At 61.8% G+C, this 98,798-nt stretch carries 92 protein-coding genes, 3 tRNA genes and 1 pseudogene; 65 read left to right on the top strand and 31 right to left on the bottom strand.

What is annotated here, in order from left to right; translation table 11 throughout:
• Nucleotides 1-389: 389 nt before the first annotated feature.
• Both Q6E04_RS02490 and Q6E04_RS02485 read right to left on the bottom strand, forming a co-directional pair.
• Nucleotides 390-650 (bottom strand): helix-turn-helix domain-containing protein, encoded by a 261-nt coding sequence (locus Q6E04_RS02490; protein WP_002569189.1) that lies wholly within the window; start codon nt 648-650, stop codon nt 390-392.
• Nucleotides 631-1,044 (bottom strand): RNA polymerase sigma factor, encoded by a 414-nt coding sequence (locus Q6E04_RS02485; protein ID WP_303249229.1) that lies wholly within the window; start codon nt 1,042-1,044, stop codon nt 631-633. The genes Q6E04_RS02490 and Q6E04_RS02485 overlap by 20 nt, the downstream gene beginning before the upstream one ends.
• Here Q6E04_RS02485 and Q6E04_RS02480 point away from each other — a divergent pair.
• The gene (locus Q6E04_RS02480; RefSeq protein WP_303249232.1) at nt 955-2,145 is read left to right on the top strand and encodes a hypothetical protein; all 1,191 of its coding nucleotides are present in this window, start codon (nt 955-957) and stop codon (nt 2,143-2,145) included. The genes Q6E04_RS02485 and Q6E04_RS02480 overlap by 90 nt on opposite strands.
• The gene (locus Q6E04_RS02475) at nt 2,145-2,789 is read left to right on the top strand and encodes a hypothetical protein (RefSeq protein ID WP_303249228.1); all 645 of its coding nucleotides are present in this window, start codon (nt 2,145-2,147) and stop codon (nt 2,787-2,789) included. The genes Q6E04_RS02480 and Q6E04_RS02475 overlap by 1 nt, the downstream gene beginning before the upstream one ends.
• Nucleotides 2,790-2,915: 126 nt before the next feature.
• On the opposite strand, the gene Q6E04_RS02470 is transcribed toward Q6E04_RS02475, so the two are convergent.
• From Q6E04_RS02470 to Q6E04_RS02390, 17 genes are all read right to left on the bottom strand, one after another.
• A complete protein-coding gene (locus Q6E04_RS02470) occupies nt 2,916-3,641 on the bottom strand; it encodes a class B sortase (RefSeq protein WP_303249227.1) in 726 nt (241 codons plus the stop codon).
• A 65-nt stretch (nt 3,642-3,706) separates the two neighbouring features.
• A complete protein-coding gene (locus tag Q6E04_RS02465; protein ID WP_303249226.1) occupies nt 3,707-6,808 on the bottom strand; it encodes a VaFE repeat-containing surface-anchored protein in 3,102 nt (1,033 codons plus the stop codon).
• Nucleotides 6,809-6,817: 9 nt separating this feature from the next.
• Nucleotides 6,818-7,309, bottom strand: a complete 492-nt coding sequence (locus Q6E04_RS02460) for a DNA gyrase (protein WP_303249225.1) — start codon at nt 7,307-7,309, stop codon at nt 6,818-6,820.
• Between the two features lie 66 nt (nt 7,310-7,375).
• Nucleotides 7,376-7,771, bottom strand: a complete 396-nt coding sequence (locus Q6E04_RS02455; RefSeq protein ID WP_303249224.1) for a hypothetical protein — start codon at nt 7,769-7,771, stop codon at nt 7,376-7,378.
• A 17-nt stretch (nt 7,772-7,788) separates the two neighbouring features.
• A complete protein-coding gene (locus tag Q6E04_RS02450; protein ID WP_157009600.1) occupies nt 7,789-8,793 on the bottom strand; it encodes a conjugal transfer protein TrbL in 1,005 nt (334 codons plus the stop codon).
• 5 nt (nt 8,794-8,798) lie between these two features.
• A complete protein-coding gene (locus Q6E04_RS02445; RefSeq protein WP_303249223.1) occupies nt 8,799-9,518 on the bottom strand; it encodes a hypothetical protein in 720 nt (239 codons plus the stop codon).
• A gap of 13 nt (nt 9,519-9,531) precedes the next feature.
• On the bottom strand, nt 9,532-11,094 hold the full coding sequence (locus Q6E04_RS02440) for a glucosaminidase domain-containing protein (protein ID WP_303249222.1): 1,563 nt from the start codon (nt 11,092-11,094) through the stop codon (nt 9,532-9,534).
• A 23-nt stretch (nt 11,095-11,117) separates the two neighbouring features.
• Nucleotides 11,118-13,514, bottom strand: a complete 2,397-nt coding sequence (locus Q6E04_RS02435) for a VirB4-like conjugal transfer ATPase, CD1110 family (protein WP_157004810.1) — start codon at nt 13,512-13,514, stop codon at nt 11,118-11,120.
• Nucleotides 13,492-13,920 (bottom strand): PrgI family protein, encoded by a 429-nt coding sequence (locus Q6E04_RS02430; protein ID WP_303249221.1) that lies wholly within the window; start codon nt 13,918-13,920, stop codon nt 13,492-13,494. Before Q6E04_RS02430 ends, Q6E04_RS02435 begins: the two co-directional genes overlap by 23 nt.
• A 10-nt stretch (nt 13,921-13,930) precedes the next feature.
• Complete coding sequence (locus Q6E04_RS02425) at nt 13,931-14,149, bottom strand: hypothetical protein (RefSeq protein WP_123219280.1); 219 nt, start codon at nt 14,147-14,149, stop codon at nt 13,931-13,933.
• Nucleotides 14,150-14,335: 186 nt separating this feature from the next.
• Nucleotides 14,336-16,012 carry a VirD4-like conjugal transfer protein, CD1115 family gene (locus Q6E04_RS02420; protein ID WP_303249220.1) on the bottom strand — a complete coding sequence of 559 codons (1,677 nt, stop codon included), beginning with the start codon at nt 16,010-16,012 and terminating at the stop codon, nt 14,336-14,338.
• 164 nt (nt 16,013-16,176) lie between these two features.
• The gene (locus tag Q6E04_RS02415; protein WP_303249219.1) at nt 16,177-16,767 is read right to left on the bottom strand and encodes a hypothetical protein; all 591 of its coding nucleotides are present in this window, start codon (nt 16,765-16,767) and stop codon (nt 16,177-16,179) included.
• Nucleotides 16,768-16,807: 40 nt separating this feature from the next.
• Nucleotides 16,808-17,077, bottom strand: a complete 270-nt coding sequence (locus tag Q6E04_RS02410) for a helix-turn-helix domain-containing protein (protein WP_229087884.1) — start codon at nt 17,075-17,077, stop codon at nt 16,808-16,810.
• Nucleotides 17,078-17,427: 350 nt separating this feature from the next.
• Nucleotides 17,428-18,582: a hypothetical protein gene (locus Q6E04_RS02405; RefSeq protein ID WP_195631333.1), complete on the bottom strand. Its 1,155-nt coding sequence runs from the start codon at nt 18,580-18,582 to the stop codon at nt 17,428-17,430.
• Nucleotides 18,579-19,097 (bottom strand): plasmid mobilization protein, encoded by a 519-nt coding sequence (locus Q6E04_RS02400; protein WP_195631332.1) that lies wholly within the window; start codon nt 19,095-19,097, stop codon nt 18,579-18,581. The genes Q6E04_RS02405 and Q6E04_RS02400 overlap by 4 nt, the downstream gene beginning before the upstream one ends.
• Nucleotides 19,087-20,181, bottom strand: a complete 1,095-nt coding sequence (locus tag Q6E04_RS02395) for a site-specific integrase (protein WP_123219275.1) — start codon at nt 20,179-20,181, stop codon at nt 19,087-19,089. The genes Q6E04_RS02400 and Q6E04_RS02395 overlap by 11 nt, the downstream gene beginning before the upstream one ends.
• The gene (locus tag Q6E04_RS02390) at nt 20,171-20,395 is read right to left on the bottom strand and encodes a DNA-binding protein (protein ID WP_123219274.1); all 225 of its coding nucleotides are present in this window, start codon (nt 20,393-20,395) and stop codon (nt 20,171-20,173) included. Before Q6E04_RS02390 ends, Q6E04_RS02395 begins: the two co-directional genes overlap by 11 nt.
• 133 nt (nt 20,396-20,528) lie before the next feature.
• On the opposite strand from Q6E04_RS02390, the gene Q6E04_RS02385 reads away from it, so the two are divergent.
• On the top strand, nt 20,529-20,960 hold the full coding sequence (locus Q6E04_RS02385; RefSeq protein WP_303249218.1) for a helix-turn-helix domain-containing protein: 432 nt from the start codon (nt 20,529-20,531) through the stop codon (nt 20,958-20,960).
• Nucleotides 20,961-21,384: 424 nt separating this feature from the next.
• Here the strand turns inward: Q6E04_RS02385 and guaA are convergent, their stop codons facing one another.
• A complete protein-coding gene (gene guaA / locus Q6E04_RS02380; RefSeq protein ID WP_303249217.1) occupies nt 21,385-22,989 on the bottom strand; it encodes a glutamine-hydrolyzing GMP synthase in 1,605 nt (534 codons plus the stop codon).
• Nucleotides 22,990-23,058: 69 nt separating this feature from the next.
• On the opposite strand from guaA, the gene Q6E04_RS02375 reads away from it, so the two are divergent.
• From Q6E04_RS02375 to Q6E04_RS02365, 3 genes are all read left to right on the top strand, one after another.
• Nucleotides 23,059-23,316 carry a hypothetical protein gene (locus tag Q6E04_RS02375; protein ID WP_303249216.1) on the top strand — a complete coding sequence of 86 codons (258 nt, stop codon included), beginning with the start codon at nt 23,059-23,061 and terminating at the stop codon, nt 23,314-23,316.
• Nucleotides 23,317-23,443: 127 nt separating this feature from the next.
• On the top strand, nt 23,444-24,406 hold the full coding sequence (locus tag Q6E04_RS02370; protein ID WP_303249215.1) for an undecaprenyl-diphosphate phosphatase: 963 nt from the start codon (nt 23,444-23,446) through the stop codon (nt 24,404-24,406).
• Nucleotides 24,407-24,587: 181 nt separating this feature from the next.
• Entirely contained in the window at nt 24,588-26,996 is a 2,409-nt protein-coding gene (locus tag Q6E04_RS02365; protein ID WP_303249231.1) for an ATP-dependent helicase, read from the top strand.
• A 141-nt stretch (nt 26,997-27,137) separates the two neighbouring features.
• On the opposite strand, the gene Q6E04_RS02360 is transcribed toward Q6E04_RS02365, so the two are convergent.
• Entirely contained in the window at nt 27,138-28,871 is a 1,734-nt protein-coding gene (locus Q6E04_RS02360; RefSeq protein WP_303249214.1) for an FAD-dependent oxidoreductase, read from the bottom strand.
• A gap of 1,149 nt (nt 28,872-30,020) precedes the next feature.
• On the opposite strand from Q6E04_RS02360, the gene Q6E04_RS02355 reads away from it, so the two are divergent.
• Nucleotides 30,021-30,641, top strand: a complete 621-nt coding sequence (locus tag Q6E04_RS02355) for a response regulator transcription factor (protein WP_303249213.1) — start codon at nt 30,021-30,023, stop codon at nt 30,639-30,641.
• 141 nt (nt 30,642-30,782) lie between these two features.
• On the opposite strand, the gene sdaAA is transcribed toward Q6E04_RS02355, so the two are convergent.
• Nucleotides 30,783-32,432 (bottom strand): L-serine ammonia-lyase, iron-sulfur-dependent, subunit alpha, encoded by a 1,650-nt coding sequence (sdaAA, locus tag Q6E04_RS02350; RefSeq protein WP_303249212.1) that lies wholly within the window; start codon nt 32,430-32,432, stop codon nt 30,783-30,785.
• 261 nt (nt 32,433-32,693) lie between these two features.
• On the opposite strand from sdaAA, the gene Q6E04_RS02345 reads away from it, so the two are divergent.
• The 21 genes and pseudogenes from Q6E04_RS02345 to Q6E04_RS02245 all read left to right on the top strand — a co-directional run bounded on the left by Q6E04_RS02345 (nt 32,694) and on the right by Q6E04_RS02245 (nt 53,646).
• A complete protein-coding gene (locus tag Q6E04_RS02345; protein WP_303249211.1) occupies nt 32,694-33,635 on the top strand; it encodes a manganese-dependent inorganic pyrophosphatase in 942 nt (313 codons plus the stop codon).
• A 249-nt stretch (nt 33,636-33,884) separates the two neighbouring features.
• Nucleotides 33,885-34,676 (top strand): pyrroline-5-carboxylate reductase, encoded by a 792-nt coding sequence (gene proC, locus Q6E04_RS02340; RefSeq protein WP_303249210.1) that lies wholly within the window; start codon nt 33,885-33,887, stop codon nt 34,674-34,676.
• Between the two features lie 25 nt (nt 34,677-34,701).
• Nucleotides 34,702-35,853 carry a C39 family peptidase gene (locus tag Q6E04_RS02335; protein WP_303249209.1) on the top strand — a complete coding sequence of 384 codons (1,152 nt, stop codon included), beginning with the start codon at nt 34,702-34,704 and terminating at the stop codon, nt 35,851-35,853.
• A 146-nt stretch (nt 35,854-35,999) separates the two neighbouring features.
• Nucleotides 36,000-37,166 (top strand): annotated as a pseudogene (locus Q6E04_RS02330) (cation:dicarboxylase symporter family transporter); the annotation flags it as partial.
• A 291-nt stretch (nt 37,167-37,457) separates the two neighbouring features.
• Nucleotides 37,458-37,940 carry a universal stress protein gene (locus Q6E04_RS02325; RefSeq protein WP_303249207.1) on the top strand — a complete coding sequence of 161 codons (483 nt, stop codon included), beginning with the start codon at nt 37,458-37,460 and terminating at the stop codon, nt 37,938-37,940.
• A gap of 445 nt (nt 37,941-38,385) precedes the next feature.
• Nucleotides 38,386-38,757, top strand: a complete 372-nt coding sequence (rpsL, locus tag Q6E04_RS02320; RefSeq protein ID WP_303249206.1) for a 30S ribosomal protein S12 — start codon at nt 38,386-38,388, stop codon at nt 38,755-38,757.
• 88 nt (nt 38,758-38,845) lie between these two features.
• Entirely contained in the window at nt 38,846-39,316 is a 471-nt protein-coding gene (gene rpsG / locus Q6E04_RS02315) for a 30S ribosomal protein S7 (RefSeq protein WP_123197651.1), read from the top strand.
• Nucleotides 39,317-39,333: 17 nt separating this feature from the next.
• Nucleotides 39,334-41,439: an elongation factor G gene (gene fusA, locus Q6E04_RS02310; RefSeq protein WP_303249205.1), complete on the top strand. Its 2,106-nt coding sequence runs from the start codon at nt 39,334-39,336 to the stop codon at nt 41,437-41,439.
• Nucleotides 41,440-41,470: 31 nt separating this feature from the next.
• Nucleotides 41,471-41,779, top strand: coding sequence for a 30S ribosomal protein S10 (gene rpsJ, locus Q6E04_RS02305; protein WP_009138625.1), 309 nt, complete (start codon nt 41,471-41,473; stop codon nt 41,777-41,779).
• A 12-nt stretch (nt 41,780-41,791) separates the two neighbouring features.
• The gene (rplC, locus tag Q6E04_RS02300; RefSeq protein ID WP_303249204.1) at nt 41,792-42,427 is read left to right on the top strand and encodes a 50S ribosomal protein L3; all 636 of its coding nucleotides are present in this window, start codon (nt 41,792-41,794) and stop codon (nt 42,425-42,427) included.
• Nucleotides 42,428-42,456: 29 nt separating this feature from the next.
• On the top strand, nt 42,457-43,080 hold the full coding sequence (rplD, locus tag Q6E04_RS02295; protein WP_123197648.1) for a 50S ribosomal protein L4: 624 nt from the start codon (nt 42,457-42,459) through the stop codon (nt 43,078-43,080).
• Nucleotides 43,080-43,361, top strand: a complete 282-nt coding sequence (rplW, locus tag Q6E04_RS02290) for a 50S ribosomal protein L23 (RefSeq protein WP_123197647.1) — start codon at nt 43,080-43,082, stop codon at nt 43,359-43,361. The genes rplD and rplW overlap by 1 nt, the downstream gene beginning before the upstream one ends.
• 326 nt (nt 43,362-43,687) lie before the next feature.
• A complete protein-coding gene (locus tag Q6E04_RS02285; protein WP_303249203.1) occupies nt 43,688-45,283 on the top strand; it encodes an ABC transporter substrate-binding protein in 1,596 nt (531 codons plus the stop codon).
• 173 nt (nt 45,284-45,456) lie between these two features.
• Nucleotides 45,457-46,365 carry an SGNH/GDSL hydrolase family protein gene (locus Q6E04_RS02280; RefSeq protein ID WP_303249202.1) on the top strand — a complete coding sequence of 303 codons (909 nt, stop codon included), beginning with the start codon at nt 45,457-45,459 and terminating at the stop codon, nt 46,363-46,365.
• 184 nt (nt 46,366-46,549) lie between these two features.
• Nucleotides 46,550-47,506: an ABC transporter permease gene (locus Q6E04_RS02275; protein ID WP_303249201.1), complete on the top strand. Its 957-nt coding sequence runs from the start codon at nt 46,550-46,552 to the stop codon at nt 47,504-47,506.
• A 3-nt stretch (nt 47,507-47,509) separates the two neighbouring features.
• Complete coding sequence (locus tag Q6E04_RS02270; RefSeq protein ID WP_303249200.1) at nt 47,510-49,528, top strand: dipeptide/oligopeptide/nickel ABC transporter permease/ATP-binding protein; 2,019 nt, start codon at nt 47,510-47,512, stop codon at nt 49,526-49,528.
• On the top strand, nt 49,528-50,373 hold the full coding sequence (locus Q6E04_RS02265) for an ABC transporter ATP-binding protein (RefSeq protein WP_303249199.1): 846 nt from the start codon (nt 49,528-49,530) through the stop codon (nt 50,371-50,373). Before Q6E04_RS02270 ends, Q6E04_RS02265 begins: the two co-directional genes overlap by 1 nt.
• A 186-nt stretch (nt 50,374-50,559) precedes the next feature.
• Nucleotides 50,560-51,480 carry a dihydrodipicolinate synthase family protein gene (locus tag Q6E04_RS02260; RefSeq protein ID WP_303249198.1) on the top strand — a complete coding sequence of 307 codons (921 nt, stop codon included), beginning with the start codon at nt 50,560-50,562 and terminating at the stop codon, nt 51,478-51,480.
• Between the two features lie 144 nt (nt 51,481-51,624).
• Entirely contained in the window at nt 51,625-52,548 is a 924-nt protein-coding gene (locus Q6E04_RS02255; RefSeq protein ID WP_303249197.1) for an ROK family protein, read from the top strand.
• A gap of 2 nt (nt 52,549-52,550) precedes the next feature.
• Nucleotides 52,551-53,219 carry an N-acetylmannosamine-6-phosphate 2-epimerase gene (locus tag Q6E04_RS02250; RefSeq protein ID WP_303249196.1) on the top strand — a complete coding sequence of 223 codons (669 nt, stop codon included), beginning with the start codon at nt 52,551-52,553 and terminating at the stop codon, nt 53,217-53,219.
• A gap of 109 nt (nt 53,220-53,328) precedes the next feature.
• Nucleotides 53,329-53,646: a DUF4440 domain-containing protein gene (locus tag Q6E04_RS02245; protein WP_303249195.1), complete on the top strand. Its 318-nt coding sequence runs from the start codon at nt 53,329-53,331 to the stop codon at nt 53,644-53,646.
• 121 nt (nt 53,647-53,767) lie between these two features.
• Here the strand turns inward: Q6E04_RS02245 and Q6E04_RS02240 are convergent, their stop codons facing one another.
• Nucleotides 53,768-54,493, bottom strand: coding sequence for a nucleotidyltransferase domain-containing protein (locus Q6E04_RS02240; protein ID WP_303249194.1), 726 nt, complete (start codon nt 54,491-54,493; stop codon nt 53,768-53,770).
• A gap of 208 nt (nt 54,494-54,701) precedes the next feature.
• Between Q6E04_RS02240 and Q6E04_RS02235 the strand changes: the two genes are divergently transcribed.
• The 9 genes from Q6E04_RS02235 to Q6E04_RS02195 all read left to right on the top strand — a co-directional run bounded on the left by Q6E04_RS02235 (nt 54,702) and on the right by Q6E04_RS02195 (nt 63,872).
• Nucleotides 54,702-55,583 (top strand): fumarate hydratase, encoded by an 882-nt coding sequence (locus Q6E04_RS02235; RefSeq protein ID WP_303249193.1) that lies wholly within the window; start codon nt 54,702-54,704, stop codon nt 55,581-55,583.
• The gene (locus Q6E04_RS02230) at nt 55,580-56,113 is read left to right on the top strand and encodes a fumarate hydratase C-terminal domain-containing protein (protein WP_303249192.1); all 534 of its coding nucleotides are present in this window, start codon (nt 55,580-55,582) and stop codon (nt 56,111-56,113) included. Before Q6E04_RS02235 ends, Q6E04_RS02230 begins: the two co-directional genes overlap by 4 nt.
• Entirely contained in the window at nt 56,106-56,843 is a 738-nt protein-coding gene (gene tmk / locus Q6E04_RS02225; RefSeq protein WP_303249191.1) for a dTMP kinase, read from the top strand. The genes Q6E04_RS02230 and tmk overlap by 8 nt, the downstream gene beginning before the upstream one ends.
• Complete coding sequence (locus Q6E04_RS02220) at nt 56,843-57,973, top strand: ATP-binding protein (protein ID WP_303249190.1); 1,131 nt, start codon at nt 56,843-56,845, stop codon at nt 57,971-57,973. Before tmk ends, Q6E04_RS02220 begins: the two co-directional genes overlap by 1 nt.
• Nucleotides 57,966-59,342, top strand: coding sequence for a regulatory iron-sulfur-containing complex subunit RicT (locus Q6E04_RS02215; protein ID WP_303249189.1), 1,377 nt, complete (start codon nt 57,966-57,968; stop codon nt 59,340-59,342). The genes Q6E04_RS02220 and Q6E04_RS02215 overlap by 8 nt, the downstream gene beginning before the upstream one ends.
• Before the next feature lie 81 nt (nt 59,343-59,423).
• Nucleotides 59,424-60,923, top strand: coding sequence for a nicotinate phosphoribosyltransferase (locus Q6E04_RS02210; protein ID WP_303249188.1), 1,500 nt, complete (start codon nt 59,424-59,426; stop codon nt 60,921-60,923).
• Nucleotides 60,924-61,030: 107 nt separating this feature from the next.
• The gene (locus tag Q6E04_RS02205) at nt 61,031-61,933 is read left to right on the top strand and encodes a DegV family protein (protein WP_303249187.1); all 903 of its coding nucleotides are present in this window, start codon (nt 61,031-61,033) and stop codon (nt 61,931-61,933) included.
• A 63-nt stretch (nt 61,934-61,996) separates the two neighbouring features.
• Complete coding sequence (locus Q6E04_RS02200) at nt 61,997-62,923, top strand: DegV family protein (protein WP_303249186.1); 927 nt, start codon at nt 61,997-61,999, stop codon at nt 62,921-62,923.
• Nucleotides 62,924-62,978: 55 nt separating this feature from the next.
• Nucleotides 62,979-63,872: a radical SAM protein gene (locus tag Q6E04_RS02195; protein WP_303249185.1), complete on the top strand. Its 894-nt coding sequence runs from the start codon at nt 62,979-62,981 to the stop codon at nt 63,870-63,872.
• A 133-nt stretch (nt 63,873-64,005) separates the two neighbouring features.
• Here the strand turns inward: Q6E04_RS02195 and thrB are convergent, their stop codons facing one another.
• Together thrB and thrC are read right to left on the bottom strand one after the other, a co-directional pair.
• Nucleotides 64,006-64,893, bottom strand: coding sequence for a homoserine kinase (thrB, locus tag Q6E04_RS02190; protein ID WP_303249184.1), 888 nt, complete (start codon nt 64,891-64,893; stop codon nt 64,006-64,008).
• On the bottom strand, nt 64,890-66,371 hold the full coding sequence (gene thrC, locus Q6E04_RS02185) for a threonine synthase (RefSeq protein WP_303249183.1): 1,482 nt from the start codon (nt 66,369-66,371) through the stop codon (nt 64,890-64,892). The genes thrB and thrC overlap by 4 nt, the downstream gene beginning before the upstream one ends.
• A gap of 223 nt (nt 66,372-66,594) precedes the next feature.
• On the opposite strand from thrC, the gene Q6E04_RS02180 reads away from it, so the two are divergent.
• The 3 genes from Q6E04_RS02180 (at nt 66,595) to Q6E04_RS02170 (ending at nt 69,203) form a co-directional block, all read left to right on the top strand.
• Nucleotides 66,595-67,974 carry an aspartate kinase gene (locus tag Q6E04_RS02180; protein WP_303249182.1) on the top strand — a complete coding sequence of 460 codons (1,380 nt, stop codon included), beginning with the start codon at nt 66,595-66,597 and terminating at the stop codon, nt 67,972-67,974.
• The gene (locus Q6E04_RS02175) at nt 67,961-68,974 is read left to right on the top strand and encodes an aspartate-semialdehyde dehydrogenase (RefSeq protein ID WP_303249181.1); all 1,014 of its coding nucleotides are present in this window, start codon (nt 67,961-67,963) and stop codon (nt 68,972-68,974) included. The genes Q6E04_RS02180 and Q6E04_RS02175 overlap by 14 nt, the downstream gene beginning before the upstream one ends.
• Before the next feature lie 154 nt (nt 68,975-69,128).
• Nucleotides 69,129-69,203: transfer RNA gene (locus tag Q6E04_RS02170), tRNA-Thr, on the top strand.
• Between the two features lie 103 nt (nt 69,204-69,306).
• On the opposite strand, the gene Q6E04_RS02165 is transcribed toward Q6E04_RS02170, so the two are convergent.
• The gene (locus Q6E04_RS02165; RefSeq protein WP_303249180.1) at nt 69,307-69,666 is read right to left on the bottom strand and encodes a hypothetical protein; all 360 of its coding nucleotides are present in this window, start codon (nt 69,664-69,666) and stop codon (nt 69,307-69,309) included.
• Between the two features lie 225 nt (nt 69,667-69,891).
• Between Q6E04_RS02165 and Q6E04_RS02160 the strand changes: the two genes are divergently transcribed.
• Nucleotides 69,892-71,247 (top strand): putative DNA modification/repair radical SAM protein, encoded by a 1,356-nt coding sequence (locus Q6E04_RS02160; protein WP_303249179.1) that lies wholly within the window; start codon nt 69,892-69,894, stop codon nt 71,245-71,247.
• Nucleotides 71,248-71,273: 26 nt separating this feature from the next.
• Nucleotides 71,274-72,143, top strand: coding sequence for a TIGR03915 family putative DNA repair protein (locus tag Q6E04_RS02155; protein WP_303249178.1), 870 nt, complete (start codon nt 71,274-71,276; stop codon nt 72,141-72,143).
• On the opposite strand, the gene Q6E04_RS02150 is transcribed toward Q6E04_RS02155, so the two are convergent.
• Nucleotides 72,097-73,404: a glycosyltransferase family 2 protein gene (locus tag Q6E04_RS02150; RefSeq protein ID WP_303249177.1), complete on the bottom strand. Its 1,308-nt coding sequence runs from the start codon at nt 73,402-73,404 to the stop codon at nt 72,097-72,099. The two genes, Q6E04_RS02155 and Q6E04_RS02150, sit on opposite strands and share 47 nt — an antisense overlap.
• Nucleotides 73,405-73,617: 213 nt before the next feature.
• Complete coding sequence (locus tag Q6E04_RS02145; RefSeq protein ID WP_303249176.1) at nt 73,618-74,307, bottom strand: ComF family protein; 690 nt, start codon at nt 74,305-74,307, stop codon at nt 73,618-73,620.
• A 500-nt stretch (nt 74,308-74,807) separates the two neighbouring features.
• Here Q6E04_RS02145 and Q6E04_RS02140 point away from each other — a divergent pair, with 500 nt between their 5' ends.
• The 14 genes from Q6E04_RS02140 to hisE all read left to right on the top strand — a co-directional run bounded on the left by Q6E04_RS02140 (nt 74,808) and on the right by hisE (nt 86,665).
• The gene (locus Q6E04_RS02140; RefSeq protein ID WP_303249175.1) at nt 74,808-75,857 is read left to right on the top strand and encodes an ABC transporter substrate-binding protein; all 1,050 of its coding nucleotides are present in this window, start codon (nt 74,808-74,810) and stop codon (nt 75,855-75,857) included.
• A 119-nt stretch (nt 75,858-75,976) separates the two neighbouring features.
• The gene (locus tag Q6E04_RS02135) at nt 75,977-76,753 is read left to right on the top strand and encodes an ABC transporter ATP-binding protein (protein ID WP_303249174.1); all 777 of its coding nucleotides are present in this window, start codon (nt 75,977-75,979) and stop codon (nt 76,751-76,753) included.
• 11 nt (nt 76,754-76,764) lie between these two features.
• Nucleotides 76,765-77,691: a SufD family Fe-S cluster assembly protein gene (locus tag Q6E04_RS02130; RefSeq protein ID WP_303249173.1), complete on the top strand. Its 927-nt coding sequence runs from the start codon at nt 76,765-76,767 to the stop codon at nt 77,689-77,691.
• Nucleotides 77,692-77,844: 153 nt separating this feature from the next.
• The gene (locus Q6E04_RS02125) at nt 77,845-77,985 is read left to right on the top strand and encodes a hypothetical protein (protein WP_303249172.1); all 141 of its coding nucleotides are present in this window, start codon (nt 77,845-77,847) and stop codon (nt 77,983-77,985) included.
• A 63-nt stretch (nt 77,986-78,048) separates the two neighbouring features.
• A complete protein-coding gene (locus Q6E04_RS02120) occupies nt 78,049-78,987 on the top strand; it encodes a histone-lysine N-methyltransferase (RefSeq protein WP_303249171.1) in 939 nt (312 codons plus the stop codon).
• A gap of 147 nt (nt 78,988-79,134) precedes the next feature.
• Nucleotides 79,135-80,757, top strand: a complete 1,623-nt coding sequence (gene hisG / locus Q6E04_RS02115) for an ATP phosphoribosyltransferase (RefSeq protein WP_303249170.1) — start codon at nt 79,135-79,137, stop codon at nt 80,755-80,757.
• A gap of 3 nt (nt 80,758-80,760) precedes the next feature.
• A complete protein-coding gene (hisD, locus tag Q6E04_RS02110) occupies nt 80,761-82,140 on the top strand; it encodes a histidinol dehydrogenase (RefSeq protein ID WP_303249169.1) in 1,380 nt (459 codons plus the stop codon).
• Entirely contained in the window at nt 82,098-83,228 is a 1,131-nt protein-coding gene (hisC, locus tag Q6E04_RS02105) for a histidinol-phosphate transaminase (RefSeq protein WP_303249168.1), read from the top strand. The genes hisD and hisC overlap by 43 nt, the downstream gene beginning before the upstream one ends.
• A complete protein-coding gene (hisB, locus tag Q6E04_RS02100; RefSeq protein ID WP_303249167.1) occupies nt 83,225-83,809 on the top strand; it encodes an imidazoleglycerol-phosphate dehydratase HisB in 585 nt (194 codons plus the stop codon). Before hisC ends, hisB begins: the two co-directional genes overlap by 4 nt.
• Before the next feature lie 9 nt (nt 83,810-83,818).
• Nucleotides 83,819-84,475: an imidazole glycerol phosphate synthase subunit HisH gene (gene hisH, locus Q6E04_RS02095; protein WP_303249166.1), complete on the top strand. Its 657-nt coding sequence runs from the start codon at nt 83,819-83,821 to the stop codon at nt 84,473-84,475.
• A complete protein-coding gene (locus Q6E04_RS02090) occupies nt 84,472-85,230 on the top strand; it encodes a 1-(5-phosphoribosyl)-5-[(5-phosphoribosylamino)methylideneamino] imidazole-4-carboxamide isomerase (protein ID WP_303249165.1) in 759 nt (252 codons plus the stop codon). The genes hisH and Q6E04_RS02090 overlap by 4 nt, the downstream gene beginning before the upstream one ends.
• On the top strand, nt 85,224-86,006 hold the full coding sequence (gene hisF / locus Q6E04_RS02085) for an imidazole glycerol phosphate synthase subunit HisF (RefSeq protein ID WP_303249164.1): 783 nt from the start codon (nt 85,224-85,226) through the stop codon (nt 86,004-86,006). Before Q6E04_RS02090 ends, hisF begins: the two co-directional genes overlap by 7 nt.
• A 10-nt stretch (nt 86,007-86,016) precedes the next feature.
• Nucleotides 86,017-86,343, top strand: coding sequence for a phosphoribosyl-AMP cyclohydrolase (hisI, locus tag Q6E04_RS02080; RefSeq protein WP_303249163.1), 327 nt, complete (start codon nt 86,017-86,019; stop codon nt 86,341-86,343).
• 4 nt (nt 86,344-86,347) lie between these two features.
• Complete coding sequence (gene hisE, locus Q6E04_RS02075) at nt 86,348-86,665, top strand: phosphoribosyl-ATP diphosphatase (protein ID WP_303249162.1); 318 nt, start codon at nt 86,348-86,350, stop codon at nt 86,663-86,665.
• Nucleotides 86,666-86,676: 11 nt separating this feature from the next.
• Here hisE and Q6E04_RS02070 read toward each other — a convergent pair whose 3' ends face one another.
• On the bottom strand, nt 86,677-87,474 hold the full coding sequence (locus Q6E04_RS02070; RefSeq protein WP_303249161.1) for a PHP domain-containing protein: 798 nt from the start codon (nt 87,472-87,474) through the stop codon (nt 86,677-86,679).
• 318 nt (nt 87,475-87,792) lie between these two features.
• On the opposite strand from Q6E04_RS02070, the gene infC reads away from it, so the two are divergent.
• The 7 genes from infC to Q6E04_RS02035 all read left to right on the top strand — a co-directional run bounded on the left by infC (nt 87,793) and on the right by Q6E04_RS02035 (nt 91,102).
• Nucleotides 87,793-88,350, top strand: a complete 558-nt coding sequence (gene infC, locus Q6E04_RS02065; RefSeq protein WP_123197618.1) for a translation initiation factor IF-3 — start codon at nt 87,793-87,795, stop codon at nt 88,348-88,350.
• A 39-nt stretch (nt 88,351-88,389) separates the two neighbouring features.
• Complete coding sequence (gene rpmI, locus Q6E04_RS02060; protein WP_123197617.1) at nt 88,390-88,587, top strand: 50S ribosomal protein L35; 198 nt, start codon at nt 88,390-88,392, stop codon at nt 88,585-88,587.
• Nucleotides 88,588-88,604: 17 nt separating this feature from the next.
• Entirely contained in the window at nt 88,605-88,961 is a 357-nt protein-coding gene (gene rplT, locus Q6E04_RS02055) for a 50S ribosomal protein L20 (RefSeq protein ID WP_123197616.1), read from the top strand.
• A 508-nt stretch (nt 88,962-89,469) separates the two neighbouring features.
• A tRNA-Ala gene (locus Q6E04_RS02050) sits at nt 89,470-89,545 on the top strand.
• A 372-nt stretch (nt 89,546-89,917) separates the two neighbouring features.
• A tRNA-Ala gene (locus Q6E04_RS02045) sits at nt 89,918-89,993 on the top strand.
• A gap of 97 nt (nt 89,994-90,090) precedes the next feature.
• Nucleotides 90,091-90,549: a hypothetical protein gene (locus Q6E04_RS02040; RefSeq protein ID WP_303249160.1), complete on the top strand. Its 459-nt coding sequence runs from the start codon at nt 90,091-90,093 to the stop codon at nt 90,547-90,549.
• The gene (locus Q6E04_RS02035) at nt 90,542-91,102 is read left to right on the top strand and encodes a hypothetical protein (RefSeq protein ID WP_303249159.1); all 561 of its coding nucleotides are present in this window, start codon (nt 90,542-90,544) and stop codon (nt 91,100-91,102) included. Before Q6E04_RS02040 ends, Q6E04_RS02035 begins: the two co-directional genes overlap by 8 nt.
• A gap of 115 nt (nt 91,103-91,217) precedes the next feature.
• Here Q6E04_RS02035 and Q6E04_RS02030 read toward each other — a convergent pair whose 3' ends face one another.
• Both Q6E04_RS02030 and Q6E04_RS02025 read right to left on the bottom strand, forming a co-directional pair.
• The gene (locus Q6E04_RS02030; RefSeq protein WP_303249158.1) at nt 91,218-92,054 is read right to left on the bottom strand and encodes an Mrp/NBP35 family ATP-binding protein; all 837 of its coding nucleotides are present in this window, start codon (nt 92,052-92,054) and stop codon (nt 91,218-91,220) included.
• 173 nt (nt 92,055-92,227) lie between these two features.
• The gene (locus Q6E04_RS02025) at nt 92,228-94,396 is read right to left on the bottom strand and encodes a transglycosylase domain-containing protein (RefSeq protein ID WP_303249157.1); all 2,169 of its coding nucleotides are present in this window, start codon (nt 94,394-94,396) and stop codon (nt 92,228-92,230) included.
• Nucleotides 94,397-94,573: 177 nt separating this feature from the next.
• Here Q6E04_RS02025 and Q6E04_RS02020 point away from each other — a divergent pair, with 177 nt between their 5' ends.
• Together Q6E04_RS02020 and tyrS are read left to right on the top strand one after the other, a co-directional pair.
• Nucleotides 94,574-97,042 carry a U32 family peptidase gene (locus tag Q6E04_RS02020; RefSeq protein WP_303249156.1) on the top strand — a complete coding sequence of 823 codons (2,469 nt, stop codon included), beginning with the start codon at nt 94,574-94,576 and terminating at the stop codon, nt 97,040-97,042.
• Nucleotides 97,043-97,170: 128 nt separating this feature from the next.
• On the top strand, nt 97,171-98,388 hold the full coding sequence (gene tyrS, locus Q6E04_RS02015; RefSeq protein WP_303249230.1) for a tyrosine--tRNA ligase: 1,218 nt from the start codon (nt 97,171-97,173) through the stop codon (nt 98,386-98,388).
• The last annotated feature ends 410 nt before the right edge of the window (nt 98,389-98,798 follow it).

The following is a 98,798-nucleotide window of genomic DNA, read 5'->3' as shown; positions in this document are numbered from 1 at the left end:
GGTGTACTTTTAGGTAAGTGTTTCATTTAATATCCTTCCTTTTCAAAATTAAAAACCTACCCATTGCCTGCGACGCTCTTAACGCTCGGACTGTGGCTGTAAGGAAGTATCATTGTATATTTTGCGTGTCGTCGCCCGCAAGCCGCTACACTTGCTTTCCGGCGCGGTGTTGGTCGCTCGGCTGTCCGGGCGGGGATAACCTCACCCGGATAGCGTCATGGCGCACCCGCCGTATGGCTCGGCGCAAAAGGAACGTATCCGATTTGCCCTATGCTGCGCCGCCGTTATCTTGCGCCGCTTTCTTTGTCAAGGTTCAGAATGGCTTTGCTGCCGCGTCAGCAGCGGAACGGAAAAGGGGGAGAGAGAAAGCGTCCCGCCGCCGCTGCGGTTTATTCCTCTGCCTTAAAGGTGAGGACAGCCATCATCAGTTTTGCTTGCAGCCGTTCCCGAATGTCGTGGTCTACGCCAAAATAGACGTTCCCGCGCTCGTCGTACAGCTTCCGCATGGAGAGGCGGGCTATGTAGCCGCTGAAATGCTGCAAGACAATCTTCATAGCGTCCGGGTCGCCCTTTGTCGCTGCCACAATGACAGGATAAGGAACAAGGGCATTTTCCGGGTAGCCGGGTTCGTTACCATTCGTCCCATTCATCAGCATTTTCCTCCAGATATTTTCTTAATTTCTCAAAAGAGCTTGTCCGCCTGTACTGTATCGTGCTTCTCGACGTGTTGAACAGCTCCGCAATCTCGGTGTCGTTCATTCCCTCGAAATAGTACAGGAGTACGGCTTTGCGCTTTTCTTCCGGCAAAGTACGGATTGCTTCAAGAAGCAGCTTCGGCGTGATTTTCTTCCCGGCTCTTTCAAAGGCGGTTTCCCCTTTGAAATATTCATCAAAGGTATGAAGCTGCCGCGCTTCTTCTAAGGTCAAGTCGGAAAAGGTAATCTCCTTTGCCTTATGCCTGTGCAGCTCTTTGTGAGCGTCACACGCTTCATTGTACAGTACCGTATTGCAAAACTTCTGGAAAGCGCACTGTTTTATAAACATTTCTACCTATGCTTAAGCTCTTTAAGAGGTGCCGAATTGAGTCAAGAGATTGCTTTATACAAATCAGAGTTGTCGACTGTTGAGAGGCAAATTATCGCAGCCATGCCAGCTGACGCGGCGGATTTCGACACGCAATTCGATTCCGATCTAGATGCTAGTGATATTGCATATTCGCTTGCGATTGGTTTGGTTGGAGTTTTCATTTCCACCAACGCAGATATTGAAAAGTGGTTGGCGTCAGTCCACGATGCGGCATCTGGCAAAAAGGGGGAATATAACATCATCCAGCAAATGCTTGGGTCCCTGCTCTTCCATCAGGGTGATGCGCTGGATGTGTTTAAGAGCGGAGAAGGTTTTGTTGCGCGGAACGGCGAGAAGGCTTACGTGATGTTTCACAGACTTCTGTTTGGGCATGACGTACTAGCCACCGGCAAAGGATTAATGCCGTTCAATCCGTTTACGCTGATGTTTGAGCAGCAGGGATTAGCGGGCGTGCTTCAAGCTGCACGGCATCTAATTGCCGACACCATGTCGAAACAAGGGCTTCCCGTCCCAGGAAGCTCGTATTTCGATATCAATCGCGAAGATGGAAAACCTTGGAACAAGATTATCGATTGGGTGCAGGAACTCTCAATCGAGTCTTGCGGGGATAAGAAGCTTCAGCAGGACATTTATTCACATATGTTCACGATACGCGCTCAGGATATTGCGGCGGGTGGATTGGTCGCGGTGCTCGACAATGCGTATTACCTTGCCAGGCGAATAGATGACCCCATAAGAAAAGCTCAGATAGAGCTGGTGAGCACCAGCGTCGCATTCTTTGGGCAGGCGGCTGTCGGTGCCTCTAGGCAAAATGGCGTACCGTATATCAACAATGCGATGGTTCCCCAACTTGCCAAAGCCTACGCTGGACTTTTCGCATCGAGCATGAAGAGGACCTATCAGCTCAGAGAAAAAACCAAGGAGTTATGCAACTCCGCAGATGAGCAAATCGCGAGACACGAATTGATATCTGAGCAACTTCATTCGTCGTTGGACTCGCTTGATTCGAGCAATGCGGCAGCAAACGTCTCTAAGCTAATCAACTACCTGGAGGACTGATGAACATCCCTCAGCAAATACCTCAGAAGATAATCGTACCTATGGTGGGCGTGTTGGCAGGCATTTTTGGTTTCGGAGTTGGCATGCTTGCCCGTCAGCCGGAAATCAATGTTTTGCATAAGCAGGTTAGGCAGTTGCAGGCCAAGGCTGAAGAACTCGAAGAAACCGTCCGAGCTCAAAACGATGAATTATCCGGTCTCTTCCAGCGATATGAAGCGCTCAAGGCGTGGAATTTGTTTCAAAGAAGCGAACTGCGTGAACAGATTAAGCATAGTCTGACGTTCCAATATGCTGTGAATGATTTCTTCTCCCTGATGTTTGAGCGATTGGATACGGGACGAGACTTCACTAAGGACGAAACGGCTTTCTACCATGCTATGTCGAATATGCTTGATGGAAGAGATCTCAACGCTGAGCAAATGGAATGCATAAAGCAATACGTCAACGCCAGTCATGAGCGACAAGTGGCGCGACTAGAACCCTGCGATAGCTCCGAATTCCTGAAGAGGATACGGGAGTTTGAAAGCAAGGACGACGAAGGATTCTTCAAGCTTCCCGAAATTAAGCTACCGGAGTTCAAGATGCCCGAAATCAATGTTCAATTCCCTTGGGATGCCAAACGCAAGGATGCAGATCAAGAGTAGAAGTGCATCATTCAGGGACCCTCAATAACGTAACAATGACGCGCTTGTAGCTGGTCCAGAAGCCGCAATGGCCGCCACGGGCGTCTGTCGCGGCGGCTCTCTGTACCTATTCCTAAACTCAGCCTCTTATTCGACTGCATAGACGATGGTGCGCTCATGGCCGTTCCAGAGGCCGTAGCTGCAGGTGACGAAGGCATGCACGCTCTCGGGATCGGTCGCATTCGAGTCGAGCACCATGTCTGAGCCCTCGAGCGTTTCCTCCCACCACGCAAGAAAGTCCCTCCTATCGCCGAAGCCCAGCCTCTTAAACTCGTTGTAGGTGTCCACGACGTCCGCAGCCGCAACATGCAGCCGTTTCTTCTCCTCTGGCGTCTGGAGCAGGATCTCGCAGTGATCTTGCGCGAATGCCTTGTCCGAGTAGCTCGCCATCGCGGCGAACATGCTTCCGTCGTCCATGTGGTGGCCGAACACCATGGCAAGGGGGCTGTCGAACCCCTTCTCGGCACAATCCGCATCCAGGTAAGGACAACCGTAGAAGTTCCATTTTCGGTAAACATCGTGGCTCAGGTAGTAGGTCGGGTCAGACGCAGGCGCCTGGCAGATTGGCAGGTCTATGCCGGTTCCGGGGACGGTTATCCAGCCGATGGCATCGGGATTCTGGCTCTTCCAATAGTCCCAGTCCACAGCAGGGAAAGGATCGTCCTTCTCTTGCTCGATGCTGGCCACGGGCGAAGGGTCGACGCGGCCGGCGGTTTCAGAGAACTCCAGGAGTGAGAGCGCTAGCGCCAGACCGGAGAGGGTCAGGGCGAGGCACGCCGCGAAGGCGACCCTTGCTTTCGTCGCAGCTTTCATATTCCTCCTATCAGATGAAAGGAGGCGACCAAAAGGCCGCCTCCAATTGGCTTCAGGACGAGCGATTAGGACTCGTCGGTTTCGCTGTCAGCGTCCTCGTCCGATTCGATGGAGGCCTGCTTGCGCTTGCGGATCGCGTAGATGCCGCAGGCGGCGCCCGCTGCGATCAGGATGACCACGGCCGCGAAGAGCATGGTGGTGTCGAAGCCGGTTTTGTCGTAGCCCTTGCCGGGCTCGTCAGGGACCTTCGGGGTGTCTGGGTTGTCCACCACGACGGTCTGGCCATCGTCCTCGATGTCCTGATGGACTGCGATCACGTTGCCGTTGACATCGAGGCAGTCCTCGAATGCCACCAGCTCAACGCCTTCCTCGATCTTGGAGGCATCGAACTCGAAGGTGACGTCAACGGTTCCGCTTGGCTTGTCGGGGGTGAACTCCGCCGTTGCGGTCACCGGTTTGCCGTCGGCGTCCTCCAGCGCCAAGCCGGTGGACTTGACCATCAGCGTGCCGTGGGCGGTGTAGGTCTCGCCAGGGACAAGGCCCTTGTACTCGATGGTGTCGGTCAGCTTCACCTTGCCGGAGACGATGACGTGGTCGCCGTCGCTGGCATCGACGAGGGTGGTGCCGATCTCGACGACGGTCACGGTCTGGCCCTCGTCGGAAGGATCCTCGTGGGAGGCGAGCTGGACATCTGCGGAGAAGAGCTTCTCGTAGACCACGAGGCTCTTGCCGCCAAGGCCGGTGCCGTCGAAGGCGATCTCCACGACATGGGTTCCGTCGGCTTCCTCGGGAATGAAGGTCGCCGTGCCGGTCACCTGCTTCTCGGCGAGGCCTTCGCCCATGGTCACGGGCTCGCCGGTCTCGGCATCGACCAGGGTTGCCTCAAGCGTGTACTCGGTACCAGGGGTAAGGCCCTCGTAGGAAACCTCGTCGGAGATGACGATCCCCGTGCCGGTGACGAGCTTGTCGCCGTCGGCCTGGTCGGTGGCGGTGGTGTGGATGTCGACGAAGTGGACGGTCTGGTCCTCGTCGCTGATGTCGGCGTGCACTGCGACCTCGATGCCGTCGGAGACCATGGATTCGAAGGCGACGATGTCCTCGCCCGCGAGCAGGCTGCCGTCGAAGGTGAACTCGAGCTCGACCTCGCCGGAAGCGGTCCTTGCCTTGAAGGTGGTTGTCGCGGTGACGGGGTTGCCGTCAGCGTCGAGCAGCGGCTCGCCGGTGGACTTGACCATCAAGGTGCCGGTCAGGGTGTACTGGGTGCCGTCGGTCTTGAGGTTCTCGTACCATACGGTGTCTACCAGGGTGACCTGCTCTGCCGCCTGAGCGACGTGGTCGCCGTCCGCCTTGTCGGTCTCCTCGGTCTGGATCTTCGGGCCCTCCTTGTCGTCGAGGCTCATCCACACGGGCTTGGCCGCGGTGGAGTCGCGCTCGATCACGAAGGTCTTGGTCACCAGGTCGTAGCCCTCGTTGGAGTCGCTGCGGAGCTCTTCCAGGAGGTACTTGCCGTAAGGGAGCGCGGAGAGGCCGTCATCGACGGCGGCGTTGGAGCCGTCCTCGCCAAGGGAGAACCATACGCCGGCCCTAGGATCCATGTCGGCTGCCTTGATGCTCTCCGAGGAGAGCAGGCCGTCGTTGCCGTTGGTGTTGTCGCTGTGCCTGTTCCAGGAGGAGGCCGTGGAGACGTTGCCGTTGCGGTCGGTCACGAGGACGTGGGACTCGCCGGTGGAGACGTTGGTCACCTTGAAGGCCACCTGCAGGGACGCGTTGGTGTCCTCGGCCATCTTCACGATCTCCAGGTCGTTGCGGACCACCTGGTCGGAGAACTCCAGGGGCCTCTCGTGCCTGTCGCCTGCGACCAGCACGCCCTCTGCCCTCACCTGGAAGGTGCGGGGCGTGCCGTCGGTGAGCAGGTAGGAGTCGTTGGTCTTGGTCTCCTGGATGGTGTAGGTGCCGTAGGGAAGCTCGTCGGCAGCGGTCTGGGCGGTGTATGCCCCCACTTCGTCGTTCCATGCGGTCGCGATGGTCTCGATGACGTCGCCGGGCTCGAACCACTTGTCGCCAACGAGGACCTTGTGCTCGGATGCGTTGGCGATGGTGAACTCGATGCCGGAGAGGGTGGATCCGGTGTCGAGGGCGTCATGGGAGTTGCCGCCCAGGGCCTCGGACGCCTGGAGCTCGACGTCGGACTTGGTCACCTGCACGCCGCCGCGGATCACGTCGTCGTCGCAGGGGCTGCCGGTAAGGTCGACGACCTGTCCGTCAGAATTGATCTCGGCCTTGGCGGACCAGTCGGACACGAGGTAGCCCTCGGGTGCCTCGGACTCGACCACGGTGTACGTGCCGCAAGGCAGCGCGTTGGAGGCAGTCTTGGCGATATACGCGCCGGCGTCACCGTCCCAATGCCCGGTGATGGTCTTCACCACCTCGCCGCTTGCGTAGTAACGGCCGTCGACGAAGGCGTACTTGCCGGAGGAGTTGACGATGTCGTACTTGGCGCCGCTAAGCGTGGCATCGCCCTGGGGCTCGGCCCCTGCCTGAGAGTCAACCTTGGCGACCTTCAGGCCTCCCTTGTCCCAGGTGAAGCTCATGAGCACCTGGGTGCCGGGGCCGGTGTGGATGCAGAACGCCTCGAAGCCGGTCGAAACCTTTCCCTTGCTTGCCTTTATGGACTTCCAGGTGGTGCCCAGAAGCTCGCCGCGGGCCCAGTCTTCGAAGTCGCCGCTGGTGCCGAACACGGCATCGGCCTTGGAGTCCTGGTAGGCATAGGACAGGAGCACGTGGCTTGCGACGATGTACTTCTCCGCGCTCCAGCCGCTGCCGTCGTACCAGGAGTCGGGGAACATGGATGCGTCGAATCCCGGGGCGCCGTAGCTGAACCACATGGTGGCGATGAGGTCGGGGTCGCTCACGCTGCTTTTGCTGTACGTGCCCGGGGACGGAGTGGCGGCAGACGGGTCGGCGCAGTACGCGACTTCTCCGTCGGCATACATGTGCGTTGTGGAGTATCCCGCGTAAGGGATGTCGTCGCCGATTGTGACGTTGACGCTGCCCGCCGCGAATGCGTTGACGGGCGTCACCACGCAAACGCTCAACGCCAAAGCGAGGCTTATGGCCACGCGGACGATCTTGGAGGAGACGATCCTCTCCGCTGTCTTTGCTTTCACGGCCCCTCCTTAGAACGGGATGTCTTCGCGGGCCATGCGGGCGTTGGCGCGGGCTGCGGCGTTGCGGCCGAGCCTCTCGCTGCCGTCGCGTGCCGAGCGTGCGCGGTCGGCGAGGCTCTCGAGGTACTCGGTCCGGTTCTGCTCGATCGCATCCCTGATCTGGGCGGGCATCACCTTGACCACGTCCTTGACCTCTACGCCCTCGTCGTTGACGACGGGCTTGCCGTCCTCGTCGAGGATGCTCCTGCGGAGCCAGACCTCGCACTCGGTGAGGAGCGGGATGTCCCGGTAGTCCTCGCCGCGGTATCGCGACTCGTTGACGAACAGCGGGCTGAACTGGTAGTAGCTGACGTCGTGCCCGTCGATGACCGTGCCCTTGGGCAGGGTCACGGAGTTGAAGGTCCTTATCTCACCGGTCCTTCGGTCGGTGTACTCGATGTCCGTGCGAACGAAGTTCTTGTGCAGCGTGACATAGGTGTTCTTTGGTGTTTCCTGGCTCATGCGAGCCCTCCTTTACGTCTAGTGCCGGCATGTTGTGGAAGTGCCGGGGTTCTTGGGTGCCAAGGGCTACCTGCCCATCCGATGTCCCTCCCTTCTCCTGATCTGCTCGACCGCGGGGACGTTCTTGGCGCGCTGCGCCCTGGACGAGAGGCCCTCGTCAAGGAGCAGCGCCCTCTCGAACTCTCCGTAGCCGATGCGCTCGATGTCGTTTGGTTCGTACCCGAGGTAGGCCTCGGCGGCGTCGACGAGCTCCTCGGCGTCGGAATAGCCCCAGTTGAAGCCGTTCATCACCTCGGTCCACCCGCCTTGTCGCCTGGCCCACAGGGAGAACGAGAAGCCCAGGGTGTCCGCTCCGGTCGGGTCTGGTGCCGCATGGGCCTCCAGGAGCAGGCGCGATCCGTCCTCTGGGTCGTTCATCATCCATGCCGCTTCCGGCGTGGCCCCGCTGTTCGGTTCGTACAAGTTCTCTTTCCTTTCTCTTAGAATCCGCTAACTATGTCTCGAGCCCACGCTCCGCTCTTCACGAGCGAGAGGATGAGCAGGATGCACATCGCCAGGTACTGCAGCGCGTACGTGAGGCCGTTCGCGACGGTGTCCACGGGGGTGCCCGTGCCGGGGTTCGCGCCGGTTATCCCTCCGAGGATCACGGGGAAGGCGATCAGGAGGATGACGATGATCAGGCCTGCGATGCAGACGGCGGTGAAGTTCTTCAGATACCCGACTCCGATCTGCCTGGTGTCGTCCAGGGCCATGAAGGCAAGCGGGATGGGGCTGAACGCCGCCATGATGTAGAGCTGCAGCGCTCGAGCCCAGCACACGACCAGGGCGACGATGTAGGCGGCCAGCACCACCACCCAGCTGATGAGCGAGACGATGAGCATGGCCAGCAGCGCCGGGATGTCGTCGTCGGTGGTGACGATGGACACCGCCGCAAGGTCCAATGCGCCGCCGGTCCCGAACAGCGCCATGACCCTGTCGATGGCGATGCCAATCACCTCGTAGATCGACTGCATCAGCTCGAAGCTGTGCTGGATCAGGAACAGGAACACGGCGAAGAAGACGAGCAGGAACACGACCTCCTTGACCCCGGGCATCGACGCGTTGCCGTCGACCCTCTGCGAGATCTGGATGAGCTTCACGGTGAACACGAGGGAGAGCACGCCGCAGCCGATGGGAAGGATGGCGACCCTCCACACGCCGTGGGCGATGTCGTACATCGACACGCTTCCGGAGGTGGTCAGCATCGAGCTGAAGTCGGCGCCGAGGATGCCGTCGTATCCGATTCCCTTGAGGACGTCGACCTGCTTGGAGAACATCCAGTTCGCGGCATCCCTCAGGAGCTCCGCCAGCCAGTTGTTGATGTCCCCGGCGATGTCGGCGTAGGCGCTGTGCGCAGGGACTAGCAGCACCGTGAGGAGGGCGAGAGTCATCGCGAAGGCGATTTTGAAGCGGCGGTCACCGATGGCTTTGTTGACGATGGACATGTGCATCACATCGCGGAGATCTTGCCCGTCTTGCCGTCGATCGTGACGGTCACGATGGTCGCGTTGGGGTCATCGAGGGTGAAGGTCGAGCTGGTCCTGTCGTTGTTGGCGTCGATGTAGATCTCGCCGTCCCAGCTCGCGGTCTTCGCGTACGGGCACTTCGCGGTCACGTATCCCTGCAGGCACTCGGCGATCTTCGCCTGGTCGATGCCGGTCAGGATTGCCAGGTATCCGACGTTTCCCGTGATGCCGAGCTCGACGCTCTCAGGCGCGTCGATGGTGTAGGACGCCGCAAGCTTGAAGGAGTCGCAGGCGATCACGAGGCTGCCGTCGCCTGCGACGTCGACCCTTATGGTTGACGGGGACTGCGTTGACGTGAGGCTGTCGCTGACCCAGATGGACTCGGAGAAGCCGCTCTCGTCGGAGGTTGACTTCTCCGGCGTCCAGTAGGTGATCTTCTCCTCGTCGCCGGACCTCTCGACGAAGGCGCCGTTCACTATGGACATGGCCGACTTGCCGTCCTGGGAGGTCCACTGGGTCCCGAACAGCTTCTCCAAGCTGTCCTTTGCCTCCTCGGCATCGACGCTGGCGGCCTCTCCCTGCTCCTGGCCGGGTTGGTCTTGCTGGCCGCTGTGGACCATGGTGCAGCGTGCGCATCCCGCCCCGATGAGCACGAGAAGGGCCACGCATGCGAGCGCGGCCATGGCCTTGCTCTTCCTTTCCATTCCTTGCTCCTTTCTAGTGACGCGCCGTAAGGGCGCATGTGAAGTAGTTGACTCCCGTCGCGATCCTGCACACGTCGCCCGTGTGCGGCTCGTGTATGTACTTGTCGCCGCCGATGTAGATGGCGACGTGGCCGTACTTGTAGAGGATGTCGCCGGGTTTCGCCTGGGATATGGGTATCTGCCTCAGCTCCTCCTTCTGGTCCTCCGTGTAGTGGCTGATGCGAATGCCCGCCTGCCTGTAGCAGTACTGCGTGAGCCCGCTGCAGTCCAATCCCTTTCCCGGGGTTGATCCGCCCCAGACGTACGGCACGCCGAGCTGGCTGTATGCGGCGGCGACGATGGTGTTGCCCGCCTCCTCGCCGGCTTTGAAGTCCTCTAGGCTCAGCCCGTCGAAGCGCCTGAGGCCGTAGGTGTCCATGATCGACTTCAGCGTCTCCACGTAGCTCGAGTCCGTGGCCCAGCCCGCGTCCTTGAGGCCCTCGGCCATCTTGTCGGAGTCGTGGTTTGCCATGGCCTCCCTGATGAGCGGGTTGTTCGCGTACCTGCCTGCCTGGAGGAACACGCGGCTCCTGAAGCGGATGCATTCCGCATCCTCCTTGAAGACGATGAACTGGGCGGTGATCGTGTAGTGGCTGCCGTCTGCCGCCTCTTCGCCGGTCGCCCAGGATGACTTTCCCGCGACCTCGGGAGCGGAGGCGTACGATGAGGCCCATTTCATGCCGAAGAGGTTGTGGTCCCTTGTGGCCAGCTGGCTCATATGGTCGCCTTGTCCGCTCTCGCAGATGATCTGGGCGATCGTGCAGCCTGCGGGGTGCCCGTACTTCTCCTGGGCGTCCAGGGCCGCCTCGACCATCTCGTAGGTGATGTACGGGGGGAGCCCCTCCATCGCCTGCTTGTTGGCCTCGTTCTCCCAGAAGCCGAAGAGCGCTGAGACAATTTGTCCCACTAGCAGGGCGCCCAGCACGAAGGCGACGATTCCGGCCACCACTCCTGCGACGGGTATTCCGGCGCTGGCGATGGCCCCTGCGACGCCCGCGGTTCCCTCGGCCGTTGCCGCTGCCGCGGCAGCCGACGCGTTCGCGCTGGCGACCTGGGTCCCGACGGCCTGGGCGGACATCTCCGCGGAGGCGCCGGCGGCTGCGTCTGCCGAAGCCTTCGTCGCGCCTGCGGCTCCGTTCGACTTGGCGCGCATCTCCGCGGCCTGTCTGTATGGGTCGGCTGCGGCCTCGGCTTTCCCCGTTGACTTGGGGACCGTTCCCTGCGAGCCGGCATTCTCCGCCGACTTTGCGGCCTTGCCCGCCTTGCGCGATGCTAGCCTCCTCCTGATTGCCCTGCCGCCCTCTGCCGCATCGTAGACGTCGCGTGAGCCCTCCAGCTCGTCCGAGTCGTCCAGCTCGTCAACGAGCGAGGCGGCGGCCATGCGCCTGAGGCCGAGGCCCGCTGCTGTCTGCTCCGTGGCGTCCTTGGCCGGCACGCCGACGCCGCTTCCGACGACGCCCTCGCGGAACGCATCCCCGCCGGAGACGACGCCGGAGTTGAGGAGGTTCTTCCGTTCTCCGGCTACCACGTCGTGCATGGGGTCCCTTTCGGGCGATCGCGTCATCGGGCGGACCTTCCTCCGCCTCCGAGGGCGTTGACCTCGGAAGGCTTGGTCGTCAGCAGGTCGTAGATCCTTCCCTTGGGCAGCTCGTTTGTGATCGGCATCCTGGCGCCGCCTGCGACCAGTAGGCCGTCGCCGGGCTTGATTCCGTCGTCGATGTAGCGGACCTCCTCGTCGGAGAGGTTGAGCGTCTCCGCCCAGAGGTCTCGGTCGACGGTGGACTGCTTGTGGAGCATCAGGTAGTCGGAGTTGAGGATCATCGTGGAGCCGATGTCGCTTCCCAGCATGAAGCTGGCGTTCTGGGAGAGTCCGGTGGCTACGAGGCCGAACTTGCGGCCCTCCGCCCAGAAGCTCTCGAAGTACGCGATGACGGCCGGATGCTTGAAGAGGCTCTGAACCTCGTCGATGAAGAGCCAGGTGGTCCTTTTCTCGGCGAAGTTCTGGTACATGCGGTTGCGCACCTGCTCCAGCGCGGTCAGCATGCCGAAGACCTTCATGTCGGAGTTCAGGTCGTGGAGGTCGATGTTCACCATCGGGGCGTCGAGGGCCACGTTGGACCTTCGGTTGAAGAACGAGAATGAGCCCTTGACGTGCCGCTCGTATCGCAGGGCGATGTCTCTGGCAGCCGCCTCCGGCTGCTCCAGGAGGAGGTCGTAGAAGTCCTCGAGCACCGGGGTGCCCTCGTTGCCGGCCCTGCGGTAGGCCTCTTCCACGCACCTTGCGATGATGGACCGCTCCGCCTGCGTGAGGCCCTGGTTTCCCTCCGCCATCATCGATGCGGAGAGCGCCAGGAAGGCGTCCACCTTGAAGGCCTTCTGGAGCGGCTCGTTAAGGGATTCCACGTCCTTCGTGTCGAAGGGGTTCATGAACTGGCCCGAGTCGGCTGCGAGCCTGATGCTCACGCCGCCTCCCGCCTCTGCGACCGGGCGTCCCTCACCGGTAGGGTCGATCCAGATTCCCTGGGCCTTGTCGCCGTAGAGCATGCGGACCTGCAGCCAGACGCTCTTCTGGGCGTTCGACTTGCCCGTGCCCGGCGTTCCGAAGTCGAATCCCATGGGCGAGGGCAGGGATAGCCTGTCCAGGATGGCCAGGGTGTTGGTGATCTTCGACTGTCCGAGGTAGATGCCGCCGGGCTGGTTGATCTCCAGCGATGCGAAGGGCATCTGCATGGCGATCTGGCCGCTGGTGAGGAGCCTGGTCACGTCGCACTTGTTGGTGGCGAAGGGGAGCACGGAGCCCCAGCCCTCCTCCTGGCGGTAGTAGAGCTTCTCGACGGTGAGCGCAGAGCCCCTTGCGGTGGAGATGATTCTGTCGATTTGCTCGTCGAGCTCCTCCTCGCTCGCCGCGTAGGTGAACACGTAGCCGGCGTACTCGAAGAGTCGCTCGTTCTTGTTGCGCAGGAAGTCCAGAAGCTCCTCGGCGTCCGCGCGCGAGTAGCGAAGGGCCGTGGAGGTCTGCGTGAGGATGATTCCCTTGTTGGCGGCTCGGCTCTTCTGGCCTCGCTCCTCCATGTCCATCCAGTCGATCTTTCCCTGCACCATGTCGATGGCCTTGTCCTGCGGGATGGGCCTCAGGTGCAGCGAGACGGAGAGCGGGATGGGGAGGTCGACGATGCTCGCGAGGCAGTCGTCCATGAGTATGGATCCGAACGACCTGATGGCCATGACGCAGCACCATGCGTCGTCGGCCCTGAAGGCGTCGTTGCGGCCGTTGGGCTTGAAGTCGACGGACATGGGCGCCACGAAGTCGAGGCTCCGCGCCGTCGGGCACTGGGACAAATTGTCCCAGTCGAAGTCGAAGGGAGAAAGCGGGCTCAGCAGGCCGCGGGCTATCCTGAGCCTCTCCGCGCCCTTCACGGGCTCCGACTTGCTCTTGATCCTCGCCAGGGCCTGCGTGCAGTCGTTGCGCATGCGGGCGAGCTTCGGGATTGCCGAGTCGATGTCGTCCGCCTTGGTGGTGAAGGTCAGGTACCTCTGCCTCTTCAGGTTCGAGACGCCCTCGCGCATCTTGTCGTTGAGGATGCGGTTGTACTCCTCGACGTAGTCGTCCAGGCAGGGGTCGCTCTTTGGGAAGAACGTCCTGTTGCCGATCTCCTCGGCCGGCACGGGCTCGTTGGTGATCGTGACCTGGACGCTGGTGTCCGGGTTGAAGTAGTTGTAGAGCGCGCTCATGGTGCTGTAGATGTTCTCGCGGGTGTCCTTTCTGGCGCACTGGTAGGTGATGTCGCCGAACTGCACCATCTGGCTGAAGAGGCCTGGCGCTACCTGGGCGACCCCGTTCTCGAGCATGAGCTCGTATCCGCAGAGGTCGATGGTGCCCTTCTGCCTCTTCTGCTTCTCCTTCTTCTTCTCAGGGGCGCCTTCGACGCCCTTCCTACGCTTCTTCAGCAGGCTCATAGAGCTCCGCCCCCTTTCGGTAGGTTCTCTTTCTTTCCTTGCGGGTCAGCTTCTTCGGTTCCAGGGCCAGCGGCATGTCCGCGCCGCTGCGGTGGCTGGGCGTGAATTCGTAGTGGCGCTTGGCCATGTGGTGCCTGGCGACCAGCGGCAAAAACCTCTCGAAGGGCATGCCGTGGGGCTTCCAGAAGCCGGCGAGCCAGAAGGGCAGCGTTGCGAGCATGATGGGGAACGTCATGTCAGAGGGGTCTATGGCGAGCCAGAGCCACGAGGCCAGGGCGACGAGGACAGCGGTCGCGAATCCTCCCGCAAGGCAGACGCAGGTCCTGATGGACATGTCCCCGAAGAGCTTCTGCTCATACTCCCCGATGTCCTTCTGGATCGGGATGTGGAGCTTGTCGTCGATCAACCGGGGCCTCCTAAGCCGGCATCCATGAGGTGTCGAGCTGGCCGAAGTAGACCGCGGCGGCGATGATGATCGCGCCGCCGGCGATCGTCGCGATGCCAGCCTCCATGCCCTCGCCACCGCCTCCGCGGTTTCCGATGGACCTGCCGAGCTGCACCGCTCCCCAGACAACGAGGAATCCGCCCAGGAACGTCACGCAGCCTGTGACGAGGGTGATGATCTTTGCAAGCATGTGAATGCCTCCTTTGCGTCTTTGGCGCCGAGGGTGGAAGGGGCGCCTTGTGTTGCGTGATAAGATTGCAGTGCGGAGCGCGCGAGCGCTCCTTTGCGTCTAGGCGGCGGCAGCCGCGCCGAGGGTGGAAGCTCGACCCGGCCTTGTTGCCAGAGGCATTGCCGCTGCCGTTTCCTTGCTCAGAGATCACCCCCTCATCCTGTTTGCATACGCTCCGAAGTCGAAGGGCGTGCTGTGCTTGGCCCCCTTGTGCCCTGGCTCGACCTCATCCCACCGAGGATGCTGCGCCGCGTCGTACTTGTCGTCCTTGAACGGGTAGGTGCCCGCTATGAGCAGCAGGGCCTTCCGCCTTGACAGGCGGCCCACCTCGTCGGGTAGCATCAGCGGTCGCTCGAATATGGTCCTGTTCACGGTGGTCGACTTGTTGGCGCCCTCGGTGTCGTTGAGGGTGAAGGAGACGATGGTCTGGTTTCCTAGCATCTTGGAGATCTCCTCGTTGGTGCCGTAGAGCGTCGACCCCAGGAAGAGCGTCGTGTCGCAGCAGGCCCTGATGGACAGGGCCTTCTCCTCGCCGTAGGTTCCCTTCAGCTGCTCGAACGACTGCAGGATCATGGACATGGAGACGTTCCTGCTTCGGATGACGGCGATGAAGCGGTCGATGTCGGGCAGCTTGCCGATGTTGGCGAACTCGTCGAACACCAGGTGGACCGGGGTGGGGAGCTTGCCGCCGTGGTCGATGATCGCCGCGTCGCAGAGCTCGTTCACGGCCTGCCACATGAGCATGGCGAACAGGAAGTTGAAGGTTCCGCGCGTGTCTGGCATCGATGCGAAGACGACGGTCCTCTGCCCTGCGTCGCCCATCTTGTCCAGGTGGAGCTCGTCGTCTGCCAGGAGGTTCTGCACGTTGTCGGCCATCATGGGCAGGCACCGGGTGTTGCAGCTGATGATGATCGATTTGAGGGTCTCCCCGGCGGCGGTCTTGAAGCGCTTGTATGCGTTGAGGGCGAAGTCCTTGGAAGGGTCAGCGGGCTCTCGGACCTGCTCCCAGCGCACGGTGGAGCTCCCGTTGGTGAACGCCCGCGAGTTCTCGTCGAAGGGCCTCTCGTCGCCTGCGGCGACTAGGCGCTTGCCCGTCTCAAGCTCGTGGAACAGCAGGTCGAGGGGACTCATGTAGGATTCGTTTCCCTCGCGGGCCTCAGCCAGCGACAGCAGGGTGAGCATACCCGGGAGGTTCCTGTCCTCGGGCGGGCAGTGGTGGATCAGGTACGCGATGAGCGCCGTGTAGAGGAGACGCTCCGCGTTCTCCCAGAACGGGTCTCCCGTGTGCTCGGCGTCTCCGGTGGTGTTGGTGATGAGGCACTCCACGATGGCCAGCACGTCCACGTCGGTGCGCACGTATGCCAGGGGGTTGTAATGGCTCGAGGTCTCCATCCTGACGAGGTCGAAGTTGCGGATCCTGTAGCCTGCGGCCTCGAACATCCACCCTGTGGATTCTATGAGCGTTCCCTTCGGGTCGGTTACCAGGTAGCTGGCGTTCATCTGCATCAGCAGCGGAAGCACGTGGCTCCTGGTCTTGCCCGTTCCGGGTGTTCCGACGACGCAGATGTTGCGGTTGCGGTCCGTTTCCAGGTTGAAGTCGGACCTGGAGACGGGGATTCCGATGGAGCTTGTCAGCGGGATGTTCAGGTCCGGCTCGTCCTGGTTCATGAATGCTTTGCCCTCTTCGATGCTGCCCCAACGGGAGGAGCCGTGCTCCTCGCCGAGCCGGAAGGTCCCCCCTCGGAGAGCCTGGTGCACCCAGATGCCCCAGATGGCGCATGCTGCCAGCATTCCCGCCAGCGGTGCGAGAGCGTTCGCGTGCATGATCCCTCCGCCCGCTAGCCAAGCGGGCAGCTGCAGCAACGCCTCCATGGGATCAAGGGAGCCTCCCGGAAGGTCGAGGAGGCTCCCCACGAAGAGGAAGCCTGCGAGGGCTGCGCAGGCTGAGATGAGGGCGACTATCGCCACGGTATGTTTGTCGAAGGGCGTCAACGTCCCCTCGCTTGGTCGATGACCTCGCGGCTGCGGCCATGGGCGCGTTCCGCGAGCTCTGCCGATTTCCTGAAGGCCTCGACTCGGTCCTGGAGCGGCTCCTTGTCGGGGTCGCCAAGCGTTTCGCCGTCCCTGGCCGCTGCTCGGCCCTTTTCCTTGGAGAGCTGCTGCTCGGCCTTCTTGCAGGCCCTCGTGGTCTCCGTTGCCAGCTCGTCGAAGCATCTGGCGACCTCGGGCGCGTCGTCCACCCTGAAGATGAGGTACGACTTCTCGCCCTCGTCGAAGAATTCGTGCTGGAGCGCCTCGCGTTCAAGCTTCGAGTCGATGATCTCCTTGATGGTGTCGAACTCGGGAAGGTCTTTGAACTCATGCAGGTTCAGCTTCGCCCACTCGGGCGCCTCGCTTGCCTGCTCGACGCCTGCGGTGATTGCCGATTGCTCGTTTCCGATCTCGCCGACGGCGTTCCTGAAGGCCATGGAGACCCTCGCTGCGCTGTGGGTCATGGCGGCCTGCCCGGCCTCCTGGCCCAGGCGGAGCATCCAGTCGAACAGCTTCTCGCCGGATTCGTCTCCGAAGTCGCTTGGCATGATTCCTCCCTAGATGGACTGGGACAATTTGTCCCAGTCGTCAGCGTTTCTCTTTCCTTTGAGGTCGCGTGGATTCCGGTAGATCGCCAAGGCCCACGAGGAAGTACTCGGTGAATTCGATCTTGAACAGCCAGGTGATCTGCACCAGCTCGGTTGCCGACATGGCCACCTCTCCGCGCAGTTTCTTCCCGACGTTCGAGTCGCTCAGCCCAAGGCGCCTTGCGAGCTCGGTCGTCGACATGCCGCTTCGGTCCTTGTAGCTGTTGATCACCCCCAGGTACTGCCTGGTTATCGGGTCTAGGTGTTCCATCGCTTCCTCCATCACTCACGGCTGCGAGTTGCCGTAGCCGCGGCCCATACAGGCCCGGTGATGCTGGGAAGAGTAACGGTGCGCTTCATGTCTGTGGCGAAATCCGTCATGCGATGACGGAAACCCGTCACGAGGTTTCGGATCAGGCGGGCGCATCGCTTCGGGCAGCCTCTTGGCTGAACCCGCGCCTGTGCACAGTAATACAAGCATGAACTCTATAGAAAACCGCATGTCCGGGTATCCACTCTATGGGACAGCGGTTCCAAGAAGCGCCAGATGGGACGGTGTTTTTTCAAAGAGCCGGATGCCTTGGGGGGCTCCTTGCCGGGGAAAATTGCCCCGGCGCGCCCCTAGCCGGGCTTGAACTTCTCGTCACGGTAGGCCCTGTATTTGCCCATGGCGTCTCCCATTCGGTCGAATCCGGCGCCATAATCCCAGGCCAGGGACCACAGTCGCTGGGCCTCGGGATCCGAGTCGCGCCACGCGATCTCGAGGGCCTGGATCCTTTCCTCCTCCATGCGGCGCCGCTCTTCAGCTCTTCGCTCGGCAGCCTGCCGCTCTGCGCGCGTCCGTTGCCTGCGGCGGTTTTCGAGCGCCGTATCGAGGCTGAGTCCGGTGATGGGCCTGTTGGGCTTCAGCCAGGTCGACAGCGTCGCGATGAACCGGGCCTCCGTGCCGGCCTGCTCCTGCTGGATGACGTAGCGCCTGTAGCTGCCTGCGAGGAAGTCCTCGTCTACATCGTCGCCCAGAAGCGATTCCTGCCAGACCCTCCAGGCCTTCTCCTTCGCGCATTGGGATGCTTTGGAGCTGGGGACCTTCTCCCAGGCCCTCTCGAAGCTCTCGCTCGTCTCCGCCAACCCTCCATCCCCCTTGTCGCAAGAGAGGTTTTCTGGCTGGTTGGTTGGATGGTCAGAAGATGATCTCCTAGTAGTCTCTGAGTAGTCTTTGTATATGTCTGTCGGAATTTCGCCACACCTATGACGAAATTCCGACATAGGGGTACCGGGTTCGACGTCGCTTCCGTCATACCTATGGCGTTTTTCCGCCATAGGGTCCAAGCCGTCTGATTGCTCGGGATAGGTGAGCTCGAAGATGCGCGCAGGCTCGATGGCGATGAACATGACATTGCCCATGGTGCCGGCGCCATAGTCGACGTTGCGGAACACGCGCCTGATGGCGCCCAGCTCCTCAAGGCGTACCACTGCGTCCTTCGCCTGCCGCTTGCTGAGACCGAAATGCTCTGCGATCTGGTCGTAGCTTCGCTGCAGCAGGTCTGCCGAGAACCTCTTCCTGTAGGCGATGACGTCGCCCGTGGATTCGTCGCGGATCTCGCTCGGGCGGTACCAGTAGAGGACGTCCGAGAGGATGTTGATGGCTGCCAGGTCGGCCTTGCCAGAGGCGGTAGTAATTGTCTTGTACCAGGTCGCGGGGATGACGTTGCCGCTTATGGCCATCGTGGCGATGGCGTCCACGGATGCGTTTCCCGTGAGCTTTCGAGGAATCATCTCTTGTCCTTTTTGAACATTCCCTTCGTACTTCTCCTGCGTCTTTCGGGTTTTCTCTTCTCTGCGTCGGCGACGGGCTCCACTTTCTCGGGCGTCAGAGGAATCTGCCTCATATCAGGCGTCATGGTCCTGCGCAGATCCGATAGCTCCATATCCTCAATGGTCAGCCCGTCGGCAAGGGTATCGATGGCCATGCCCTGGTCGTTCATTTGCCTGAGGACGTCGAGGATGGCACCTGAGACGTCCATGAGCCTTGCGTTGACCGGGGAGCCCGCAGCGACCCTTGCAAGCTCGTCAGCGATCCTCTTGGCCTGGAACGCTAGGGCCTTCTGCACCCTGGTCGTGGCAAGCACGGTTATCTCGTTTCCCTCGAGCCGGTCGATGATGAAGGCCTGCTTCGTCATGCCGCTAAGGGCTGCGAGCTGGTTGATTCTTTCGTTCTCCTCTTCCGAGACCCTGAAGCCGATGGTGATGTCCCTCCATCGCCCCTCTCTGTCCAGACTCTTAACGCTCATGGTTCTCACTCCTCGCATTCATGAGCGCGTCAAGCACGTCTGCCATGTTCCTCTGCTGGTTCGGGAAAAGGTGGGCGTAGCGATAGGTGATGTGCACGCTCTCGTGGCCCATCCTGTCGGCGATCGCGACCGCGGTGAAGCCCAGGTTGATCAGAAGCGAGACATGGCTGTGCCTCAGGTCATGGACCCTTATCTCTTTCACACCGGCAAGCTTCGCAGCGGTTTTCAGCGTGTTGCTGAGCGCGTACTTCGTGAAGGGGAAGAGGCGGTCGTCTTCCTTGATGTCGCATTCCATCTCCATGTACTCCTGGAGTTCCTGCGCGAGGAAGCGGGGCAGGGCGATCACTCGCTCGGACTTCTTGGTCTTCGGAGGGCCGATGATGTCCCTTCCGTCAAGGCGGGAGTAGGACTTCGTCACGCTGATGGTCCTGTTCTCAATGTCGATGTCCTTGGCGGTCAGGGCCAGCAGCTCGCCCTCCCTCAGGCCACACCAGTAGAGGATCTCGTAGGCATAGAACATCTCGGGCCGGTCGATGACCTTCTCGGAGAACCTCAGGTACTCGTCCGTCGTCCAGAACCTCATCTCCTTTCCCTGCTTCTCACCGACCCTTCCGGCTTTCTGAAGGGGGTTTGCGGGAAGTCCGTAATGCCGTACGGCGTGGTTGAGGATTGCGGAGAGCTGGTTCTCCACCGTTCTGATGTAGGTCTCCGAGAGCTTCTTCCCGTTCTCGTCCTTTGCCTTCAGCAGGCTGTTCTGCCAGTCCATGATCTCTTTCGATGTGATGTCGACGACCCTCATCTCGCCGAAGAACGGGATGAGCTTCTCATTGATCATGTACTCCTTGCTGCGCCATGTGGTCTCCCTCAGCCTCGGACGAACGTCTTCCGCGTAGACCCCGACGAACTGCTCGAAGGTCATGCTCGTGGACCGCGCTTCATTGGCCAGAAAGTCCCTCTCCCATGCCAGGGCCTCGCCCTTGGTCTTGAAGCCTCGCTTCGTCGAGTCGACGGTCTCTCCGTCATGGTTCGTGTAGTGGAGCTTGACGAGCCAGGTGCCCCTCTTCTCGTCCTTCCTAACGCTCATCGCCGGCCCTTGTCTCGAGCTCGCTCAGGTCGATTTCGTCGATTCTCCCGAAGAGCCTTTCCTCGTAGTAGCTGCGGTTCGTCTTTCCCCGCATCGTGAAGCAGCCCATTTCGGTGAGCTCAGCATTGAGCTGCCTTACGATCTTGTAGGCGTGCTGCATGCTGCATTCCAAGTCTTCGGCCACTTCCTTGGCCGTGATAAGTCTTCCATCCATCGTTGTGTCCTTTCTATTGATACAAAAACGTATCAGTACTACAGACACAATAACTGATACAATTATGTATCAATAAACTATTTCGTCGAGATTCGCCGAAAAACACATTTGGTATTACAGGTCAGGAGGCCCGATGAAGATCGGAGAGAAGATCCATCGCATCAGGAAAGAACGCGGTTACACCGCCGAGCAGTTCGCCGAGATGCTTGGCATCTCCGCTGTCTCACTGCGCAAGTACGAATACGGGGAACGCATGCCGAAGGATCCCATGATTGCCGAGATCGCACGCTGCCTTGAGGTGAACCCCTCGTCCCTGAAATCCGATTGGGGAAGCGATGCGAATGATGCGATACACATATTGTTCGAATTGGAGGAGGCGTTCTGCCTCGAGCCTATCAAGGTAGGCGGGACGGTGGTTCTCGCTTTGCCGGAGAGCTTTGAGAACGAGGACCAGGAGGCTTTGGCGAGGGCGCTTCACCACTGGTACAGGAGCAACAGGGACCTGAAGGATGACGAGCTGACACGCGATGAATACATCGCCTGGAAGGATTCATTCCGAGCCTAACGGCTGCAACATATGCTCAAATGGCCTCGTCAGGGGCCATTTTTATGCCGTGACCCGTTCGTGACCCAAACCGAAAAAAATTGGGCAATAAAGAATGATACGGATTCGTATCAATTATGTAGTTGCAGGTGGCTAACGGGTTGTAAGGAATTCTGCATCACGGTTTTTGCAGGTAATGATACGTATTCGTATCAATCGATATTCTGCATTAGCTATGCCACTTTTGGAAATAATTGCAGGTGAGAACAGGCATTCCAACTTGTTAGCCACTTGTAAAACGACTTCATATCGACTTCATTCTTGTGGGTCACGTTACTACTAATTTGTATTCGATGGCTAATTAATAGATATGAAAACACCCCTTGAGCTGGTGTTTCTCAAGGGGTGCGTTAGGTCACGAATTGATACGGAAATGTATCAACAACTATTCCCACTCAATCGTCGCGGGCGGCTTGCTCGTGATGTCGTAGCACACGCGGTTGGCGCCGGGAACTTCGGCCACGATGCGGCCGCTCACACGCGCCAGCACGTCGTAGGGCAGCTTCGCCCAGTCGGCGGTCATGGCATCGCTGCTTTCCACCGCGCGCAGAATCACGGGGCGCGCGTAGGTGCGCTCGTCGCCCATCACGCCCACGCTCTTGATGTCGGGCAGCACGGCGAAGTACTGCCAGCACGCATGCTCGCTGTTGCGCTCGCCGGTCTCTTCGAACAGCTTCTGGTTGTATGCGTCAAGCTCTTCGCGCACGATCGCGTCGGCGTTCTTCAGAATCTCGAGCTTCTCGGCATCCACCGCGCCGATGATGCGGATGGCAAGGCCAGGGCCGGGGAAGGGCTGACGGTGCACGATGTGGTCGGGCAGGCCCAGCGCCGTGCCCAGCGCGCGCACCTCGTCCTTGAAGAAGTGGTCAAGCGGCTCGATCAGGTCGAAATGCACGCCTTCGGGGAACGGGATCAGGTTGTGGTGGCTCTTGATGGTGGAAGCCTTGCCGCCCGTCTTGCGCGCGCCGCTTTCGATGATGTCGGGATAGATCGTGCCCTGCGCCAGGAATTTCACCGGACGGCCGTCCTGCTCGAGCTCCTTCGCCACTTCGAAGAACTCGTTCCAGAACTGCGTGCCGATGATCTTGCGCTTGGCCTCGGGGTCGCACACGCCCTCGAGCAGCTTCAGGTAGCGCTCTTCGGCGTGCACGTGCACGAAGTCCACGTCGAACTGCTTGGTGAACACCTCTTCAACTTCTTCGGGCTCGTTCTTGCGCAGCAGGCCGTGGTTCACGAACACGCAGGTCAGCTGCTTGCCGATGGCCTTGGCGCACAGCGCTGCCACAACGGACGAATCCACGCCGCCGGAAAGGCCCAAGATCACGCGGTCGTCGCCGACCTGCTCGCGAATCGCGGCCACGGAATCCTCGATGATCGTGTCCATGGTCCAGTCGGCCTTAAGGCCGCACACCTCGAATAGGAAGTTCTTCAACATCTGGTTGCCGTATTCGGTGTGGCGCACCTCGGGGTGGAACTGCGTGGCGAAGAGCTTGCGCTCGGCGCATTCCATGGAGGCCACGGGGCACACGTCGGTGGCGGCGGTCACGGTGAAGCCTTCGGGCACGCGGCTCACGGCGTCGCGATGGCTCATCCACACGGTCTGCTGCGCGGGGGTGTCGCCGTACACGGCGCTTTCGCCCTGGCGCACGATCACGGCCGGGCCGTACTCGCCCTTCTCGGTGTGGCCCACGGCGCCGCCCAGGGTGACGGCCATAATCTGTTGGCCGTAGCAGAAGCCCAGCACGGGCACGCCCAGCTCCAGCACGCCGGGGTCGATTTTCGGGGCGTCTTCGGCGTACACGGACGCCGGGCCGCCGGAAAGGATGATCGCAGAAGGCTTCATGGCAGAAAGCTCCTCGGCGGTCACGTCGCAGGGGACGATGGCCGAGAAAACGCCCAGGTCACGCACGCGGCGTGCGATCAGCTGGCCGTACTGGGCGCCGAAGTCGAGCACGACGACTTTCTGCTCGGGCAAGGTGGATTCTTTCATGCATCTGTTCCTTTTGTCGGGTGGTTGAAACGTGCGGGCAAGCATAGCGCATATGCTAGAATAGCGCACATGGAAAAGCCCGAAAACACAGTCCAGTCACCTGATGCTAACACTTCGGACGAAGGTGCTGAATTCGGCCTGCGTTTCAACGGGCGCATTTCCTATATATGCAGGCTCGTCGCCCTGGTGATCGGCATCGTCGTGGTGGCCACCGCCGTTCTCGGCCAGCTCGACTACACCTTCGCCTTCATCGGCTTGGCGACCGCCGTGGCGCTTCTGGCGCTTGCGGGCCTGCAGGAACATCATGACGAACAGCAGCGGCGATAGGCCGCTGTTTCGCGTCCGGCCCGCTTCGCTTCGCGGGCATCGGGTTTCTCGCGCCCGCAGGGTCGACGCGCGGGGAGGGGCGTCGCGCCCGTTCACTGAAAGCCGCAACAGATAAGGAAGACAACGCATGGTTTTGTTCGAAGCGCTGAAAGCGTTCTTGTTCGGTGTCGTCGAGGGCATCACCGAATGGCTGCCCATCTCGTCCACCGGCCACATGATGCTTCTGGACGAGTTCGTGAAGCTGGACGTGTCCGAGGCGTTCTACAGCACGTTTCTCGTCGTGATCCAGCTCGGCGCCATCCTGGCCGTCATCCTGCTGTTCTTCCACAAGCTCAACCCGTTCTCGCCGCGCAAGAACGAGGCGCAGAAGCGCACCACGTGGAACATCTGGGCGAAGGTGGTCGTGGGCTCCATCCCCGCGGCGATCGTGGGCCTGCTGCTCGACGACTGGATCGAAGAGCACATCATGACCAACGAAGACATCGCGGCCATCGTGGTGGCGTCGGCCTTGATCGTCTACGGCGTGATCTTCATCGTGATCGAGCTGCGCAACCGCCGCCTGATCGCCGAGGCCGCCGAAGCCCCGCGCGGCAAGCATGCCCGCCAGAGCCGGCAGGCTTCCGCGGCCCGCATGGTGTCGGTCGACCCCGATGCCGAGGCCGAATACGACGCCTCCAGCGCGATCGCCAAGGTGAACACCTTCGACGAGCTTTCCTACGGCAAGGCCTTCGTCATCGGCATCTTCCAGAGCCTGGCGATCATCCCCGGCACGTCGCGTTCGGGTTCGATCATCATCGGCTCCATGCTGATGGGCACCTCGCGCACCATCGCCACCGAGTTCGCGTTCTTCCTGGCCATTCCCATCATGCTGGGCTGGAGCGTTCTGAAGTTCATCAAGCACGGCTTCGCCTACACCGGCCTGGAGTGGATGATCTTCGGCGTCGGGCTGGTCACGGCGTTCGTGGTGTCGGTCATCGCGATCAAGTTCCTGGTGGGCTATGTGAAAAAGCACGACTTCACGGTGTTCGGCGTCTACCGCATCGTGTTGGGCCTGGTGGTGCTCGGCTACTTCCTGCTGATCGCCGCGTAAGGCCGCAAGCGCCGGACGGCTTCGCGAATGCCGTTCGGCGCGTTTCTGTTCGCACGTCGGGGCGCGCTTGCAAGGCGCGCCCTTTTTGCCGCGGGGCGGGCCGACGGGCCGAGCCGAGCGGGATGCGCCGCTCCTTGCTTGCGGCGGCTGAAACCGAAGGAAACGGAGAATGCTCATGGGCATGGTGGATATCGATTCGTTGAACGAGCCTCAGCGCGAGGCGGTCCTGTGCGCCGAAGGGCCGCTGCTGGTTCTGGCGGGCGCGGGGTCGGGCAAGACGCGCGTGCTGACGTATCGCATCGCGCATATGCTGGGCGATTTGGGCGTGCAGCCGTGGCAGATCCTGGCCATCACGTTCACCAACAAGGCCGCGGCCGAGATGCGCGAGCGCCTGGGCCGCCTGGTGGGGCCCGCCGCCCGCGGCATGTGGGTGTCCACCTTCCACAGCATGTGCGTGCGCATGCTGCGCACCGATTGCGAGAAGCTGGGCTTTGACAAGGGCTTCACCATCTACGACGATGACGACAGCAAGCGCCTGGTGAAAGACATCATGGCCGAGTTCGACATCGATCCGAAGCGCTGGCCGATCAACGCGATCCGCAATCGCATTTCCACGGCGAAAAACGAGCTGATGGTGCCGGGCGAATTCGAACAGCAGGCCCACGACCCCGCGGCCAAGGTGGCTGCGCGCGTGTACCGCCGCCTGCAGGAGCGTCTGAAGGCATCCAACGCGTTCGATTTCGACGACCTGCTGCTGTACACGTATCTGCTGCTGAAGAACCACCCAGACGTGCTCGAGGCCTACCAGGACCGCTTCCGCTATCTCATGGTGGACGAGTATCAGGACACCAACCACGCGCAGTACGAAATCACCAAGCTTTTGGCTTCCAAGCATAAGAACATCATGGTGGTCGGCGACGACGACCAGTCCATTTACTCGTGGCGCGGCGCCGACATCCGCAACATTCTGGAGTTCGAGTCCGATTATCCCAACGCGCACACGGTGAAGCTCGAGCAGAACTACCGCAGCACGGGCAACATTCTGGCCGCGGCCAACGCGGTGGTGTCCAACAACATGCACCGCAAGAAGAAGCGCCTTTACACCGCGTCGGGCGAGGGCGACAAGATCAAGGTGTACATGGCCTCCGACGAGCGCGACGAGGGTCGTTGGATCGCGGCGGAAATCGACCACCTGCACGCCGAGGGCCACTCCTACGACGAAATCGCCGTGTTCTACCGCACCAACGCGCAGAGCCGCTCGCTCGAAGACATGCTGCTGCGCGCGGGCGTGCCGTATCGCATCGTCGGCGGCACCCGATTCTTCGACCGTGCCGAGATCCGCGACGTCATGGCGTATCTGACGCTTCTGGTGAACCCGTCCGACGACATCGCCGCCAAGCGCGTGATCAACGTGCCGCGCCGCGGCATCGGACGCACCACGGTGGAATACATCGATTCCGCCGCGCGCATGACCAACATGCCGTTCATGCTGGCGGCCGAGCTGTGCTTGGCCGACGAGCATCTGCAGATGCGCGCGCGCAACGCCGTGGGCGGCTTCTTGTCGCTGATCGAGGAGGCGCGCAGCTACGGCGGCGACCTGCGCAAGGTGATCGAGGCCGTGATCGACAAGAGCGGCATGGTGGCGGCTCTCGAGGCCGAAGGCACCGACGAAGCGCGCGGCCGCGTCGAAAACATCAAAGAGTTCCTCTCCGTCGTCGACGAATACGTGCAGACGCACCAGGTCGACGAGGAAGGTCCCGAAATCGCGCGCGACGACGCGATCGCCGCGGTGCGCCAGCTTTCGCCCGATTCGCTGGCCGACTTCATCGAGTGGGTGCGCTTGCGTACCGATCTCGATGCGGCCGCGTCCGAAGACGACCAGGCGGTCACGCTGATGACCGTGCATTCGTCGAAGGGCCTCGAGTTCGACTGCGTGTTCGTGGCGGGCATGGAGGAGACGCTGTTTCCTCATTCCAATTCATCGCATGACGAATCGGGCCTGGAAGAGGAGCGCCGCCTGGCTTACGTCGCCATCACGCGTGCGCGCAAAAAGCTGTATTTGACCTGCGCGTATGCGCGCCAGATCTTCGGCGATACGGTGGCCAACCCCATGTCGCGCTTCGTGGGCGAGATTCCGGGCGAGCTGCGCGAGACGATCGGCCTGGGCAGCTCGGGTTTTTCGGGCACGGGTTGGGAGAAGCGCGGCAGCCGTCGCGGCATTTCCGGCAGCGGCACCGAGGCGGGCGGCGGCCGCGTGTTCGGCCAGTCGAGCGCGGGTGGCAGCAGGCCGCGCAGCGCAGGCCGCGCCTCTTCGGGCGGCGGATCGTCGTTTTCCGACTTCATGGGCGGGGCTTCGTCCCGAAGCGCCGCATCTTCGACGGGCTCGGGCGTGCGCACCAGCCCTGCTGCCCGCAAGAAGGCGGCCGCCAACGCCACGTTTTCGGTGGGCGACACGGTCGACCACAAGACGTTCGGCCGCGGCAAGGTGGTGAAGGTCGACGGCGACCTGCTGCACGTCAAGTTTGCTAAGAACGGCGTGACGAAGAAGCTGCTCAAAGACTACGCGCCGATCGTGCGTATCGACCTGTAAACGAAACGGGAGTCCGCGTCGACGCGGACTCCCGTTTCGTATTGCTTGAAAGCATATATTCGTTTTCGTCGCGATGGACGATTGGGTGCGCTGCTGTCGTTTTCGGCTCCGTATTTCAGGGAAATGCGTCTGTCGGTTGCTTTAGGCTTCGGCGAGTTCTTTGCCAGCCATGCGGCCGAACGTCGCACAGCGTCCGGCATTGAGCCCCGCCGCCTGATTGGGGTATGTGCCTGCATAGAAGCATCCCTGGTCATTTCCCACGACGCGTACGCCTTCGATAACGGCCCCATCGGCACCGTAAGGCTGGCACTTTTCATTGACGACGATGCCGTCGAGGGTACACAGGGTGAGTGCGCATGATTTCACGGTTGCATAAAACGGCGCGGTGCGCAACTCGGAAAGACGGAATGCCTCTTTGCCGAAGTCGGGATCGACCTGCGCGTCGAAGTTCTCGTTCTGTCGTTCGCACGTCGCAAGGAAGGCTTCTTTCTTTTCATCTGCGAATCCCAGCTTTTCTGCAAGCTCTTCAAGTGTATCGGCTTTGACGATGTATCCGGCTTCAACGAAGCTTTCCATTTCGGGTCCGATCCAGTCGTCCATCATGGTCGGGAAAGCATCGTGGTCGGCGCCTTCGCGATAGCAGATGGTGGAGCAGCCCACCGTATGGAAACGCTGTACGTTTTCCTGCCAGTTCGCGTCCCATACCTGATGCCAGGTCCGCTGGCCTTCGGGGTATTTCGTCATGGCGTTCATCACGAAGTCGTAAGGAGCGCTTTCATTGTGGAATCGCTCGCCGTTCGCATCGACACGAAGGAAGGGCTGCGAGCTGAAGAAGTAATAGCCGTAATCCGATCCGACGGAGTAGGGGTCGCCGGATTCTTGCTCTGCGGTTAGTAGGCATCGATTGAACGTGAGGGAGGTGTGAACGGGGTCGAGTTTCGCTCCTTCCCACATAAGGGCCTTGATGCCGTCTCCGACGCAATTGGGAAACGCGTCGAACGTTCCCAGGCACGAGAGGCGTTCGGGCTGAAGGGTCGAATACATGTCTTGGTTGTAGGCGTATCCGCCCGTCGCGACGATCACGCCTTTCGAGGCGTTGATGCGAATGGGGTCGCCGTCGCTGTTTTCCGCATAGAGTCCGACGACGCGGCCGTTTTCGACGATGAGGCGAATCATGGGCGTATTGAAGCGCTCTTCGCATCCTTCGAAGGACGTGATGTAGGCGTCGATGATTTTGGCAACGTCGCCTTCGCGGGACGGGTATTCGCCGTTGGTTCCGTGGCCAGTGGGCCATTCTTTGTAACGGGTTCCTTCGGGCATGTTCCACTCAAGCTGGACTTCCATGCCGTTTTTATTCATTAGGTCGGTATACCAGTCGATGGCTTCGCCCGATTTCTCGGCCCAGAGCCTGACGAGTCGCGAGTTGATTTGGCCGAGTGCGTAGTGGTCCATGTCGGTGACGATATCCATGACATCGATGTCGACGCCCTGTTCCTGCTGTAGCTTTGAGCCGACTGCGCCGAGCGCCGACGACCTGACGCTGCTTCCTTGTCCCGATTTTTCGATGAGGAGCGTTTTGGCGCCGCTTTCGGCCGCGCTTGCTGCCGCGAAATAGCCGGAAGTTCCCGCGCCGACAACGACCACCTCGAAATCAAGCGTTTCGACGCAGTCGACATCGGCAATTTCGGGTGCGGCGCCGAGCCACGATGGTGTTTCAGCGCCCGTTTCCGAACCGGTTTCGCCGGCGCTTTTCGTTTCAGGCTTTGCCTTCGAAGGGGCGCAACCTGCCAGCCCTGCGATGGTTGCGATGCCGACGGTGGCTGCCGTTCCCGTCAAAAAAGAACGACGATCGATTTGTGGTTGATGAATGTTCATAACCGATCCCTTTCCCTGTGTCTTTGAGGGTTACATGCTGGCGGCCTTGTTGATGGGAGGAGGGGAGACAAGACCGCCGCCATGCGTTTTCTCAAGGGGAACTCTATCCGCCTCTTGCTTTATCCTGGTGCGGATGGATTGCGAAAGCATCGCCGAAAAGTGGGGTCTTTGGCTTTTAACCTGAAATAGGTGAGCGAAACACCTGGGGAAATGCGGCATTATTGCAATTGTCGCAAAGGAGGGTGAATGACGAGTCTTTCTGACATCGTGCTGAAAATCGGGGATTCGATTAAGTTTCGTCATTTGGGCATTGGGTTTGTCTGGGCGTGGATCTACTGTTCGTTCGAAACGTCGGCTCTTTACCCCGATCGCTCCGGGGTCGGCATCAACGCCGATATATCGTGGCTGGCGTCTGCGGCGTCGGTGGCGCTTTGCCTTTTTGCCTTCGGGTTCTTTTTTCGTTTTCGCGACCTGTCGAATCGCAAAAACCTCCCTTTTATCGCTGCGGCGCTTATGGCGTGCGGCACGTTCGCTTCGGCAATGGCGGGCGACTCGGCGGCCGTTGGAGTTTTGTCGGGCATAGCCACCGGCGTGGGAAGTGCTTTGCTAATCGTCTTATGGGGAGATGCCCTTTTTCGCATCGATGCCGAACGGGCCGAAGTGGCCATTCCCGCCGCGTCGGGCGTCATGCTGGCTTGCTCGTTCGTGTTTCCTTATATTGAGGGAATCGTTGCTGTTGTCGGGGTTTCGGCCTTGCCGGTCTTTTCTGCGGTGTGCCTGGTTTTGACGTATGGTGATGCGTCGGACGGTTCGGGGGAGGGCGGTCGAAGCGAGAAGCAGGCGGAAGCATGCGGCGTTCGCTTGCTTTCGTACGGATCGACCGCTGCGCATGCGGGTCGGTCGAAAGCCGTCGGAGGGAAAAAGACGACAGGGGCGCTGCTTCGTTTCTGCCTTCTTGTATGCGTCGCGTATTTCGTAATCGGATTTTTCTCTGCGCTCGGCTCGCCCGAAAGCGCCTTTCAAGAAGCGTACGGCTTCGATGTATCGACGCTTGTCGGGTCCGTATCTGGCCTCTGTCTGGCTGTCTGGTTCATCTTTTTCTCTTCGCGTATCGATATGACGGCGCTGTTTCGATGGCTGTCGCCTCTTATGATGATCGGCATCGCCGCTGCTTCGTTCGACGGAGTGCTGCCCGAAACCGTGCTTTCCGTTGTGATTTCCATCGCTGATGCAGTTTTGCAGGTGGTTGTGATGCTGCATTTTCTCGGGATGGCGCGACGTGGGCCTTTCGCGGCGGCTTTCGTTGTCGGAGTGAGTCAAGGGTTCATTCAGGCGGGCATTTTGCTGGGCAATCTCACGGGTGCGAAAACGGGAGATTTGATCGCGTCGGGGGCTTGCGAGATGTGGGCCTTGTCGCTGGCTCTTGTGTGTCTGCTTTCGCTGGCCATGGCTCTGGCGCCTACGGGGTACGTTGCCTCGATGCGTATTGCGCCGCATGGGGAAAGCGACATGCTGGATGGTGAGAATTCGAGTATGCCGCTAACGGAGGAAAAGGCGCGGGAGAAGCGTGTTGCCGAGCTTTCTGCCGAAAAGGGTCTTTCCGCAAGAGAGTCGGAAGTTCTGGGGTATCTTGCAAAAGGCCGTTCACAACCTTATATCCGTGAAGAATTGGTTTTGTCGAAGAATACCGTTGCAACCCATGTGAAGCATATCTACCAGAAGCTAGGAGTTCACTCCAAGCAGGAGCTTCTCGATTTATTCGAGGGATGATGCATGGTCGCATTAAAGTAATCGTACGCCGCGCTGCCTGGCTTGAGATTCGATGCGTTGTCGCATGGTGCGTTTTGAAAATGCTACAGAAAAACGGGATGCCGTCGAGGGCGAAAGCGGTCAGCGGCATCCCGTTTCGCGTTAGTGCGCGCAGCCCTGGCAGAAGGAGCAGGCGGCAGGCGTGGCTGCAAGGCCGCCGAGCGCGCTTTCGCGCAGCTCGAAGGGAAGCGAGCGTCCCACATGGTGCATGGCCTCGACCGTCTGGTCGAAATCGACCAGGTTGCCGATGCCCGCCAGCGCGATCTGCGCGGAAACGAGCGCGTTGGCCATACCTGTGGCGTTGCGCTTCTGGCACGGCGCTTCGACCAAGCCCGCGATCGGGTCGCACACCAGGCCCAAAAGCCCCGCGATCGCGTTCGATGCGGCGGCGAAGCACTGGCGCGGCGTGCCGCCGAACAGCTGGCACGCGGCCGACGCGGCCATGGCGCTCGCGGCGCCCACCTCGGCCTGGCAGCCGCCCTCGGCGCCCGACACGGTGGCGTTGCGCGTGATCAGGTATCCGATCGCGGCGGCGTTGGCCAGCGCGTCGATGATTTCATCGTCGGAAAAGCCGTGCACGTCCTGGCACGCCAGAAGCATGGCGGGAACGACGCCCGACGACCCTGCGGTGGGGGCGGCCACGATGCGACCCATCGACGCGTTGGTTTCCAGCACGGCCATCGAATAGGTGGTCGCGCGCGACAGAAGCTCGCCGCACGGGCCCGCGGCCTCCTTTTCGGAAAGCTTCGCCGCCTCGCCGCCGATCAGCCCGCCCATCGAGCGGACGGGGTCGGTCAGCGGCAGCGTGGCCGATTCGCGCATCACATCGAGCGCCTCGGCCAGGTAGCGGCGCGTGTCGTCGACGGCGATGCGGTCGGCCGCCAGCATGCAGCGCTCGCGGCGGCAGATGGCCTCGTTGATCGACAGATCGTTTTCTTCGCAGTAGGCCAAAAGCTCCGCGCCGGTGGCGAAATCGAGCGATTCGAACATCTCTGCGGCTTTTTCGGGCGTCAAGTCGGCGCCGAATCCGTCGGCGCGGTGCGTTTCGTCGGCGGCCTCGGGCGGCACGGCGTCGGTCGCGCGGTCGCTTTTCACGATGCGCACGTCGTAGATGTTGGGGTTTTTCGCGATGGCGCGCGCGATCGCCTCGTCGATTTCGTCATCGGTCTGCATGATCGTGTAGGCCACGTCGCCTTTGCGCTCGCGGAACAGGCGCGTGGTGGCGATGTTGATGTCGAAGATGTTCAGGCAGGTGGCGATATGCGCGAGCACGCCTCGCACGTCGCGCTGCTTCACGACGATGCTGTGGTATTCGCCTGTCAGGCGCACGTCCACGCCGTTGATGCGGCTGATCACCGCCGCGCCGCCGCCGATGCTCTCGCCGCGCATGCTCGTGACGGCGCCCGTTTCGTCCGTCACGTCGATATCTACCGTGTTGGGGTGCTCGCACGGCGTGTCGGGGGCGGGCACGAATTCGAAGTCGAGCCCTGCCGCGCGGGCGATGTCGAACGATTCGCGGATGCGGGTGTCGTCGGTGGGCATGCCCAGCAGGCCCGCCACGAGCGCCTTGTCGGTTCCGTGGCCGCGGTAGGTGTGGGCGAAGCTGCCGTACAGGGTGAACGTGGCCTTGCGCGGCTCGCCCGCGAGCAGGCGACGGCACATCAGCGCGATGCGTAGCGCGCCCGCGGTATGGCTGCTCGAGGGGCCGATCATGATGGGTCCTATGATGTCGCGGATGCCGAGGATTTTCATCGCGCGTCCTTCCTTTCGCATTCCGGCCGCGTATCGCGTTGCCGGGGGAGTTTCGTCTCGCAGAGAATATACCCGAATGAGCCTGTGCGCACGCGCGAATCCGTGCCGCGTGCGTTTTCCTCGTCGCGCTGCCGGCGTCCTGCACGTTCCGTAGCCTTCGGAGCGTCGGTTTTGCGGGTTCCCTCTTACGGCGGCGTCGGCATCGCGTCAGCGTGCTAAACTGTTGCGAATCAACTCGCACGAAAAACAAGGAGGAATGCAATGGCAGCACCCATCCTGGTGTTCGGTCATAAGAATCCCGACAACGACGCCATCTCGGCAGCCGTCGGCTACGCGTATCTGAAGAACGAGCTCGCCCGCCGCAGCGGCGAGGACGTCGTTTACGAGGCGTGCCGTCTGGGCGGCTTCCCGCCCGAGACCAAGAAGATCCTCGGCGACCGCGGCATCGAAGAGCCCCGCTGGATCGAAGGCGTGGGCGAGGGCGACAAGGTCATCCTGGTCGATCACAACGAGGCGCTGCAGTCCGCCGACGGCATCGAGGCCGCCGAAATCGTCGAAATCGTCGACCATCATCGCCTGGGCGGCCTGGTCACCGCGCAGCCGCTCCGTTTTAACGCCATGCCCGTGGGCTCCACGTCGGCCATCGTGGTGCGCGAGTTCGGCATCTGCGATGTCGAGCTGCCGAAGGACCTGGCGGCGCTGCTGCTGGGCGCCATGCTCACCGACACCGTGATCATGAAGTCTCCCACCACCACCGATTTCGACCGCAAGGTCATCGCCGCGACCGCCGAGTACGTCGGCGTCGACCCGGTGGAGTACGGCATGGAAATCTTCAAGTGCCGCTCCAACCCGGCCGAGCTGCCCGTGGAAAAAATCGTCAACGCCGACGCGAAGGAATTCGAGCTCGCTAACGGCAACAAGGTCTACATCGGCCAGTTCGAGACCGTCGACCTGCAGGCCGTCCTGGGCCGCGAGGCCGAGATCCGCGAGGCCGTCAAGGCCCTCGTCGCCGAGAAGGGCTATCAGTTCGTGCTCTTCTTCGCCACCGACATCCTGGCCGAAGGCAGCCAGTTCATCGTCGAGGGCGACGTCGATTTCGTCAACGACACCTTCGGCATCGACGCCACCGACAAGAGCGTGTGGATGCCGGGCGTGCTTTCCCGCAAGAAGCAGGTGGCCGCTCCTATCCTGGCCCACGCCTAAAGCGAAGCGCCTTTTCGGCCGGCGAAAGCCGTCCGTCATCGGCGGGTCGCGCATCGGCTCTCGGACCGTTCGGCCCGGGTGTCGGGCGCGGCCCGTTTTTCATGCGGTTTTGTTTTTACGACGCGCTCGCGCGCCCGTGCGCGCGATCGTAGTAGTATGTCCCGAAAATCACGTCCGACGGGCACGCGGCCCTGCGCCCCGGCCTTGTCGGAACCCATCCGTTTACTCGTGCGGAATCGGAGGAACACCATGCATAAGATCGGCTTCATCGGCTGCGGCAACATGGGCCGCGCCATGGTTCAAGGCATCGTCGCCCAGGGCTTGGCGGCGCCGTCCGACATCGTCGTTTCGGCGCGCACGCAGGCAACGCTCGACGCCGTGCATGAACGTTTCGGCGTGGACACGACGCTCGACAACGCCCAGGCATGTCAGGCGTCGCTCGTGTTTCTGGCGGTGAAGCCCCAGATGTATGAGGCCGTTATCGTCGAAGTGAAGCCGCATCTGCCCGAAGACGCGGTGCTGGTCTCGATCGCGCCCGGCAAAAGCCTGGCGTGGCTCGGCGAGCAGTCGGGCGCCCGCAAGGTCGTGCGCCTGATGCCCAACACGCCCGCCGCGGTGGGAGAGGGCATGACCGCCGTCGTCGTGGGCGAGGCGTGCGAGCAGGCCGATATCGACGCGGTGCTGTCCGTCGTCAACTCCTTCGGTAAAAGCGAAATCATTCCCGAGCACCTGATCGACGCGGCAAGCGCCGCCGCAGGATGCTCGCCTGCGTTCACGTACATGTTCATCGAATCCATGGCCGACGCCGCGGTGCTCGAAGGCATGCCGCGCGCCCAGGCCTACCGTTTTGCTTCGCAGGCGGTGCTCGGCGCGGCGAAGATGGTCCTGGAAAGCGGCGCCCATCCCGGTGCTCTGAAAGACGCCGTCTGTTCGCCTGGCGGCACGACGATCGAAGGCGTGCGTGCGCTCGAGCAGCGCGGCATGCGCTCGGCCGTCATGGAGGCCTTGGCCGCCACGGTCGCCAAGGCGCAGCGACTCTAGGCCCTGATCGCAGGAGAAGACGTTCATGGCATCGCAGCGAAACGGCAGATACGACATCTACGATGATTACGAGGACGAACGCGAGGCAGCTCGCCGCCGCCTCGAGCGTCGTCGTGCGGCTTCGGGCTCCCAGCCTGCATCGTCTCGTCGCCAGGCGCCCTCTTCGTCCGAGCGTTCTCGCGCCCGCGCGCGCGACGACGAGCGGATCGACCCGTTGTCGCGCTCGCTTGTCGGCGCTCCCGCATCGGTTCTTTCCGACGGCGTGCATATTCCGCGCCCCGTGATCTTCGGTGCGGGAATCCTGCTGCTCGTGGCTATTTTCGCCGGAATCGCGGCCATCGAGCGCGCCTGCACGGTGCAAGACGAGCCTCCCGCCGCCATCCAGGTCGACACGGGCGACGGAACCGCCGCTTCCGAAGAACAGCCCGCCGCCCAGGCGGATTTCTCGCTTCTCCCCGCCGATACGCCGGCCGATATCGTTTCCGCGCTGGAGGCGAAGGCCGACGACCAGCGCGTGGTTTCGATCGTCAATAACGCGCAGGGTTACGTGGACGCCTTCGGTGCCGTGTCCGCTGCTAACATGTTCAAGCTTGCGGCCGAAGACGACGAGGCGCTCGATTTCGTGGCGGGCGTCTTGGACGAGTACCCCGAGGCTTCGGGATCTCCGATCGACGAATCGGTCACGAAGGGCGTCATTCCCATGTTCTATCAGTGGGATACGCGCTGGGGCTACGTGGATTACTGCGCGGGGCCCATCGGCACGACGGGTTGCTGCCCCACGTCGCTTTCCATGGTTTATGCGGGCCTTACGGGCAAGACCGACAAATCGCCTGCCGATTTCGCGGCCATTTCCACCGAGAACGGCTACGCCGAAGACGGGCAGGGAACCTACGCTACTTTCCTTACCGATATGTCTGCGACCTTCGGTCTGCAGTGTGAGAAATTCACGCCCACCACGCAGAACTTCCTGACGTATCTCGAAAGCGGCTACGTGGTGATTTGCAATGTCGGCCCCGGCGATTTCACCGATTCGGGCCACTTCTTCGTGGCGACGGGCCTTGCCGATGACGGCACCGTGAAGGTGAACGACCCGTATTCGAGCGTGCGTTCGGCTAAGACGTGGGATCCCGAGAGAATCGCGAACCAGTCGATCGGCATGTACGCGTTTCGCGCATAACCGGTAAGCGGCGCAGTCTTTGCGCCGCTTTTCTTTTACATATTCGGCCGTCTATGGCGTCAGCCGGGCTTTTCGCATGAGAAAGCGCTTCATCGTGGTAGAGTATGCCTCCATATTGCACGTCCCAACAGAAGGAGGACCACGTTATGAAGAAGGTGTTCACCAGCCTACCCTTCATTTTGCTGGTGTCCGTCGTCGTGGGCATTCTCGTAGGCCTGGTGGCCAACGAGACGGTCATGAACGTCGTCGTCACCGTTAAATACATCCTGGGGCAGTTGATCACGTTCTGTGTCCCGCTCATCATCATCGGCTTCATCGCTCCGTCGATCACAAAGCTTGGAAAGAACGTTTCGCGCATCCTGGGCGTGGCTGTGATCCTGGCCTACCTTTCGTCCATCGGCGCCGCGTTTTTCTCGATGGTTTCGGGCTATGCGCTTATTCCCAACCTGTCGATCGCCACATCGGTCGACGGCCTCAGGGAGCTTCCCGAAATCGTTTTCCAGCTGGACATCCCGCAGATCATGCCCGTCATGAGCGCGCTCGTTCTGGCGGTCTTGCTGGGTCTTGCCTGCGTGTGGGCGAAGGCCGACGGCATCGCGCACCTGCTCGACGAGTTCCAGCGCATCGTGTTATCCGTGGTCACGCGCGTGGTCATTCCGCTGCTGCCGTTCTTCATCGCCACCACGTTTTGCGCGCTTGCGTATGAGGGCACCATCACCAAGCAGCTGCCCGTGTTCTTGCTGGTCGTGGTAATCGTCATCGTGGGCCACTACATTTGGCTGGCGGTCATCTACGGTATCGCCGGCGCCTATGCGGGCAAAAATCCGCTCCAGGTCATCAAGCACTACGGTCCTGCGTACCTCACCGCGGTCGGCACCATGTCTTCGGCCGCCACGCTGGCTGTCGCGCTGCAGTGCGCGAACAAAGCCGTGCCGCCGCTGCGCCGCGATATGGTGAGCTTCGGCATTCCTCTGTTCGCCAACATCCACCTGTGCGGATCGGTTCTGACCGAGGTCTTCTTCGTGATGACCATCTCCCAGATGCTCTACGGCGCCACGCCCGACCTCGGCACCATGATCTTGTTCTGCCTGCTTCTGGGCGTGTTCGCCATCGGCGCGCCGGGCGTTCCCGGCGGCACGGTCATGGCTTCGCTCGGCCTGATCACGGGCGTGCTCGGCTTCGACGCCACGGGCACCGCGCTCGTCCTCACCATCTTCGCGCTGCAGGACAGCTTCGGCACCGCCTGCAATGTGACGGGCGACGGCGCGCTTTCCTTGTTCTTGAGCGGCTATGTGCGCAAGAAGGGCATCGAAGAAAGCGACCAGCACGTCGAGCTGTTCAACACCTCCGACGAGACCAAGCTGGGCATCAGCTACGACCAGCGCGAGAAGGCCGAAGAAATCGCCGCTCGCTAGTTCCTCTTGATCGCAGTTCGGGCGGCTGAGCGAATTGCTCCGAAAGAAGCCGCGGCATGGGGCCCGGCCTCTTTCACTTGTGCGGCTGCCCGTCCCTGCTGGTCACGCCTCCATGCGTCGCCCGAAGGTTCATCGGTCGGTTGTGCGGTGATACAATGGAATCGTAAAAGGCTCGTGAAAGGAGTCGCCATGAAGTACTCGAACATCCTTGTTCCTTATGACCGTTCCGAATCCGCGAAGCGTGCCCTGAGCACGGCTCTCGAGATGGCGGCAGATGCCGAGGGCGCCCACGTGACCGCATTCTTCGCTTCGCCCGTTCCCGAATTCGAGTCGTCTCAGTTCCTCGCTGCCGAGAATATGGCGGGCGTCGTACGCGTTCCCCCTGAGGAGCTTGCGGCCATGCAGAAGGAGTATCTCGATTATGAGCGCGGCCTTCTGGTCGGGGATTTGAAGGAGTACGTCGGCGAGGACGTTTTCGCGTCGGCTGACCTGTTCCAGGTGGCAGTGGGCCAGGGCAAGCCCAGCAAGGCCATTCTCGATTATGCCGCCGATCACGGCTGCGATCTGATCGTCATGGGCTGCCGCGGCCTGAATGCCGTTGCCGGCATGCTCGGTTCGGTCAGCTACGCCGTGTTGCGCAATGCCGAATGCCCGGTGTTGATCGAGAAATAACGTCGTACTGGACGCTTTCGTTTTTTCGACGGGCGTCGACGGCGGCATTTCAAGGGGTTCCGCGTATCTGCGGAGCCCCTTTTTCGCGCTTTATCCCCCTTCGTCCCGCGTTTTCTACCTGCGATATCCATAACAGCGAAGGGTTTTCAAGTTTTTTAGCAAAAATGATGAAGCGATGCATTGAATTGTTGCTCGATTAACTTATTCATCAGGTATTATGCTCAAAGTATTAAGTAGATACACCCGGGCGCGTGGCGTTTGACACCCTTGAGTGCGGGTGTTAAAGTTCCACCTTGCGTCTGCAAAGGCGTTTGTTTTCGAGTACGTATGCTGCGTGACCGAAAACAAGGAGAAGTCCCGCGAAGGGGTTCCAGGGTTGAGCAACGAACCTCGGCGCGCGACGGATCCGCCTGTAGGAAATAGGCGAAAGAAGAGGAGAACTACTTTGCCTACTATCAACCAGCTGGTCCGCAAGGGCCGCGCCAAGTCGGTCGACAAGAAGAAGACCCCGGCGCTCAAGGGTAACCCCCAGAAGCGTGGCGTGTGCACCCGCGTGTACACCACCACCCCGAAGAAGCCGAACTCCGCACTGCGTAAGGTCGCTCGTGTCCGTCTCGTCAACGGCATGGAAGTCACCGCGTACATCCCCGGTATCGGCCACAACCTCCAGGAGCACTCCATGGTGCTCATCCGCGGCGGTCGTGTTAAGGACCTCCCCGGTGTCCGCTACAAGATCATCCGTGCGGCTCTCGACTGCGCTGCGGTCAACAACCGCATGCAGGCTCGTAGCCGCTACGGCGCCAAGCGCCCCAAATAAGTAGGATTAAGCCGCGCGGGTCGATAGGGAAATCGGCCTAATGGGCACGAAGCCCCGAAGCGCGCACAGAACATGAAGGAGCATTCATATGCCGCGTCGTGCAGCAGCAGTCCGTCGTGAAGTTCAGCCGGACGCCGTGTACAACAACCGTTTGGTCACGCAGCTGATCAACAAGGTCCTCCTCGATGGCAAGAAGTCCATCGCCGAGGGCATCGTCTATGGTGCGTTCGACATCGTCGCCGCCAAGACCGAGCAGGATCCCCTGTCCGTCTTCAAGAAGGCCATGGACAACGTCCGCCCCACGCTCGAGGTCAAGCCCAAGCGTGTCGGTGGCGCTACCTACCAGGTCCCGATGGAAGTCAACCCCCGTCGTGCCACCACGCTCGCCATCCGTTGGATCGTGGACTTCTCCCGCAAGCGCAAGGAGCACACCATGGCTCAGCGTCTTGCCGCCGAAATCATGGATGCGGCCGAGAACACCGGTTCTTCGGTCAAGAAGCGTGAGGACCTCTACAAGATGGCCGAGTCCAACCGTGCGTTCTCGCACTATCGTTGGTAGGGAAGGGATTTACTACCATGGCTAAATCCAACGATCTTCAGAATACGCGTAATATCGGTATTATGGCCCACATCGACGCGGGCAAGACCACCACGACCGAGCGTATTCTTTACTACACGGGCAAGACCCACAAGATCGGCGAGGTTCACGAAGGCGCCGCTACCATGGACTGGATGGTTCAGGAGCAGGAGCGCGGCGTGACCATTACCTCCGCAGCTACCACCTGCTTCTGGAAGAAGGACGGTACCGAGTACCGCTTCCAGATCATCGACACCCCGGGCCACGTGGACTTCACGGCAGAGGTCGAGCGCTCTCTGCGCGTTCTCGACGGTGCCGTTGCCGTGTTCGACGCCGTTGCCGGCGTTCAGCCCCAGTCCGAGACCGTGTGGCGTCAGGCTAGCCGTTACGGTGTTCCCCGTATCGCCTACATCAACAAGTACGACCGCGTCGGTGCCGACTTCTTCCATGCTATCGACACCATGAAGGAGCGCCTGGGCGCCCCCGCGATCGCCGCTCAGATGCCGATGGGCGCAGAGGACAACTTCTGGGGCCTCATCGACCTGGTCGACATGACCGCTTGGGACTTCAAGGCTGACGAGAAGGGCATGACCTATCCCGAGCAGCTTCCCGAGATTCCCGCCGAGTTCGCCGAAGAGGCCGCTCTGCGTCATCAGGAACTCCTCGACGCCGCCGCCGACTGCGACGACGAACTGATGGAGAAGGTTCTGATGGACGAGGAAGTCACCGTTGACGAGCTGAAGGCCGCCCTGCGCAAGGGCACCATCGCCTGCCAGCTGCATCCCGTGTTCGTGGGTTCCTCCTACAAGAACAAGGGCGTGCAGGAACTTCTCGACGCCGTCGTCGACTACATGCCGGCTCCGACCGACGTTGCCGCCATCAAGGGCATCAACCCGGATACCGACGCCGAGGAAGAGCGTCCGAGCGACCCCAAGGCTCCCTTCGCCGCACTGGCCTTCAAGATTATGACCGACCCGTTCGTCGGTAAGTTGACCTACCTGCGTATTTACTCGGGCACCCTGGAGTCCGGCTCCTACGTGACCAACGCATGCAAGGGCAAGAAAGAGCGCATCGGCCGTCTGCTGCAGATGCACTCCAACCAGCGCGTCGACATCGACTCCTGCTCCGCAGGCGACATCGTTGCCGTCGTCGGCCTGAAGGACACCTCCACGGGCGACACCCTCTGCGACGAGAACGCTCCGGTCATCCTGGAGTCCATGGAGTTCGCCGACCCGGTTATCGACATCGCCGTCGAGCCCAAGACCAAGGCCGAGCAGGACAAGATGGGCCTCGCCCTTCAGAAGCTCGCCGAGGAGGACCCGACCTTCCGCGTGTCCACCAACCATGAGACCGGCCAGACCATCATCGCCGGCATGGGCGAGCTGCACCTCGAGATCATCGTCGACCGCCTGCTTCGCGAGTTCAAGGTCGAAGCTAACGTCGGCAAGCCGCAGGTTGCTTATCGCGAGCGTCCGGGCAAGGAAGTCATGAACGCCGAAGGCAAGTTCGTCCGCCAGTCCGGCGGTCGCGGCCAGTACGGCCATGCGGTCATCAACATGTACCCGCAGGAGGCCGGCAAGGGCTACGAGTTCGAGAACAAGATCGTTGGCGGCGTGATCCCGAAGGAGTACATCCCCTCCATCGACAAGGGTATTCAGGAAGCCTTGAACTCCGGCGTTCTGGCCGGCTACCCGGTCGAGGACGTGCGCGTCGAGCTCGTCGATGGTTCTTACCACGACGTCGACTCCTCCGAGGCGGCATTCAAGGTCGCCGGCTCCATGGCCATCAAGGAGGCTCTGCGCAAGTCCAACCCGGTCATTCTCGAGCCCGTCATGGCCGTCGAGGTCGAGACCCCCGAGGAGTACACCGGCTTCGTCATGGGCGACATTCCGTCCCGCCGCGGCCTCATCCAGGGCCAGGAGCAGCGTGGCAATGCCGTTTCCATCAGCGCGAAGGTTCCTCTGGGCAACATGTTCGGTTACGCGACCGACCTGCGTAGCGGTACGCAGGGTCGTGCGACCTACACCATGCAGTTCGACTCCTACGAGCCTGTGCCCAAGGGCGTTCAAGAGGAGATCATCAGCAAGGCCGGCGGCAACGCCTAAGCCGAGCCTTTAATTCATGGAGGAAATGAAAGTGGCTAATCAGAAGATTCGCATCCGCCTGAAGGGCTACGACCATGAGATCGTGGACCAGTCCACCAAGCTCATCGTCGACACCGCCCAGAAGACCGGTGCTAAGGTTTCCGGACCTATCCCCCTGCCCACCGAGCGCAACCTGTACTGCGTCGTGCGCGGACCCCACGTGAACAAGGATTCTCGTGAGCAGTTCGAGATGCGTACCCACAAGCGCCTGATCGACATCCTGGAGCCGACCCCGAACACGGTTGATTCGCTCATGCGTCTCGACCTCCCCGCGGGCGTCGACATCGAGATCAAGCTGTAAGGAGTGTGTAGCATGATTAACGCGATTTACGGCAAGAAAATCGGCATGACCCAGTTGTTCGACGAGAACGACCGCGTCGTCCCCGTTACTGTCATCGTTGCAGAGCCTAACAAGGTCTGCCAGGTGAAGACCGCCGCCACCGACGGCTACGAGGCTGTTCAGCTCGGCTTCGGCGCTGTCAAGCAGTACAAGAGCGGCGAGTATAAGATCAACAAGCCCATGGCGGGTCACTTCGCCAAGCAGGGCACCGAGCCGACTCGCTACCTGCGCGAGGTCCGCGTCGAGAACGCGGGCGAGTACAAGGTCGGCGACCTCCAGACCGTCGAGGCATTCGCCGACGTGAAGAAGGTCGACGTCACCGGTACCTCCAAGGGTAAGGGCTTCCAGGGCGTTATCAAGCGCTACGGCTTCGGCGGCGGCCCGGGCGGCCACGGTGCGCACTTCCATCGCGCTCCCGGCTCCATCGGCCAGTGCGCCACGCCGTCCCGCGTCTTCAAGGGCGTCCGCCTTCCGGGTCACATGGGCTGCGATACCGTGACCGTTAAGAACCTCGAGGTCGTTCGCATCGACGCCGAGCAGAACCTGATTCTTGTCAAGGGCTCCGTGCCGGGCGGCAAGAACGGCATCGTCCGCGTTCGCATGGCTTAAGACCTTACCCATAAGAGGAGATCACCATAATGGCAAAGATTGAAATCAAAGATGCCAGCGGCAAGAAGGTCAAAGAGGCCGACTTGAACGCCGCTGTGTTCGGCATCGAGCCGAACGTGCATGTGATGCACACGGTCGTCCGTGCCTATCGCGCCGCCATGCGTCAGGGCACCCACGACACCAAGACCCGCGGCGAGGTTCGCGGCGGCGGCAAGAAGCCGTGGCGCCAGAAGGGCACCGGCCGCGCCCGTCAGGGTACGATCCGTGCTCCCCAGTGGGCCGGCGGCGGTACCGTGTTCGGTCCGCATCCCCGCAGCTACGAGTTCCGCGTCAACCGCAAGGAAGTCAAGCTGGCTATGCGCTCCGCTCTGTCTGCCAAGCTCGCCGATGAGCAGCTGATCGTGGTCGACGGCTTCAACTTCGAGAAGCCCTCCACCAAGGAAGCCGCCGCTGCGCTGAAGGCTCTGGGTTGCGACCGTCGTACCACCATCGTCGTGGACGACGAGGACGTCAACACCTATCTGTCTTTCCGCAACATCGAGCGCGTCAACATCATCCCCGTGTCCGCCGCCAACACCCTTGAGCTCGTGGACAACAAGGCCCTGGTGCTGACCGCTGCCGCTCTGGAACGCCTTGAGGAGGTGCTCGCATAATGAAGGATCCCCGCGAGGTTATCATTCGCCCGGTTATCACCGAGCACAGCTATGACATGATGTCCAAGAACACCTACACTTTCGAGGTTGCCAAGGACGCTAACAAGGTCGAGATTCGCCAGGCCATCGAGGCTATCTTCGACGTGAAGGTCGTTCGCGTGAACACCATGAACGTCAAGCCCAAGCCGAAGCGCGTTCGCTACCAGCAGGGTTACACCCGCAGCTGGAAGAAGGCCATGGTCACCCTGGCCGAAGGCCAGACCATCGAGCTGTTCGGCTAAGCCGGAAACGCTTGTTTTCGAAAGGCTCCCGATTCGTCGGGGGCCTTTTTCTATGCCGCTCGAATCTCTGCAGATGCCGTTCGCCGTAAAAAGGAAACGCTCTTTTACAATTGTTTAACCGAGGCGAAACATGGACGCATTTCGGGTTATCCTTACAAAGTCTGTTGCCGTGTCCAAAACGGCTGGCATACATGCCGTTCGTCGTGAATGAGCGGCATGTATGCTAGGGACAGAGGGGCATTTCGATACAATTCCCGTCCGTAGCATGACGAGGGCCGGCCGCACGGCGGCCCGGGTCCCCATCAATATTGTCGAAAGGGAGGACAATGGAAAACAAGATCGCTCTCGACCGCCGCACCTTCGTTGCGGGTAGCGCCGTTGCCGCTGCTACGGTCGGCTTGGGTCTGTACGGCTGCGGCGGCGGAGATGACACCGCAGCGACCACCGACGGCGCCGACGGCGCCGCGGTCGAAGGCGGCGCCCTGACGGGTGCTTGCGCCTACACTAGCACCAACTGCAATCCTATCGGTAACAGCTCCGCTTTGATGCTTGCCGCAACCTGGCATGTCTTCGAGGGTCTCTACGATCTGGACCTGCATACCTACAAGACCTACAATGCTCTGGCCGCCGACGAGCCCGTCAAGGTCTCCGACGTCGAGTATGAGGTTACCCTGCGCGAAGGCGCGAAGTTCTCCGATGGCACCGACGTCACCTCTGCCGATGTCGTGAACGCCTTCGAGAAGAACATGGCCGACGCCACCTACGGCGCGTTCCTCGAGTTCATCGACTCTGTCGCCGCCAAGGACGACACCACCGTCACCTTTACGCTGAAGTACCCCTTCGACAGCCTGCTCAAGGGTCGCCTGAGCGTCGTCAAGGTGTTCCCGGCTTCCGCCACCGAGGATGACCTCAAGACCATGCCGGTCGGTTCCGGCCCCTGGAAGTACGTCGCCATCAACGGCGATGACGGCGGCACCATCGAGTTCGCTCCGAACGAGAACTACAACGGCTCCATGAAGGCTACCGCCGACACCATGAGCTGGAACGTGCTGCTCGACGACACCGCTCGCACCACGGCCCTGCAGGAGGCTTCCGTCCAGGTTATGGAGAACGTTCCCGACGCCAACGCCGATCAGCTCTCTGCCGCCGGTGCCACCGTCGAGTACGTCCCCGGCTTCAACCAGCCCTTCCTGATGTTCAACACCAAGAAGGCTCCGTTCGATGACAATCGCGTGCGTCAGGCATTCTTCTATGCTATCGACACCGAGAAGCTCATCAGCAACCAGATGGCCGGCCATGCCGACCTGGTCGAGGGCTTCCTGCCGAAGACCCATGCCAACTTCCACAAGGCATCCACGGTCTACACCTACGACCCGGAGAAGGCCAAGGCCCTGCTCGCCGAGGCCGGCGTCGAGAACCTCGAGTTCACGATGGTTACCAACAACAACTGGGTCAAGGGCCTCGCTGCTCAGATTCAGAACGACCTCGAGGCCGTCGGCATCAAGATGACCAACGCCGAGCAGAAGATCAACTGGTCTGAGTTCGCCGCTCCCGCAGACGGCGCCACGCTCGAGTACGACGTCATGCTGACCCCGGGCGATCCGACTTGCTTCGGCAACGACCCCGACCTGCTCATGAGCTGGTGGTATGCGGACAACATCTGGACCCAGGGCCGTTCTTGCTGGAAGGGCACCGAGGAATGGACCCAGCTGCAGGAGCTCATGCAGGAGGCCCGCGAGGCTACCGGCGACGAGCAGCAGCAGCTCTGGAACCAGTGCTTCGACATCCTGGCCGAACAGGTGCCTCTGTACCCGCTGTTCCACCGCCAGGTTGCCACTGGCTACCAGGCCGCCCAGATCGAGGGCTTCAAGCCGATCGCCACGACCGGCCTCGTCTTCCTCGGCGCAAGCGCCAAGGCGTAAGCATTTCGACGAAACCGTTCGTCGTCCAAGGACCCATCCTTCGGGGTGGGTCCTTTTCTGTCTAGGGCGTCGTATCGCGTCTGGCGGCGGGGGAGGAGCCCGAAGCCGGCTTTCGTCGCATGCCGTTATAATTCGTCTCATCCCTGTGGAGCAAAAAAGAAAGGAACCGTGCCATGTCCGATCTCGCGCGCCGTCCGCTCGTGTCGATCCTCGGCGATTCGATATCGACTTTTGAGGGATGCAACCCCGAAGATTTCGACGTTTTCTACGAAGGGGAGCGTTGCGATCGAACGGGGGTCGAGAGCGCATACGATACGTGGTGGCATCTTGTAATCGATGCTATCGGCGGCGACCTCCTTGTCAACGGGTCGTTTTCGGGGAGCATGGTCGAGGGCGCCGGTTTTCCTGCGGCTTCGAGCGAGCGCCGCATCTCCGCCTTGTCGCGTGACGGAGTGGATCCCGATGTCGTGCTCGTCTTCATCGGAATCAATGATTACGGCTGGGGCGGCCCAGCCAACCAGTCGGCCGGTCGCGGGCGCGCGGTGCCCGATGTCGCTCCTGAGCGCGAAGAGCGGACGGCGCGATTTGCGCCCGTCGGGGCGGCCGAAGCTTTCCGCGACGCCTACGGGTCCATGCTCTCGCGCATTCGCGCGTCGTATCCCGACGCAGACGTGTGGTGCTGCACGCTGTGTCCTGGCAGACTCGCAGGCGCGCAGGCGCCGACATTCATTCGTCGTCTGCGCGGCGTCGACGTGCGGGCCTACGACGACGCCATTCGCCTGCAGGCGTCCGAGCACGGCTGCCGCGTGATCGATTTCGCGTCGTTCGGGCTTGATTACGAGGCGGCAGACGGCACCCATCCCACCAAGAGGGGAATGCGCCAGCTGGCATCGATGGCCGTCCGCTCGATGGCGCGTCAGGGCGTTGCAGTGGATGCGAGGCGGGCTTTCGAACTCGACGCATCGTTCGAGGGGTCCGATATGCATGCGCAAGACGCATGCGATCGTTCCGATTGCCTTGACTGCCCGTTCGCCCGTTCGACGGGGAATTCATGGTCGCTCGTCTGCGAAAAAAACCTCTGACGGGGCTTATGCGCGGTTGCGGCCGCTTTCATGCTCAGAATAAGTCCTTTCGTCGATTTTTTGAACTTCGTGTAAATTCGTATAAAATAAGACAGTTGTTAATTTTCAAAGGCGAGCGGGAGTGCGTTTTGGGCTCGTACGTCCGCTCGCCTTTGGCATGTCCGCTTAACGAAAGGGGGTCGAGGTGAGCAATTTGCTGCGTCTGATCGGACGGCGTCTTATAGCGCTTCCCATCATGATCATCGGCGTTACCATCCTCGTATTCTTCCTCATGGCGCTTTCTCCCATCGACCAGGCCTATTCAGTCCTGGGCGAAAACGCCTCCGAGGCCCAAGTCCAGCAGTATCGCGAAGAGCATGGCCTGAACGATCCCGTGCTCGTGCAGTACGGCAACTTCATGGTCGGCCTCGTGCAGGGCGATTTGGGCACGTACGGCGCGAACAATGCGTCGGTTGCCGACCGCATTGCCGAAGCGCTGCCCGTCACGATGCAGCTCACGTTCATGGGCTTGGTCATCGCCGTGTTTTTCGCCGTCATTCTGGGCGTGATCTCGGCGCTGTACCGCGATCGTTGGCCTGACCAGATCATCCGCGTGTTTTCCATCGCCTTTATCGCCACCCCTTCGTTCTGGCTGGCGGTCCTGTTGATTCTGCTGTTCTCGTCGATGCTGCACCTGCTGCCCGCATCGGGTCCGCTGCCGTCCTTTACGTCCGATCCGGGCGGATGGATCGCACGTATGGCCATGCCGGCCTTCGCACTCGCTGTGCCCGTCATCGGCCAGCTGACGCGCGTCATCCGCACCTCTATGGTCGAAGAGCTCGATAAGGATTACGTGCGCACCGCCCTGGGCGCCGGCATTCCCAAAGCCGTCGTCGTCGCACGCAACGTTCTTCGCAACGCCCTCATCACTCCCGTCACGGTTCTCGGTCTTCGCATCGGCTACCTGATCGGCGGTGCAGTGGTCATCGAGGTCATCTTCAACCTTCCTGGTATGGGCATGGCCATCATCTCGGGCATCCAGTCCAATTACACCATGCTCGTCCAAGGCGTGGTTCTGTGCGTGGCCTTCACGTTCATCATCATCAACATCATCGTGGATATGCTTTATATCCTGATCGATCCGCGAATCAGGACGGTGTAACGTATGGTTCAGCTTAGGAAAAATCTCACCGAGACTATGGAGTCGAGTGCAGGCAAGGTGCACTTCCGCCGTTGGAAGGCTATGAGCATCGGCGCCCGCATCTCCCTCATCGTTCTCGTCATCATCGTGCTGATCGCAGCGCTGGCCAACTTTATCGCGCCGCACAATCCGCTCGAGATCTTCACCGCCCGTCAGGCTCCTGACGCGCAGTTCCTCTTCGGCACCGACGACAAGGGCCGTGACGTTCTGTCGCGCATGATGTACGGCGCTCGTTATTCGCTCGTCATCGGCCTTGGCGCCACCGGCTTCGCGCTTATCTGCGGTTCAATCATCGGTGCACTTGCCGCTGTTTCGCGCAAGTGGGTCTCCGAAGTGATCATGCGCATCCTCGATGTCGTCATGTCCTTCCCAGGCATCGCTCTGGCCGCCACCTTCGTCGTGGTGTTCGGAACGAACCTGCCGTCGCTGATCTTCGCTATCGGCTTCCTCTATATCCCGCAGATCGCCCGCATCGTGCGTGCGAACATCGTCAGCGAGTACAATCAGGACTACGTGCGTGCCGTCGTGGTTTCCGGCGCCCGTGCTCCGTGGATTCTTATCAAGCACGTCGTTCGCAACTGCATCGCTCCGGTCATGGTGTTCACCATCGTGCTCGTGGCCGACGCCATCGTCTTCGAGGCATCGCTCGCCTTCATCAGCGCGGGTATTCCCGAGCCTACGCCGACGTGGGGCAACATCCTTGCCGACGCGCGCGGCGGCGTTCTGTCCGGCCGCTGGTGGCAGGCGCTGTTCCCAGGTCTCGCCATCATGATCACGGTTTTGTGCTTGAACATTCTTTCCGAGGGCATGACCGACGCCATGGCCGCCGCACCCAAGGCAGCCATCAAGGCGAGCGACTCCAACCTCAATAGCGACCGCGAGGCCGACCGCCTGGTCGCCAACCCCGTGCTCGCTTACGAGGCTCAGGCCGAGTCCCTCAAGGAGCGTCTGGCCGCGTTGAAGGAAATCGAGAGCAAGCGCACCGATCGCGCCGAGTCCCATACCGACGACGAGCCCATCCTCGAGGTGAAGAACCTCTGCATCAAGTTCCCGCGCCACGGCGACGTCAACGTCGTCGACAACGTGAGCTTCAAGGTCCGTCCGCATCAGACCATGGGCCTGGTCGGCGAGTCCGGCTGCGGCAAGTCCATCACGTCGCTGACCATCATGGGTCTGATCGACCCCAAGGCGGAAATCTCCGGCGAGGTGCTCTATAAGGGCAAAAACCTTCTGGAAATGTCCCAGAAGGAGATGAACACCCTGCGCGGTCGCGAAATCGCGATGATCTACCAGGATGCTCTGTCCTCGCTCAACCCGTCCATGCTGATCCGCTCCCAGATGAAGCAGCTCACCAAGCGCGGCGGCACCCGTACCGCCGAGGAACTGCTCGAGCTGGTCGGCCTCGACCCGAAGCGTACGCTCGACTCGTATCCGCACGAGCTTTCCGGCGGCCAGCGCCAGCGCGTCCTGATTGCAATGGCTCTGACCCGCGACCCGAAGGTCATCATCGCCGACGAGCCCACCACGGCTCTCGACGTGACGGTCCAGAAGCAGGTCGTCGACCTGCTCAACAAACTGCAGGAAGAACTCGGCTTCGCCATGGTGTTCGTCAGCCACGACCTCGCGCTCGTCGCCGAGGTGGCCAACTCGATCACCGTCATGTACGCAGGCCAGATCGTGGAGCAGGGCTCGGTGCGCGACATCCTCACCAACCCGATTCACGAGTACACGCGCGGTCTTCTGGGCTCGGTGCTTTCCATCGAGGCCGGTTCCGGTCGCCTGCATCAGGTTCCCGGCTCGGTTCCCAGCCCCGCCGACTTCCCGAAGGGCGACCGCTTCACGCCGCGTTCGAGCCACCCCGACGCCGTTTCCGACGTGCGCCCGGTGCTCAAGCAAGACGGCGACTCGAACCATTGGTACGCCGAGCTGCCTGACGAGGAAATGAAGCGTCTCGGCCTCAAGCCGTACGGAGGTGTGCAGTAATGACTGAAACCAAGAGCAACGCCGCGGTTGCGGCGGGCGAGCAGACCCCCATCATCTTCCTCGACGATATCCATGTGGTGTTCAAGACGCGTACGGGCTCGATTCTGCATCCGAACAAGGTGCACGCGGTCAACGGCCTTACGCTGAAGCTGATGCCCGGCGAGACGATCGGCATCGTGGGCGAGTCCGGCTGCGGCAAGTCCACCACCGCCAACGTCATGTGCGGCCTGCAGGCTCCCACGTCCGGCCGCGTGTTCTTCAAGGGCATCGACGTGACCAAGCGCACGGCCGACCAGCGCAAGACGATCGGCCGCGTGATTTCGGTGGTCTTCCAGGACCCCGCCACCGCGCTGAACGCGCGCATGTCGGTCCATGACCAGCTTATGGACCCCATGAACGTCCACAAGGTGGGCACCAAGGACGAGCGCGAGGCCCGCGTGAAGGAGCTGATCGAAATGGTCGGTCTGCCCAGCTCGGTACTCGCCGCGCTGCCGGGACAGCTTTCCGGCGGCCAGCGCCAGCGCGTGGCCATCGCTCGCGCGCTTTCACTCAAGCCCGACGCGATCATCGCCGACGAGCCCACGAGCGCCCTCGACGTGTCGGTTCGCGCGCAGATCTTGAATCTGCTGTCCGACTTGAAGAAGGAGCTCGGTCTGTCCATGGTATTCATCAGCCATGACATTCAGACGGTCCGCTACATCTCCGACCGCATCATCGTCATGAACGGCGGCCAGGCCGTCGAGCAGGGCAAGGCGTCCGAGGTGTTCGAGAACCCCAAGGACGACTATACCCGTCTGCTTCTGGGCGCAGCGCCTTCGCTGCTTCACCCCGATCTGGGCGCGTAGCGTCGCTTCGCAGCTTTCAGGAGACCCGGCTTCGGCCGGGTCTCTTCGTTTTCCCGCATGAGGGGCGTTTTTTCGGATGGCGAAGGACGTGCATTTTGTATAGGGTCTTGCGCCTCCTTGACGCTTTGCGCCTCGGGCCATATAGTTTCGTTGTTTATGCAAACCGAAGAGTAGAGGTAATCACTCATGACTGACATCCAATTCCACGGTGTTATTCCTCCGGTCGTCATCCCGCTGACCGAGGAACGCACGCTCGACCTGGAGGCTCTCGAACGCTCGATCAACCGTATGATCGACGCGGGCGTCGACGGCCTGTTCTTCCTGGGTTCCAGCGGCGAGGTCGCCTTCCTCACCGACGCGCAGCGCTACCACGTGCTGCAGGAGGCCGTGGCTATGGTGCATGGTCGCGTGCCCGTTCTCGCCGGCATCATCGACATGGAGACCCTGCGCGTGGTCGATCAGGCCAAGCGCGCCACGGGCTACGGCGTCGACGGCCTGGTCGCAACCGCGCCCTTCTACGCCCTCGGCGGCCCGAAGGAGACCGAGCGTCACTTCCGCGCTATCCGCGAGCACACCGACCTTCCTCTGTTCGCGTACGACCTGCCTGCTTGCGTCCACACCAAGCTCGACCCCACGATGCTCGTCCGTCTGGGCACCGACGGCGTCATCCAGGGCGTCAAGGACTCCTCGGGCGACGACGTCGCGTTCCGTTGGCTCTGCCTCGAGAACGAAGACGCCGGCCACCCGCTGCAGGTGTTCACCGGTCATGAGGTCGTCGTCGACGGCGCGTACATGTCCGGCGCCGACGGTTCCGTCCCGGGCCTGGCAAACATCGATCCCCACAGCTATGTCGAGCAGTGGCGCGCCGCTCAGGCGGGCGACTGGGACAAGGTCCGCGAGATTCAGGACTACCTTGCACGCCTGATGTTCGTGACCCGCGTGGTCAAGGCGACCGTCGGCTTCGGTGCCGGCGTCGGTGCGTTCAAGACCGCTCTGTGGCAGATGGGCGTGTTCAACACGAACCAGATGCGCGAGCCCGTCCAGAAGCTCGAAGGCGAAGATGTCGAGGCCATTCGCGCCGTGCTCGATCGCGCGGGCATGCTCTAAGCCGTTGCCTCATCGCGCCGTCCTTGCGGGCGGCGCTTTTTGTTTGGGGCGCGTGCTGAAGCGGCGCATGCATCGCTGCGCGCACCGTGTCGGGCGGCCGCGATACCCTGCGGCCGCGTTTCGAGTCGTTATTCGGAGGAAACGATGAAATACCCGTCCACCGTGATCGCCGTCGACGTCGGCGGCACGAAAATCGCCTGCGCGGCCGTACGTTACGAGCGCGAAGGCGAGCAGCCTGTCGTGGAGGGCAAGCGCAGCGTCGCCACGTGCGCTCAGGAAGGCGGCGAGGCGGTGCTCGACCGCATCGTCGGTATCGTGGCCGATATGAAGGCCTTCTTGGATGATGAGGCGTCCCTTGTCGGCATCGGCGTGGGCACGGCGGGTCGCGTGGACGCTCGCGACGGCTCGATCGCCTATGCGAACGAAATCATGCCGGGTTGGACGGGCCGACCCGTCGCTGCCCGCCTGAAGGCCGAATTCGACATGCCCGCCGCCGTGCTGGGCGACGTGCAATCTCATGCCTTGGGCGAGGCCCGCTGGGGAGCCGCACGCGGCGCCCGGACCTGCATCGTGATGGCGCCGGGAACGGGCCTCGGCGGCGGCATCATCGTTGGCGGCCGCATCCTGCGCGGCGCGCACGGCTTTGCGGGAGAAATCGGCGCGACGCCGAATACGCTGCGCGCAGGTGACGGCAATCTCGAATCCGTGGCGGCGGGAAGCGGCATCGAGGCCCGCTACGAAGCCGCCACGGGCCTGCATCTGAGCGGCGCCGAAATCTCCGCCCGCGCCAACGAGGGCGAGCCTGCCGCGCGCGAGGTCATCCAGAATGCCGGTCGCGCGCTCGGAATCGCGCTCGCGGGGTGGGCGAACATGCTCGACCCTGAAATGGCCGTGGTGTCGGGCTCGGTCGTCAAGGCCGGCCCCATCTGGCGCGACGCGCTGCTCGCCGCCTATGTGGAGCATGCTCCCGACGTGCTCGCCGGTCTTCCCGTGCTGGATGCGTCGCTCGGCGACGCCGCGCCTCTGGTCGGCGCGGCCGAAAACCTGCTGGATTCTTTGGAAGGATAGAGATGGATCCCATCATCGAACAGTTGAAGGGCAAGCTCATCGTGAGCTGCCAGGCCTACATGGGCGAGCCCATGCGCCATCCCGAGACCATGGCCCAGATCGCCCGTGCGGCCGAGTTGGGCGGCGCCGCGGCCATCCGTTGCCAGGGCCTCTCCGACATCGCCGCCATCAAGGGCCGCGTCGAGATCCCCGTCATCGGTCTGTGGAAAGAGGGCCACGAGGGCGTTTATATCACGCCGTCCGCCCGCCATGCGCGCGCCTGCATCTCCGCCGGCTCCGATATCGTCGCGATCGACGCGACGGGCCGCCTGCGTCCCGACGGCACCACGTTCGAAGACACCGTCGAGGCCGTGCGCGGCGAGACGCTGATCATGGCCGACTGCGCTTGCATGGACGACGTGCGCCGCGCGGTCGCCGCAGGCGTCGACATCGTCTCCACCACGATGGCGGGCTATGCTCCCGGCCGCGAGAAGACCGAGGGCCCCGACCTCGACTTCGTGCGCGAGGCCGTCGCGGTCGCAGGCGATATCCCCGTGTTCTGCGAGGGCCGCGTCCATACGCCTGCGCAGGCGCGCGAGGCGCTCGAGGCGGGCGCGTTCGCCGTGGTCGTCGGCACCGCCATCACGCATCCCACGAGCATCACGGGCTGGTTCTGCAGCGCCATGGCGTAGGCGAATGGAAGAGAGAAGGAAGGGGCGTGCTCCAGTGACGGAACGCGAGAAAATCCGCGAACTGATTGATGCCGCAGATAAGGCGATAAAATAAGAGCGTTTCGACGATTTGAAGGAATTCTATACCGACGATGCCGTGTTGGTGGTGCGCCCCGGCCTCGAGGTTCGGGGCAAACAGGCTATCAAAGAGGCGTTTATCAAGATCGCGGCATATTTCGACAATAGCGTTGTGCCGACGCAAGGCAAGATGCAGATGATTGAAGCGGGCGATACGGTGCTCGTTCTTTCCCAGACCCTGCTTGATGCCGATAACAAGCAGGATTCCGAATATAGCATGGACCGCAGGGCAACCTACGTCTACCGCAAAGTCGACGGGGGATGGCTTTGCGCGATCGATAATTCCTACGGTACGACGCTGCTCGATTGATTTGCGTCGATGTGGCCGGTAGAAGCGATGCGTGAACGCGTGATCGAACGCGGGCCTCGCGTCGCGGCGGCAAGAGGCGCGTTCATGCGGGTTTCTCAGAGAGAGCTTGCGTGGACGCGCCCTATTTCATGCAGGATACGCGTTGTCGCTCTCCGTTTTCAATGATGATGCGTTCCGACCATTGTATGAGGATGTCGCAGAGTTCGTCGATTGTGTGGGATCGAAGGGTTTCGTTATTGCAGGAGAGTTCCAGTATAGTCTCCTCGTCTGACCATTTCTTGCTTTTTGCGACCGTTGTCATTGCTGATCGAGAGCGAGGGCGGCCAAGCCCATGCGCGACGCAATGGGCTTGCATGACGAAGAGCGATTCTTTAAAGAGCGCCTGTGCCGCATCGTAGCTCGAATCGGGGTCTTGCACCGAATCGAACGCGCAAAGATGGCAGGCGGCATGATAGAGGCCTGCTGCCCCGATCGCGGCGGCCTGTCGCGCCTCGTTTTCCGTCGGAGCTTCGACGATGTCGAGAAGCGATCCGTGCAGTGCTTTCGTGTCGTTGACGAATTGGAACAGCTCGTGACGCGGCCATGCGGCAAGGGCTGCTCGACTGCCGACGAAGCCGCATGCGAGGTCGCTTCGCTCCATCGTCGCCACGATTTCGCGATATCGTTCGATCGTATTCGCGTCGAGCGCGTCGAAGACCGCGACGAAGTCGATATCGCTTTCGTCTCGGGCTTCGCCTCGTGCGCGGCTCCCTTGTATTCCCGCGAACACGAGATGCTCGCCGAAGTGCGCTCGGAGTTTTTCCAGGAGCACTTCGCTCCATTCTTCGATATCTATCATGGTCCTCATCTTTCTCGCTCGAAGCGGGGCGCGTCGTTTTTTTCGGGAAAAGAGGCGCCTGCTCGGAATTCGTCCGTTCGGTCGCGGCGCTTCGCAGGCTTTCTACATTATATTTCCGATGCTCGCGATCGCGACATCCCGTTTTCGTAATGCGAAAACCGTTCGGTTCTTGCAAGGGGCGGCGCTTGCAAGCGGCGTGCGGGTATACTATTACGTTATGGATACTTTCGAAATCATCACCAAAGAAGACGTTGCTCGTGCTGTGTACGAGGCTATCCCGCGGATAGCCTGCGAGCTGCCGGGCGATGTGCTTGCGGCGCTCGAAGGGGCCCGCACGGCCGAGGGCCCGACGCGCGGCGCTTTCGTGCTCGACCAGCTGATCGAAAACGCGCGTATCGCCGCCGCAGACCGCGTGCCGCTGTGCCAGGACACGGGCACGGTGTGGGTCTGTCTCGAAGCCGGCCCCGATGTGCTCGTGCCGGGCGACGTGTTCGCGTTCGTGAACGATGCCGTGGCGCGCGCCTATGACGAAGCGCGTCTGCGCAAGAGCGTCGTGCGCGATGCGCTATTCGACCGCGCCAATACCGGCGACAACACGCCCGCGTTCACCGACGTGCATTTCGTCGACCGCCCCGGCGCCCGCGTGCACGTGATGCTCAAAGGCGGCGGCTCCGACAACGCCTCGCGCGTGGTCATGCTGGCCCCCGGCGCGGGTCGCGAAGGCATCGTGAACGAAATCATGGATTGCGTGTGCGCGAAAGCCGCCAACGCCTGCCCGCCGCTCGTGGTGGGCATCGGCGTGGGGTCGACGTTCGACAAGGTCGCGCATCTCGCGAAGTCGGCGCTGCTGCGCCCTGTCGGTGAGCGCTCGCCCGATCCGCGTGCGGCGGCGTTCGAACAGGAGATGCTCGACGCGATCAATGCCACGGGCATGGGCCCCGGCGCCCTTGGCGGGCGCACGCTCGCGCTCGATGTACATGTCGAAACGGCGCCGTGCCATATCGCCGCGCTGCCGCTTGCGATCAACATGGGCTGCTCGGCCATGCGTCGCGCGACGATCGAGCTTGCGCCCGCATCGAAGGGAAGGGGAGACCGATGAACATGGAGCAGAAAAGGGTTTCTCTTCCGCTTGACCGCGCAGCGCTGCGCGGCCTGCATGCGGGCGATGCCTGCCTGCTTTCCGGCGAGATGTTCATGCTGCGCGATGCGGGCCACGTGCGTTTGCTCGCCGAGCTCGAGGAGCAGGGGAGCCTTCCGTACGGGCTCGACGGCGCGACCATCTTCTACGCGGGTCCGTCTCCCGCGGCGGCGGGGCGTCCGTTCGGAGCGGTCGGTCCGACCACCGCATCGCGCATGGATTTCGCGGCGCCGACGCTTTATCGCGCGGGCATCGCGGCGACGCTCGGCAAGGGCGTGCGCGGCTCCGAAGTGGTCGAAGCTTGCAAAGAAACCGGCTCGGTCTACTTCGTGGCGACAGGCGGCGCGGCTGCGCTTCTGGCCCGATGCGTCGTGTCGGGCGAAACGCTCGCGTACGACGACCTAGGAACCGAAGCTTTACGGCGTATAGAAGTTTCTGACCTGCCTGTTTTTGTTGGAATCGACACCCAGGGGGAATGCATCTATGACTAGTGCGGATCGCTTCGCCGCGCCCGCAGGCACGTCCTCGCGCGGCGTTTTCGTCACCTTCGAAGGCGGAGAGGGCGCGGGCAAATCGACCCATGCGGCCGTCTTCGCCGACGCCTTGTGCGCCGCCGGCCGCGAAACGCTGTGCCTGCGCGAGCCAGGCGGCACCCGCATCGGCGAGCAGCTTCGCTCGGTGGTGCTCGACCCCGCCAACGGAGAAATGGCCGCCATGTGCGAGCTGTTCGTCTACGAGGCCGCCCGTGCGCAGCTGGTGAGCGAGAAAATCGCGCCCGCTCTCGAACGCGGCGCCGTCGTGCTGTGCGACCGCTTCTGCGATTCCACGGTGGCGTATCAGGCATACGGCCGCGGCCTCGACGAGGATGCGGTGCGGCGTGCCAACGACGTCGCATGCCAGGGCGTTCGTCCCGACATGACCGTCGTGCTCGAGGCGCCTTCGGCCGCCTCGGGGCTTCGCCGCGCCGAGACGGTGGCCGAGCCCGACCGCCTTGAACGCGCGGGCGAGGCGTTCCACGAGCGTGTGAACGAGGCGTTTCGCGCGATCGCGGCATCCGAGCCCGAACGCGTACGCGTGGTCGTGTCGCAGGATTCGATCGAAGAGACGGCTCGCGCCGTGTTCGAGCATTTCGAGGACCTCTTTCCCGAGCTTTCGCTCGATGAGGTCCTGCGCGCCGCCCGCGAGGCCGCGGCGCGCCGCGCTTCGGAATCGAGGCTCTGATGGCCGATGCATTCGAAGAGATTTTCGGACAGCCGCGCGTGCGCGAGTTCCTACGCGCGTGCGTTTCCTCCGGCAAGGTGAGCCACGCCTATCTGTTCTGCGGGCCTTCCGGTTCGAATAAGACGAAGGCTGCGTTTTCGTTCGCTCAGGCGATCTTGTGTTCGGGCGATCCGTGCGCCGATTGCGAGGGCTGCACATCCGCGTCATGCGGCCAGATCGCGCGCAAGACGCATCCCGACGTGCACTACCTGGCGCCCGAAGGCGCGCAGGGCTACGTGGTCGAGCAGATTCGCGATCTTGTGGCCGACACGTCGCTTGCGCCGATCAAGGCGCGCAAGAAAGTCTATATCGTCGACCGCGTCGATCTTCTGGGTACGGCGGCTGCCAACGCGTTCCTTAAAACGCTTGAGGAGCCTCCGGCCGACGTGGTGCTGATTCTGCTCGGACGCACGCGTGAAAGCGTGCTGCCCACCATCGTTTCGCGCTGCCAGGTGGTTCCATTCCGCCACATCCCGGCAAGCGAGGCCGCGGGCATCCTCGTTCAGAACACGGGCTGCACGCTGCCCGAGGCATCCATCGCCATCGAGGCCTGCGGCGGTTCGATCACCAAAGCCGCCGAATTTCTGCGTTCGAAGGAACGCGCGCAGTTCCGTCGCAAGACGGTCGCGGCGCTCGCCTCGCTGGCTCGGGCCGACGACATCGACGTGCTCGAGTACGCCGCCGATATCGTGCTCGCCTCCAAGGCGCCGCTCGATGAGGTGCGCCGCGAACAGGAACGTATGATGGAGGAGCGCGCCGAATTCCTTCAGAAGTCCGCGCTCAAGACGCTCGAGATGCGCAACAAACGTGCCTTTTCGCAGGCGAGCTTCGAGCTGCTGCGTCAGGTGGCAAGCATCACGCGCTCGTGGTTGCGCGATGCGGGCGCGATCTGCTCGGGCGCCGAGGACCTGGCGGTCAACGTGGATTGCATCGACGCATTGCGCGACTGTGCCGCGCGCACCGACCTGGCGCGGGTTTGCGAAGCTTTGGAACGCGTTTCGGCCGCCGAATCGGCCATCTCGTATAATGTATCGCCGCAAGTGAGTATCGAAGCCATGCTTTTCGAGATAAGAGAGGTACTGTATGCCTAACGTCGCCGCCGTCAGGCTGACCTATAACCCCAAGGTGCTGTGGTTCGATCCCAACGGGGTCGAATTCGCCGCGGGCGATGCGCTCATCGTGCGCACCGAGCGCGGTTTGGAATACGGCATTGCCGATGAAGACCTCAAGAAGGTCGAGCAGAAGGCCCTCAACGCGCTGAAGTGCGCGCTCAAGCCGGTCGTGCGCAAGGCGACGCCCGAAGATGCGCAGGTCTGGAAAGAGATGCAGGACAAGGCCGCCGAGGCATTGCCCGTGTTCAAACAGATGGTTGCCGAGCATAAGCTCGACATGCACCCCGTGACTGTCGAGTTCCTCTTCGACGGCGACAAGGCCGTCTTTTACTTCGAGGCCGAAGACCGCGTCGATTTTCGCGAATTGGTGCGCTCGCTGGCCGCTCGTTTCCACGTGCGTATCGACATGCGCCAGATCGGCGTGCGCGATGAGGCTCGTATCGTGGGCGGTCTCGGACATTGCGGCCAGGAACTGTGCTGCAAGCGCCTGGGCGGCGAGTTCAACCCGGTGTCCATCCGCATGGCGAAAGACCAGGACCTCTCGCTCAATCCCCAGAAGATTTCGGGCGTGTGCGGTCGCCTGATGTGCTGCCTGCGCTACGAGGCGGATGCCTATAAAGAGTTCAAGTCGCGCTGTCCGAAAATGAACTCCATGGTGTCGACGCCCGAGGGCGACGCCAAGGTCATCGACATCAACGTGCCGCGCGAAACGGTCACGATCATGGCGGGCGACAAGCGCGTCAAGATTCCCGTGTCCGAGATGGAGACCGATAAGAAGACGGGCAAGCCGGGAATCGTCCCCGCCGATGTCTATGACGAGTGCGTGAACAAGGGAAATGCGCCTACGGTTCCTTCCGAGGTGCTGGTCACCCCTATGTTCACCGGAACCGACAAGCTGGCCGACAGCACAGCACGCAGCGCTTCGTCGCGCAATCGCGACGAAGAGAAGAAACGTTCCTCGCGCCGTCGCCGCCGTTCCGGTCGCTCGGGTTCGCAGGCGTCGTCTTCCTCGTCGCAGGAATCGTCGTCCAAGCAGCAGCGCCAGCAGGGCGATAAGCGCGAGCGCGGAAAGCAGTCTCAGCAGGGCGGAAAGTCCCAGCGTCAGCAGGGCGCGCTGAAGCAGGGCGGCAAGCAGCAGGGCCAGGGCAGGCCGCAGTCCGACAAGCCCAGGACCCGCAGGCCGGGCCAGCGCTCGTCGGGCCTTTCCGACGTGCGCGCCCAGGACAAGCAGCGTTCGTCGCAGCAGCCGCGTCAAAACCAGTCTCAGCCCCAGGCGTCCTCCGAGCATCGCAAGTCGCGTCGCCGTAGCCATAAGGCGCAGGGCGCCGATCCGCGTCAGGACCGCTAGAACCCGCCGCCGCATGTCATCGCATGCGGCGGTTTTGCATAAGGGCGCCCGCACGCCCCTCGAGAAGAAAGGATTCCGCCCATGACCGAAACGCCGCTTCGTCATGAAGGCCGCACCACGCTGGCCTACGCGCTTCTGATCGACCTCTACCAGCTCACCATGGCTCAGGGCTATTGGGAGAACGGCAAGGCCGACGAGCAGGCGTGTTTTCACATGTTTTTCCGCGACAATCCTTTCAAGGGCGGATTCGCGATCGCATGCGGCGCGGCCCAGCTCGCCGAGATGATCGACGGCTTCGCCTTCTCCGACGACGACATCGCATATCTCGCGTCGCTCGACGCGCCGGGCGGCGGCGCGCTGTTCGACCGCGATTTCCTCGACTACCTGCGCACGATGCGCCTGACCGTCCAGGTCGACGCCGTGCGCGAGGGCACCGTGGTCTTTCCGATGGAGCCCATCGTGAGGGTGACGGGCCCGATCCTGCAGTGTCAGCTGCTGGAAACCGCCCTTCTGTGCTGCATGAACTTCCAGACGCTGATCGCCACCAAGGCGGCGCGCGTCTGCCTAGCCGCCGAAGCCCCCGTGGCCGAGTTCGGCCTGCGCCGCGCCCAAGGAGCGGGCGGTTCGCTGTGGGCGAGCCGCGCCGCGGTGGTGGGCGGCTGCGCGTCGACGTCGAACGTGCTCGCCGGCAAGATGTTCGATATTCCCGTGTCGGGCACCCATGCCCATTCATGGGTCATGGCGTTCGACGACGAGCTCGAGGCGTTTCGCGCCTACGCGAAGAGCTTCCCGACCAACTGCGTGCTTCTCGTGGACACCTACGATGTCAAGCGCGGCATCGACAACGCCATCACGGTCGGCCTCGAGATGCGCGAGAGGGGGGAGCGCCTTTCGGGCATCCGCATCGATTCGGGCGATTTGGCGTGGCTTGCGCGCTATGCCCGCGAGAGGCTCGACGAGGCGGGTTTGACCGACTGCGGCATCGTGCTGTCGAACGATCTGGACGAATACACCATCAAGTCCATTCGCGACCAGGGTGCCCAGGTCATGTCGTGGGGCGTGGGCACCAAGCTCGCCACGGCCTACGACCAGCCTTCCCTGGGCGGCGTGTACAAGCTTTCGGCGACGCGCGCCTCTTCCGACGATGCGTGGTCGGCACGCCTCAAGGTGTCCGAGCAGTCTTCCAAGCTCACCCTTCCGGGCGTTTTGGACGTGCGCCGCTATCGCTTCGCGGACGGACGTCTGGCGGGCGACATGGTGTTCGACGTCAATGAGCCCATCGACGAGAACGGCACGATCATCGACCCCGCCGACCTGCTGCGCTGCAAGGAGCTCGGCGGCCTCGAATACGAGACGCTGCTCGCCCCGCTCGCGCGCGGGGGCGAATCGGTGCTGCCCGACGAGGAGCGTTCCGCCCAGGCGGCCCGCGGCCGCACGATCGAAGGCCTCCGCCATCTCGATGAATCGCAGAAGCGTTTTCTCAACCCTCATTCGTATCCGGTAGGCCTGGAGGCCGGGCTGTGGCATCGCCGCGCCGAAATGGCAGCGTCGCTGCGCGCGGCCCGAACTCCGCTCCGTTAAGAATGCGCGCGTATTCCGAGCAGCGTCCGGATGCTTGCGGTGGACTACAATATCGATACGAAAGGCCGCGTCGTCTTCGGGCGGCGCTTCGATAAGGCAGGTGCGTCATGATCAAACTTCTTACCGATTCGGTGGCTTCCATCCCGGCACATGATGCCGAAGCGATGGGAATCGATGTCATTTCCCTTTACGTCTACGAAGGCGATGTAGAGCACGTCGACGCCGAGATGGACCTCGACGCGTTTTATGCCAGGCTTCCGCAGATGTCCGACGACATTCCCACGTCGTCGCAGCCTTCGCAGCAGGCTTTCGAGGAATATTTCGAGAGGGCGGCTGCGCAAGGCGACGAGGTGCTCGGCGTGTTCATCTCGTCGAAGATGTCGGGCACGTTCGACGGGGCGTTGCGCGCGGCACGAGCGGTCCATGCCCGCAATATCGATTTCAAGGCGGCCATCGTGGACACGTATTCGACCGGCTGGGATCAGGCGTACTGCGTTCTCGCCGCCCAAAAGGCTATCGCCCGGGGCGCATCGCTCGAAGAAAGCGCGCGTGCCGCCGTCGAGGCCGTCGAACGCACGCGTTTCCTGTTTTCGCCGACGAATTTGACGTTTCTGCAGAAGGGCGGCCGAATCGGCGCGGCGAAGGCGCTGCTCGGCAATCTGGTGCGTATCGTTCCCGTGCTGACCGTGCGGGACGGCATGCCGCTCGATATCGCCAAGGCCCGTACGCAGAAGAAGGCCATAGCCCAGGCGTTCGAAATCTTTAAAGCGGATGCTGAAGAGAAAGGGCTCGAGGACGCCGTGGTACACTATATCGGTTCGCCTGACGACGCTACGGAATGGGCACGCACCGTGGTCGAGCCGTTTTTGGGCCGTGCCGTGCGCGTGTTGCCCGTGAGCCCCGTCGTCGGCCTGCACGTCGGCCCTGCTATGGGCATCGCTTATACCTGCGCCCGTCCGCTCGAAGGCAAGCTTACCGAGAAGGCGGACCTGGTTGCATTCGTGCGATAGGCGTTTTTCCGACGCTTTCGCTGAACTATCACTTACGAAGGGCCTCGGCCCGAGAGGAGCCATATGACCGCTCGCTGCAATCTGATTGTCGATTCCTGTTGCGATCTGCCTTTTGACGTGGTCGATCGCGACGGCGTCTATCTGATCGAATTCCCGTTCCTGTTCGGAGAGGAAGAGCATCTCGACGACCTGGGCCGCAGTATGTCCGCGCATGATTTTTTCGAGCGCATGCGCGCAGGGGAGCAGCCCACTACCGCACAGGTCTCCATCCCTGCGTTCACGCAGGCTTTCGAGGAGGCTGCGCAAAACGGCGTTCCTACGGTGTATTTGAGCTTCTCATCGGGCCTTTCGGGAAGCTACGACGTTTCTACCATCGTATACGATCAGGTCAAAGAGCGTTATCCCGATATGGAGCTGCATATCGTGGATACCAAGCTCGCATCCGTCGCCGAGGCGCTGTTGGTCTATGAGGCTATCCGTCAGCGCGAATCGGGGTTGACGGCCGCCGAGCTGGCGGCATGGGCGAGCGAGGCCCGTTATTTCGTGAATGCGCTGTTCATGGTCGACGATCTTGAGAGCCTGCGCCGTGGCGGCCGCATTCCCGATTCAGTGGCTTACGCCGGCGCCAAGCTCGATGTGAAGCCCCTGCTCACTATCGGCACCGATGGCAAGCTTTCGCTGAAAGGCGTCGCGCGCGGGCGCAAGAAGGCGATCAAACAGCTGGTCGAATACTACTTCGAGCGTCGTGACGAAAGCGGTTTCTCCCAGTGCGTGGTCACGGGGCATGCCGATTGCCCGAAGGACATGGAGCGCCTGCATGATGCGGTGACGAAACAAGACGAGAGCGTGCTGTTCATGGACAGCGCCATCGGCCCGGTTATCGGCAGCCATGTCGGACCCGACATGCTCGCCATCGTGTTCTGGGGCAAAGACCGCCGCGAAGACCTGTCGGTCGCCGACCGCATCGCCCGCAAGGTGAAAGGGGCATAGGCCCGCTTTCGGAAACGGGTCGTTTCTTTCGTGCCGAGTCGTGTCGGGAGGATGCATGTTCGAAGCATATCTGGAGCATTGCGAGCTGTGCCCGCGCAAATGCGGCGCGAATCGATCCGCAGGGCAGCGCGGGGTATGCGGCGCGGCCGGCGAGCTGCGTGTCGCACGCGCGGCGCTTCACTTTTGGGAGGAACCTCCCATCTCGGGAGACGAAGGCAGCGGCACCGTATTCTTTTCGAACTGCCCGCTGCATTGCGTGTATTGCCAGAACGCCTCGATCGCCAACGGCAGATCGGGTGCCGATATTTCGACGGATCGCCTGGCGAAGATATTTCTCGAGCTGCAAAACAAAGGCGCGCTCAACGTGAATCTGGTCACGGCGACGCATTACGCGCCCCAGGTCGTTGAGGCGCTCGTCCGTGCGCGAGAGGCCGGTTTGCAGCTTCCCGTGGTCTGGAATACGTCGGGTTATGAAACTCCTGAGACAATCGGCTTCGTGACGCCCTATGTCGACGTGTTTCTGACCGATATGCGCTATGCCGACCCCGCTACGGCGAAGGCGTATTCCCATGCGCCCGATTATCCTGCGTCGGCTCGCGCCGCGCTTGCGGCCATGGCGCGCACCGACGCCGACATCATCGTGCGCATTCTCGCGCTTCCCGGCCATCTTGACGAGGCGAAAGAAAACGTGCGCTTCGTTTTCGAGACGTACGGCGATCGCGTGACGCTGAGCATGATGAGCCAGTACACGCCGCCCGCGTCGTGTCCCGGCCACCCCGAATTGGAACGCAGGCTATCGGCCGAGGAATACGAGGAGCTTCTCGATTTCGCCGACTCTATCGGCTGCGACGAGTACTTCTGGCAGGATGGCGACGCCGCCGAGGAGAGCTTCATCCCTGATTTCGACAGCCTTGAAGGCGTCGTTGGCGAGGGGCTTTCTTCGCGTTAGGCCGCTGCTCCTTACTTATATACAACTGGTCCGCTGCCGGTTTCGGCGCGGCAGTATGTGAAAACGCCCCCGAACGGCGCCGCGGTTAGATTCCGCAGGTCGTTCGGGGGCGTTCGTCATGCGCGGGATATCGCTACTCGGCGTACGAGATCCTGACGCCTTTCGTATCGCATTCGAGCACGTGGACTTCGAATGAGGGGTAGAGGGCGGCGAGGCGGGCGCGCAGGCTTTCGGCCACCAGCCCGTCGGCCGTTACGGCCATCATGGTCGATCCCGACCCTGAAATCCACATGGTGCAGGCGCCGCCTTCGAGGCAGATGCGCCTGACCTCATCGTAGTCGGGGATGAGCGTGCGACGGTAGGGTTCCTGGAGCTTGTCTTCGCACGCCGCGGCGATCAGCTCGACGTCGCCCGTCTCGAGTCCGCGGGTCAATCCCGAAATGCGGCCCATCTGCCAGACCGCGGTGGAAAGGGGCACTTCCGTGGGCACGATCTTGCGCGCGCTTTCCGTTTTCACCTCGTAGGGAGGGATGACGGTGATGAACTTGAGGTGGTGGTTCACGTCGTAGCGGATGCAGCGCGGCAGCTCGCCTTCGGGCGTGAACGAGCAGACGAGCGATCCCATGATGGCGGGCGCCACGTTGTCGGGATGGCCTTCCATCCGGGTGGCGATGCTGACCGCTTCGGCGCGGCCCACGATGCGGCCCGTCAGCGCGGCAGCGCCCATGATGCCTGCCACGGTGCAGGTGGAAGACGAGCCGAGCCCGCGCGAAACGGGAATGTCCGTATCGATGTGGATCGAGATAGGGAAGGGCTCTTCGCCCCAATGCTCGAGCGCCAGGACGAACGAGCGGTACACAAGATTGTTCTCGTCACGGTACTTCTCGGGGCATCCGGTGATTGTCAGCTCGTCGGCGCGGTCGAAGGTGAAATGGGAATACAGGCCGACCGCCATGCCGAGGCAGTCGTAGCCGATTCCGAGATTCGCCGAGGTGGCGGGGACGGAAATCTTCACGCTCACAGCAGCTCACCGCACTTTCCTTCAACGTAGACGGGCATGTCGGCGGCGTCCATGACGTCGTCGAAACGGACGGTCGCGTTTTCGAGGGACGCGAGGGCGGCGGGGGCCTTCACGCCGCTTTTCTCTTCGAGCGCGCGCATGCAGTCGAAATCGGTGCCATCGGCGGGAAGGCCGAGCGCGGCGCAGACGTCGCGGCAGAACTTGTACGGACTCGCGGTGGAAAGGACCACGCGCGCCACGCCGTCGGCTTTCGGGACGCGCTGCGAAACGCGCCATGCCACGGCGGTGTGCGGGTCGAGGACGTAGCCCGTTTCCTCGAAGCATTCCTTCATGGCGGCACGCGCCTCGTCGTCGTCCGCGAAGCCGCAGGCGAAGGTCTCCTGGATGCGCTCGAGCATGGACGCGGGCACTTCGTAGCGGCCCGTTTTCGCCAGGTCGTCCATCAGGCGCGCCACCAGATCGGCGTCGCCGTCGCTCATGTAATAAAGGAGACGCTCGAGATTCGACGAAATCAGGATGTCCATGCTCGGCGAGATGGTCTTATGGAACGGGCGGTTGCGGTCGTAGACGCCGCTGGTCAGGAAGTCGGTCAGGACGTTGTTCGCGTTGCTCGCCACGATCAGCTTGCGTACGGGAAGGCCCATGCGCAGGGCGAAATATCCGGCCAACACGTCGCCGAAGTTGCCGGTGGGAACGCAGAAGTCGACTTTGTCGCCGCATTCGATCGCGCCCTGGCGCACCAGCTGCGCGTAGGCGTCGAAGTAGTAGACCACCTGGGGTGCAAGACGGCCGATGTTGATGGAGTTGGCGCTCGAGAGCACGACGCCCTGTTCGCGCAGGCGCTCGCGCAGCGCCTCGTCGGAGAAGATGCGCTTCACGGCGCTTTGCGTGTCGTCGAAATTACCGCGAACGGCGCCGACGGCCACGTTGCCGCCCTGCTGCGTGACCATCTGGAGGCGCTGGATTTCAGACGTTCCGCCGTGGGGATAGAACACGGTGATGCCGAGGCCGGGCGTATCGGCGAAGCCTGCGAGGGCCGCTTTGCCCGTATCGCCGCTCGTGGCGGCGAGGATCATGATGCGCTCGCTGGTCGATGCGGCGGCGCGGCTCATGAGCTGCGGAAGCATTTGCAGCGCGACGTCTTTGAACGCGCTCGTGGGGCCATGGAAGAGCTCCAGGATGTAATCGTCGCCCACGTTCACGACCGGGACGGTTTCGGGGGCGGCGAAGGTGTCGCCGTAGGCGGCTTCGACGCATGCGGCGATTTCCTCGTCGGTGTAGTCGTCGAGCAGGATTTTCAGGATGAGCGCTGCGTTTTCGGCATACGCCTGCGCGACGATGCGGTCGAGGTCGACGCGCTCGGCCCCGAGGCCGTCGGTGACGTAAAGACCGCCGTCCGGCGCTAGTCCGTCGAGCACTGCCCGTTTGGCCGAGCACTCCTTCACGCTAGAGCGTGTGCTGTGGTACATTGATGCCATTCGACTACTCCTTGGCGTTTCGCAGATGGGAATGAGGCCTTGTCGGCCGTGGTTTCGGCTAATACTAGCAAGAAAACGCGCGCCCGGCGCGACCTGTCGGGGAAATGACCGACCCGTTCCCGCTGCGGTTAACACGGATGTAACGAGCGGCCCGGCTTCGTCCGTGCGCCCGCCTTGCCCGTGCGTCGAAGAGGCCGGCAACCGAATCGAAGGTGGGCAGTATATGATCAAGATAACGAAGTTCGGCGGCTCGAGCGTCAGCTCCGCCGAGCAGTTCAAGAAGGTGAAGAAGATCGTCGAGGCCGATCCGGCCCGTCGGTTCGTCGTGGTTTCCGCCGCGGGCAAGCGCGATAAGACCGACAGCAAGATCACCGATCTTCTGTATCTGGTCAACGCGCACCTGCAGTACCACGTGTCCTGCGACGACCTGCTCGGAACTATCGGTCAGCGCTTCTGCGAAATCGCCAAAGAACTCGATTTGGATTATCCCATCGGCCACGAATTCGGCGTATTCCGCGAACGCGCCAAGCGCGGCGATTTCACGCCCGAATTCATCGTCAGCCGCGGCGAGTACTTCACCGCGCGCATGATGGCCGAATACCTGGGCTTTCCTTTCGTCGACGCGGCCGACGTGATCGCGTTCAACCAGGACGGCACGCTCGATATGGACCGCACCGGCGAACAGCTGCGCGCCGCGATCGGCGAAGAGAAGCATTTCGTGCTGCCCGGCTTCTACGGCGCGACCGCCGACGGCCAGGTGCGCCTGCTCGACCGCGGCGGCGGAGACATCACGGGCGCCATCCTCGCCCAGTCCCTCGGCGCCGACCTGTATGAGAACTGGACCGACGTGTCGGGCTTCTTGACGGCCGATCCGCGCATCGTCGATAGCCCCAAGTCCATCTCGCGTATCACCTATGCCGAGCTGCGCGAGCTTTCCTACATGGGTGCGAGCGTCCTGCATGAAGAGGCGATCTTCCCCGTCAAAGAGGCGGGCATCCCCCTGGTCATCAAGAACACCAACCGCCCCGACGATCCCGGCACCGTGATCAGCGAAGAGACCGAGCCCGGCTTGGCCGAGCCCATCATCACGGGTATCGCCGGCAAGCGCGACTTCGTCGCCGTCCACATCCGCACCAACCATATGTCCAACCAGATCGGCTACTTGCGCAAGGCGCTCGCGATTTTCGAGCGCTATCGCGTGAGCATCGAGCATATCCCGTCGGGCATCGATTCGTTCGCCGTGGTGGTCCAGGGCGCGGACGTGAAAGACTGCCTGTACTCGATCGTCGGCGACATCCAACGCGAGCTCTGTCCCGATGAAATCAAGGTCGTCGAGCACCTCGCCCTCATCTCCACGGTCGGCCGCAACATGTCGAGCCGCCCCGGCATCTCCGGCCGCCTGTTCGGCGAGCTCGGCAATGCAGGCATCAATATTCGTATGATCGCCCAGGGTTCCGAGGAATTCGATATCATCGTCGGCGTCGAGGACGCCGATTTCGAGCGCGCTATCCGCGTGATCTACGACGCGTTCGTCGATTCCGAAGACAATGTGATCACCGTCGAAGAACTCGAAGAGAAAGGCTCCTTCCATGAGGTCGTATAACGTCGCCGTTCTCGGTGCCACGGGCGCCGTGGGCCAGCAGATGCTGGCATGCTTGGCCGAGCAGGATTTTCCCGTCGGCAACCTGAAGCTTCTGGCGTCTTCTCGCAGCGCGGGCAAGATCGCGCAGTTCAAAGGCGAAGATGTCGTGATCGAGGAAGCGCGCGACGAGGCCTTCGACGGCGTGGACATCGTCCTCGGCGCGGCCGAGAATAACATCGCCGAGCGTTTCGTGCCCGTGGCGCGCGAAAAGGGCGCCGTGACGGTGGACAATTCGAGCGCGTATCGCCTCGACCCCGACGTGCCCCTGGTCATTCCCGAGGTCAATCCCGAGGACGTCGCGAAGCACAACGGCATCATCGCGAATCCGAACTGCGCCACGATCATCGGCCTGGTCGCCGTGAATCCGCTGCATAAGCTGGGCGGCATTAAGCGCATGGTCGTTTCCACCTATCAGGCCGCCTCGGGCGCGGGCGTCGGCGGATTGCGCGAGCTCGAATCCCAGATGGCGCGCATCGCTGCGGGCGAGCCCATCGAGGACCCCAAGGCGTTCGCCTATCAGCTCGCATGCAACCTCATTCCTCAGATCGGCGGTTTCGACGAGGTCGGTTACACGTCCGAGGAAATGAAGATGCAAAACGAAGGCCGCAAGATCCTGCATGCCGCCGACCTGCGTGTCAACTGCACTTGCGTGCGCGTGCCGGTGATGCGATCCCATTCCGAGAGCATCACGCTCGAGTTCGAGCGCGAGGTCGGCGTCGAGGCCGCACGCGCGGCCCTCGCGGCGGCTCCGGGCGTCAAGCTTGTCGACGATCCTTCGGCGCTGGCGTATCCTATGCCTCTCGACACCACTGACCAGGATGACATCTTCGTCGGTCGTGTGCGTGAGGATATTTCCGCCGAAGCCGGCCGACACGGCCTTACGTTGTGGTGCTGCGGCGACCAGATTCGCAAGGGCGCTGCGACCAATGCGGTCCAGATCGCTAAGATGCTCACCGAATAGGCGACGGATCGCTTCGTCTTTCGCGTGAAGAGCCCTCGCCGTCCCTAGGGACGGCGAGGGCTCTGTTCTCCGGGTGTTTTCCCGGAATTCGAATCGCATACGAAACGACGGTGCGTCGTTTCCGTGTTGTGGTAAAATATCCCAGCTTTCATATGCCAGTGTGGCGCAACGGTAGCGCAACTGATTTGTAATCAGTGGGTTGCGGGTTCGATTCCTGTCACTGGCTCCAGAAGCTCGTCGGGCCGGATGTCATCCGGCCCGTTTTTCTTTCCGGGCTTCATCGTGCATTTTCGAGGAATGCCGCGACGGCCGTCTTATTCCATCTCCAGCAGCTATCGGCGTTTCTCGGTCTTCGCGTCGTCGGTGAGCCTCCAGCGGTAATGGGGGTTTTTCTTGAGAAACGATCTGCGGCAAAGCCAAGTGATTCCCAGCAGGACGAGGGTCGTGACCATGCAGGTGATGAAGAAGTCGGCTACGAAGGCGTTTCCTTCGAGCCAGGCGTACAGCGTGGCAAGGAGGAAGAACGCCGAAAGGCTTGAATTGAGCACCGTGAACACTTTTATCAGGACCTCTTTGGCCCGTGCCGGCGTCGAGCGCCACGAGACGAAGGCATAGATAGCGATGGCGATGATCGCGAGAACCGCGAGAAGCGGGATGATGCGCGAAAGGCGCGCGGCGAGCATTGCTGGCATGGGGGCTCCTGTCATGCGAATGGCGCGATATCGAATCGGCGCCGCGTACGAACCAATCATAGCGCAACGACGCCGCCGACCGTATGGCGCAAGGTTTCGGTATCGTGCCGGTTTTCGGCCCGCGTTCGATGCTCTTGGGCATAGGCGGAAATTCGTCTTGCATCGAACATTTATTCGTATTATATTCAAAACGAATAAATGTTCGATTCTTGTAAGGCGGCATGCATGGATACGATCGAAAAGCTCGGCATTCTGGCCGATGCGGCGAAATACGATGTGGCTTGCACGTCGAGCGGCGTCGATCGCGGCACGGCGACGGGCAGGCTCGGCAACGCGGTGTCGGCGGGCATATGTCATAGCTTTTCCGCCGATGGCCGCTGTATCGCGCTTCTTAAGGTGCTTTTCTCCAATGCATGCGCCTACGATTGCGCCTATTGCGTGAACCGCCGCGAAAACGATGTGCCGCGCGTTGCTTTCAAGCCTCGCGAGCTGGCCGATTTGACCATCGAATTCTATCGACGCAACTATATCGAGGGGCTGTTTCTCTCGAGCGGGGTCATCGGCTGCGCCGATCGCACCATGGAGCTGATTATCGAAACTCTGCGAATCTTGCGCGAAGAATACGGTTTTCGCGGCTACATTCACGCGAAGGCCATCCCCGGTGCTTCGCCCGAGCTTGTCACGCGTCTGGGGCTTCTCGCCGACAGGATGAGCATCAATGTGGAATTGCCCTCGAAAGAGAGCCTTGCCTTGCTTTGTCCCGAGAAGTCGAAGGATTCGGTCATCGATCCCATGCGTCAGATCAGGGAGGGCATCGCTGAAGACAGGGAGGTTCGCGCGGCGTTGCGCAGAAAAACGTGCTATCTCTCGGATCGCCGCCCGCGTAAGCCGGCGCGCTCGTTCGTGCCTGCCGGGCAAAGCACCCAGATGATCGTCGGGGCAACCCCTGAAAACGATTTCCGCATCCTGACGCTCTCATCGTCGCTGTATCGCACCATTGGTCTCAAGCGCGTTTTCTTCTCGGCCTATCTTCCCGTTAACGAAGACGACCGCCTTCCTCGTTCCCATATCGCGCAGCTTAACCGTGAGCACCGACTGTACCAGGCGGATTGGCTCATGCGTTTCTATGGGTTCGATGTCGCGGAAATCATCGACGAACGCACTTCGTTTCTCGATGCGGAATTGGACCCGAAGGCTTCGTGGGCTCTACGTCACCTCGATTTGTTTCCCGTCGAGGTGAACACCGCCCGTTACGAGATGCTTGTGCGCGTGCCGGGCATCGGCGTACGCGGTGCACGTTCCATCGTCGCCGCTCGCCGTGCGACCCGTTTAGGCGAGGTCGAATTGCGTAAGCTCGGAATCGCATTCACGCGCGCCCGCTTCTTCATCACGTGTAAGGGGGTGTATCAGGGCAAGGGAGTCGAATACACCCCCGAAGCCCTGCGATCCTGTTTGGTTGATTCCTCGCGGCCCGAAAGAGCGGGCGGCAGGCGCCGCGTCGTCGCCGGCCAACTTTCGCTTTGGGACGAAGGGGGGGGCGGCGGGACGAAAACGGGGAGTAGCTTTCGTTCGGCGGCGTAGCGAAAGAAAGGAGGGCCGCTGTGTCTATGGCGTATCTCTATGACGGAACGCTCGAAGGGATGCTTTCGTGCGTCTTCGAGGCGTATGCGTCTCGGGAAGATCCGGTCGATATCGTGAAAAAGTCTGCTTTCATGCCACGGCTCGGACAGCGCGCGAAAGTCGTCGCCACCGACCGCGTTCGCGCCTGCAGGGTCGAGAACGGGCTTATTCGCACATGCGGCCGCAAAGCGTACGAGGCCGTCGGTGTAGTCCATTGCTCGGATGATCCCGGGAAAGGGCGTGCGATTCTCGAGTTCGTGCGTTATGCGATGAGGCGTGGACCCGCTGCTGTGCGCGATATCGCACATGAAAGGGTCCGCGCGTTCGCCGAAATGGAACGGTCGGTCCGTAACGAAAAACATCAGTGGCAGCAGTTTTTGCGATTCGAGCAGGTCGAGGGAGGAGTCTACGTCGCTCGTTGCGACCCCAAGGCGAACGTGGTCGCGCTCTTGATGGATTGGTTCGCAGCTCGTTTCAACACGCAGAGCTTCGTCATCTACGATGAGCTCCGCCGCATCGCAGGGGTTTCGCGGGGCGGGTCATGGGTCATGGTTGAAGCCGACGGATTCGATATTCCTGCCGTTACGGGCGAGGAGCGCATCGTGGCGCAGGCTTGGAAGCGGTTCTACGATGCAGTGGCGATCGAAACTCGCACGAACCACGACCTCCGGAAAAGCTTCATGCCTGAACGCTTCTGGAAGAATATGACGGAAATGAAAGAAGCCCTGCCTCGTGACGGAATGTACGAGGCAGGGCTTGGGAGAAGCGATCGTTTGCGGGGCGGGGACGTGAGGGCCGAAGGGCTGGGCGTTATTTCTGGCTCGCCTTGCTCATCTGCTCCACGTCTACCGAAATAGTATGGCTGATCGGTTTCCATTTCGCCTTCTTGAACAAAGCGATCAAGGCGATCGGAATGTAAGTCAGCATGAAGAACGGGAAGGTGAACAGATAGGCGATTTTCTTGCCCGGGGTCGAATGGATATTGTCCCACTCGGTGAATGTGGTGAGCGCGCCCAGGATGAACATGAACAGGCAGTAGTTGAACAGGCAGAAGAACATGCAGGATAGAGCGCTGACGATCATCGATCCGGCGGAGATGTATCCCAGCAGGGCGAGGATGGCGATCGTGCCGTTGAAGCCGATGGTGATGATCGTGAGCAGCATCGCGGGTGCGATGGTCATGAGCATGTCGTAGCATGCGAAACGGGCGCCTTTTTTGTTCGTGAAGATGCCCTTGAGCAGGCCCCATGCATAGTGGGCGAACACCTGGTAGAAGCCTTTCGCCCAGCGGAATCGCTGGTTCCAGGAGTCTTTGAATGTCACAGGCTGCTCGTCGTAAAGCATGGCGGTGGGGCAGTAACTGATGCGGCCGCCTTCGGTAATCGTCTGTGCGGAGAATTCGATATCCTCGGTCAGAAGGTGCCACTTCCATCCGCCGTGGCGGGCGAGCACGTCGGCTGCGATGTAAAAGCCGGTGCCCGAGATGGCGCAGCTGGTATTCAAGGTCAAGCGAGCCTGGCTAAGGTATTTCGCCTCACGCAAGAACCAGACGGCGTATCCTGCCGAAATCCAGTTGCTGCCATAGTTTTTAGAGTTGCGGTAGCTCGTCGAGGCGATTGCACCGCCGTCGAAGACCTTGTTCATCTCGCGGAAGTAGTTCACGTCGAGCACGTTGTCGGCATCGAAAACGAAATACGCCTCGTAGCCGTTGTCGGCGTAAAGCTCTTGGATGCGTTTGTACCCGAAGTCGAGGGCATAGCCTTTGCCGATGAGTTCTTTGTTGAATCGTTCGAACACATCGGTCGCTCCCGCTTCGCGGGCGATGCGGGCGGTGTCGTCGGTGCAGTTGTCGGCGATGACGAAGATGTCGATCAGTTCCTGGGGGTAGTTCTGCATACGGATGCTGTGAATGAGGTCGCCGATGACGGCGATTTCATTGCGTGCGGAAATCATCACCGCATAGCGATGATTTCGTTTGGCCTCCTGCTTGGGGGGTTTCTTCGTTAGAACGGTGAAGATATAGAAGAACTGATACACATAGCAGATCGTAAACGCCAAGAAGACGCCGGTATTGAATATGTCGACGACCGTGAGCTGCGAGAGAAACTGGTCTAACACGAGGTCGCTGCCTTTCGCCCTACTTTGAACAAAACTTTCAAAATTATAGAGTCAATGCCGTGCCGCATACTAGCGGCTGACTGCAAGCAGACACAAAATGCATCTTCGCGTCGCCTCCCCGTGCTTGCGTTTCTTATATTGAATCGCATAAGCGCGCAACGGGCTGTTCGTTGAAGATCCGTTGACGACGCTCCATAATGGCCGGAATTCGTATTAGACGCGTGCGAACGTGACGAGGCGCGAAGCGCATTGAACGCGCGCGAGGGCATCTTGAATGCCTGCGAGGGTTGCTCCCGTGGTAGTGACGTCGTCGACGGCTATGACGCGGTCGAAACCTGCGGCACGCGGTGCGCGAAACCTGCCGGCGATGTTCGCCGCTCGCTGCCTTCGCCCGAGTGCTCTCTGGTCGTCGGCGCCGGCTTGCTCGACGAGTCCGATGCAAGGCAGGCCGACTTCGTGCGCGAAGGCATCGGCGAGGAAGCGCGCGTGGTCGAAGCCCCTGCGCCGCACGGCGTCGGGCGTGGCGGGCACGTAGGTGACGGCTTGGGCCCATGCGACCCAAGAAGGTTGCACGATACGTGCCATCATGCTCGCCATCAGGGGGCCGAGGCGCTGCTCGCCCTTGTCTTTATAGGTTTTCACGACGGCGGCGGCCGCGTCGTCGTATTCCAGGCAGGTTGCGCACGGAGCCGCCAGGGGCTTGTGCTCTACGGCGACGGCGTTGCAAGTGTCGCATTGGATGCGTCCCCAGGGCGCCCCACAGGCGGGGCATGCTTGGTAGAAGTCGACATAGCGTAGGTTTCTCAGGCATGATTCGCATAGCAACACGCCGGCTGCGTCGCAAAGCGCGCACCGGGTGGGCCAGAGGGTTTCGCAAAACGCCTGCGTTAGAAACGACGGCACGGCGGCGCCTCCTTTCTCGGGCTGTCCGAACCTAGGATAGAGCTGCGCTGCGGCTGATTTCCGGCCTGCGTGCGGCTGCAATCCGGCTCGCGTGCGACTATTCGCCGCAAAGCGTCGATTATCTTGTCTCGTGCCGTGGCCGTTCCCGGCTTTACGAAGGTCTTCCCCTGAAGAACGGGGCGTTTCCGCTAAATCTGCTAAACTTACCCCCGAACTTCTTTCGGGTCTGTAGTTGCGGGGGCGTTTCCGCCTCTCAGTCCATGGCAGATGCGGTCGAAAGGATCCACGTAAGCACGGCTTTGCCGGGTGAGCATGGCGTATCCTAGAAGTAAGACGCACCCTCCGGCGATTCTTTGCAGCATCCTGCTGCACCGGGGGAGAGGGCGGAGCGGAATAATCCGCAAACCCCCGGTGCGCGAGTGTGGGGGCAAAGACTAGGTCAGCCGGAAGAAGAAACGAATCGACAATCGGAAAAGAGGAACGAAACGATGAAGCATCGCGTGTCACTCGTAGGCGCGTTCGCCTGCGTCGTCTGCCTTGCGCTGGCGCTTGTCGGCTGTTCGCAGACGACCGCGTATACCCCCGAAACGCTCGAGCCCACGGTATCTTCGCCCACGATCGGCAAGGACGGCACTTTGAGGGTTGGTATCGGCGGAGGCGCTCCCTTCATGGTTTCCGCATCCGACGGTTCCGCTTCGGGCCTCGATGTCGATATGGCCGCGGCGATCGCCGACCAGCTCGGCCTCAAGCTCGAGGTCGTCACGCTCGGCAGCGCCGGCAGCGAGGTCGACGTGGACTCCGCTCTTAGGAAGGGCGATGTCGACATCGTCATGGGCGCCACGTCCTCCGACGAGAGCGGCAACGTATGGGTCTCCAAACCGTATACGCAGACGGGCGTCGCGTTGTTCGCCGCTCCGGGATCCAAGGTCCCTTCGCGCGATGCATCGCCCAAGATCGCCGCACAGTCTTCCTCGACGAGCGCCTGGGCCGTCACCAACGCTTTCGGCGATGATGCCCTTGTGGCCAAGGCCGACCTTCTTTCTGCGCTTTCTTCCATCGAGACGGGCGATTCCAAATATGTCGCGGCCGATGCGGTCATTGGAACGTATGCCGCCCTGGGCCAGAACGTCGACGTCGAGCCTGTGTGCGTGCTCGGCAGCATCGGCGGATACGGAGTGGCTGCAAACGCCGATAACGCCGACCTTCAGGAGGCCGTCTCCGGCGCCCTCGAGGCGCTGACGAATAACGGCATCGCCGGCGTGGTCTGCTCGAAGTGGCTTGGTTCTGCGCTCGATCTTTCCGCGCTGCCTCTCGTCGAGGTATCTTCGTCTGCAGCGGCGGCAACCAAGACGACGGACGTCGATGCAGCAGATTCCGACGCCGCCAAGGAAGAGTCCGTCGACGGCGAGGTTCTTCCGAAGGCCGAAGCCGGCTCGAATGCCGTTCTGCCCGGTGGAACCGTCGCGGGCTCGGATAGCGGAACGGCCGCCGGAACGACGACGGGATCGACGGCGGGCACGACCGTGGGAACGGATGCGCAAGCCGCCTAAACGGTCCGAATGATGAATTTACCGACACAACGCAGGGTTTCTCCGCATGTGGGGAAACCCTGCGTTGCATATATGCTATCTTTTAAGTAGCAATTAGACATACCCAAGGGGGACCACTCATGCTTGAATTGAAAGACCTTGTATTCGAGGTTCCCGTCGAGGACGGATCTTCGCAGACCAAGCGCATCATCGACGGCCTTACGCTGACGATCGCGGACGGCAAATTCACCGTCATTACCGGTCCGAACGGCGGCGGCAAGTCGACGCTTGCCAAACTCATCATGGGCATCGAACAGCCTACGTCCGGATCGATCGTCTTCAACGGCCGGGATATCACCCGCGCCTCCATCACCGAGCGCGCCAAGCTCGGCATCGGCTACGGTTTTCAGCAGCCCGCCCGCTTCAAAGGCATGAAGGTCAAGAAGCTTCTCGAGCTCGCGGCAGGGAAGCGCCTTCCGGCTCTCGAGTGTAACGAGTACCTTGCGAAGGTGGGCTTGTGCTCGGCTGCGTATCTGACGCGCGAGGTCGACAAGAGCCTTTCCGGAGGCGAAGTCAAGCGTATCGAAATCGCTACCATGCTGGCGCGCGATTCCAAGATGGCTATTTACGACGAGCCCGAGGCGGGCATCGACCTGTGGAGCTTCGACCGTCTGACCGAGACTTTCCGCGATATCCACGAGACGCGTGACGATCGAAGCATCGTGATCATTTCCCATCAGGAAAGGATCATCCAGCTTGCTGATGACATCGTCTGCCTGCGCAACGGCCGCATCGAGGGGATGGGCCCGCGCGAAGAAATCCTTCCCAAGCTCGGTCTGGCCGACCGCGGCCAGCATGGCTGTCAGCTGACGCAGCCGACCGAGCTGCACCTGACCGAGATTTCCACGAATTGCTAAAGGAGCACGCCATGGCGGACCTTTCCACGATTGATGAGAAACTGCTCGAACAGATCGCCGACCTGCACGGCATGCCGCGCGGCGCCTTCAATATCCGCAAGGACGGTCAGCTGGTCGAGCGTCATTCGAGCGCTAATATCACCATCGAGACTTTCACCGACAAGCAGGGCATCGAAATCACCATTGCGCCCGGCACGAAGAACGAGACGGTTCACATTCCTGTCATCATGACCAAGGCGGGCATGACCGATGTGGTCTATAACGACTTCCATATCGGCGAAGACGCGGATGTCACGGTCATCGCGGGTTGCGGCATTCACAACACCGGCGACGAAAAGACCGAACACGACGGCATTCACAGCTTCTGGTTGGGTAAGAATTCCCGCATGCGCTACGTCGAGAAGCACTACGGCGAAGGCGAGGGCACGGGCGAGCGCGTCTTGAACCCCACGACCAACATCTACATGGCCGAGGGTTCCCATTGTGAGATGGAGTCCACTCAGCTGCGCGGTGTCACCTCCACGATTCGAGACACCAACGCCGAGCTCGAGGCGGGTGCAAAGCTCGTTTTGACCGAAAAGCTTCTCACGCATGGTTCTCAGACGGCAACGTCGAATATGACCGTGCGTCTGAAGGGCGATGATTCCAGCGTGCAGGTGATTTCGCGAAGCGTCGCTCAGGACGATTCCGTGCAGATCTTCAATCCGCTGGTTATCGGCGAGGCGGCTTGCCGCGGCCATGTGCAGTGCGATGCCATCATCATGGGCGAGGCGAAGGTGAAGGCGATTCCCGGTATCGAAGCGGCAAGCGAGGACGCCCAGTTGATCCATGAGGCTGCGATCGGCAAGATCGCGGGCGATCAGATCGTCAAGTTGATGACGCTCGGCTTGACCGAGGAAGAAGCCGAGGCCGAGATTCTCGACGACTTCCTTTCCTAAAAGCACCGCCCAATCCGCCTGCATAGGCGGACGTGAGCGCCGATGCGCTATGGATATTCAAGGCAAGGCCCGCATATGAGCGGGCCTTGCTCGTATAATACTCGGAATGCGACCAACGCATATATCGACGGATACAGCGAAAGGGGTGCCTTCATGGCGCGAGACGAACGCTATCGAGAGCAAACCGAAGAGGACTTGAAGAATGTGCCGCCTATGAGCGCCATGCAGAAGGTCATTCTCGCCGCAGCGGCGGTCATCCTTGCCGCGATCGTGGCATATATAGCATTCAACTAGTCGATCGGCGGTTTTTCCGAAAAGTCCAGGCTTTTCGGGCGATCGGGGAAGGAAGGCGTATTCATGGCGAAGCATGCCAAGCACGCACGTACCGATAAAGAAGAACAGGCCGTTGAGGTCGAAAGCCGGCAGGGTGAGCGTTCCGTCGAAGAAGGGGAAAGCGCGCAGCAGCCCCTTCTCGCTCCGGAGCATCCGGCGGCGGCGCACCATAAGGCTTCGAAGAGAATGCGCATCGTCTTGATCGCGGTGTCGATCGTGCTCGTTCTTCTGATCGCGGCCTTGGGCTATTTCGCCTGGATGCTGGTCGACGAGGCTCGCGACGTCGCTTATCAGAGCGCCGCCCAGACCGCCAAAGTCGAAAAGGATTCTTCGGCTCCCGCATCTGATGCGGGCAAGGGCGCGGGTGCCCGCAAAGAGGCGCCGAAACTCGTCGAGCTCATAGGCAAGACCCAGGACGAGGCGGTCGCCGAAATCGGTCGCGGAGCGACCGAGACCAGCTCCAAGGACATCACTGAAGAAAAGGGCGAGGGCGACGAGAAGACCACCGAGGTGGTGGGCCGCAGCGTGACCCTGGCGCTCACCGACGAGACGACGGATGCGCGCGGCAACATTCCGTCGGTATATCTGACGCTTGACGCTGACGGCGTGATCGTCGAGGCGGGCTATTCCGCGTCGGTCGGCTCGCTCGGTTATGGCGATGTGAGCTTCATAGACGCGGTTTCATCCGAGCATATCGTCGAGAACCTCGTCGAAACGGCGGGCGTCGATATCGAGCAGGGTTCGGTCGAGATGCCTGCGGTCGAGGACTATCGTACGTATGCCGACGACGGCACGACGATCGCCCAGGAGGTCTACACCTTCAGCGGAGACGGTTCGGGTTCGGGCGATGCGACCTATTCGTGGTCGTGCAAACTGAGCTACGACTATTCTGCCGCCAACGTGTCGGGCAATCTCGCCGACACCATCAGGCAGGTCTATGTTTATATCAAGGCCGCTTCCTAGTTGGGCGGAGGCATATTGCGAAGAGAGCCGCGGCGCATGCCGCGGCTCTCTTCGTTTATTTCGTGCAGGCTGGCGTTTTTCTTCAAACACTTTAGCACTCTACTATGATAAAGTATTAGAGCACACGCAAGAGAAAGGGGCGCTGCAGTGAAGCCGGTATGCCCGCGAGGGTTCAGGGATATCATGCCCGAAGAGGCGCTTCGTCGCGAGCGGATTACTCGCACGGTGAATGATGCATTCGCACGACGCGGCTATCTGCCCGTCGAAACCCCGCTTCTCGAAGACAGGCGCTCGATCGAACGCGCGGCATGCGTCGAAGACGCGGCTTTTCAGCTGTTCGATAGCGACGGACGCCTTCTGATGGTGAGAAGCGATCTGACCATGCCGATCGCGCGTCTTGTGGCGACGCGTCTCGAGCACGCTTCGGCGCCGTTCCGTCTTCGCTATGCTGCGCCTATCGTACGCGACCAGGCCCGTTTCATGGGTCGCTCACGTCAGTTCACGCAGCTTGGCATCGAGCTCATCGGCGAGCGCGGCCCTTCGGCCGATATCGAGGTCCTCTCGCTTGCGGCCGACGCGCTCGATGCGGCGGGCGTTCCTGGCTGGCGCATCGTCTGCGGCAGCGTTCGTCCTGTGAAAGACCTGCTCGCCGTTCTTCCTCTTTCCGATTCCCAGCGCAATACGGTGCTCGAATGCGCCAACGCATCCGACCTGGTCGGAATCGACGACCTTGCCGAACGGTTCGGCTTGCCCGAGCAGGCCGGCCGCGCGCTTTCACAGCTGTGCCGCATCGCCGGCGACGCGACGTGCCTCGACCGCGCGCGTGAAATCCTCGCCGCATGCGGCGCGGACGACGCCGGCGTGACCGAGCTCGAAGGGGTCCTGTCGGCCGCGCGCGCCCTCGGCTTGTCGGAAAAGATCGGCGTCGATTTCTCCGTCATGAATTCATTCGATTACTACACGGGCCTCGTCTTCGGCATCTATGCCCGCGGCCTTCCCGGCGCGCTCGGCTCGGGCGGGCGATACGACGATGCGTTCTCTCGTCTCGGCGGCGAAGGCCTTCCTGCAGCAGGCTTCGCCCTTTCGCTCGAGCAGATCGAAGAATCGCTCTCGCTCGATTCGGCCGCCGTGCGCCGCCCGTTGCGCGTGGCGGTGCCGAAAGGCTCGCTGTTCGCCGATACGGTGGCTGCTCTCGACCGGGCGGGACTCGATGTCGAGGCGCTGCGCGACCCGGGACGAAAGCTCGTTGTGCATGCGGGCGACGTCGATTTCGTGGTCGTCCGCCCGAGCGACGCCCCCGCGTTCGTGGCGTCGGGAGGAGCCGATTGCGGCATCTGCGGCAACGATTCCCTCATCGAAGCCGACCTCGATGCGGTGCAGCTGGTGGATCTGGGATACGGCACCTGTCGTTTCGTCGTCGCCGAGCCCGCGGATGCCGCAGGCGCTGCCGACGTCCGCTACGCCCGTTTCGGCAGCATCCGCGTCTGCACGAAGTATCCCCGGATCGCGCAGGCCTACTACGATCGTCTCGGCATGCAGGCCGATATCGTCACGCTGCACGGCAATATCGAGCTCGGGCCGATGGTCGGCATGGCGGAGCGCATCATCGATATCACAGCGACGGGCACCACGCTGCGCGAAAACGGCTTGACGGTCGTCGACGACGTGCTCGAATGCGGCGCCCGTTTTTTCGCCAATCCTGCAAGCCTGCGATGCGATGAACGCGTCAGGCGTCTGGCCTGTGCGCTTTCAGATACGAGAAAGGAATAGCAGATGAACGTCATACGTCTTTCGCAAGGCGGGCGCCTTGCGCCCGAACAGCTGCCTCGCCAGGGCGTTCTGCCTGCGCATGTCATGGAAGCGGCCCAGGGAATCGTCGACGAGGTCCGCTCGCGCAAAGACGAGGCCTTGCGCGGGTTCTGCCTGAAATTCGACGGCGTCGAGCCTGCGTCGTTCGCGGTCGGTCCCGCAGCGATGGACGAAGCGCTCGAACGCGTCGACCCTGCGTTTCTGGAGGCGCTCGAGAAGGCCGCGCGCCAGATCAGGGATTTCCACGAGCGTGAGATCGCGCAGTCGTGGTTCACGACTCGTGCCGACGGCACTATTCTCGGCGTGAAGGTGACGCCGGTTTCTTCGGCGGGCATCTACGTGCCGGGCGGACGTGCTCAGTATCCGTCGACCGTCCTCATGAACGCCATTCCCGCGAAGGTCGCGGGCGTCGGACGCATCGTCATGGTGACGCCGCCGCAGAAGGAAGGGGGCATCTCTCCCTATACGCTGGCGGCGGCGAAGGTCGCGGGCGTCGACGAAGTGTATGCCGTCGGCGGTGCGCAGGCGATCGCGGCGCTGGCGTACGGGACCGAATCGATTCCGCGCGTGGCGAAGATCACCGGTCCCGGCAACGCATACGTGGCCGCAGCCAAACGCATCGTGTCGGGCGACGCGGGAATCGACATGGTGGCGGGCCCGAGCGAGGTATGCGTGCTCGTCGACGGTTCGGCCGACCCCACGGTGGTCGCCGCCGATTTGATGGCTCAGGCCGAGCACGACCCTCTGGCCGCATGCTATCTGGTGACCTGCGACGAGGCATTCGCCGAACGGGTCCAGGAGCGCATCGGCTTTTTGCTGGCTTCGAGCCCCCGCGCGCAGATCACGCGCGAATCGCTGGATAACCAGGGCGTCGTCGTGGTCGCGCCCGATATGGCGGCGGCGCTCGACGCGGTCAATACGATAGCTCCCGAACACCTCGAGCTGCACTGCGCCGATGCGTTCTCGCTGCTCGGCTCGATCGAAAACGCCGGCGCCATCTTCGTGGGGCCCTGGAGTTCCGAGCCGCTCGGCGATTACGTGGCAGGCCCCAATCACACGCTGCCCACGGGCGGCACGGCCGCTTTTTCCAATCCCCTTTCGGTCGAGGACTTCGTAAAACGATCCTCCGTGGTCGCCTATACGCCGGCGGGCCTTGCCTCCGACGGGCCGGCCGCCCAGACGCTCGCGCAGGCGGAGGGTCTGTGGGCCCATGCGCTGTCGGTCGGTCTGCGCCGCACTTTGATCGAATCGGGCCGCACGAGTCTTGACGGATTCGACCTGGGCGATATCGGCGCCATCGCATGGCCCGAACCCCTCGCCGCGCCGCGCGGGGAAGGGGCGTGATCGTCATGGCGGGCGATCCGCGCATCCGCCTGCGCGATGATTTGACGGGTCTTAAGCCCTACGACCCTGGTTCGAGCGTGCAGGAAATCGTGCTCAGCGCGAACGAGAATCCTTTCGGCATGCCCGAGGGTGTGCGAGCCGCGGCGCTCGAGGCCGTGGCCGGGGTCGCTTTCGAGCGCTACCCTGACCCTTTGGCGGATGGGCTGCGCGGCGATATCGCGGCATGGCACGGTGTGAAACGATCCCAGGTCGTGGTGGGAAACGGCGGCGACGAGCTGATCTTCGATCTGCTGCTCGCGTTCGGCGGGCCGGGGCGCGTGCTGCTCGACTGCCCTCCGACGTTCAGCATCTACGCGCTTTACGCGAAGCTGACCGGCACCGAGGTCCTCTCCATTGCGCGCGACCCCTCCGATTTTTCGCTCGATTACGCGGCGGTCGAAGCCGCCGCCGAGCGCGCCGACATCGTGATGGTCACGTCGCCGAACAACCCTACGGGCAATACGGTCGACCCCGCATGGGTGGCATCGCTTGCCGAGCGTGCTCGAGGCATCGTCGTGGTGGACGAGGCGTACGTCGAGTTCGCCGATGAGGGGGCGTCGTGCGTCGGACTCATGCGCGATCACGGCAACCTGGTCGTTTTGCGCACCTTCTCGAAGGCGTTCGCTCTCGCGGGCGTGCGATGCGGGTATCTCCTCGCGCCGGAAGGCGTGGTCGACGGTATCGCTGCGGTGCGCCAGCCGTATTCGGTGGATGCGATCGGACAGGCCGTGGCCCGCGTGGTCGTGGCGAATCGCGACGCCTACGACGGTGCGATCGCGACGATCAAGGCCGAGCGCACCCGCCTCGAGCGATCCCTGAGCGCCGTCGACGGCGTGCGAGCCTGGCCGAGCCAGGGCAATTTCGTGCTCGTCCGCATGCCGCATGCGCACGAGGCCTATATGAGGCTGCGTGACGAATTCTCCATTCTGACGAGGGATTTCTCACGTGATCCGCTTCTTGGGGACTGCCTGCGCATCACCGTGGGCACCCCGCAGGAGAACGACCGCGTGATCGACGCGCTGTCCCTTCTCGGAAAGGAGTCGTCATGAGAACGTCGATGATCGAACGCGTCACGTCCGAGACTTCGATCAAAGCTTCGCTTTGCCTCGACGGGGCGGGTGACGCGGCGATCGACACGGGCGTCGGCTTCTTCGACCACGTGCTCGACGCATTCGTCAGGCACGGGTGCTTCGATGCCGACATCAAAGCGCGCGGCGACGTGCGGGTCGACGACCATCACACCGTCGAAGACGTGGGAATCGTCTTGGGCCGCGCGTTTCGCGATGCGCTCGGCGACAAGGAGGGGATTCGTCGCTTCGGTGTCGCGTTCGTCCCCATGGACGAGGCCCTCGTCATGGCGAGCGTCGATATTTCCAGGCGTGGTCAGGCGTTTTACGAGGCCGACCCCGGGGTCGAGCGTATCGGGTCGTTCGATGCGCAGCTTGCGAAGGAATTCTTCATCGGGTTCGCGCGCGAGGCCGGCGTGACGCTGCACGTGCGTCTTGTATGCGGAGAAAACGGGCACCATATCGTCGAGGCGGCGTTCAAGGCATGCGCCCGTGCCTTGCGCGAAGCGGCCGAATACGATCCTCGCGTCAAAGGCGTGCCTTCCACGAAGGGATCGTTGTAAGGAGCTGCTATGGCGGAAATCGTCGTGGTCGACTATCACAAGGGAAATCTGATGTCGGCCAAACGAGGCCTCGAGGCCGCAGGCGCCCGCGCGCGCGTGTCCGACGACCCGCATGCGATCGCATCAGCCGACGCCGTGGTGCTGCCAGGGGTGGGAAGTTTCGCCGACGCCGCGGCGTTCATGGCGGAAAGCGGTCAGGCCGACGCCGTGCTTTCAGCCATCGAGGCGCAGCGTCCGTTCCTGGGAATCTGTTTGGGTATGCAGCTTCTTTTCGAGGGCGGCGAAGAGGGCGCGCCCGAAGGCGAGGTCGTTGCGGGGCTCGGTGTCTTGAGGGGCTCGTGCGTGCGCCTCGAAGCGCCCGGCCTCAAGGTGCCGCACGTGGGATGGGACGACGTGTCCATGACAGAATGCGCCGGGCCGCTGTTCGCCGGCGTGCCGGATGGCGCGCATTTCTATTTCACTCATTCGTACGTGGCGCGCCCCGAAAGCGATGACGTCGTGTCGTGCCGTTGCGCGTACGGATCGGCGTTTCCCGCCGCCGTGGCGCGCGACCTCGTTTTCGGGTGCCAGTTCCATCCCGAAAAATCGTCGCATCGCGGGCACGAGGTGCTGTGCAATTTCGTCGATATCGTCAATGGCGCCGAAGGGAAAGGAGCGTTGCATTGATTCTCTTTCCTGCAATCGATTTGATCGAGGGGCGGGTCGTGCGTCTCGAACGGGGCGACCGTGCTCGCATGAAGGTTTATAGCGACGACCCCGCATCGGTCGCCGCGGAGTTCGCCCGACGCGGCGCCGAATGGGTCCATGTCGTCGACCTGTCGGCCGCATTCGGCGAAAGCGAGGCAGTGCGTGCGGCCAATCGGGCGGCTATCGAGGAAATCTGCGCGCTCGGGTCGCTCAAGGTGGACGTCGGCGGCGGCGTGCGAAGCCTCGAGCGCATCGACGAGCTTGCTTTGGCGGGCGCATCGCGCATCGCGCTTGGCACGGCGATCGTGCGCGATGCGGCGTTCGCGTCCCAGGCAGCGGCTCGATACGGAGCGCTTTTGACCGCCGACGTCGCCGCGCGCGACGGCGTGGTCAAGGTGGACGGATGGCGCGAGGGCGCGGGCGTTTCGGCGCTCGATTTGGTCGCGCGCCTGGCCGATGCGGGTTTCAGGCATCTTGTGTTCACCGACATCGCCCGCGACGGCATGCAATCGGGCATCGACGTTTCCGCCTATCGCCGCATCGCCGAAGCGGCGGGCTTTCCCGTCGTCGCCTCGGGCGGCATCGCCTCGCTGTCCGATGTAGAGGAGCTCGCGCGCGAGGGCTCCGACGTCATCGAAGGCTGCATCGCCGGACGGGCGCTCTACGAGGGCGCGTTTTCGCTCGAAGGCGCGCTCGCCGCAGCCTGCGGCGAGGAAAGGAGCGTGCCATGCTGACCAAACGCGTCATACCGTGCCTCGACGTGAAGGACGGCCGCGTCGTCAAGGGCGTCAATTTCGAAGGGCTGCGCGATGCGGGAGACCCCGTCGAGCTCGCGCGGTTCTACGACGAAGAGGGCGCCGACGAAGTGGTGTTTCTCGATATCACCGCGACGAGCGACCGCCGCGCGACCACCATCGACATGGCGGCCCATGCGGCCGAGAGGCTTTCCATTCCGTACACGGTCGGCGGAGGATTCCGCGATATCGCCGGCATGCGCAGGATGGCGGCCGCGGGCGCCGACAAGCTTTCGCTGAATTCGGCCGCGGTCGCCGACCCGTCGCTGATAACGGCCGCCGCCGCAGCGTTCGGAAGTCAGGCGGTGGTATGCGCCATCGATGCGAAGCGCGTCGGCGCTCCAGGGGCTCCGGGAGCCGACCGCTGGGAGGTCTACACGGCCGGCGGCCGCAATGCGACGGGTCTCGACGCGCTGCGATGGGCCGAAGAGGCCGCCCGTCGCGGCGCGGGCGAGATCTTGTTGACGTCGATGGACCGCGACGGCACCGAAGACGGCTTCGACATCGCGCTGACCAGGGCGGTTTCTCGCGCCGTCCCCATACCCGTCATCGCGTCGGGCGGCGTCGGGTCGCTCGAGCATTTCGCCGAGGGCATCGTCGACGGCGAGGCCGACGCGGTGCTCGCGGCGAGCGTGTTTCATTTCGGCACGTTCAGCATCCGCCAAGTGAAGGAATACCTCGACGGCCAGGGCATTCCCGTGAGGATGGATTTCTAAGGAGGAGGGCATGGACGTTTCCCTGCTCGGATTGAAATACGACGATCGCGGCCTCATTCCCGCGATCGTGCAGCAGCATGGCACCGGCGAGGTGCTCATGATGGCATGGATGAGCGAGGAATCGCTTCGGTTGACGCTCGAGACGGGTACGACGTGGTTCTGGTCGCGTTCGCGCCTGGAGTTGTGGAACAAGGGCGCGACGAGCGGCAACACGCAACGCGTGCTTTCGGTGCGCGCCGATTGCGACCGGGACGCGCTGCTCGTCGAAGTGGATGCGGCGGGGCCTGCGTGCCATACGGGCGCGCGGTCGTGCTTCTTCAATACGATAGAAGGGTAGAGGCATGGGAGAGCGAACGCAGAACGTGAAGCCGGGAGATATCGGCGCGACCCTCGAAGGGCTGTGGGACGTGATCGAGAGGCGACGTGCGGCCGACCCCGCCGAGGGCTATACGGCCCGTCTGTTGCAGGGAAACCCCGACGAGCCGCTGAAAAAGGTGGTCGAAGAGGCATGCGAGGTTGCGCTCGCGTGCAAGGACCGAGACCACGATCATATCCGATACGAAGCGGCCGACCTGGTGTATCACCTGCTGGTGGTTCTTGCGGGCAACGGGGTGACGCTCGACGAGCTCGCGGGCGAGCTTGATGCAAGGGCTCGCTGACCTGTATTTTCTTAAAGAATCGGGATGCTGCGCCATCCTCCTTCGGGAAGGGGAACGTCGATGCTTCTGTATCCCGCGCGACGGGCGTAGGCGTAGGCCGATTCTATGCCGGCCCCCACAAACGACGCTTCGTGGGCGTCCGACCCGACGGTGATCGCGACGCCCGCCGCGCAGAAGCGCTCGAGCAGACCGAGGGCAGGATAGAAGTCGCGCAGCGGCTTGCGCAGGCCGGCCGTCGAAACCTCGACACGCACGCCTGCGTCGCGGGCGGCCTGTGCCATCTCGTCCCAAAGCGGCGCGAGGTCGATCGAGGGGGCGTAGCCGCTCTTTTCGAAAAGGCGCACCAAGTCGGGATGGGCCATCGAATCGAATCCGACGGGGCAAAAGCATGCCAGACACCAGTCGTCGACGTAGCGTCGCCATACTTCGTCGGGCCCCGCTTCGTCCCAGATACGCATGTCTCCGAGCCAATCGACGGCGTATTCGCCGAGGTAATGGACCGAGCCGAGCAGAAACGTCGCATCTCCGCGCACGGCTTCGATATCGCGCTCGCATCCCTCGTACCAGTCGGCCTCGAATCCGAAGACGATATCGAGTTCGGGGTGCGCTTCGCGGCATCGGGCGATGTCGCGCGACAGGTCGGCGATGCGCCCCTCGTCGATGGCGCAGTCCATGAATGCGGGGTGGGCCAGGTGGTCGGTGCAGGCGATCGTCGTCACGTTGCGCGCCGCCGCTGCCGCCGCGTTCTGCCCGAGCGTGCTCGTCCCGTCCGAATAGACGGTATGGGTATGACAGTCGACCCGTTCCATCGCGTTCCTTTCGCCGTTTCCTTCGGCCATGATAGGCCGGCGCGCGGCCTGTGGGCGCGATGCATCGGTACGAGGCGTTCGGAGGCGCCTTTCGACGTCGTACGAAAGCGATTTTCAAGAAATAAGGAGAATCGCTTGCAAAGCGTTCGCGCTGTGCTATGATATCCGAGCTGTTTCAAGAGGGAGCATGAGCTCTCCGCCTAGTTCGGCGCAAGCTGATGGGTCGCAAGAATATGTTTTCGCATTTTCGTGCCCTGTCGCTATGCGCAGGGTTTTTTTGTTGCAGCGACGAACTCGCGCAAGCGAGAGAAAGAGGAGGTGAGCGCGATAGCAGCTCAGGAGCCCAGGCTCAACGACGAAATCCGCACCCGTGAATGCCGCTTGATCGGCTACGACGGATCGCAGATGGGTATCTTCAACACGCGCGAAGCTCAGCGCATCGCCGACGGTCAGGGTCTCGACCTCGTCGAGATCGCCCCGAATGCAGAACCGCCCGTATGCCGCATCATGGACTACGGTAAGTTCAAATACGACCAGGCCATCAAGGCGAAGCAGGCTCGCAAGAACCAGACGAAGATCGAAATCAAGGAAATGAAATTCCGTCCCAAGATCGACGTCGGCGACTACACAACCAAGAAGAAGCACGTTCTTCGCTTCTTGGAGGGCGGCGCCAAGGTGAAGATCACGATCATGTTCCGCGGTCGCGAGATGGCTCACCCCGAACAAGGCCTTTCCATTCTCGAGCGTTTGGCTGACGACCTGAAAGACGTCGCCGTTATCGAGAATGCGCCCAAGATGGAAGGTCGCAACATGCACATGCTTATTGCCCCGCTGCCGGCAAGTGCGAAAAAGGCAGCAGAGAAAGACGCCAAATAAACCTGCGGCGTCGAATCGGTAGAAGAAAGGACATACGTCATGCCTAAGATGAAGACTCACAAGGGCACTGCCAAGCGCTTCCGCGTCACCGGCTCTGGCAAGATCATGCGTGCCAAGGCTTTCAAGAGCCACATCAAGACCAAGAAGAGCCCCAAGCGCATCCGTAATTTCCGTCATGAGACCGAACTCGCCGCAGCTGACCGCAAGGTCGTCGGTAAGAACCTCGGTATTCGATAAGCAAGGAGTGATACTCAATGCCTCGTGTTAAGCGCGCAGTTTCCGCCCATAAAAAGCGTCGTGTCATCCTCGGCCGTGCAAAAGGCTACTATGGCGCGAAGTCTCGTACCTATCGTGCTGCTAAAGAGCAGGTCCAGCACTCGCTCCAGTACCAGTACCGCGACCGTCGCAACAAGAAGCGCGACATCCGTCGTCTCTGGATCACCCGTATCAACGCTGCAGCTCGCATCAACGGTCTGTCTTACTCCGTGTTCATGAACGGCCTCAAGAAGGCCGGCGTCGAGCTCGACCGTAAGGTTCTCGCCGACATGGCCGTCTCCGATCCTGACGCTTTCGCTCAGCTCGTCGAGGTCGCCAAGGCCGCGCTGAAGTAACATCGCTTCTTTGCGATGGAAAGCCCGCATTCGTGCGGGCTTTTTGTTTGCCGGGATTTCGAAGTCGGATGCGTCAGGCGAGGCCGTCCTCTCGGGCGGGACGTCGTGGCTACTTAGCCTAATCCTCATTCGTAGGGCGCTTCGGGCGTCGGCCAGGGGAAGAGAGGCCGTTCGAAGCGAGTCTCGTGCTTTTCGGTCGGACTGCTGCCTTTGAATCCTTTGCGAGCCCTGCAGGGTCGCGGAGCGCCCGTTCTCGCGTCTTCTGACGGCATTCCGGGTTTCGGGGGTCTCCGCTCGTCTTGCGCGCTATCGCGGTTCGTGTGCATCGCCGTCTATCGTGGAGACTTGCGTGCGAGCGGATGGGGGGGGGCGAAGCGGGCGAAAAGAACGTGCGCGAACTATTCCGAAAAAAAGTTCAAATTCCCGCTTGACTCTCGTTTTCGAATCCGTATAATAAATTCTCGCACCGCGCGAAAGGGAAGCGACCCGAAAGCACGGAACCCAATACGGGGCCTTAGCTCAGCTGGGAGAGCGCATGGCTGGCAGCCATGAGGTCAGGGGTTCGATCCCCCTAGGCTCCACCATTAACTCTGCGCCGCTCGAAAGAGCGGCGTTTTTCGTTTTCGACACATCGTTCTTTATGTGCAATCGTCTGCCTTGCAAAAGAGGGACGGCCGATGCCGCAGTCTTACGCGGATCGGCATCCTTCTTCGGAAGATCGCCTGCGCGGATGTATCGTCACGGACGGTGCTCGCGGGGCGGTCGTCGGAGGAGAATCGCCCGTGGTGCGGCCTTTCCCCGCGCTGTTGCAGCGCCGCTTTCTCCTTGCTTCGATGCTTGCGCGAACTATTCCGAAAAAAAGTTCAAATTCCCGCTTGACTCTCGTTTTCGAATCCGTATAATAAATTCTCGCACCGCGCGAAAGGGAAGCGACCCGAAAGCACGGAACCCAATACGGGGCCTTAGCTCAGCTGGGAGAGCGCATGGCTGGCAGCCATGAGGTCAGGGGTTCGATCCCCCTAGGCTCCACCATTAACTCTGCGCCGCTCGAAAGAGCGGCGTTTTTCGTTTTCGACGTTCTTGTCGAGTCGAGACGTCGATAAAGGTCCATTGCGAGAAAGGCGGCCGTATGAACAGAATGCGCACGGCCTTGCGCGCCCTTTGCATCGTCGGAACTCTCTGGTCGCTTCTCTGTGCCGTTGCGTCGTGTTTTCTTCTCTCGAACGTTCCGCTTGTCGGCGCGGGCTCCCTTGAGGCTGCAGGCCTCGTTTTGCACGCGGGCACTGCTTACGCGGCGGCAGGTACGGTATTGCTCGTCGCCTCCATCGTTTCATGTTGCGTCTGCCTGTTCGGTCTGCGTTGCGCCCGGCTCGTTCGCCGCATGGATGCACTGCGCGCTGTTTCTCTCGTCGGCTCGGTTCTGTTTCTGGTCTCTTTGGTCGCCTGTCTCGTTATCGGATTGCTTTATGAAATCGGATGGACGGCGGCCGTCGGTTCGGCGCTTCTTTTCGCCACCGCATCTCTGGCGGGCGAGGTCTCGCGTGCCCTCGTAGCCGCGCGCATGCGCACGGAGGCCGACGATGTCTGAGGAAACGTCTCAGACGGGGCGTCAGGGACAACGGGGCCTCGTTCTGCCCGAAGACAAAATCACGCTGCAGCAGCGCGTATTGCGCGTCTTGTGCCGCGTCATGGTGGGCTGGGCTCTTCTGTCATTCGTCGTGGACGAGGGGATTCTGCTCGTGCAAGAAACACCGCTGTTCGATATGTTCGGCAACCTCGATTTATTCATGGTGTTTCTTGCGCGTAGCGCCATACCTCTGGCGTCGTTTGTGGCGAATGTCGCTTATGCGTTTCTCGGCGCAATCGGTGCTCGTACGCCGTCGCGCATCACGCCGTTTTTTGCGATTGCATTTGTCAGCGCGCTTTTGGGTGGATGGGACCTTGCGAGCAAGATATCGCTTGGCACGGCCGGTTTGCTGTACTCAGTCGAGGCCCTGTTCGTCATCGTCACGGCCTGCGTGGCCTGGCAGGTGAAGAAGACTACGTATCCCGAAGATTGGTATGAACGCAAGGAGGCCGCGCGAGAGCGCCGTATAGACGCGAAGCGCAAGGCGCGCGCAGCGCGCAAGCGTCGCTGCTAGAGGACGGATTCGACGCGCCGTAAAAGTTCGATGCGACCGTTGGGTTCGATATAAGAAAAGCGCCCGAACGAGAGATTCGTTCGGGCGCTTCGTTTTGTCGCACGATAGTGTCGTTTTACTGGATGACGTCGAGGATGGGCTTGAGGGCGTCGTGCGCGTCGTAACGTTCGATTTCGCCTGCGTCGACCAGGGCGGCGACGGCGGGGTCCATGGGGAGCGTGGCGTAGGAGCCGATGCCGTAGCGCTCGGCCACTTCGGCACCTTGGGGTTCGCCGAAGATGTAGTGCTTCTTATGGCATTCGTCGCATTCGTAGTAGGCCATATTCTCGACCAGGCCGAGTACGTCGACGTCCATATCGTGGGCCAGGTTGACGGCCTTGCCGACTATCATGGCCACAAGCTCCTGAGGTGCGGACACCGTGACGATGCCGTCGAGCGGCAGCTGTTGGAAAACGGTCAGCAGAACATCGCTGGTGCCCGGGGGCATGTCGACGAGAAGGTAGTCGATTTCGCCCCAGTTCACCTCGTTGAAGAATTGGCTGATGATGCCCGAAACGACCGGCCCGCGCCAGGCGACGGCCATATCCTCTTTCGGGAGCATCAGGTTGGTGGAAATCATCTTGATGCCCGATGCGCTTTCGGCGGGATTGAGACCGTTTGTGTCGGCGGTCAGCGGGCCTTTGGCGCCGAATGCCTTGGGAATAGAGGGTCCCGTCACGTCGGCGTCCATGATGCCGACGCGCTTGCCTGCTTTCTGCAGCTCGGACGCGATCAGGCAGGTGACGAGGGTCTTGCCGACGCCGCCTTTGCCGGAAACGATGCCGACCACCTTACCGACTTTCGAAACGGCGTTCGGGGAGAGTTTTTGAGGAGCAGTGCGCTCGGAGCAGGAGCTCGAGCAGGTTCCGCAGTTGTGCGAACAGGTTTCGGGGGTTTGCTGGTTATCGTTCATGATCGATCTCTTTCATGATTCGGCCGGCATTGCGATTGTTTTGCCGGCAATTACGGTCGAGGTCATCATAGCACTCGGCATCGCTCTGTATTCTGTCGGTTTCGCGAGAGCATAAAGAAGGCGGAAGCCATGAAGCTTCCGCCTTTGCACCGGCGCCGAGCCGTCTCGATTCGCTAAGGGGTAGGGGTCGTGCCTCCGCTGCCGCCTGTCCCTCCGCCAGGATCAGGACTTGGCTCGGGGTCGGGGGTCGGATCGGGCTCGGGGTCGGGGTCGGGGGTCGGATCGGGTTTGGGCTCGGGGTCGGGGCTGACAGGCGGCTTTGCGGTGTCGTCACTCCCGCTCGAGCCTCCCGTATTTCCAGTCGTATTGCCCGAGGCGTTCGGCGATTTGTCGGACGCGTCCTTCTCGGAGTCGGACTCATCCGACAAAGATTCGTCGTCGTCCTCGTCTTCATCGGATTTCGATCCATACGAACCTTTGTAGGAGCTGTCGTAGTTGGGCGTTGGCGCCTTGGCGAATTCCTTGATAGGGGAGTCGGCGAGGCATTTCGTCATAAGACTCTTCCAAATCAGCTGGTTCCAGGGGCTCGTGCTCAGCTCGGCCTGATTGGATCGGTCTCCTGTCCATACGGCGCAGGAAAGCTGCGGGGTGTAGCCGACGAACCACAGGTCATGCCAATCGTCGGTCGTTCCGGTTTTGCCTGCGGCGACCTGACCCGATGCCAGCATGGCGTCGCCCGCCGTTCCCATGGGCTTGGTGATGACGCCCTGGAGCACCTGCGTGACGGCGTAAGCGACGGAGGAATCGAGGGCTTGCGTGCCCTTCGAACCTGCGCTTTTGTCGACGATGGTTTCGCCGTCACGGTCGATGATCTTGACAACGGGCGTGGGCTCGCGATAGACGCCTCCGTTTGCGAACGTGGCGTATGCGGCTGCCATTTCCGTGGTGTTGGCGTTTTCGACGCCGAGCGTGGTGGTGGGCACGTTCTGCTTCAGGTTCGCCTTGTTCAGCCCGAGGCGGGCTGCCATCTCGTTGATCGACTGGGGCGTGACGCCGCTTTTCTCCGAATCGGTGAACGACAGGCGCACGAATCCCGTGTTCGACGAGACGGCGGTCATGTCGGCGATCGAAAGCGTGCCGTAGTCGGCTTTGCCGTAGTTATAGATGGAGTGCGACGAACCGCCTCCGCTTTCGACCTTCACGGGACCGTCGCAGTTCATGTTCGTGGAGGGGCTGATGCCTTTCTCGATGGCGTCGGCAAGGGTGAACGCCTTGAACGTGGAGCCGACGGGCCTGCCGTTGGAGCTGGTCGCGATGTTGAACTGATCGCCGTTCCAGTAGTCCTTGCCGCCGATCATGGCCTTGACGAAGCCCGTTGAGGGATCGATCAGGGTCAGGGCGAACTCTTGCCTCTTGTCGGCGAGGCGGCCTTTTTCGTACTGTTCATTCACGGCCTCTTCGGCGTACTGCTGCATTTTCGGGTCGAGACTCGTGACGATCGTGTAGCCGCCCTTGAACAGCTTGTCGGTGGTGAAGTCGTACGGATTGTCTTGCGCAAGCAGCAGGTCGCGTACCCAAGTGGTGAACCAGGGGTACAGATTGATGCCGTTCTGGCCGTCTTCGGCCTTGACGTTGAGGTTGAGGTCTTCGGCTTTTGCCGCGTTGTATTCGTCCTGCGTGATGACCCCGTTGGTGAGCATGCGCGAAAGCACGACGTTACGTCGCTCCATCGCCGCTTCGGGGTTGATGGTCGGGTTGTACATCGTGGGGGAGTTGGGGATGCCGATCAGCGTGGCGGCTTGTGCGATGGTCAGGTTGTCGGCGTTGACGGAGTAGTAGTGGTCGGCTGCAGCCTGGATGCCGTAGCAGCCGTCGCCGTAGTTGATGGTGTTGAGGTACATCATCAAGATCTCGTCTTTGGTGAATATCTTCTCGAGGTCGACGGCAAGCTCCATCTCGCGCACCTTGCGCTTCAGGGAGATGTCGGTCATCTCGTCGGCGATCAGGGTGTTGCGCACGTATTGCTGCGTGATCGTTGAGGCGCCCTCTTGGCCGCCTGCGAGGTTGACGGCAAGCGCGCGCACGATGCCCTGGAGGTCGACGCCGTTATGCTGATAGAATCGGACGTCCTCGGTTGCGACGGTGCCCTCGAGGACGTATCTGCTCACCTGGTCGATTTCGACAGGCTCGCGCTTTTCGAGGTACAGCTCCGCCAAAACGGTGCCCGTGCCGCTCGCTTCGTCGTAATCGTTCGCATAGATGGTGGATTTCTCAGCGAGGTTGTACGCGTCGGTATCGCGCACGTCGGGAAGGTCCTTGCACCATTCGTCGACGAGCGCCATTCCGCCCTGGTAGCAACCGAATAAGGCCGCTCCGATACCTACCGTGACGATAAGTACGGTCCACAGCCCAGCGTGTGCGCGCGATTCGCGCTGTTTTCTCCGTGGTTTCATGGAGGATACGATACCCGAAAGCGGTATCATTCGCAAAGTTGCTCGATAACGATAAGGATATTTTCCATGACGAACCCATACCGTAACCTGGAATTGCTCGCGCCTGCAGGCAACATGACGTGTCTGCATGCTGCGGTCCAGGCCGGCGCCGACGCCGTATACCTCGGATGCGAGGATTTCAATGCCCGCCGTGGCGCCGACAATTTCACGCTCGACAATCTCGCGCAGGCGTGCGATTACGCCCATCTGCGCGGTGTCAACATTTATATGACGGTCAATATCGCCGTCATAGCCGACGAGGGCTCCAAGGCCCTCGAGCTCGTGCGCCAGGCGTGGCGCCGCGGCGTCGATGCCTTTATCATCCAAGATATCGGCCTCGCCCGCGAAGTGCGCAGGGTGCTTCCTGAGGCGAAAGTCCATATTTCGACGCAGATGAATACCCACGGCGTCGACGGCGTCAAGGCCGTTGCGGCGTTGGGCGCATCGCGTGTCACGTTCGCCCGCGAGCTGACCCTGCTCGAAATCGCCGAAGCGAGCGCCGCGGCCCACGAGTACGGCATGACCGCAGAATGCTTCGGCCACGGCGCGCTGTGCATCTGCTACTCGGGCCAGTGTTTCATGAGCTCGCTTATCGGCGGGCGCTCCGCGAACAGGGGCATGTGCGCGCAGGCGTGCAGGCTTCCGTATTCGCTGCACAACGCCGCCGTGCGCAATGCGCTGCCCTCTCCGGGCGAGCATCTGCTCTCCCCGAAAGACCTATGCTCGATCGACACGTTGATCGAGCTCGGCGCCACCGGCGTCGACAGCGTGAAAATCGAGGGCCGCATGAAGTCGCCCGAATACGTTTCGACCGTCGTGGGCGTGTATCGCGCGGTGCTCGACCGCCTTGCCGAGCACTGCGACGAATACGGCATCGAAGACCCCGTCGAGGCCGCCGCGCGCCTGCGCGAAGAAGGGGTCGGTCCCACCGACGATGAGCGTCGCATGCTCACGGAGGCGTTCAGCCGAGGCTTTACCGAGGGGTATCTGAAAGGTCGTCGCGGCAACGACATCATGAGCTACGGCCGTCCCAACAACCGTGGCGTGTTCGTTGGTCGCGTCGTTCAGGCCAAAGACGGCTTCGTGACCGTCTCTGCCGAAGTCGACCTGCACGAGGGCGACGTGCTTGAATTCTGGACGGGCAAGGGCCATTTCGCCCACACGCTCGAGGACGCGTCCTTCCAAGGCGACCGATGCCGATTCCCGCTTGCCAAGCGCGTCGGCAAGGGCGACCGCGTCTTTCGTGTGCGCGACGCTTCGCTGGCGTTTACCGACGATGCTTTCGAGCCGCGTATCGGCGTGCGTGCGCATGCGATGCTTAGAATCGGCGAGCCGCTGGTCATCGAAGCGTCCTGTCTCGACGCCTCGGTGCGCTTCGAGGGTCCCGTCGTCGAGGCTGCTCGCACCAGGGCCGTCACGTCCGAAGAGGCCTACGAGCACATCGACCGTCTGGGCAACACCCCGTTTTTCTTCGAATCGCTCGAAGTCGATATCGACGAGGGCGTCGGCATCGGGTTCTCCGCCCTGCACAAGGCGCGCACTCAGGCGCTCAAGAGGCTCGAGGAGGCGCTGCTCGAGCGCTACCGTGACCGTAAGGTCCCCAAGGCCCCGCAGAATGCCAAGTCCGCTCCCGCGATGAACCGTCCCTGCACGGTCGTTGCGTTCGCGACCAACCCGGCTTGCGCCCGCGCCGCCAAGAGGGCGGGTGCGGACGCGATTTACGTTCCCGTGCTGAACTACCGTCGCGGCGAGGCGTGCGTCGCAGGCCAGCTGAGCGCGACGGCCGAGCAGGCGGGCTACCCCGGCAAATGCGTGATGGCGATGCCCGTGGTGGACAAGAAGCCCATGAATTCCGATCCCGTCTTCGATGTCTGGGAGTACGCCAAGCCCGGCAAGCCGCTGTTCGTCGAGAACTTCGGCCAGCTCGCGCGCGCTATCGACGAGGGCATGGTCGTCGAGGCGGGTCCGCACATCCCCCTGACGAACGCCTATTCGCTTCAGGCGATGGCCGATATGGGCGTCGAGCGCGTGTGGCTTTCGCCCGAGCTCACGCTCGCCCAGATCGAAAAGCTCGGCGAGAAGAGCCCGGTGCCGCTCGGCCTCACCGTGTCGGGCTACCAGGAGCTTATGACCACCGAGCATTGCCTGCTTATGAGCCAGGGCCCCTGCGACCAGCGCTGCGGCGAGTGCGCCCGACGCAAGAGCCCGCACTTCCTCGAGGACCGCAAGGGCTACCAGTTCCAGGTCGTTACGGATTCGTGCGGCAGGAGCCACCTGTACAACGCGGTTCAGCTCGACGCCGCCCATCTGGCGTGCAAGCTCATCGCCGCGGGCGTGTCGGCGTTCATGGTGGATACCACGCTCATGAACGTCGAGCAGACGACCAAGGCCGTTTCCCGCGTCGTCCGCGCGCGTGACATCGCGGCGAAGGGCGACAATTCCCTTCCTAAGGCGGAAGGATGCACCACCGGTCATCTATTCAGGGGCGTTCAGTAGCGTTTCGACGCCGCTGTGCTACCATGCAATTCCATAACGTGAGGCGAGCCTTTCGCAAGCAGGGCCCGCCGCACGGTCGGTCAGCCAGTTATGAGTGAAATGCGCGCATGCGCTTCGCAGCAAAGGAGATGAGTCCGATAACTCCCGAAGAACAGCTTCACATCATCAAATCCGGAATCGACACCCTCGTGCCCGAGAGCCTTCTTCTCGAAAAGCTCAAGCGCGGCAAAGAGCTCAATATCAAGCTCGGCGTCGATCCCACGGCTCCCGATATCCACCTCGGCCATGCGGTTCCGCTGCGCAAGCTGCGCCAGTTCCAGGACCTCGGCCATCGCGTGACCCTCATCATCGGCGACGGCACCGCGCTGATCGGCGATCCTTCCGGCCGTAATTCCACGCGTCCCCAGCTCACGCGCGAGCAGATCGCGGCGAACGCCCAGACGTACGTCGACCAGGCCTTCAAGATCCTCGACCCCGAGAGGACCACGCTGCGTTACAACTCCGAGTGGATCTTGAATCTCGACATGGAGAAGCTGCTCAAGCTTCTGAGCAATTTCACCGTCGCCCGCATTCTCGAGCGCGACGACTTCCACAAGCGCTATACCGGCGGCCTGCCGATCGCTTTGCACGAGTTCCTCTATCCCGTCATGCAGGCCTACGACTCGGTCGTCATCGAGGCCGACGTCGAGCTCGGCGGTTCCGATCAGCTGTTCAATCTGCTCGCCGGCCGCGAGCTCATGGAGAAGATGGGCATGGAACCCCAGGTTGCGCTGACGCTTCCTCTGCTCGAGGGCACCGACGGCGTGCAGAAGATGTCCAAGAGCTACGGCAACTACATCGGTCTGACCGACGATGCGAACGACATGTTCGGCAAGGTCATGAGCATCCCCGACGAGCTCATGGTGAAGTACTATCGCCTGGCCTCCACGGCAAGCGTCGCCGAAATCGACGAAATCGAGCGCGGTCTCGCTGCCGAGGAGCTGCATCCCAATAAGGTGAAGCGCGCACTCGCTCGCAATATCGTGGCCGCTTATCATGACGAAGAGGCTGCTGCAGCGGCAGAGGCCGACTTCGACCTGAAGTTCAAGGAGCACGGCTTCCCAGCCGACGCCCCTGTGTTCGAAGCCGACCTGACCCCCAACGACGAAGGCAAGGTCTACTTCGCCAAGGTTCTCGTCGATGCGGGCGCTGCCCAGAGCGTCTCCGAGGCCCGTCGTCTCATCGACGGCGGCGCCGTGAAGGTCAACGGCGAGGCTCTCGAGGCGAAGGCGTATAATGTCGCTCCCGAGCTGCTTGTTGCCGCTGAGGTTCAGGTCGGAAAGAAGAAGTTCTTCCGCCTTGCATAAATCCCGTCGAATGGTCGGCTCTGTCTGAAAAGGCGGCCTTCCTTTTGTGAAGGACGAATAGAAACGCCGTCTCGCGAAAAGCGAGGCGGCGTTTTTTTCTTCGCATATGCCGTCGCTTTCGCGTCCCGTTATCAAAGCTGACGTATTAGAGCATTAGAGGAGGGGCGGGATGTCGCACGCATCCGTTCTATGGAGGAGTCGTGAACGCCTGAAACGGGTCTTGCGCCAAGTCGATCTTGCCCCCATAATATTCGACTTGTCGCACGGGAGGCGCTCGATAAGGCAGCGGCACAAGACGTTAAAATTTTTTTAAATTTGTTCTTGACTTCCCGATGCGGCGAGAATAATATGATTTCTCGCCGCTCGACGCGGCACCCCCTCGGAGACGAGGCGGGGGACCTTGAAAACCG

This window comes from uncultured Slackia sp. (assembly GCF_959608125.1).
GTDB lineage: Bacteria > Actinomycetota > Coriobacteriia > Coriobacteriales > Eggerthellaceae > Slackia.
This window is presented reverse-complemented; position numbering and strand designations above follow the sequence as displayed.

Excerpts from the sequence above, each read along its gene's own strand:
- Q6E04_RS02370 (WP_303249215.1), top strand. The coding sequence starts at position 23,444 with ATGGTTTTGTTCGAAGCGCTGAAAGCGTTCTTGTTCGGTGTCGTCGAG.
- Q6E04_RS02165 (WP_303249180.1), bottom strand. The coding sequence starts at position 69,666 with ATGCCAGCAATGCTCGCCGCGCGCCTTTCGCGCATCATCCCGCTTCTC.
- Q6E04_RS02215 (WP_303249189.1), top strand. The coding sequence starts at position 57,966 with ATGCCTAACGTCGCCGCCGTCAGGCTGACCTATAACCCCAAGGTGCTG.
- Q6E04_RS02235 (WP_303249193.1), top strand. The coding sequence starts at position 54,702 with ATGGATACTTTCGAAATCATCACCAAAGAAGACGTTGCTCGTGCTGTG.
- hisF (WP_303249164.1), top strand. The coding sequence starts at position 85,224 with ATGCTGACCAAACGCGTCATACCGTGCCTCGACGTGAAGGACGGCCGC.
- Q6E04_RS02420 (WP_303249220.1), bottom strand. The coding sequence starts at position 16,012 with ATGCACGCGAACGCTCTCGCACCGCTGGCGGGAATGCTGGCAGCATGC.
- Q6E04_RS02445 (WP_303249223.1), bottom strand. The coding sequence starts at position 9,518 with ATGGAAAGGAAGAGCAAGGCCATGGCCGCGCTCGCATGCGTGGCCCTT.
- Q6E04_RS02270 (WP_303249200.1), top strand. The coding sequence starts at position 47,510 with ATGGTTCAGCTTAGGAAAAATCTCACCGAGACTATGGAGTCGAGTGCA.
- sdaAA (WP_303249212.1), bottom strand. The coding sequence starts at position 32,432 with ATGAAAATCCTCGGCATCCGCGACATCATAGGACCCATCATGATCGGC.
- Q6E04_RS02400 (WP_195631332.1), bottom strand. The coding sequence starts at position 19,097 with ATGAGCGTTAAGAGTCTGGACAGAGAGGGGCGATGGAGGGACATCACC.
- Q6E04_RS02135 (WP_303249174.1), top strand. The coding sequence starts at position 75,977 with ATGCTTGAATTGAAAGACCTTGTATTCGAGGTTCCCGTCGAGGACGGA.
- thrC (WP_303249183.1), bottom strand. The coding sequence starts at position 66,371 with ATGGCATCAATGTACCACAGCACACGCTCTAGCGTGAAGGAGTGCTCG.
- Q6E04_RS02260 (WP_303249198.1), top strand. The coding sequence starts at position 50,560 with ATGACTGACATCCAATTCCACGGTGTTATTCCTCCGGTCGTCATCCCG.
- Q6E04_RS02160 (WP_303249179.1), top strand. The coding sequence starts at position 69,892 with ATGGATACGATCGAAAAGCTCGGCATTCTGGCCGATGCGGCGAAATAC.
- Q6E04_RS02460 (WP_303249225.1), bottom strand. The coding sequence starts at position 7,309 with ATGAGCCAGGAAACACCAAAGAACACCTATGTCACGCTGCACAAGAAC.
- Q6E04_RS02285 (WP_303249203.1), top strand. The coding sequence starts at position 43,688 with ATGGAAAACAAGATCGCTCTCGACCGCCGCACCTTCGTTGCGGGTAGC.
- Q6E04_RS02475 (WP_303249228.1), top strand. The coding sequence starts at position 2,145 with ATGAACATCCCTCAGCAAATACCTCAGAAGATAATCGTACCTATGGTG.
- Q6E04_RS02175 (WP_303249181.1), top strand. The coding sequence starts at position 67,961 with ATGAGGTCGTATAACGTCGCCGTTCTCGGTGCCACGGGCGCCGTGGGC.
- Q6E04_RS02020 (WP_303249156.1), top strand. The coding sequence starts at position 94,574 with ATGACGAACCCATACCGTAACCTGGAATTGCTCGCGCCTGCAGGCAAC.
- Q6E04_RS02490 (WP_002569189.1), bottom strand. The coding sequence starts at position 650 with ATGAATGGGACGAATGGTAACGAACCCGGCTACCCGGAAAATGCCCTT.
- Q6E04_RS02180 (WP_303249182.1), top strand. The coding sequence starts at position 66,595 with ATGATCAAGATAACGAAGTTCGGCGGCTCGAGCGTCAGCTCCGCCGAG.
- Q6E04_RS02195 (WP_303249185.1), top strand. The coding sequence starts at position 62,979 with ATGTTCGAAGCATATCTGGAGCATTGCGAGCTGTGCCCGCGCAAATGC.
- Q6E04_RS02435 (WP_157004810.1), bottom strand. The coding sequence starts at position 13,514 with ATGAGCCTGCTGAAGAAGCGTAGGAAGGGCGTCGAAGGCGCCCCTGAG.
- Q6E04_RS02070 (WP_303249161.1), bottom strand. The coding sequence starts at position 87,474 with ATGGAACGGGTCGACTGTCATACCCATACCGTCTATTCGGACGGGACG.
- Q6E04_RS02210 (WP_303249188.1), top strand. The coding sequence starts at position 59,424 with ATGACCGAAACGCCGCTTCGTCATGAAGGCCGCACCACGCTGGCCTAC.
- Q6E04_RS02360 (WP_303249214.1), bottom strand. The coding sequence starts at position 28,871 with ATGAACATTCATCAACCACAAATCGATCGTCGTTCTTTTTTGACGGGA.
- hisH (WP_303249166.1), top strand. The coding sequence starts at position 83,819 with ATGGCGGAAATCGTCGTGGTCGACTATCACAAGGGAAATCTGATGTCG.
- rplC (WP_303249204.1), top strand. The coding sequence starts at position 41,792 with ATGATTAACGCGATTTACGGCAAGAAAATCGGCATGACCCAGTTGTTC.
- rplD (WP_123197648.1), top strand. The coding sequence starts at position 42,457 with ATGGCAAAGATTGAAATCAAAGATGCCAGCGGCAAGAAGGTCAAAGAG.
- guaA (WP_303249217.1), bottom strand. The coding sequence starts at position 22,989 with ATGAAAGAATCCACCTTGCCCGAGCAGAAAGTCGTCGTGCTCGACTTC.
- hisD (WP_303249169.1), top strand. The coding sequence starts at position 80,761 with ATGAACGTCATACGTCTTTCGCAAGGCGGGCGCCTTGCGCCCGAACAG.
- tyrS (WP_303249230.1), top strand. The coding sequence starts at position 97,171 with ATGAGTCCGATAACTCCCGAAGAACAGCTTCACATCATCAAATCCGGA.
- Q6E04_RS02470 (WP_303249227.1), bottom strand. The coding sequence starts at position 3,641 with ATGAAAGCTGCGACGAAAGCAAGGGTCGCCTTCGCGGCGTGCCTCGCC.
- Q6E04_RS02200 (WP_303249186.1), top strand. The coding sequence starts at position 61,997 with ATGACCGCTCGCTGCAATCTGATTGTCGATTCCTGTTGCGATCTGCCT.
- Q6E04_RS02345 (WP_303249211.1), top strand. The coding sequence starts at position 32,694 with ATGGCAGCACCCATCCTGGTGTTCGGTCATAAGAATCCCGACAACGAC.
- Q6E04_RS02325 (WP_303249207.1), top strand. The coding sequence starts at position 37,458 with ATGAAGTACTCGAACATCCTTGTTCCTTATGACCGTTCCGAATCCGCG.
- Q6E04_RS02365 (WP_303249231.1), top strand. The coding sequence starts at position 24,588 with ATGGTGGATATCGATTCGTTGAACGAGCCTCAGCGCGAGGCGGTCCTG.
- Q6E04_RS02030 (WP_303249158.1), bottom strand. The coding sequence starts at position 92,054 with ATGAACGATAACCAGCAAACCCCCGAAACCTGTTCGCACAACTGCGGA.
- hisB (WP_303249167.1), top strand. The coding sequence starts at position 83,225 with ATGAGAACGTCGATGATCGAACGCGTCACGTCCGAGACTTCGATCAAA.
- Q6E04_RS02450 (WP_157009600.1), bottom strand. The coding sequence starts at position 8,793 with ATGTCCATCGTCAACAAAGCCATCGGTGACCGCCGCTTCAAAATCGCC.
- rplT (WP_123197616.1), top strand. The coding sequence starts at position 88,605 with ATGCCTCGTGTTAAGCGCGCAGTTTCCGCCCATAAAAAGCGTCGTGTC.
- Q6E04_RS02480 (WP_303249232.1), top strand. The coding sequence starts at position 955 with ATGCCTGTGCAGCTCTTTGTGAGCGTCACACGCTTCATTGTACAGTAC.
- Q6E04_RS02230 (WP_303249192.1), top strand. The coding sequence starts at position 55,580 with ATGAACATGGAGCAGAAAAGGGTTTCTCTTCCGCTTGACCGCGCAGCG.
- hisE (WP_303249162.1), top strand. The coding sequence starts at position 86,348 with ATGGGAGAGCGAACGCAGAACGTGAAGCCGGGAGATATCGGCGCGACC.
- Q6E04_RS02250 (WP_303249196.1), top strand. The coding sequence starts at position 52,551 with ATGGATCCCATCATCGAACAGTTGAAGGGCAAGCTCATCGTGAGCTGC.
- Q6E04_RS02220 (WP_303249190.1), top strand. The coding sequence starts at position 56,843 with ATGGCCGATGCATTCGAAGAGATTTTCGGACAGCCGCGCGTGCGCGAG.
- Q6E04_RS02485 (WP_303249229.1), bottom strand. The coding sequence starts at position 1,044 with ATGTTTATAAAACAGTGCGCTTTCCAGAAGTTTTGCAATACGGTACTG.
- Q6E04_RS02335 (WP_303249209.1), top strand. The coding sequence starts at position 34,702 with ATGGCATCGCAGCGAAACGGCAGATACGACATCTACGATGATTACGAG.
- Q6E04_RS02390 (WP_123219274.1), bottom strand. The coding sequence starts at position 20,395 with ATGGATGGAAGACTTATCACGGCCAAGGAAGTGGCCGAAGACTTGGAA.
- Q6E04_RS02155 (WP_303249178.1), top strand. The coding sequence starts at position 71,274 with ATGGCGTATCTCTATGACGGAACGCTCGAAGGGATGCTTTCGTGCGTC.
- Q6E04_RS02205 (WP_303249187.1), top strand. The coding sequence starts at position 61,031 with ATGATCAAACTTCTTACCGATTCGGTGGCTTCCATCCCGGCACATGAT.
- fusA (WP_303249205.1), top strand. The coding sequence starts at position 39,334 with ATGGCTAAATCCAACGATCTTCAGAATACGCGTAATATCGGTATTATG.
- Q6E04_RS02425 (WP_123219280.1), bottom strand. The coding sequence starts at position 14,149 with ATGCTTGCAAAGATCATCACCCTCGTCACAGGCTGCGTGACGTTCCTG.
- hisC (WP_303249168.1), top strand. The coding sequence starts at position 82,098 with ATGGCCCGAACCCCTCGCCGCGCCGCGCGGGGAAGGGGCGTGATCGTC.
- Q6E04_RS02265 (WP_303249199.1), top strand. The coding sequence starts at position 49,528 with ATGACTGAAACCAAGAGCAACGCCGCGGTTGCGGCGGGCGAGCAGACC.
- Q6E04_RS02025 (WP_303249157.1), bottom strand. The coding sequence starts at position 94,396 with ATGGCGCTCGTCGACGAATGGTGCAAGGACCTTCCCGACGTGCGCGAT.
- rplW (WP_123197647.1), top strand. The coding sequence starts at position 43,080 with ATGAAGGATCCCCGCGAGGTTATCATTCGCCCGGTTATCACCGAGCAC.
- Q6E04_RS02375 (WP_303249216.1), top strand. The coding sequence starts at position 23,059 with ATGGAAAAGCCCGAAAACACAGTCCAGTCACCTGATGCTAACACTTCG.
- Q6E04_RS02130 (WP_303249173.1), top strand. The coding sequence starts at position 76,765 with ATGGCGGACCTTTCCACGATTGATGAGAAACTGCTCGAACAGATCGCC.
- Q6E04_RS02405 (WP_195631333.1), bottom strand. The coding sequence starts at position 18,582 with ATGATTCCTCGAAAGCTCACGGGAAACGCATCCGTGGACGCCATCGCC.
- Q6E04_RS02125 (WP_303249172.1), top strand. The coding sequence starts at position 77,845 with ATGGCGCGAGACGAACGCTATCGAGAGCAAACCGAAGAGGACTTGAAG.
- rpsG (WP_123197651.1), top strand. The coding sequence starts at position 38,846 with ATGCCGCGTCGTGCAGCAGCAGTCCGTCGTGAAGTTCAGCCGGACGCC.
- Q6E04_RS02415 (WP_303249219.1), bottom strand. The coding sequence starts at position 16,767 with ATGCCAAGCGACTTCGGAGACGAATCCGGCGAGAAGCTGTTCGACTGG.
- Q6E04_RS02280 (WP_303249202.1), top strand. The coding sequence starts at position 45,457 with ATGTCCGATCTCGCGCGCCGTCCGCTCGTGTCGATCCTCGGCGATTCG.
- Q6E04_RS02440 (WP_303249222.1), bottom strand. The coding sequence starts at position 11,094 with ATGCACGACGTGGTAGCCGGAGAACGGAAGAACCTCCTCAACTCCGGC.
- proC (WP_303249210.1), top strand. The coding sequence starts at position 33,885 with ATGCATAAGATCGGCTTCATCGGCTGCGGCAACATGGGCCGCGCCATG.
- Q6E04_RS02040 (WP_303249160.1), top strand. The coding sequence starts at position 90,091 with ATGAACAGAATGCGCACGGCCTTGCGCGCCCTTTGCATCGTCGGAACT.
- Q6E04_RS02395 (WP_123219275.1), bottom strand. The coding sequence starts at position 20,181 with ATGAGCGTTAGGAAGGACGAGAAGAGGGGCACCTGGCTCGTCAAGCTC.
- tmk (WP_303249191.1), top strand. The coding sequence starts at position 56,106 with ATGACTAGTGCGGATCGCTTCGCCGCGCCCGCAGGCACGTCCTCGCGC.
- Q6E04_RS02385 (WP_303249218.1), top strand. The coding sequence starts at position 20,529 with ATGAAGATCGGAGAGAAGATCCATCGCATCAGGAAAGAACGCGGTTAC.
- Q6E04_RS02410 (WP_229087884.1), bottom strand. The coding sequence starts at position 17,077 with ATGGAACACCTAGACCCGATAACCAGGCAGTACCTGGGGGTGATCAAC.
- hisI (WP_303249163.1), top strand. The coding sequence starts at position 86,017 with ATGGACGTTTCCCTGCTCGGATTGAAATACGACGATCGCGGCCTCATT.
- Q6E04_RS02240 (WP_303249194.1), bottom strand. The coding sequence starts at position 54,493 with ATGAGGACCATGATAGATATCGAAGAATGGAGCGAAGTGCTCCTGGAA.
- rpmI (WP_123197617.1), top strand. The coding sequence starts at position 88,390 with ATGCCTAAGATGAAGACTCACAAGGGCACTGCCAAGCGCTTCCGCGTC.
- Q6E04_RS02355 (WP_303249213.1), top strand. The coding sequence starts at position 30,021 with ATGATGATCGGCATCGCCGCTGCTTCGTTCGACGGAGTGCTGCCCGAA.
- Q6E04_RS02120 (WP_303249171.1), top strand. The coding sequence starts at position 78,049 with ATGGCGAAGCATGCCAAGCACGCACGTACCGATAAAGAAGAACAGGCC.
- Q6E04_RS02035 (WP_303249159.1), top strand. The coding sequence starts at position 90,542 with ATGTCTGAGGAAACGTCTCAGACGGGGCGTCAGGGACAACGGGGCCTC.
- Q6E04_RS02255 (WP_303249197.1), top strand. The coding sequence starts at position 51,625 with ATGAAATACCCGTCCACCGTGATCGCCGTCGACGTCGGCGGCACGAAA.